Origin of the sequence: Denitrificimonas caeni (genome assembly GCF_905120345.1) — a bacterium.
Taxonomy (GTDB): domain Bacteria; phylum Pseudomonadota; class Gammaproteobacteria; order Pseudomonadales; family Pseudomonadaceae; genus Denitrificimonas; species Denitrificimonas caeni_A.
Window position 1 is genome coordinate 115,344 of sequence record NZ_CAJHOA010000006.1, and the last position, 115,343, is coordinate 230,686.

At 48.2% G+C, this 115,343-nt stretch carries 114 protein-coding genes and 1 tRNA gene (2 of these 115 cut by a window edge); 41 read left to right on the forward strand and 74 right to left on the reverse strand.

Translation table 11 applies throughout. The annotated features are described in order from the left end of the window. On the reverse strand, window positions 1-722 hold the 5' portion of the coding sequence (locus tag JYJ62_RS12005; RefSeq protein ID WP_205342460.1) for an NADPH-dependent 2,4-dienoyl-CoA reductase. The gene continues 1,315 nt to the left of window position 1, outside the view; the window shows 722 of its 2,037 coding nt (coding positions 1-722); its start codon is at window positions 720-722; its stop codon lies off the left edge, out of view. Window positions 723-900: 178 nt separating this feature from the next. Here JYJ62_RS12005 and JYJ62_RS12010 point away from each other — a divergent pair, with 178 nt between their 5' ends. The 3 genes from JYJ62_RS12010 (at window position 901) to JYJ62_RS12020 (ending at window position 3,617) form a co-directional block, all read left to right on the forward strand. Continuing rightward, complete coding sequence (locus JYJ62_RS12010; protein WP_232365779.1) at window positions 901-1,944, forward strand: AraC family transcriptional regulator; 1,044 nt, start codon at window positions 901-903, stop codon at window positions 1,942-1,944. A 217-nt stretch (window positions 1,945-2,161) separates the two neighbouring features. Continuing rightward, entirely contained in the window at window positions 2,162-2,911 is a 750-nt protein-coding gene (gene nagB / locus JYJ62_RS12015; RefSeq protein ID WP_205342461.1) for a glucosamine-6-phosphate deaminase, read from the forward strand. Between the two features lie 25 nt (window positions 2,912-2,936). Then, on the forward strand, window positions 2,937-3,617 hold the full coding sequence (locus tag JYJ62_RS12020; protein WP_205342462.1) for a DUF4197 domain-containing protein: 681 nt from the start codon (window positions 2,937-2,939) through the stop codon (window positions 3,615-3,617). A 95-nt stretch (window positions 3,618-3,712) separates the two neighbouring features. On the opposite strand, the gene JYJ62_RS12025 is transcribed toward JYJ62_RS12020, so the two are convergent. Further along, entirely contained in the window at window positions 3,713-4,489 is a 777-nt protein-coding gene (locus JYJ62_RS12025; protein ID WP_205342463.1) for a ferredoxin--NADP reductase, read from the reverse strand. Window positions 4,490-4,587: 98 nt separating this feature from the next. Here JYJ62_RS12025 and JYJ62_RS12030 point away from each other — a divergent pair, with 98 nt between their 5' ends. Then, the gene (locus tag JYJ62_RS12030) at window positions 4,588-5,514 is read left to right on the forward strand and encodes a LysR family transcriptional regulator (RefSeq protein ID WP_205342464.1); all 927 of its coding nucleotides are present in this window, start codon (window positions 4,588-4,590) and stop codon (window positions 5,512-5,514) included. A 219-nt stretch (window positions 5,515-5,733) separates the two neighbouring features. On the opposite strand, the gene JYJ62_RS12035 is transcribed toward JYJ62_RS12030, so the two are convergent. After that, complete coding sequence (locus tag JYJ62_RS12035; protein WP_205342465.1) at window positions 5,734-6,099, reverse strand: glutathione S-transferase N-terminal domain-containing protein; 366 nt, start codon at window positions 6,097-6,099, stop codon at window positions 5,734-5,736. 129 nt (window positions 6,100-6,228) lie between these two features. On the opposite strand from JYJ62_RS12035, the gene JYJ62_RS12040 reads away from it, so the two are divergent. Beyond that, window positions 6,229-6,444 carry a DUF3820 family protein gene (locus JYJ62_RS12040; protein WP_205342466.1) on the forward strand — a complete coding sequence of 72 codons (216 nt, stop codon included), beginning with the start codon at window positions 6,229-6,231 and terminating at the stop codon, window positions 6,442-6,444. Window positions 6,445-6,480: 36 nt separating this feature from the next. On the opposite strand, the gene dbpA is transcribed toward JYJ62_RS12040, so the two are convergent. Continuing rightward, entirely contained in the window at window positions 6,481-7,863 is a 1,383-nt protein-coding gene (gene dbpA, locus JYJ62_RS12045; RefSeq protein ID WP_205342467.1) for an ATP-dependent RNA helicase DbpA, read from the reverse strand. Window positions 7,864-7,946: 83 nt separating this feature from the next. Next, on the reverse strand, window positions 7,947-8,966 hold the full coding sequence (gene epmB, locus JYJ62_RS12050) for an EF-P beta-lysylation protein EpmB (RefSeq protein WP_269751420.1): 1,020 nt from the start codon (window positions 8,964-8,966) through the stop codon (window positions 7,947-7,949). Between the two features lie 33 nt (window positions 8,967-8,999). Here epmB and efp point away from each other — a divergent pair, with 33 nt between their 5' ends. From efp to JYJ62_RS12065, 3 genes are all read left to right on the forward strand, one after another. Next, complete coding sequence (efp, locus tag JYJ62_RS12055; protein ID WP_205342469.1) at window positions 9,000-9,566, forward strand: elongation factor P; 567 nt, start codon at window positions 9,000-9,002, stop codon at window positions 9,564-9,566. Window positions 9,567-9,632: 66 nt separating this feature from the next. Then, the gene (gene epmA / locus JYJ62_RS12060) at window positions 9,633-10,562 is read left to right on the forward strand and encodes an EF-P lysine aminoacylase EpmA (protein WP_205342470.1); all 930 of its coding nucleotides are present in this window, start codon (window positions 9,633-9,635) and stop codon (window positions 10,560-10,562) included. Between the two features lie 176 nt (window positions 10,563-10,738). Beyond that, window positions 10,739-11,299: a peptidylprolyl isomerase gene (locus JYJ62_RS12065; protein ID WP_205342471.1), complete on the forward strand. Its 561-nt coding sequence runs from the start codon at window positions 10,739-10,741 to the stop codon at window positions 11,297-11,299. Window positions 11,300-11,368: 69 nt separating this feature from the next. Here the strand turns inward: JYJ62_RS12065 and flgE are convergent, their stop codons facing one another. The 6 genes from flgE to apbC form a co-directional block, all read right to left on the reverse strand. Beyond that, the gene (gene flgE / locus JYJ62_RS12070) at window positions 11,369-12,640 is read right to left on the reverse strand and encodes a flagellar hook protein FlgE (RefSeq protein WP_205342472.1); all 1,272 of its coding nucleotides are present in this window, start codon (window positions 12,638-12,640) and stop codon (window positions 11,369-11,371) included. Between the two features lie 45 nt (window positions 12,641-12,685). Continuing rightward, window positions 12,686-13,363 carry a flagellar hook assembly protein FlgD gene (gene flgD / locus JYJ62_RS12075; protein WP_205342473.1) on the reverse strand — a complete coding sequence of 226 codons (678 nt, stop codon included), beginning with the start codon at window positions 13,361-13,363 and terminating at the stop codon, window positions 12,686-12,688. Window positions 13,364-13,379: 16 nt separating this feature from the next. Next, entirely contained in the window at window positions 13,380-13,829 is a 450-nt protein-coding gene (flgC, locus tag JYJ62_RS12080) for a flagellar basal body rod protein FlgC (protein WP_205342474.1), read from the reverse strand. A 13-nt stretch (window positions 13,830-13,842) separates the two neighbouring features. Beyond that, the gene (flgB, locus tag JYJ62_RS12085; protein WP_205342475.1) at window positions 13,843-14,250 is read right to left on the reverse strand and encodes a flagellar basal body rod protein FlgB; all 408 of its coding nucleotides are present in this window, start codon (window positions 14,248-14,250) and stop codon (window positions 13,843-13,845) included. Between the two features lie 209 nt (window positions 14,251-14,459). Next, a complete protein-coding gene (locus tag JYJ62_RS12090) occupies window positions 14,460-14,900 on the reverse strand; it encodes a YtoQ family protein (RefSeq protein WP_205342476.1) in 441 nt (146 codons plus the stop codon). Between the two features lie 66 nt (window positions 14,901-14,966). After that, window positions 14,967-16,061 carry an iron-sulfur cluster carrier protein ApbC gene (apbC, locus tag JYJ62_RS12095; RefSeq protein ID WP_205342477.1) on the reverse strand — a complete coding sequence of 365 codons (1,095 nt, stop codon included), beginning with the start codon at window positions 16,059-16,061 and terminating at the stop codon, window positions 14,967-14,969. 167 nt (window positions 16,062-16,228) lie between these two features. On the opposite strand from apbC, the gene metG reads away from it, so the two are divergent. The 3 genes from metG to JYJ62_RS12110 all read left to right on the forward strand — a co-directional run bounded on the left by metG (window position 16,229) and on the right by JYJ62_RS12110 (window position 20,545). Continuing rightward, the gene (gene metG / locus JYJ62_RS12100) at window positions 16,229-18,280 is read left to right on the forward strand and encodes a methionine--tRNA ligase (protein ID WP_205342478.1); all 2,052 of its coding nucleotides are present in this window, start codon (window positions 16,229-16,231) and stop codon (window positions 18,278-18,280) included. Window positions 18,281-18,432: 152 nt separating this feature from the next. Continuing rightward, the gene (locus JYJ62_RS12105; protein ID WP_205342479.1) at window positions 18,433-19,767 is read left to right on the forward strand and encodes an alpha/beta fold hydrolase; all 1,335 of its coding nucleotides are present in this window, start codon (window positions 18,433-18,435) and stop codon (window positions 19,765-19,767) included. Next, complete coding sequence (locus JYJ62_RS12110; protein WP_205342480.1) at window positions 19,760-20,545, forward strand: VacJ family lipoprotein; 786 nt, start codon at window positions 19,760-19,762, stop codon at window positions 20,543-20,545. Before JYJ62_RS12105 ends, JYJ62_RS12110 begins: the two co-directional genes overlap by 8 nt. Before the next feature lie 284 nt (window positions 20,546-20,829). Here JYJ62_RS12110 and rnhB read toward each other — a convergent pair whose 3' ends face one another. The 15 genes from rnhB to rpsB form a co-directional block, all read right to left on the reverse strand. After that, window positions 20,830-21,432 carry a ribonuclease HII gene (gene rnhB, locus JYJ62_RS12115; protein WP_205342481.1) on the reverse strand — a complete coding sequence of 201 codons (603 nt, stop codon included), beginning with the start codon at window positions 21,430-21,432 and terminating at the stop codon, window positions 20,830-20,832. Next, entirely contained in the window at window positions 21,432-22,568 is a 1,137-nt protein-coding gene (gene lpxB / locus JYJ62_RS12120; protein ID WP_205342577.1) for a lipid-A-disaccharide synthase, read from the reverse strand. Before lpxB ends, rnhB begins: the two co-directional genes overlap by 1 nt. A gap of 11 nt (window positions 22,569-22,579) precedes the next feature. Beyond that, on the reverse strand, window positions 22,580-23,356 hold the full coding sequence (lpxA, locus tag JYJ62_RS12125; protein WP_205342482.1) for an acyl-ACP--UDP-N-acetylglucosamine O-acyltransferase: 777 nt from the start codon (window positions 23,354-23,356) through the stop codon (window positions 22,580-22,582). After that, complete coding sequence (gene fabZ, locus JYJ62_RS12130; protein WP_205342483.1) at window positions 23,353-23,793, reverse strand: 3-hydroxyacyl-ACP dehydratase FabZ; 441 nt, start codon at window positions 23,791-23,793, stop codon at window positions 23,353-23,355. Before fabZ ends, lpxA begins: the two co-directional genes overlap by 4 nt. Before the next feature lie 148 nt (window positions 23,794-23,941). Continuing rightward, window positions 23,942-24,964, reverse strand: coding sequence for a UDP-3-O-(3-hydroxymyristoyl)glucosamine N-acyltransferase (gene lpxD / locus JYJ62_RS12135; protein WP_205342578.1), 1,023 nt, complete (start codon window positions 24,962-24,964; stop codon window positions 23,942-23,944). A gap of 4 nt (window positions 24,965-24,968) precedes the next feature. Beyond that, window positions 24,969-25,472, reverse strand: a complete 504-nt coding sequence (locus JYJ62_RS12140) for an OmpH family outer membrane protein (protein ID WP_205342484.1) — start codon at window positions 25,470-25,472, stop codon at window positions 24,969-24,971. 45 nt (window positions 25,473-25,517) lie between these two features. Next, on the reverse strand, window positions 25,518-27,860 hold the full coding sequence (gene bamA / locus JYJ62_RS12145) for an outer membrane protein assembly factor BamA (RefSeq protein ID WP_205342485.1): 2,343 nt from the start codon (window positions 27,858-27,860) through the stop codon (window positions 25,518-25,520). A gap of 60 nt (window positions 27,861-27,920) precedes the next feature. Then, window positions 27,921-29,273 (reverse strand): RIP metalloprotease RseP, encoded by a 1,353-nt coding sequence (gene rseP, locus JYJ62_RS12150; protein ID WP_205342486.1) that lies wholly within the window; start codon window positions 29,271-29,273, stop codon window positions 27,921-27,923. Then, window positions 29,270-30,478 (reverse strand): 1-deoxy-D-xylulose-5-phosphate reductoisomerase, encoded by a 1,209-nt coding sequence (gene ispC, locus JYJ62_RS12155; RefSeq protein WP_205342579.1) that lies wholly within the window; start codon window positions 30,476-30,478, stop codon window positions 29,270-29,272. The genes rseP and ispC overlap by 4 nt, the downstream gene beginning before the upstream one ends. Window positions 30,479-30,486: 8 nt before the next feature. Next, window positions 30,487-31,302: a phosphatidate cytidylyltransferase gene (locus JYJ62_RS12160; RefSeq protein ID WP_205342487.1), complete on the reverse strand. Its 816-nt coding sequence runs from the start codon at window positions 31,300-31,302 to the stop codon at window positions 30,487-30,489. Continuing rightward, on the reverse strand, window positions 31,284-32,045 hold the full coding sequence (uppS, locus tag JYJ62_RS12165) for a polyprenyl diphosphate synthase (RefSeq protein WP_205342580.1): 762 nt from the start codon (window positions 32,043-32,045) through the stop codon (window positions 31,284-31,286). The genes JYJ62_RS12160 and uppS overlap by 19 nt, the downstream gene beginning before the upstream one ends. Before the next feature lie 28 nt (window positions 32,046-32,073). Next, window positions 32,074-32,631 carry a ribosome recycling factor gene (gene frr / locus JYJ62_RS12170; protein WP_205342488.1) on the reverse strand — a complete coding sequence of 186 codons (558 nt, stop codon included), beginning with the start codon at window positions 32,629-32,631 and terminating at the stop codon, window positions 32,074-32,076. Next, window positions 32,628-33,371 (reverse strand): UMP kinase, encoded by a 744-nt coding sequence (pyrH, locus tag JYJ62_RS12175; RefSeq protein WP_205342489.1) that lies wholly within the window; start codon window positions 33,369-33,371, stop codon window positions 32,628-32,630. Before pyrH ends, frr begins: the two co-directional genes overlap by 4 nt. Window positions 33,372-33,549: 178 nt before the next feature. Continuing rightward, window positions 33,550-34,422 (reverse strand): translation elongation factor Ts, encoded by an 873-nt coding sequence (gene tsf / locus JYJ62_RS12180; RefSeq protein WP_205342490.1) that lies wholly within the window; start codon window positions 34,420-34,422, stop codon window positions 33,550-33,552. Window positions 34,423-34,536: 114 nt separating this feature from the next. Then, on the reverse strand, window positions 34,537-35,265 hold the full coding sequence (gene rpsB, locus JYJ62_RS12185) for a 30S ribosomal protein S2 (RefSeq protein ID WP_205342491.1): 729 nt from the start codon (window positions 35,263-35,265) through the stop codon (window positions 34,537-34,539). Window positions 35,266-35,514: 249 nt separating this feature from the next. Here rpsB and xseA point away from each other — a divergent pair, with 249 nt between their 5' ends. The 8 genes from xseA (at window position 35,515) to JYJ62_RS12225 (ending at window position 43,850) form a co-directional block, all read left to right on the forward strand. Next, complete coding sequence (xseA, locus tag JYJ62_RS12190) at window positions 35,515-36,876, forward strand: exodeoxyribonuclease VII large subunit (protein WP_205342581.1); 1,362 nt, start codon at window positions 35,515-35,517, stop codon at window positions 36,874-36,876. Between the two features lie 79 nt (window positions 36,877-36,955). After that, a complete protein-coding gene (locus JYJ62_RS12195; protein WP_205342492.1) occupies window positions 36,956-38,212 on the forward strand; it encodes a mechanosensitive ion channel family protein in 1,257 nt (418 codons plus the stop codon). Between the two features lie 96 nt (window positions 38,213-38,308). Further along, a complete protein-coding gene (locus JYJ62_RS12200) occupies window positions 38,309-38,539 on the forward strand; it encodes a PP0621 family protein (protein ID WP_205342493.1) in 231 nt (76 codons plus the stop codon). After that, entirely contained in the window at window positions 38,532-40,127 is a 1,596-nt protein-coding gene (locus JYJ62_RS12205; protein ID WP_232365785.1) for a sensor histidine kinase, read from the forward strand. Before JYJ62_RS12200 ends, JYJ62_RS12205 begins: the two co-directional genes overlap by 8 nt. Before the next feature lie 3 nt (window positions 40,128-40,130). After that, window positions 40,131-41,480: a sigma-54-dependent transcriptional regulator gene (locus JYJ62_RS12210; protein ID WP_205342495.1), complete on the forward strand. Its 1,350-nt coding sequence runs from the start codon at window positions 40,131-40,133 to the stop codon at window positions 41,478-41,480. Window positions 41,481-41,515: 35 nt separating this feature from the next. Further along, window positions 41,516-41,953: a hypothetical protein gene (locus JYJ62_RS12215; protein WP_205342496.1), complete on the forward strand. Its 438-nt coding sequence runs from the start codon at window positions 41,516-41,518 to the stop codon at window positions 41,951-41,953. A gap of 35 nt (window positions 41,954-41,988) precedes the next feature. Next, entirely contained in the window at window positions 41,989-42,423 is a 435-nt protein-coding gene (locus JYJ62_RS12220) for an META domain-containing protein (RefSeq protein ID WP_205342497.1), read from the forward strand. Window positions 42,424-42,560: 137 nt separating this feature from the next. Then, the gene (locus tag JYJ62_RS12225) at window positions 42,561-43,850 is read left to right on the forward strand and encodes a M18 family aminopeptidase (RefSeq protein WP_205342498.1); all 1,290 of its coding nucleotides are present in this window, start codon (window positions 42,561-42,563) and stop codon (window positions 43,848-43,850) included. Between the two features lie 49 nt (window positions 43,851-43,899). Here the strand turns inward: JYJ62_RS12225 and JYJ62_RS12230 are convergent, their stop codons facing one another. The 5 genes from JYJ62_RS12230 to glyA all read right to left on the reverse strand — a co-directional run bounded on the left by JYJ62_RS12230 (window position 43,900) and on the right by glyA (window position 50,475). Beyond that, a complete protein-coding gene (locus tag JYJ62_RS12230) occupies window positions 43,900-44,997 on the reverse strand; it encodes a DUF1513 domain-containing protein (protein ID WP_205342582.1) in 1,098 nt (365 codons plus the stop codon). 2 nt (window positions 44,998-44,999) lie between these two features. Then, window positions 45,000-46,061 (reverse strand): imelysin family protein, encoded by a 1,062-nt coding sequence (locus JYJ62_RS12235; RefSeq protein ID WP_205342499.1) that lies wholly within the window; start codon window positions 46,059-46,061, stop codon window positions 45,000-45,002. Window positions 46,062-46,070: 9 nt separating this feature from the next. Next, window positions 46,071-47,480 carry a di-heme oxidoredictase family protein gene (locus tag JYJ62_RS12240; protein ID WP_205342500.1) on the reverse strand — a complete coding sequence of 470 codons (1,410 nt, stop codon included), beginning with the start codon at window positions 47,478-47,480 and terminating at the stop codon, window positions 46,071-46,073. A gap of 124 nt (window positions 47,481-47,604) precedes the next feature. Further along, complete coding sequence (locus tag JYJ62_RS12245; protein ID WP_205342501.1) at window positions 47,605-48,948, reverse strand: imelysin family protein; 1,344 nt, start codon at window positions 48,946-48,948, stop codon at window positions 47,605-47,607. Window positions 48,949-49,221: 273 nt separating this feature from the next. Beyond that, on the reverse strand, window positions 49,222-50,475 hold the full coding sequence (glyA, locus tag JYJ62_RS12250) for a serine hydroxymethyltransferase (protein WP_205342502.1): 1,254 nt from the start codon (window positions 50,473-50,475) through the stop codon (window positions 49,222-49,224). Window positions 50,476-51,001: 526 nt separating this feature from the next. On the opposite strand from glyA, the gene ettA reads away from it, so the two are divergent. The 4 genes from ettA (at window position 51,002) to JYJ62_RS12270 (ending at window position 55,649) form a co-directional block, all read left to right on the forward strand. Beyond that, the gene (ettA, locus tag JYJ62_RS12255) at window positions 51,002-52,666 is read left to right on the forward strand and encodes an energy-dependent translational throttle protein EttA (RefSeq protein ID WP_205342503.1); all 1,665 of its coding nucleotides are present in this window, start codon (window positions 51,002-51,004) and stop codon (window positions 52,664-52,666) included. 167 nt (window positions 52,667-52,833) lie between these two features. Continuing rightward, on the forward strand, window positions 52,834-53,001 hold the full coding sequence (arfA, locus tag JYJ62_RS12260; protein WP_205342504.1) for an alternative ribosome rescue factor ArfA: 168 nt from the start codon (window positions 52,834-52,836) through the stop codon (window positions 52,999-53,001). Window positions 53,002-53,110: 109 nt separating this feature from the next. After that, the gene (locus JYJ62_RS12265) at window positions 53,111-54,418 is read left to right on the forward strand and encodes a lytic murein transglycosylase (RefSeq protein WP_232365780.1); all 1,308 of its coding nucleotides are present in this window, start codon (window positions 53,111-53,113) and stop codon (window positions 54,416-54,418) included. A 127-nt stretch (window positions 54,419-54,545) separates the two neighbouring features. Then, on the forward strand, window positions 54,546-55,649 hold the full coding sequence (locus tag JYJ62_RS12270) for a DUF2333 family protein (RefSeq protein ID WP_205342505.1): 1,104 nt from the start codon (window positions 54,546-54,548) through the stop codon (window positions 55,647-55,649). Window positions 55,650-55,831: 182 nt separating this feature from the next. On the opposite strand, the gene JYJ62_RS12275 is transcribed toward JYJ62_RS12270, so the two are convergent. The 6 genes from JYJ62_RS12275 to JYJ62_RS12300 all read right to left on the reverse strand — a co-directional run bounded on the left by JYJ62_RS12275 (window position 55,832) and on the right by JYJ62_RS12300 (window position 62,417). Next, window positions 55,832-56,653 carry an enoyl-CoA hydratase gene (locus tag JYJ62_RS12275; RefSeq protein WP_205342506.1) on the reverse strand — a complete coding sequence of 274 codons (822 nt, stop codon included), beginning with the start codon at window positions 56,651-56,653 and terminating at the stop codon, window positions 55,832-55,834. 58 nt (window positions 56,654-56,711) lie between these two features. Then, window positions 56,712-57,902, reverse strand: coding sequence for an acetyl-CoA C-acyltransferase (locus JYJ62_RS12280; protein WP_205342507.1), 1,191 nt, complete (start codon window positions 57,900-57,902; stop codon window positions 56,712-56,714). Further along, window positions 57,902-58,669, reverse strand: a complete 768-nt coding sequence (locus JYJ62_RS12285; protein WP_205342508.1) for a 3-hydroxyacyl-CoA dehydrogenase — start codon at window positions 58,667-58,669, stop codon at window positions 57,902-57,904. Before JYJ62_RS12285 ends, JYJ62_RS12280 begins: the two co-directional genes overlap by 1 nt. 15 nt (window positions 58,670-58,684) lie before the next feature. Next, window positions 58,685-60,364, reverse strand: a complete 1,680-nt coding sequence (locus JYJ62_RS12290; protein ID WP_205342509.1) for an AMP-binding protein — start codon at window positions 60,362-60,364, stop codon at window positions 58,685-58,687. 117 nt (window positions 60,365-60,481) lie between these two features. Further along, window positions 60,482-61,498, reverse strand: a complete 1,017-nt coding sequence (locus JYJ62_RS12295) for an AraC family transcriptional regulator ligand-binding domain-containing protein (protein WP_420042846.1) — start codon at window positions 61,496-61,498, stop codon at window positions 60,482-60,484. A gap of 7 nt (window positions 61,499-61,505) precedes the next feature. Next, the gene (locus JYJ62_RS12300) at window positions 61,506-62,417 is read right to left on the reverse strand and encodes a LysR family transcriptional regulator (RefSeq protein ID WP_205342511.1); all 912 of its coding nucleotides are present in this window, start codon (window positions 62,415-62,417) and stop codon (window positions 61,506-61,508) included. 151 nt (window positions 62,418-62,568) lie between these two features. On the opposite strand from JYJ62_RS12300, the gene JYJ62_RS12305 reads away from it, so the two are divergent. The 4 genes from JYJ62_RS12305 to JYJ62_RS12320 all read left to right on the forward strand — a co-directional run bounded on the left by JYJ62_RS12305 (window position 62,569) and on the right by JYJ62_RS12320 (window position 67,330). After that, window positions 62,569-64,077, forward strand: a complete 1,509-nt coding sequence (locus JYJ62_RS12305; RefSeq protein ID WP_205342512.1) for a CoA-acylating methylmalonate-semialdehyde dehydrogenase — start codon at window positions 62,569-62,571, stop codon at window positions 64,075-64,077. 108 nt (window positions 64,078-64,185) lie between these two features. Then, entirely contained in the window at window positions 64,186-65,073 is an 888-nt protein-coding gene (mmsB, locus tag JYJ62_RS12310; RefSeq protein WP_205342513.1) for a 3-hydroxyisobutyrate dehydrogenase, read from the forward strand. A gap of 5 nt (window positions 65,074-65,078) precedes the next feature. Continuing rightward, a complete protein-coding gene (locus JYJ62_RS12315) occupies window positions 65,079-66,149 on the forward strand; it encodes an enoyl-CoA hydratase/isomerase family protein (RefSeq protein WP_205342514.1) in 1,071 nt (356 codons plus the stop codon). Between the two features lie 29 nt (window positions 66,150-66,178). Further along, a complete protein-coding gene (locus JYJ62_RS12320; RefSeq protein WP_205342515.1) occupies window positions 66,179-67,330 on the forward strand; it encodes an acyl-CoA dehydrogenase family protein in 1,152 nt (383 codons plus the stop codon). A 97-nt stretch (window positions 67,331-67,427) separates the two neighbouring features. Here JYJ62_RS12320 and groL read toward each other — a convergent pair whose 3' ends face one another. The 5 genes from groL to JYJ62_RS12345 all read right to left on the reverse strand — a co-directional run bounded on the left by groL (window position 67,428) and on the right by JYJ62_RS12345 (window position 72,093). Further along, the gene (groL, locus tag JYJ62_RS12325) at window positions 67,428-69,065 is read right to left on the reverse strand and encodes a chaperonin GroEL (protein WP_205342516.1); all 1,638 of its coding nucleotides are present in this window, start codon (window positions 69,063-69,065) and stop codon (window positions 67,428-67,430) included. Between the two features lie 45 nt (window positions 69,066-69,110). After that, window positions 69,111-69,404: a co-chaperone GroES gene (locus JYJ62_RS12330; RefSeq protein ID WP_205342517.1), complete on the reverse strand. Its 294-nt coding sequence runs from the start codon at window positions 69,402-69,404 to the stop codon at window positions 69,111-69,113. 209 nt (window positions 69,405-69,613) lie between these two features. Then, window positions 69,614-70,084: an FxsA family protein gene (locus tag JYJ62_RS12335; protein ID WP_205342518.1), complete on the reverse strand. Its 471-nt coding sequence runs from the start codon at window positions 70,082-70,084 to the stop codon at window positions 69,614-69,616. Window positions 70,085-70,178: 94 nt separating this feature from the next. After that, window positions 70,179-71,726, reverse strand: a complete 1,548-nt coding sequence (locus tag JYJ62_RS12340; RefSeq protein WP_205342519.1) for an AmpG family muropeptide MFS transporter — start codon at window positions 71,724-71,726, stop codon at window positions 70,179-70,181. A 31-nt stretch (window positions 71,727-71,757) separates the two neighbouring features. Then, window positions 71,758-72,093, reverse strand: a complete 336-nt coding sequence (locus JYJ62_RS12345) for an MGMT family protein (RefSeq protein ID WP_205342520.1) — start codon at window positions 72,091-72,093, stop codon at window positions 71,758-71,760. 98 nt (window positions 72,094-72,191) lie between these two features. On the opposite strand from JYJ62_RS12345, the gene JYJ62_RS12350 reads away from it, so the two are divergent. Further along, on the forward strand, window positions 72,192-73,199 hold the full coding sequence (locus JYJ62_RS12350) for a DUF481 domain-containing protein (protein ID WP_205342521.1): 1,008 nt from the start codon (window positions 72,192-72,194) through the stop codon (window positions 73,197-73,199). A 189-nt stretch (window positions 73,200-73,388) separates the two neighbouring features. Here JYJ62_RS12350 and JYJ62_RS12355 read toward each other — a convergent pair whose 3' ends face one another. Then, complete coding sequence (locus JYJ62_RS12355; protein ID WP_205342522.1) at window positions 73,389-74,147, reverse strand: SDR family oxidoreductase; 759 nt, start codon at window positions 74,145-74,147, stop codon at window positions 73,389-73,391. Between the two features lie 266 nt (window positions 74,148-74,413). Between JYJ62_RS12355 and JYJ62_RS12360 the strand changes: the two genes are divergently transcribed. Beyond that, window positions 74,414-76,057 (forward strand): NAD+ synthase, encoded by a 1,644-nt coding sequence (locus JYJ62_RS12360; RefSeq protein WP_205342523.1) that lies wholly within the window; start codon window positions 74,414-74,416, stop codon window positions 76,055-76,057. A 93-nt stretch (window positions 76,058-76,150) separates the two neighbouring features. On the opposite strand, the gene proB is transcribed toward JYJ62_RS12360, so the two are convergent. The 4 genes from proB to rplU form a co-directional block, all read right to left on the reverse strand. After that, entirely contained in the window at window positions 76,151-77,269 is a 1,119-nt protein-coding gene (proB, locus tag JYJ62_RS12365) for a glutamate 5-kinase (protein ID WP_205342524.1), read from the reverse strand. A 69-nt stretch (window positions 77,270-77,338) separates the two neighbouring features. Continuing rightward, a complete protein-coding gene (gene cgtA, locus JYJ62_RS12370; protein WP_205342525.1) occupies window positions 77,339-78,565 on the reverse strand; it encodes an Obg family GTPase CgtA in 1,227 nt (408 codons plus the stop codon). 133 nt (window positions 78,566-78,698) lie between these two features. Then, window positions 78,699-78,956, reverse strand: a complete 258-nt coding sequence (rpmA, locus tag JYJ62_RS12375) for a 50S ribosomal protein L27 (RefSeq protein WP_022966372.1) — start codon at window positions 78,954-78,956, stop codon at window positions 78,699-78,701. A 36-nt stretch (window positions 78,957-78,992) separates the two neighbouring features. Then, the gene (rplU, locus tag JYJ62_RS12380; RefSeq protein ID WP_205342526.1) at window positions 78,993-79,304 is read right to left on the reverse strand and encodes a 50S ribosomal protein L21; all 312 of its coding nucleotides are present in this window, start codon (window positions 79,302-79,304) and stop codon (window positions 78,993-78,995) included. A 245-nt stretch (window positions 79,305-79,549) separates the two neighbouring features. Between rplU and JYJ62_RS12385 the strand changes: the two genes are divergently transcribed. Together JYJ62_RS12385 and mscL are read left to right on the forward strand one after the other, a co-directional pair. Beyond that, window positions 79,550-80,518, forward strand: a complete 969-nt coding sequence (locus JYJ62_RS12385) for a polyprenyl synthetase family protein (RefSeq protein ID WP_205342527.1) — start codon at window positions 79,550-79,552, stop codon at window positions 80,516-80,518. Window positions 80,519-80,648: 130 nt separating this feature from the next. After that, window positions 80,649-81,077: a large-conductance mechanosensitive channel protein MscL gene (mscL, locus tag JYJ62_RS12390; protein WP_205342528.1), complete on the forward strand. Its 429-nt coding sequence runs from the start codon at window positions 80,649-80,651 to the stop codon at window positions 81,075-81,077. 82 nt (window positions 81,078-81,159) lie between these two features. On the opposite strand, the gene JYJ62_RS12395 is transcribed toward mscL, so the two are convergent. From JYJ62_RS12395 to JYJ62_RS12440, 10 genes are all read right to left on the reverse strand, one after another. Further along, entirely contained in the window at window positions 81,160-83,511 is a 2,352-nt protein-coding gene (locus tag JYJ62_RS12395) for a vWA domain-containing protein (RefSeq protein WP_205342529.1), read from the reverse strand. A gap of 45 nt (window positions 83,512-83,556) precedes the next feature. Further along, complete coding sequence (locus tag JYJ62_RS12400) at window positions 83,557-84,027, reverse strand: hypothetical protein (protein ID WP_205342530.1); 471 nt, start codon at window positions 84,025-84,027, stop codon at window positions 83,557-83,559. A gap of 61 nt (window positions 84,028-84,088) precedes the next feature. Then, complete coding sequence (locus JYJ62_RS12405; protein WP_205342531.1) at window positions 84,089-84,625, reverse strand: hypothetical protein; 537 nt, start codon at window positions 84,623-84,625, stop codon at window positions 84,089-84,091. A 55-nt stretch (window positions 84,626-84,680) separates the two neighbouring features. Then, entirely contained in the window at window positions 84,681-85,256 is a 576-nt protein-coding gene (locus tag JYJ62_RS12410) for a DUF2799 domain-containing protein (protein ID WP_205342532.1), read from the reverse strand. Between the two features lie 7 nt (window positions 85,257-85,263). Further along, window positions 85,264-86,208, reverse strand: a complete 945-nt coding sequence (locus tag JYJ62_RS12415) for a hypothetical protein (RefSeq protein WP_205342533.1) — start codon at window positions 86,206-86,208, stop codon at window positions 85,264-85,266. 29 nt (window positions 86,209-86,237) lie between these two features. Then, window positions 86,238-87,224 carry a hypothetical protein gene (locus tag JYJ62_RS12420; RefSeq protein ID WP_205342534.1) on the reverse strand — a complete coding sequence of 329 codons (987 nt, stop codon included), beginning with the start codon at window positions 87,222-87,224 and terminating at the stop codon, window positions 86,238-86,240. A 144-nt stretch (window positions 87,225-87,368) separates the two neighbouring features. Continuing rightward, complete coding sequence (locus JYJ62_RS12425; protein WP_205342535.1) at window positions 87,369-88,442, reverse strand: response regulator; 1,074 nt, start codon at window positions 88,440-88,442, stop codon at window positions 87,369-87,371. Between the two features lie 13 nt (window positions 88,443-88,455). Beyond that, complete coding sequence (locus JYJ62_RS12430) at window positions 88,456-89,814, reverse strand: sensor histidine kinase (protein ID WP_205342536.1); 1,359 nt, start codon at window positions 89,812-89,814, stop codon at window positions 88,456-88,458. 12 nt (window positions 89,815-89,826) lie between these two features. After that, window positions 89,827-90,390 (reverse strand): molybdopterin-dependent oxidoreductase, encoded by a 564-nt coding sequence (locus JYJ62_RS12435; RefSeq protein WP_205342537.1) that lies wholly within the window; start codon window positions 90,388-90,390, stop codon window positions 89,827-89,829. Window positions 90,391-90,533: 143 nt separating this feature from the next. Beyond that, entirely contained in the window at window positions 90,534-91,310 is a 777-nt protein-coding gene (locus tag JYJ62_RS12440) for a ferredoxin--NADP reductase (RefSeq protein WP_205342538.1), read from the reverse strand. Window positions 91,311-91,381: 71 nt separating this feature from the next. On the opposite strand from JYJ62_RS12440, the gene JYJ62_RS12445 reads away from it, so the two are divergent. Then, the gene (locus tag JYJ62_RS12445; RefSeq protein WP_205342539.1) at window positions 91,382-92,506 is read left to right on the forward strand and encodes a methyltransferase; all 1,125 of its coding nucleotides are present in this window, start codon (window positions 91,382-91,384) and stop codon (window positions 92,504-92,506) included. Between the two features lie 107 nt (window positions 92,507-92,613). Here JYJ62_RS12445 and JYJ62_RS12450 read toward each other — a convergent pair whose 3' ends face one another. Both JYJ62_RS12450 and JYJ62_RS12455 read right to left on the reverse strand, forming a co-directional pair. Next, on the reverse strand, window positions 92,614-93,432 hold the full coding sequence (locus JYJ62_RS12450; RefSeq protein ID WP_232365781.1) for a M48 family metallopeptidase: 819 nt from the start codon (window positions 93,430-93,432) through the stop codon (window positions 92,614-92,616). Between the two features lie 269 nt (window positions 93,433-93,701). After that, the gene (locus JYJ62_RS12455; RefSeq protein WP_205342540.1) at window positions 93,702-94,142 is read right to left on the reverse strand and encodes an RrF2 family transcriptional regulator; all 441 of its coding nucleotides are present in this window, start codon (window positions 94,140-94,142) and stop codon (window positions 93,702-93,704) included. A gap of 78 nt (window positions 94,143-94,220) precedes the next feature. On the opposite strand from JYJ62_RS12455, the gene hmpA reads away from it, so the two are divergent. Continuing rightward, window positions 94,221-95,444 carry an NO-inducible flavohemoprotein gene (hmpA, locus tag JYJ62_RS12460; protein WP_205342541.1) on the forward strand — a complete coding sequence of 408 codons (1,224 nt, stop codon included), beginning with the start codon at window positions 94,221-94,223 and terminating at the stop codon, window positions 95,442-95,444. Between the two features lie 247 nt (window positions 95,445-95,691). On the opposite strand, the gene nadA is transcribed toward hmpA, so the two are convergent. From nadA to ruvA, 13 genes are all read right to left on the reverse strand, one after another. Next, window positions 95,692-96,750, reverse strand: coding sequence for a quinolinate synthase NadA (nadA, locus tag JYJ62_RS12465; RefSeq protein WP_205342542.1), 1,059 nt, complete (start codon window positions 96,748-96,750; stop codon window positions 95,692-95,694). A gap of 111 nt (window positions 96,751-96,861) precedes the next feature. Next, window positions 96,862-96,936: transfer RNA gene (locus JYJ62_RS12470), tRNA-Lys, on the reverse strand. Window positions 96,937-96,995: 59 nt separating this feature from the next. Continuing rightward, window positions 96,996-97,673: a 7-cyano-7-deazaguanine synthase QueC gene (queC, locus tag JYJ62_RS12475; RefSeq protein WP_205342543.1), complete on the reverse strand. Its 678-nt coding sequence runs from the start codon at window positions 97,671-97,673 to the stop codon at window positions 96,996-96,998. A 70-nt stretch (window positions 97,674-97,743) separates the two neighbouring features. Continuing rightward, a complete protein-coding gene (queE, locus tag JYJ62_RS12480) occupies window positions 97,744-98,391 on the reverse strand; it encodes a 7-carboxy-7-deazaguanine synthase QueE (protein WP_205342544.1) in 648 nt (215 codons plus the stop codon). Window positions 98,392-98,503: 112 nt separating this feature from the next. Further along, window positions 98,504-99,295: a tol-pal system protein YbgF gene (gene ybgF / locus JYJ62_RS12485; RefSeq protein ID WP_420042847.1), complete on the reverse strand. Its 792-nt coding sequence runs from the start codon at window positions 99,293-99,295 to the stop codon at window positions 98,504-98,506. Between the two features lie 6 nt (window positions 99,296-99,301). Continuing rightward, a complete protein-coding gene (gene pal / locus JYJ62_RS12490) occupies window positions 99,302-99,808 on the reverse strand; it encodes a peptidoglycan-associated lipoprotein Pal (RefSeq protein WP_205342546.1) in 507 nt (168 codons plus the stop codon). Window positions 99,809-99,862: 54 nt separating this feature from the next. Further along, the gene (gene tolB / locus JYJ62_RS12495) at window positions 99,863-101,140 is read right to left on the reverse strand and encodes a Tol-Pal system beta propeller repeat protein TolB (protein ID WP_232365787.1); all 1,278 of its coding nucleotides are present in this window, start codon (window positions 101,138-101,140) and stop codon (window positions 99,863-99,865) included. 17 nt (window positions 101,141-101,157) lie between these two features. Continuing rightward, a complete protein-coding gene (tolA, locus tag JYJ62_RS12500; RefSeq protein ID WP_205342548.1) occupies window positions 101,158-102,273 on the reverse strand; it encodes a cell envelope integrity protein TolA in 1,116 nt (371 codons plus the stop codon). Next, a complete protein-coding gene (gene tolR / locus JYJ62_RS12505) occupies window positions 102,273-102,731 on the reverse strand; it encodes a protein TolR (RefSeq protein ID WP_205342549.1) in 459 nt (152 codons plus the stop codon). The genes tolA and tolR overlap by 1 nt, the downstream gene beginning before the upstream one ends. Window positions 102,732-102,739: 8 nt before the next feature. Further along, window positions 102,740-103,435 carry a protein TolQ gene (gene tolQ, locus JYJ62_RS12510; RefSeq protein ID WP_205342550.1) on the reverse strand — a complete coding sequence of 232 codons (696 nt, stop codon included), beginning with the start codon at window positions 103,433-103,435 and terminating at the stop codon, window positions 102,740-102,742. Window positions 103,436-103,437: 2 nt separating this feature from the next. Next, window positions 103,438-103,881 carry a tol-pal system-associated acyl-CoA thioesterase gene (ybgC, locus tag JYJ62_RS12515; RefSeq protein WP_205342551.1) on the reverse strand — a complete coding sequence of 148 codons (444 nt, stop codon included), beginning with the start codon at window positions 103,879-103,881 and terminating at the stop codon, window positions 103,438-103,440. Between the two features lie 49 nt (window positions 103,882-103,930). Beyond that, entirely contained in the window at window positions 103,931-104,980 is a 1,050-nt protein-coding gene (gene ruvB / locus JYJ62_RS12520; RefSeq protein ID WP_205342552.1) for a Holliday junction branch migration DNA helicase RuvB, read from the reverse strand. 32 nt (window positions 104,981-105,012) lie between these two features. After that, window positions 105,013-105,627, reverse strand: a complete 615-nt coding sequence (gene ruvA / locus JYJ62_RS12525) for a Holliday junction branch migration protein RuvA (RefSeq protein ID WP_205342553.1) — start codon at window positions 105,625-105,627, stop codon at window positions 105,013-105,015. A gap of 240 nt (window positions 105,628-105,867) precedes the next feature. Between ruvA and JYJ62_RS12530 the strand changes: the two genes are divergently transcribed. Beyond that, entirely contained in the window at window positions 105,868-106,260 is a 393-nt protein-coding gene (locus tag JYJ62_RS12530) for a hypothetical protein (RefSeq protein ID WP_205342554.1), read from the forward strand. 138 nt (window positions 106,261-106,398) lie between these two features. Here JYJ62_RS12530 and JYJ62_RS12535 read toward each other — a convergent pair whose 3' ends face one another. Beyond that, a complete protein-coding gene (locus JYJ62_RS12535) occupies window positions 106,399-107,511 on the reverse strand; it encodes a YeiH family protein (RefSeq protein ID WP_232365782.1) in 1,113 nt (370 codons plus the stop codon). A gap of 147 nt (window positions 107,512-107,658) precedes the next feature. Between JYJ62_RS12535 and JYJ62_RS12540 the strand changes: the two genes are divergently transcribed. Further along, on the forward strand, window positions 107,659-108,558 hold the full coding sequence (locus JYJ62_RS12540; protein WP_205342555.1) for a LysR family transcriptional regulator: 900 nt from the start codon (window positions 107,659-107,661) through the stop codon (window positions 108,556-108,558). Between the two features lie 218 nt (window positions 108,559-108,776). Here JYJ62_RS12540 and JYJ62_RS12545 read toward each other — a convergent pair whose 3' ends face one another. Continuing rightward, on the reverse strand, window positions 108,777-109,931 hold the full coding sequence (locus JYJ62_RS12545; RefSeq protein WP_205342556.1) for an iron-containing alcohol dehydrogenase: 1,155 nt from the start codon (window positions 109,929-109,931) through the stop codon (window positions 108,777-108,779). 985 nt (window positions 109,932-110,916) lie between these two features. Here JYJ62_RS12545 and pcnB point away from each other — a divergent pair. From pcnB to pgi, 6 genes are all read left to right on the forward strand, one after another. Beyond that, window positions 110,917-112,296 carry a polynucleotide adenylyltransferase PcnB gene (gene pcnB / locus JYJ62_RS12550; RefSeq protein WP_205342557.1) on the forward strand — a complete coding sequence of 460 codons (1,380 nt, stop codon included), beginning with the start codon at window positions 110,917-110,919 and terminating at the stop codon, window positions 112,294-112,296. Further along, window positions 112,296-112,832 carry a 2-amino-4-hydroxy-6-hydroxymethyldihydropteridine diphosphokinase gene (folK, locus tag JYJ62_RS12555; RefSeq protein ID WP_205342558.1) on the forward strand — a complete coding sequence of 179 codons (537 nt, stop codon included), beginning with the start codon at window positions 112,296-112,298 and terminating at the stop codon, window positions 112,830-112,832. Before pcnB ends, folK begins: the two co-directional genes overlap by 1 nt. A 74-nt stretch (window positions 112,833-112,906) precedes the next feature. Then, complete coding sequence (gene panB / locus JYJ62_RS12560) at window positions 112,907-113,707, forward strand: 3-methyl-2-oxobutanoate hydroxymethyltransferase (protein WP_205342559.1); 801 nt, start codon at window positions 112,907-112,909, stop codon at window positions 113,705-113,707. Further along, on the forward strand, window positions 113,704-114,552 hold the full coding sequence (gene panC / locus JYJ62_RS12565) for a pantoate--beta-alanine ligase (RefSeq protein ID WP_205342560.1): 849 nt from the start codon (window positions 113,704-113,706) through the stop codon (window positions 114,550-114,552). Before panB ends, panC begins: the two co-directional genes overlap by 4 nt. 67 nt (window positions 114,553-114,619) lie before the next feature. Next, window positions 114,620-115,000, forward strand: coding sequence for an aspartate 1-decarboxylase (panD, locus tag JYJ62_RS12570; RefSeq protein WP_205342561.1), 381 nt, complete (start codon window positions 114,620-114,622; stop codon window positions 114,998-115,000). A gap of 66 nt (window positions 115,001-115,066) precedes the next feature. Then, window positions 115,067-115,343 carry the start of a glucose-6-phosphate isomerase gene (gene pgi, locus JYJ62_RS12575; RefSeq protein WP_205342562.1) on the forward strand. It continues 1,388 nt past the right edge of the window, so 277 of the gene's 1,665 nt are visible here — the first part of the coding sequence; its start codon is at window positions 115,067-115,069; its stop codon lies off the right edge, out of view.

Below are 115,343 nucleotides of genomic sequence, written 5' to 3' on the forward strand. Positions count from 1 at the left end.
ATGGCTTTGGCTAGCAGCACAATTTCTTCCCAACTGCTACCCTTTTCAATCAAATCGAGCATTGACAGACGGTAAATAATAATAAAATTTGCGCCAACCGCTTCACGTACACGACGGACAATGTCCACTGCTAAACGCATGCGGTTTTCGTAACTACCACCCCAGCGGTCAGTACGCTGGTTGGTGTGTTCAGCCAGAAACTGGTTAATGAAATACCCTTCAGACCCCATGATTTCGACGCCATCATAGTTCGCCGATTGCGCCAGTACGGCACAGTTCACAAAATCTTTAATTTGTTTTTCAATGCCCTCCTCATCCAATTCAATAGGTTTAAACGGGTTAATCGGCGCTTGAATAGCACTGGGACCCACCGATTTTGGGCTAAAGGCATAACGACCTGCATGCAAGATTTGCATACAAATTTTACTGCCAGCATCGTGCACGGCTTGCGTAACCACTTTATGCTTCTCAGCTTCTTCAGGCGTGCTCAATTTAGCCGCACCAGCATACACACTGCCTTCCTCGTTCGGACCGATACCACCGGTCACCATCAAGCCAACACCGCCGCGCGCACGCTCCGCAAAGTACGCAGCCATACGCTCAAAACCATTAGGACGCTCTTCAAGGCCGGTGTGCATCGAGCCCATCAACACACGATTTTTTAGCGTGGTAAAACCAAGGTCCAACGGTGCCAGCAAATGTGGGTAATGTGGATTTGACATCAAGACTCTCCAAAACAGGTACAAACACAGAATGCTGATTTTTTCTAACGCACAGAAAGCGCAGTCATCAGTCAATTATTAGCTAACACAATAGACAGACCGCCCTCGCTTCTCAATGACCCTAATAAACAGAATAATGACTATAATAAACACTGACTGGGTATCAAGGTATCGCGTAATGAGAAAGGTAGCATTAGCAAATATGCGTTTAGGTGATTTATCTGTTGGCTTTGTACATAGCATCGCCGCAGCCATAGAACAGCATGGATATAATGTTGCAGACCTGTTTGAGCGCTTTGAACTTAATCCTGAGCGACTCGCACAACCCCATACACGGCTATCTATTCCGCGCTATATGCGCTTAGGACATGCGGCGATCCAACTCACCGGCAACCCTGCGTTAGGTCTAGCGATTGGACAGCAGCTTTTACTATCGCATTTAGGCTTAGCTGGAGTAACCGCAGCACAAGCGCCGACAGTACGCGCCGCAGCGCGCTGTATCAGTCGCTTTGAGCTGTTGTACGCGCAAAACTATCGGGGTGCCAGCCAGTTTCAGGAAGATCATCAAGGTGCATGGTTTAGCTTCTATTCAATCGCGCCCTACAACGCCTATAACTGTTTTGTCGTAGAGTCGGTATTACTGGGTTGGATCAGTCAATTGAGCCAAGTCTGTCAGCGTGAGATTGAAATAGAACTGCTGCAAATCGAGTTCCCCGAACCCAGCTACGCCGCTGCTTTTGCCAACTACTTACAGTGCCCAATCGAGTTTAACGCCAAACATAATCGCATCCGCTTAAGTCAAAACAGCCTCGCATTGAGCAACCCAGAGCATTGCCCCAGTACTTGGTATGCGCTACTGCAGCTATGTGAGGAACAATTGGCATTAAAAACACGGACCTACAGCTTAATCGAACAAGTCAGCCAACTGATCGCGCCATTATTGAAAAATGGTGAACCTTCTATTGAACAGATCGCGCAAAAACTACATATGCCGACGTGGACACTGCGACGCAAACTGGCTGAGCACGGCACACAATTTCGTCAGTTAGTGAATCAAACACGTTTTGATCTGGCCAGCAGTTATATTCGTGATACTGATCTCACCTTTGGTGAGATTTCTTGGTTGCTGGGCTTTTCCTCACCAGAGGCCTTTCAACGTGCGTTTAAACGTTGGGCGCAACAAACGCCCGGTGAGTTTCGTAGAGCAGTATTACAACGGTAAAGAACATATTGGTACGATAACTGTCATACAATTCGAACTGTATAACAAAGGATAAGCAAGCATCCTCTATACCTACTAATGACCTATTAAATGATATTATTTCTCTTGATACACATTATTCATCAGCTCACACTATATACAGCAAGGCTTACACCGTTATAATTCATAGCTGAGTACAGGGTGTACTCATTTATTCCCTATTTGATGATCTTTAATTATGTATAAAATTTTCGAGACAGTAGACGAGGTTTCCCTTTACACCGCACAGCGTCTTCTAGAAAAAATAAAAGCAGTACCTGCTGCTGTGATGGGATTGGCCACGGGCAGCACCATGGAACCGGTATATGCTCAGTTGTTAAGCGCTCTGCAGCAGATGCCTATTGACGTGTCGCAACTGATTACCTTTAACTTGGATGAGTACATTGGTTTAAATGCACAGCATCCACAAAGTTATAATTACTACATGTATCAACACTTATTTAATCAACTCAAGATACCGGCACAAAACGTTCATTTGCCGGACGGCTTAGCCAGTAATATCGAAACCGCTTGTCAAGCCTACTCGCATGCCATTGAAAACATGGGTGGACTGGACTTACAACTATTGGGTATTGGCTCTAACGGTCATATTGGCTTTAATGAGCCACATACCTGTTTTGCCAGCCGCACTCATGTGGTAGAACTGTCTGAGCAAACTCGAATTGATAATGGTCGCTTCTTTACTGAAAAAAGCGAAGTGCCAACACATGCTATTACGATGGGTATCCAAGATATTCTGCGTGCCAAAGAGATTATTTTAGTGGCCACCGGTCGCAATAAAACGGACATCATGGCGCAATTATTTAACAGCAACATTGATGAGGCGCTACCGGCCTCAGCACTGAAACAACATCACAACTTAACGATTGTGCTGGATCGTGAAGCGGCAGCACTGCTTCCCGAGCAGGCCTTTAAAAGCGCGGTATAAGCGCTTATTGACTGAGGAAAAAACTATGCGTGCCTACTTTGCTGGATGTATTGGGCTGCTGTTTGCCGCTCAAGCCTGTGCTTTATCGTTAAACGAATTAAGCCAAAATCAAGCCGGCGATGGCATGAAAGCCATGCTCGAGCAAAGCGCACGCGTTGCGGTACAACAACTGGGTCAACCCGGTGGCTTTAGTAACAACCCAGAGGTGCGCATCGAACTGCCAGGTAACCTTGGCAAAGCCGCTCGCGCCATGAAAATGCTTGGCAAAAGCAAGCAAGTAACGGCGCTAGAAGACAGTATGAATCGTGCTGCAGAAGCCGCGATGCCACACGCTCAAGAACTGTTGTTGGATGCGGTTAAAAAAATGACCATCAACGATGCTAAAGGCATTTTACAGGGTCCAAATAACTCAGCTACCGCCTATCTTGATCGCAGCAGTCGTGAGCAATTGCGCAATCACTTCTTACCGATGATCCAGCGCGTCACGCAATCTTCCGGATTGACACAGCAATACAATAACTTTGCCGGACAAGCAGCGAGCTATGGCGTGATTGATGCTAAAGATGCCTCTATCGAGAACTATGTCACTGAACAAGCTCTGGACGGTCTATTTACCATTATTGCTGAACAAGAAGCCTCTATCCGCCAAAACCCAGCACAAGCTGCAACGGATATCGCGAAAAAAGTTTTTGGTGTACTGCGCTAAATATCATCTTGCTGTGATGTAAAAACAAAAACACCGCCCCAGCAGAAGGCGGTGTTTTTAATCAGGGCAAGTATAACCTAGAGTCCGTCTCGTCGTTATTTCTCAACAAACGCTCGTTCAATCACATAATCAGCCGCCGTACCTAAACGCGGTGACACCTTTAAACCAAACTCATCAAGCATTTTACTGGTGTCATCTAGCATCGCTGGACCCCCACAGATCATGACACGGTCATGCTCAGGATTAATCGGTGGTAAGCCAATATCAGCAAACAACTTACCACTACGCATCAATTCGGTAATACGTCCCTGGTTGCGAAACGGTTCACGGGTCACTGTAGGATAATAAATCAACTTATCGCGTAACTGCTCACCAAAGTATTCGTTCTGCGGTAAATTTTCAGTAATAAAATCACTGTAGGCTACTTCACTGACATAGCGCACACCGTGCACCAAAATTACTTTTTCAAAACGTTCATAGGTTTCTGGATCTTGGATCACACTGATAAAAGGCGCTAAGCCAGTACCAGTGCTGAGTAGATACAGGTTTTTACCGGGCCGCAAATCGCTGAGCAATAATGTTCCGGTAGGTTTTTTACTAATTTTTAAGCTATCACCAGCTTTTAAGTGCTGCAGTCGCGAAGTGAGCGGGCCATCGGGCACTATAATGCTAAAAAACTCCAAATGATCTTCATAGTTGGGGCTGGCAATTGAATAGGCACGCATCAAAGGACGACCTTCAACTTCAAGACCAATCATCACAAACTGTCCGTTTTCAAAACGTAAAGCAGGATCACGGGTGGTTTTAAAACTGAATAAAGTGTCATTCCAGTGATGAACGCTTAACACCTGCTCAACATTCAAATTGCTCATAACACGCTCCAACGTAAGAAAAGATTATTTAGAGTGTAAGTTTAAAAGCTTAATCTGTTAAATTGATAATATGTATAAATCATATCAGGAATATAGATATGCGATTTACTCTACGCCAATTGCAAGTATTTACCTCGATCGCCCAGAATCAAAGCGTCTCCAAAGCTGCAGAAGAGCTGGCGATGTCACAATCAGCCGCCAGTACTGCATTAAAAGAACTTGAACGCAGCTATGATTGCCTGTTATTCGACCGCGCCGGAAAACGCTTAATAATCAATGCCTTAGGCCTGCAGCTGTTACCTCGTACGCAGGCGCTGCTAGAACAAGCGCAAGCACTAGAAGGCTTACTAACGGGCAATCATGGCTTCGGCTCCTTATCGGTGGGCGCCACCATGACCATTGGTAATTATTTAGCCACGCTTTTGATTGGCCATTTTATGCAGCAGCATCCGAGCTGCAAAGTGCGCTTACATGTGCATAACACTGCGCAAATTGTCCAGCAAATCGCCAGTTATCAACTCGACCTAGGCTTAATCGAGGGTTATTACCAAGACAGTAATATTGTTGCGGAACCTTGGATTGCCGATGAATTGGTCGTTTTTTGCGCACCGCAACACCCGTTGGCACAGCAAGGGCATGCCAGTTTAAAGGAGCTGGTCAATGAAGCTTGGATTGTTCGCGAGCAAGGCTCGGGAACGCGCTTGGCCTTTGAGCAAGCTTTTCTGCAACGTCAGCACACGCCGCATATTCGCTTAGAGCTCGAGCATACAGAAGGGATTAAGCGCGCGGTCGAATCAGGCTTAGGAATCGGCTGTATTTCGCGCCTGGCACTGCGTGATGCCTTCAAACGCGGCAGCTTAGTGGCCATTGAAACGCCAGAGCTCAACCTGTCTCGCCAGTTCACTTTTATTTGGCATAAGCATAAATATCAAACCGATGCGATGAGCACGTTTTTAACCTTATGCCGTACGCTGACGGAAAACATTCAGCGCAGTGATCAGATCAATCTAGAAACTATTCTTTAATAACTCTTATTAAGAATAGTTGCAATTATTTGATGGGCTACCAGTCACTACCTGTGCTCGGCACATATCAAAAGCAGCGAGCATGCCGCACCGTGTTAGTGACGCTCTTCGCTCAATGCCCCTTCTTGGCGTAATCCGGACGCGCGCCAGAGTTGAACTCTGGCGACGAGCTCATCGACAGACTAACACCTAGTGCCGAAGCACGATGAACCCTAGCATCTATGCAAAACGTTCTTTCAGATAGGCAATAATATCATTGGATTCATACATCCAACGCACTTCACCAGCCTCTTCGATACGCAAGCACGGTACTTTAACTCGGCCGCCCTGCTCCATTAGCTCTTGACGAAACTGCTGATTATTCTTCGCATCGCGCAACTCAATCTTCAGGTTTAAAGCATGCATACCACGGCGTACTTTTACACAAAACGGACAGGCCTTAAACTGATACAAAGCCAATTTTGCCGTTGCTGCATCCACTTCCGCTTGTTTCTCGGCAGTACGCTGCAGCGGTTTTGGTCGGGTCAGCCAATCTGCAAAAATAATCAATTGGCCTAAGCCATTACGCAAACCTTTTACAATCATTTCAACTCTCTTCAACAATAAAGGTAAGTGCTAGACTTACCGAATGTTCATCGAACGCTTTGCCAGCATGCGCTGCACAGCAATATTTGCGACTATAGCAAGCCTAGCCACCGTCCTACAGTGAAACCCATGCAAGCTAAAGACCTACAACGCCTCGTTACCACGCAAATGCCCTTTGGCAAATACCAAGGTCGACTGATTGCCGACCTTCCCGGCCAATACCTCAATTGGTTTGCCCGTGAAGGCTTTCCCAAAAGTGATCTAGGACGACTGCTTGAGCTGATGCACGAGATCGACCATAACGGTCTCAGCGATTTACTGACACCTCTGCGCCAGCAAAGCTAGCCAGCACTCAAACAGAGCGCCAGCCTTCCTAGCGGATTAAAGGACGCGTATTTTTAAGCTACGCCCTTTGATCTTACCTTCCTCTAAACGCTGCTGCGTTTGTCGTGCCAATAAGCGTTCGACAGCAACATAGGCTTGATGATCAAAGATCGCAATCTTACCCACTTGTGCGCCCGTCAAACCGCCAATCCCAGTCAATGCACCGAGAATATCGCCCGGACGCAATTTATCTTTACGGCCAGCAGAAATACATAAGGTTGCCATCGCCGGTAATAATGACTGACCATCAGACTCTTTCAGACCATTCAACGCATGCCAATTGAGCGGCTTTTTCAGCAACTCTTCAATGGCATTCGCTCGCATACCTTCTTTAGGCCCGACTAAGCTGATCGCGATACCCTTAGCGCCAGCACGACCCGTACGACCAATGCGGTGCGTATGAATTTCAGCATCACGTGCCAGCTCAACGTTAATCACCATCGGCAAAGCGTCAATATCCAAACCACGCGCAGCCACATCAGTAGCGACTAGCACGCTGCAACTGCGGTTGCTGAACAACGCTAAGACCTGATCACGATCGCGTTGCTCTAAATCACCATGCAAGGCTAAAGCTGAGATTTTCTGGCTGTTAAGATAATCCGCCAACTCTTGAGTTTGCTGTTTAGTAAAGCAAAACGCCACGCACGCTTCTGGGCGATAATGACGCAGAATCCGCTCGACTGCGGCTTGACGCTGCTCCGGCATAATTTCGTAGAAATGTTGCTCAATCTGATGTTCAGCATGCTCAATATCCGCTTTAATATGCTGCGGCTGACGTAAAAAATTCGCCGCCAGCTGCTGAATACCATCAGGAAAAGTTGCCGAAAACAATAAAGTCTGACGACGCTTTGGAGTGAACTCAATAATGTCAGCAATGCTGTCATAAAAGCCCATATCCAACATGCGGTCAGCTTCATCCAGCACCAGAGTATTCAGTCCGGATAAGTCCAACGTACCTTTGCGCGCATGCTCTAAAATACGACCCGGCGTACCAACAACGATATGCACACCATGCTCCAGCGAGCCAACTTGTGGGCCAAATGGCACACCACCGCACAAGGTCAATACTTTAATATTGCCCTCAGCACGGGCTAAGCGACGAATTTCTTTCGCGACTTGATCAGCCAACTCACGGGTTGGACACAGTACTAAGGCTTGGCAACCAAAATAACGCGGATTAAGCGGCGATAATAAACCGATACCAAAGGCTGCGGTTTTACCGCTACCGGTTTTGGCTTGGGCAATCACATCCATGCCTTTGAGAATAACCGGCAAGCTTTGTGCTTGAATCTCGGTCATGCTGCTGTAGCCAAGATCAGCTAAATTAGTTAACAGTGCCGCCGGTAACGGCAAGCTGGCAAAATCAGTTGGTGTACTCACAAAAATCTTCTAACCTTAATAAATGCAATGTGCAGTGTAGCAAGCTGAGCCCCAATTGCGGTGGATTTGTCGAGTAAGAACTTTTAAAAAACATGCAAAGGCGTTTTATGTGGCTGCCCTGCTTCCTCCCGAACCAATTTCGGCACTAAATAACCCGGTAGCCTAGTTAACATCTGCTGATACAGCGCATAGGCGGCACGACTCGACACATCAAAATGCTGCGCGCCTTGTACTCGATCTAAAACATGCAGGTAATACGGCAACAGGTGATGATTAAACAGCTGCTCACTCAGTTCAATCAGCACTTCTAGGTTATCGTTGACGCCTTTGAGCAATACTGTTTGATTGAGTAAAGTCACCCCTGCTTGGCGCATTTTCGCTAAGCGCTCGGCGTGTAGAGGCGTCAGTTCGCGCGGATGATTGACATGCAACACCAAGCTACTGCGCAAACGCGTGCGAGTCAGAATATCAGTCAATTGATCAGTTAAGCGCTCGGCAATCACCACCGGTAAACGTGAATGCACGCGCAATCGTTGTACGTGCGCAATATTGGCAATGCTGTCCACTAAATCCGCTAAGCGTTCATCTTGCAGCATCAGCGGGTCACCGCCACTGAGGATCACCTCGCTAATGCTTGTGTCCTGAGCAATATAATCTAACGCGGACTGCCACTGTGCATGATTTAAGCGATTCTCGTTATAGGGAAAGTGTCGACGAAAACAGTAACGACAATTCACCGCGCAACCACTGGCAGCCAATAACAGCACACGACCATGGTATTTATGAATCACCCCAGTTGCCACATTGGCGCTTTGCTCTCCCAACGGGTCAGCAGTAAAGCCTCGATGCAACTGATCTTCAGCCGCCAACGGTAACACCTGCAATAGCAACGGATCATGCGGGTCACCTTTAGTCATTCGCTCAACAAAAGGGCGCGGTACCAGCAGCGGAAATTGCTTGGCGAGGCTCAACCCATTAGGGAAATCTGCCGACTGTAATTCTAACGCTGCCAGCAGCTCATCAGAACTACGCAGGGACTGAGCCAATACCTCCCCCCAGTCCCGGCGGGGAAAAAACTTTTTGGTTTGCGCTACACTAGACATTTCACAGGACCTTAAACACGACAGGATTGCATTATGGCAAACTATTCTAGCAACGAATTCAAGCCAGGACTGCGCGTCTTGGTGGATAACGAACCCTGTATCATGATTGATATCGAGTTTGTTAAGCCCGGCAAAGGCCAAGCATTTAGCCGCGTAAAATTACGCAGCATCCGCACACAACGGGTATGGGAACGTACCTTTAAGTCTGGCGAAAGCTTAGAAAGCGCTGATATCGTTGATCGGGATATGGAGTATTTATACAGCGATGATGAGTTTTGGTACTTTATGGCCACCGACGGTTCATTCGAACAACTGGGCGCCAGCCGTGAAGCCTTAGGCGACACCATTAAATGGCTTAAAGAACAGGTGGTCTATATCGTCACTCTGTATAATGACGCGGTGGTTTCAGTATCAGCGCCCAACTTTGTTGAGCTGGAGGTGCTGGAAACTGATCCAGGCTTAAAGGGTGATACCGCACAAGGCGGCACCAAACCAGCTACCCTCACCACCGGTGCAGTGGTACGTGTGCCTTTATTTATTATCGAAGGCGAGAAACTGAAAATCGACACTCGCAGCGGTGAATATATCAGTCGCGCATAAGTTTTTTACGCTAGCGTATTGAGGGAGCATGCTGCTCCCTTATTTATTACAGGATAAATCTCAGCTATGAGCACCTGGTTACCCAGCGCACCGCGCTCAGCGTTAGTGGCACGTCAACAGTTATACCGCCATATTCGTGAGTATTTCCATGCGCGCTCCGTACTGGAAGTCGAAACACCACTACTATCACAAGCACCGGTTGCCGACCCTAATATCATACCGATACAAGCAGGACAGCGCTGGCTGCATACCTCACCTGAATACGCGATGAAACGCCTACTGTGTGCGGGTTATGGTGATATCTATCAAATCTGCAAAGTATTCCGCGAAGGCGAAGCAGGCAAACGTCATAATCCAGAGTTCACTATGCTGGAGTGGTATCGCGTCGGCTGGACTCATCGGCAATTGATGGACGAAGTGGCTGAATTACTGCAACTATTACTGGCTGCACGCTTTAGCGAGTTACCCTGTTTACATCTAACCTACGCTCAAGCACTGCAGCAGTACGCACAACTGGATGTGCACCACTGTAGCGATGACGCTATTGCACAGCGCGGCCAACAACTGGCCAATGCTGATTTAGAGCTGGATCGTGATGGTTGGTTGGATGTAATTATGAGCCATCAGGTTGAGCCGGCGTTACCGCACAATGCCTTAGTATTTATTGATCAGTTCCCCGCGTCACAAGCAGCGCTCGCAAAACTAGCCAACAATGAGCAAGGCGTCCTGATCGCGCAACGCTTTGAAGTATTTTTTAACGGCATGGAATTAGCGAATGGCTATCAAGAACTCACCAATGCCGAGCAACAGTTACAACGCTTCCAGCATGAACTGCAAGGCACTGAACGCCCTCACGATGCCCACTTAATCGCTGCGCTAGAACACGGCTTACCCGACTGTGCAGGCGTTGCACTGGGTTTGGATCGCGTTTTACTGCACCTTCTTGATGCACAAAATATTGCCCAAGTATTGAGTTTCGATTGGCAACGCGCTTAATTACAAAGACCAATCTTGACTGATCTCAACATGCTTGAAAGATGGCATATATTGCACAAATACCCCATGCTAAACTGCTCCTGAGTTAACTACCGTGCGACATTATACCTTTGATCAGCCAGTACGCTTAATCGTGCGCGACAGGCTTTTTTTAAAATCGATAAAGTGAGAATCCTATGCTTAAGAAACTACTACTGACCAGCTGCATGTTGTTTATGGCAAGTCATACTCTTGCTGCTGATAATCCCCACGTTGTACTCAACACCAGTTTTGGCGAAATCGAACTGGAGCTGGAAGCAGAAAAAGCCCCCATCACAGTCACTAACTTTCTTGATTATGTTGATGCTGAGCGTTATGACGGCACTATTTTTCACCGGGTGATTCCAGGCTTTATGCTGCAAGGCGGTGGTTTTGATAGTTTTATGCAGCAAAAAGCAACCAAGCCTGCGATTAAAAACGAAGCGGATAATGGTTTAAAAAATAACCGTGGCACTGTGGCGATGGCGCGTACCCAAGCACCTGATTCTGCCACCATGCAGTTTTTTATTAACCATGCTGACAATGACTTTTTAAACCATAGTGGCCGTGACTTTGGCTATGCGGTATTTGCTAAAGTGGTCCGTGGTATGGATGTTGTTGATCAAATCGCGCAAGTTAAAACCAGCACCTACGGTATGCATCAAAATGTGCCTACCGATCCAATTGTTATCAATGCCATTAAGCGTGTCGATAAATAAACGATTTAACACAAAAAAGCGCGCTATCCATAGCGCGCTTTTTTTTATGCTTGCAAAAGCTCAGTGTGATTAACGCAAGTTAATAATGGTCTGTGTAATCGCACTTTCCGTTTCAATGGTTTTCGCATTGGCTTGGTAGTTACGCTGCGCCACAATCAAGTTAACCAGCTGATCAGATAACTCTACGTTAGAGTCTTCTAAGGCCCCTGCTTGAATCGCGCCTAAGGTACCGGTGCCACCGGGGTTACGTACCGGCTCACCCGAGGCTAACGATTGTACCCACTGAGTTTTACCTACGGGTATTAATCCTTGTACGTTAGCAAAGTCAGCCAAGACCACTTGACCTTGCACCTTAGATTGGCCATTGGTGTAACGTGCAAAAATCTTGCCGCTGTCATCAATTTCGATACCGGCTAACTCACCCGTAGTGTAGCCATCTTGAGAAACAGCATTGACCGCAAACGAATTAGCAAACTGCGAGGCATTGCTCATATCTAATGTCAGACCGCCTGGGTTAACTACGGCACCATTAGCAGCAGGCACCGGTGGGTTGCTGCCCGTTAAAGCAATCGGTTGCCAGTTATCTAAATTCACTGTACTACCCGTTTGCAGCTTACCCGCACTATCAAACACCAACTGACTTACCATGGGCGAATTAGCAACCATTGTATCGGGGTTTACGCCGTCAATTAAAACGTTCATATCCCAGTTATTAGCACTTGTTTTTACAAAATACTGGGTCAGTACGTGAGCATTACCCTGGGTATCGTAAATATTGGTGGAGGTTGATGAGTTATAGCTTTTTGGATCAGTAGCGTCAAACGGTGTATTGAGCGGCACATCATTCGTCGAATTTAGATTAAATGACTGTTGCACACTACTAGTGGGCTTGGGCTCTTGACTGGTGGTTTTAATCTGCAAATTATTGATTTTACCGCCTGCTAGTTCACCATTATTATCAAGAGTATAACCCTGCAGATTGTTGCCAAAATTATCAACAATAAAACCTTGATTATCAGTGCCAAAATAGCCAGCACGCGTATAACTGAGCGCACCGTTGTTACTGACCTGGAAAAAACCATTACCGTTAATGGCTAAATCCAGAGCATTTTGCGTGTAGTTAATATTGCCCTGATTAAATTGTTGCGACACATTAGACAATAACACGCCACTGCCTTGCTGGTTTTTACCGGTACCTAACATTGATGCAGCGTAAACATCAGCAAATTCAGCTCGCGACTGTTTAAAACCTGCAGTGCCTGCGTTAGCAATATTATTACCGGTAACATTAAGATCTTTCGAAGCGGCGCGTAAGCCACTGAGGCCGATATTAAATGACATATTCTTCTCCTTGCCGGTCATCCGACCGTGGGCAAATTGCTAAATTTACTGACCAATAATCTGTACTTGGGACAAAGGCACAGAGCCCAGTCCGGCTAAATTCAATAGCAACTCACCGTTACCATGCCCTAAGGTCACACTGTCAACGTTGGCTGGCAGCAAGGTATACAGGCCCTTGATTTCCCCATCAATGCTGGCTTGCGCTTCAAATTTATAGGTACCCGGCGGCATCGTTTCACCGTCACTGTTTTTGCCATCCCACATAAAGCTGACATTACCAGTCTCTTGCGCGCCCATGTTAATCCGCGTGGCTAAGCTGCCATCAGCACTGTAAACGTTAACGTAGACATTGCTGCTGCTTTGCGGCAGAACCATGCTGGCCTTAAAGGTTTCCGAGGTATCCACCACCGCCTTTTCGCTAGGGATGATGACCTTGCGTCCCACTAAAGATGAGGCCTGCAGCGCTTGCGATGACTGATAACCGGACAAAATGGTTTGCATGCTGCTATTGAGTTTTTCAACCCCTTCTACGGTACTGAATTGCGCCAACTGAGCAATAAAGTCACCGTTATTTTGCGGTTCTAATGGGTTCTGGTTGTTGAGCTGTGCTACCAGCAATTCCAAAAACTCATTTTTGCCTAATTCTTCTTTGCCGCCGGCCTTGGTTGCGTGTTGGTATTGATCCATCACGGCACCGGCTGCGCTGACGCCTGCTGCACTCATTGCTGACTCCTCGGGCTTACTGTCCCAATGTGAGTACGCGCTGCATCATCTGCTTGGCCGTATTCATCATTTCAACGTTGGTTTGAAACGCTCGACTGGCGGAAATCATGTCAGCCATTTCCTCGACGACGTTTACATTCGGATAAAAAACATAGCCATCAGCATTCGCCGATGGATGATCAGGTTCGTAGCGCGGCATCAGAGCACTTTGGTCTTCAATAATGCCCATCACCTGCACACCTTGGCCGGCCTGATCTTGATCAGCAAACAGGGAGCCCTGACCCTGACCACCGTTTAAATTATCTTGAAAAACCGTGGCAAATACAGGATGTCGAGCGCGATAGGTTTGATCCACACTGGAAGAGACGGTTTCAGCATTGGCAATATTACTGGAGATGGTATTTAAGCGCGTACTTTGTGCGCTCATCCCGCTACCGGCAATGTGAAAAACGCTAGAAAGAGACATAATTAGCTACTCCTTAGTCGCCGCGCAGGGCTGTCATCAACCCTTTGAATTTATTATTCAACAGCGTAAAGCTGGCTTGAAATTGCACCGCATTTTCTGCATAGGTCGATTGCTCAACCTGCAAATCAACGCTGTTTTGGTCAATCGACGCATGATGAGGATTACGAAAACGTAAAGCAGGATCAGCTAACGACAACGGCTCAACGTCAAAATGTTGACTGTTGGTTCTCTGCATCAAAGGCTGCTTGTGTGCCTGCTGATCGGCTTGTGCCGACAGCACGCTGGCGAAATCCAAATCACGTGCTTTATAGTGTGGCGTATCAGCATTGGCGATATTGTTGGCCAGCACTTCAGCGCGCTGGGCACGAAAGCCGAGTGCTTGCTCATGGAGACCAAGGGCTTTACTGAAATTGATGCTCATAACGCAACACCTACTTGTGATTAATCTTGCCTATTACAAAGCAATACTTATGCCAAGATAGAAATTCGTTATAAATCATAAGGTTAGATAATACTGAGTTGTCAATTATCTGACTGACCGGCGTATTATTGCCGCTTTAGCGCGCCCAGAATAGGGCAAAGAACAGGCGGCAACGACTCACCGCCTGGTATTTAAGAAAATAAACTAGACTAGGCTTGCGTGGTATAACGCAGAATTTCTACCACTTGTGTGGGTGTTGTCGCCCACGCCATTGCGGCAGCATCCACTTCTTTTAGCGGATGAATAATATCTTCAGCATGCAAGGTCACATAAGGTTTACCCAGCGCTGCACAGTAGCCGGCATCAAAAGCGGCATTCCACTGTTTGTATTTATCACCAAAGCGCACCACGACTAAATCACTGCTTTCAATCAAGGTTTTAGTACGAATAGCATTCACTTTAGCCGATTGATGATCACGCCAAAAGCTCTGTTCTTGCGCACCTAAGTGATCACCAGCGGCATCACTGGCCTCATGCTCAGTTACCGCCGAAGTAAAGATGATATCTAAACCTAACGTCTCTGCACCCTGGCGAATTTCTTCGCGCCATGCGCTATGGATTTCTCCAGAAAGATACACGGTAAAACTCATTTTACTCTCCTTTAACAAGACCAAAGCGTGTATCGCAACACGCCTTGGCTGTGCAACTTTAAACCATTAATCGTCACTGATTTCAATCGACGGCATGGCTGATTTTTTCTGATTGAGCGCACTGATACGGGCACCGACAGTACGTGCCAATTGCTGGTAAATCATTGCAATCTGGCTTTCTGGATCAGCACTCGTGGTCGGCTTACCATCATCACATTGCAAACGAATGGCCATCGACAAAGGTAAAGACGCCAATAATTCAGCATTATAGCTTTGCGCCAAACGCTCACCGCCACCCTCACCAAATAGGTGCTCTGCATGGCCGCAATTTGAACAAATATGCACGGCCATATTTTCCACAACACCTAGAATTGGGATATTCACTTTGCGGAACATCTCAATCCCTTTGCGCGCATCCAACAGGGCAATATCTTGCGGTGTGGTAACAATCACTGCACCTGCGACTGGCACTTTCTGTGCCAAGGTCAATTGAATATCACCGGTGCCTGGCGGCATATCAACCACTAAGTAATCGAGATTATCCCAAGCGGTTTGGGTGATCATCTGCAATAAAGCGCCAGAGGCCATCGGGCCACGCCACACCATCGGCGTCGTATCTGTGGTCAGAAAAGCCATCGACATCACTGATATACCATGTGCTTGAATCGGTATAAAAAACTTTTCATCACGTATTTTAGGCTGAGTGCCACTGGCCACGCCCAGCATAATGCCTTGGCTGGGGCCATAAATATCCGCATCTAAAATACCGACACGCGCGCCTTCACGAGCCAAGGCTAAAGCCAAATTTACCGCAGTGGTTGATTTGCCGACACCGCCCTTGCCAGAAGCAACGGCAATTACATTTTTAACTCCAGCCAAAGTTGGCACGTCCATTTGCCCTTGGTAGGCCTGAATGACGGTGTCAATTTTTACTTCAGCGTGAGCTACGCCGGGTATCTGTTCTAGGCTCATTTGCAACATTTGTGCCCAGCCGCTTTTAAATAAATCAGCTGGATAACCCAACTCAAGCTGCACACTAACGCGATCACCTTGAATATCAATGGAGCGCACACAACCTGCGCTCACCGGGTCAGCATTTAAATTGGGATCAATCAGGCGGCTTAAGGTTTCTTCAACCGCGGCACGGGTTACTGCACTCATGACGTTCTCCACTGCAAGAATAAACTAATTGATAGACATTCTAGCCTAATCTGAGCGCTAAGACCTTAATCGTCGGCAAGCTCGCACTGCGCAAAGGATGAAAAAAACAGCCATTGCCTATATAGTAGTCGGCTTATTTCTATTCACTTTTAGTAGTTAGGAAGACCATGAGCGAAGCCCGCAAAATTTTAGTGACCAGCGCCCTGCCCTATGCCAACGGCTCCATCCATCTTGGCCATATGCTTGAATACATTCAAACCGATATGTGGGTTCGCTTTCAAAAAATGCGCGGCAATCAATGCATCTATGTCTGCGCTGATGATGCTCACGGCTCTGCCATTATGTTGCGCGCGGAAAAAGAAGGCATTACTCCTGAGCAGTTAATCGACAATGTGCACGCTGAGCATAGCGCTGACTTTAACGAATTCTTGGTTGATTTTGATAATTTCTACACCACCCACAGTGAAGAAAACCGCGAACTGTCTGAGCAAATTTATCAACGTCTGCAAGCCGCTGGTCATATCGCCACGCGCTCAGTCACCCAGTATTTCGATCCTGAAAAAGGCATGTTTTTAGCTGATCGTTTTATTAAAGGCACCTGCCCAAAATGTGCGACAGCCGATCAGTACGGTGATAACTGTGAGAAATGTGGTGCGACTTACCACCCGACTGAGTTGAAAGATCCACGTTCGGCAATTTCTGGCGCAACTCCAGTTTTAAAAGATTCTGAGCATTACTTCTTTAAGCTACCCAACTTCCAAACGATGCTGCAAGAGTGGACGCGTAGCGGTACCTTGCAAGAATCAGTCGCCAACAAACTGGCTGAGTGGCTGGATAGCGGTTTGCAAGAGTGGGATATTTCTCGTGATGCGCCGTATTTTGGTTTTCAAATCCCAGGTGCGCCAGGCAAGTACTTCTACGTTTGGTTGGATGCACCCATCGGCTATATGGCCAGTTTTAAAAACCTCTGCACTCGCCGCCCAGACTTAGACTTTGATGCCTTCTGGAATAAAGACTCGAGCGCCGAGCTGTATCATTTTATTGGTAAAGATATTATTAATTTCCACGCACTGTTCTGGCCAGCAATGCTGGAGGGTGCCGATTACCGTAAACCGACCGGCGTTAATGTACATGGCTACCTGACCGTTAACGGTGCCAAAATGTCTAAGTCGCGCGGCACATTTATTAAAGCACGAACCTACTTGGATCATTTAAATCCAGAATACTTACGTTATTACTACGCTGCCAAACTGGGTCGTGGTGTTGAAGACTTGGATCTTAACTTAGATGATTTTATTCAAAAAGTGAATTCAGACCTGGTGGGCAAAGTAGTCAATATTGCCAGTCGCTGCGCCGGTTTTATTCAAAAAGGTAACGCCGGCATGTTGGTCGCCGAGATGCCCAACCCAGAGTTGTGGGAGCAGTTCCAACAGGCGACACCGGCCATTGCCAAATCCTACGAAGCCCGTGACTTTGCTCGTGCCATGCGCGAAATCATGGCCTTAGCGGATGCGGCTAATGCATGGATTGCCGAGCAAGCACCGTGGACCATGAGTAAAATAGACGGCCAACAAGCGCAAGTGCAAGCCGTTTGCTCACAAGCGATTAACCTGTTTAAACAATTGATTATTTTACTAAAGCCGGTACTGCCAAAACTGGCTGCTGATGCTGAGCATTTCCTCAATGTGCCGGCTCTAAGCTGGAATAATTTAGGTACTGCGCTCGGTGCCCATCAGCTGAATCCGTTTAGTGCTTTGCTGACCCGTGTCGATCCTAAGCACGTTGAAGCAATGATTGAATCCTCAAAAGAAGACTTACTCGAAATGGAAAACACCGCCAACCCTGAAACAGTTGCCAGCAATGGTGAGCTTGAGAAAGAACCTCTGGCCAAAGAAATCGACTTTAATGCGTTTGCTGCCGTGGATTTGCGTATTGCTCTGATCGAAAAAGCAACCTTTGTTGAAGGTGCGGATAAACTTCTGCAGCTGACGCTTGATCTTGGCGGCGTCAAACGTAATGTCTTTTCTGGTATTAAAAGCGCCTATCCAGATCCGTCTGTATTAGAAGGTCGTCTCACTTTATATGTGGCTAATCTCGCCGCACGAAAAATGAAATTTGGTGTCTCAGAAGGCATGGTGCTCGCTGCAGGTCCTGGCGGTGAAGAAATTCACTTACTCAGCCCTGATGCAGGTGCACGCCCGGGTCAGCGGGTAATGTAAACAACTCAGCATAGCCGTGCTTAACTGCCGGCTATGCTCAGCCCTGCTGATGTCTATGTATAAAAATCACCACACAGCAGCAACAATCATTACACTAGCCAAATAAGAGACCTATCACGCATCATCCCCCCTGCCCCTCGCGAGAATCAGCCATGCTTAAACGCTTGTTAACACCGCTCTACATAGCGCTGAGTCTACTCTGCGCGCTATCGTTAAATGCTCAAGCAAAACAAGTCGCAACAACCTATCAGTTCCCGCTCACTAACGCATTTGAAGCCAGCATTGCAGGTACACCCAGCGCCTTACGTCCCGCGCTCCCTGACGATGCCGATATTCGGCAACGAGATTACAGCTTACGTCTGCGCCCAGAGCGAGAGTTCACCCTGCCCAGTAACTTCTGGCCAGTAAAGACCTTTCATTATCGCCTCGCCAAGCAATCAGGCCCTGCGCCGTTAATTTTTATTATCGCAGGTACCGGTGCACACTATTCAAGCAACACCACAGAGTATCTAAAAAAACTCTTTTATGGCGCAGGTTTTCATGTCGCGCAAATCTCCTCACCAACCGCCTATGACTTTATGGTGGGCGCGTCACGCTACGCGACTCCAGGCTATTCACCGCAAGATGCACGTGATTTATATACGGTGATGCAGGCCATTAAAAAGCAACAACGCACACTTCAAGTAACCGACTGGCATTTAACAGGTTATAGCTTGGGAGGCTTACAAGCAGCATTCGTCAGTCATCTCGATGAACAAGAGCAGTCATTTAACTTTAAGCGCGTGCTACTACTGAACCCGCCAGTTAACTTATATACCTCAGTCAATAATCTCAGCCGCTTAGTACATACCCAGGTAGTAGGTACATCTGAGACGCGTACCTTTTATCAGCTCATGCTGGATAAACTGACCCGCTACTTCAATAGCAAAGGGCGTTTTGATTTCAGTGAGGCGATGTTATTTGATCTACAAAACTCCTCGCAAAAACTTAATCAGAACGAACTAGCCATGTTAATTGGTAGTGCTTTTAGGTTTTTTTCGGCCGACATCAATTTCACATCGGACTTAATTAATCGCCGCGGCATTATTACCCCACCGCAGCAAAAAATTAATGACGGCACCAACTTAACGCCGTTTTTTAAGCGCGCACTCCTCTGTGATTTCGAATGTTATCTGCAAGAACAGCTATTACCTTTTTGGCACAGCCATTTCAATAATCAACAAGCTACGCAAGTCGCAGCAGATAATGCTGATTTAGAGCGACTCATTCAGGCCAGCAGTCTCTATGCTCTAACTGACTATCTGAGTAGCAGTAAAAAAATTGGTGTTATGCACAATGCCGATGACATCATTTTAGGACAAGGCGACTTAGGCTTTCTAAAACAACACTTTGCCGAACGCCTGACGCTCTACCCTTATGGAGGGCACCTCGGCAACTTAGACTATCTCGATAATGCTGCCGATATACTGGAGTTCTTCCATGAATAAACCCCCACTATTGCGCCGCTATTGGGCCGCCAGTGCGTTATTATTGGCACTATCACAACAGAGTTGGGCACAAACTATTGATCCCGATGGTTTTAAAAACCCATTGCAACAATTAGAGTTCAACTCAGCTCTGAAGCAACATGAGTTTGAGCGTGCCACCCTAGAAGCTTTGAATATCAGTGATCCGCTGGAGCAATGGAACCGACGTGTGTATCACTTCAATTACCGCTTTGATCAATGGGTATTTTTGCCCATAGTAAAAGGCTATACCAAGGTCACTCCGCATTTTTTACGTACAGGAGTCAGTAGTTTCTTTAGTCACTTAGGAGAAATTCCGACCTTAGCCAATAGCCTGCTGCAGCTTAAAGGCCACCGTGCGATGGAAACTACCGCGCGTATTTTATTTAATACGATTTTTGGTATCGGCGGCATTTGGGATCCTGCTAGCAAAATGGGTTTAGCTAAAAACAGCGAAGATTTTGGACAAACCCTAGGCTACTATGGCGTCCCCAGCGGCCCTTATCTGATGCTACCGCTACTGGGCCCATCAAACGTGCGCGACACCAGTGGTATCGTTGCTGATTACACGCTAGATTTCACCGTCAATTGGCTAAATGTCGCCAAAGAAAGTGAGCGTCATCCGGAAATTTTTGCTCTGAAAATTGTTGACCAACGCTATATCACTAAACTGCGCTATGGCCAAATGAACTCACCTTTTGAATATGAAAAGATTCGTTACGCTTACACTAAATCACGTGAACTGAAGATTGCTGAATAACCGAATCAATCTACTCAGATCAGGTGTTTCCTGCAGCGCCTGATCTGCTCTGTCGATGTTATTACTGAATTACGCTGCATGCTGTACGCCGCAATGAAGCCTTGGCCCCTCGATCAAAACAGCCAGGCTTCATCAACAGCGCTGCGCCCGAATCACCCGAGAAAGGCGTGTTGAGAGAAAAGTAGTATGAACCAATACACCATCTGCACTTATGTTCAATACCTTGCAGAGCATTGCGTAGGATTGTGCTTGCCGTGCGGCAAACGGCAAAGAGAGGCAGTTAGTCAGTTAGCTTCAAAAAAACGCCGCACTGGACCAAATGAACGACGATAGATTGGAGTTGGGCCTAACTCTTGCAAAGCTTTGAGGTGGGCTGGGGTTGGATAGCCCTTGTGCTTGGCAATACCATAACCGGGATATTGTGCATCGAGTACAGCCATTTCGCGATCACGGCTGACTTTGGCTAAAATCGAAGCAGCCGAGATTTCTGCAATCAAACCATCACCCTGCACCACCGCCTCAGCCGCCATGCTCAACTGTGGGCAACGATTACCATCAATTAAGGCTAAGTCAGGGCGAATCGACAAACCTTCGACTGCGCGCTGCATGGCTAGCATGGTCGCCTGTAAGATATTCAAACGATCAATTTCTTCAACTTCAGCACGGCCAATTGACCAAGCTAACGCTTTCTCTTGAATTTCAACAAATAACGCTTCACGTTTTTTCTCTGTGAGCTTCTTTGAATCATTTAAGCCTGCAATCGGACGCAGCGGATCAAGAATCACCGCAGCAGTGACCACAGGTCCACATAAGGGTCCGCGCCCGACTTCATCCACACCGGCAACAAGCTTGCCAACACAGGATTGCTTAAGTAGATCTAACTGCATCAACTGCGTCCTAGTAACTGTAAAACACCCTGTGCAGCGCGCTCAGAGGCATCACAGCGTAAAGACTCATGCAACTGAGCAAAGCGTTGGGTTTGTTGCGAGCCGTCACGCAATTGCTCTAAGACCGCCTGACCTAACGCTTCAGGTGTCGCAGCCTCTTGAATAAATTCAGGCACTAACATCTCCGCCGCCAATAAGTTAGGCAGTGAGATATAAGGACTTTTCACCATCTTTTTTAACAGCCAATGGCTTAACGGCGCTAACTTGTACGCAACCACCATCGGCTTTTTGAACAACATAGCTTCAAGGGTCGCTGTACCTGAAGCAATTAAGACCGCATCACAGGCTTGTAATGCTGTTTGCGATTGCCCGTCAAGAATCTCAATCGGCAGATTAGGCATCGGCGCTAAAATCGCCTCAAGCTGTTGACGACGCGCTTGATTGGCGGCAGGAATAATAAAGCGCAAATGCGGCTTTTCAGATAGCAAATAGCGTGCAGTATCAACAAACAACGCACCTAATTTAGCCACTTCACCACCACGACTGCCCGGCAACAAGGCCACCACTTGCGCATCGGCGGGCAAACTTAAACGCTCGCGTGCCGGCAACGTATCATTATCCATAGCAACGCTGTCGGCTAATGGGTGTCCGACAAAGAGCACTGGCACTTGATGTTTTTGATAAAACTGTGCCTCAAAGGGCAGTAAAGTTAACATCAAATCACAACCTTGGCGGATTTTAAACACACGCTTTTGTCGCCATGCCCACACGGAAGGGCTGACGTAATGCACGGTTTTAATCCCAGCCTCACGTAATTGCAATTCGATGTTTAAATTAAAATCCGGCGCATCAATACCAATAAAAACATCAGGCCGCTGCTGTTTTAAAGTAGCGATTAAACGTTTACGGCGTGATAACAGTTCAGGCAAACGACCGACTACTTCGACCAAGCCCATAATGGATAGACGTTCCATCGGAAAATAAGACGCTAAGCCTTGCGCTTCCATCAAAGGACCACCGACACCAATAAACTCAACGTGAGGACAGTGGCGATGTAAAGCCTGCATCAAACCCGCACCCAAGATATCGCCGGATGCTTCACCTGCTACCAAAGCGATTTTTAAAGGCTGCGGCAACGACTCAGTCATTAGCGGGTAATACCCCGTGAAGAGTTGCGAATAGACTGACAAAACAACGCCACTTCTGGATACTCTGCTTCACCCTCAGTCAATGCTTGCAAAGCCTCATCAACCGTTAAACCTTGGCGATAAACTGTTTTATAAGCTCGTCGTAATACTTGAATGGTTTCCTCAGAGAAACCGCGGCGACGCATGCCCTCAAAGTTCATACTGCGTGCTTCAGCAGGGTTACCAGCAGCAGTGATAAAGGCCGGTATATCTTTACCTACAGCAGTGCCCATCGCAGTAAAGCTATGAGCACCGATATGACAATACTGATGGACCAAGGTGTAGCCGGACAAAATGGCCCAGTCATCGATGTGCACATGCCCTGCTAACGCGGTGTTATTGACCAAAATACAGTGGTTAGCAATCACACTGTCATGACCAATATGAGCATAAGCCATAATCAAATTATGATTGCCAATCGTTGTTTCGGAGCGATCTTGCACAGTACCACGGTGAATAGTGACACCTTCACGGATCACGTTATGATCGCCAATCACTAAGCGCGTGGCTTCACCTTGATACTTTAAATCTGGGGTGTCTTCACCGACCGAGGAAAACTGATAAATATGGTTATTACAGCCTATTCGAGTTGGGCCTTTAATCACCACATGCGATGCAATGATTGATCCTGCGCCAATTTCAACCTCCGGACCAATAATCGTCCAGGGACCGACAGTCACATCATCCGCAAGCTTAGCCGACGGATCAATAATGGCACTAGGATCAATTAAACTCATATTTTTCGTTCCGCACAAATAATTTCAGCCGAACATACGATGACATCACCAACACTGGCTTGGCAATTGAACTTCCAGATACCACGTTTAGCACTGATAAAGCTCGCCCGTAAATCGAGGCGATCACCTGGTACGACTGGCTGACGGAAACGCAACTTATCAGAACCCACAAAGTAATACAGAGTGCCATCATCCGGCGAGGCATTCATCATCTTAAAGCCCAGCACGCCAGCTGCTTGCGCCATAGCTTCAATAATCAGCACACCCGGCATAATCGGATACTGTGGAAAGTGGCCGTTAAAAAAAGGCTCGTTGATGCTCACATTCTTATAAGCACTGATCGTCTTCTGCTCTAAATCAATAGCAGATACGCGATCCACTAATAAAAAAGGATAGCGGTGCGGAAGCAATTGACGAATTTCATTAATGTCCATCATATATAAAAGCCTTGATCAAATAAGTGTGGCTGTGAATACCATATGCACAAACCTACCACCTGTAACTGAACGGCACTTAATGCGCTAAATTAAAGCTGATTAGCTAAAAAGGTCGATAAAGAATCAGATGATATAACCATATCAGAGGTCACTTCTGACTATGTTTTTCTAATGTGCGAACACGTTTAGCTAAGCCATCTAATTGACGGAAGCGTACTGCATTTTTCTTCCAGTCAGCAGCCGGCTGCATAGCTGTACCCGAAGAATAGGCACCCGGTTCGCTAATTGAATGCGTCACCATGGTCATCCCAGTAATAAATACGCCATCACAAATTTCGATATGCCCGACTAACCCCACACCACCGGCCAACATGCAGTTACGACCGATTTTTGCACTACCAGAAATACCTACACAAGCGGCAATGGCTGTGTGATCACCAATTTGCACGTTATGAGCAATTTGGATCTGGTTATCTAATTTAACCCCGTTACCAATTAAGGTATCCGAGAGAGCACCACGGTCAATGGTAGTATTGGCACCGATTTCAACGTCATTACCAATGGTTACACCACCGATTTGCGCAATTTTATGCCAAACACCTTGATGATTAGCAAAGCCAAAGCCTTCACCACCAATCACTGCACCGGATTGAATCACCACGCGCGCACCAACGGTGACATCATGATATAGCGTGACACGTGGCAACAATCGACCACCTTCGGCAATACTGCTGCGTGCACCGATAAAACACTGCGCACCAATCACCACATCAGCAGCAACCACGGCATGCTCTTCAATCACCACACCCGGACCAATACAGGCTGTCGAGTCGATTAAAGCGCTTTCCGCAATCACTGCACTGGGATGAATCCCCACAGGCTGCTTCGGCGTGCGATCAAAATAATGCGACAGCTTGGCATAGGCCAAATACGGATCCGCCACCACTAAACAGTTACCTGAATAGTCCGCAGCATCACCGCTCGATAATAGCATCGCACCCGCCTGTGTATGCTCAAGCTGTTTACGGTAGTGGGCGTTAGCTAGAAAGCTTAACTGATCGATTGTGGCATCCTGTAAAGTCGCCAAACCGAAAATAGTTTTCTGCCCATCACCGCGCAGCTCAGCGCCGAGGGTCTCGGCTAACTGAGCTAGAGTATATTGTAATGGCATCATATCAACGCAACTGATTCATGCGCTCAATAACACGCAGCGTAATATCATACTGCGGTTTGACATCTACCACTGCGCCACGCTCAAGAACCAAATCGTAGTTACCCGTTTTCAGGACTTCTTCAACGGCTTTATCCAGTTTTGGCTTAAGCTTTTCCAGCATTTCACGATCGGCTAAAGCTTTAGCTTCATTTAAATCTTTAGACTGGCTCTGAAAATCACGTGCTTTTTGCTTAAACTCAAGCTCTAAACGCTCAAGTTCAGCCTGCTGCAAGCGCTCACCATCTTTCATCAAACGATCTTGAATACGCTTGGCATCACTTTCTAAGGTTTTCAACTTAGAAAGTTGTGGCCCAAATTTCTTCTCGGCATCGACAGCGTATTTCTTCGCCGCATCAGATTCTAATAACGCCATTTGATAGTTCAAAATAGCAATTTTCATTTCTGCAAAGACAGGACCACTTATTAAAGCAGTTGTCAGTAAAACAAGTTGAGTCAACTTACGCACGATGCACTCCTAAAAAATGCTGTTATTAATAGATTTGAAGCTACATTAGAATGTTTGACCCAGCGAGAACTGGAACACTTGAGTATCAGCATTGTCTGGCTTTTTCACTGGTACACCTAAACTAAAACTTAACGGTCCTAGCGCAGTGATCCATGTTAAACCAACACCCACCGAACTGGCTAAGTTATCGTACTTAATACCACAACCTGACTCATTACGATTTTTCTGTGCAGAACTACAGTGGGTGTCAAAGACATTACCGACATCCCAAAATAGAACAGTACGTAGTGAACGCTGATCTTTAACAAACGGCATTGGGAAAAGTAACTCCGCACCACCTTGAATCAAAATATTACCACCAAAAGGCAGGTTATCTTGATCATAGTCATTCGGATTAGGCGTACTACGTGGCCCTAAGCTGCTGTCTTTAAATCCTCGTACCGAGTTAAAACCACCCGCATAATAATGCTCGTAGAATGGCAACTCAGACGTTGAACCATAACTTTCCGCATAACCAAGATCAGTATGGAAACGTAACGTGTAATTCGTGGTTAACGGTTGGAAAATTTGTGCACGGTAATCTAAACGATAAAACGATAGATCACTGCCAGGCACTGTAGTTTCCAAAGTCAGGCTTTGTGAATGACCACGAGTCGCCATCAGACCGCGATTGAGTGTTGATTCAGACCAACCGGCAGAGGCTTTAAAGTTAGTGTAATTTTTGCCTTCTTTGTCAATAAAATCAATGATTTCACCAACAGTATAACTCCCTGTTTTCAGCTTATCTTGCTGAGCACTCAGTCCAAAGTTCAAACGTGCAGTTTCACTGATTGGATAACCAATATTAACACCACCGCCTAAGCTATCCACTGAGTAGCTGGAGACATCAACATCGAGCTTGTCGTAATCGGTCGAACGGTAGAAACCGTTATAGCCCAAACTCACGCCATCGACTGTCCAGTACGGATCAACAAAGCTAAAGTTGTAGTTACTTTGATATTCACTACGCGTTAAACCTAAACTAACTTTATTACCGGTACCTAAAAAGTTACTTTGACTGATGGATCCACCAAGAATCAAACCGGCGTTTTGCGCAAAACCAACGCTCGCAGTGATCGAACCTGATGGCTGCTCCTCAACACTGTAATTAACATCAATTTGATCGTCAGTACCAGGTACTTGCGGTGTTTCAACGTTGACTTCTTTGAAATAACCTAAGCGCTCTAAACGAGTTTTAGACTGATCAATTAAGTACGTTGAAGCCCAACCGCCTTCCATTTGTCGCATTTCACGACGCAGGACCTGATCGGTAGTTTTAGTGTTACCGCGGAAGTTTACTCGGTTCACATAAGAACGTTTGCCCGGGTCAACCACATAGGTCAAAGACACCGTATTGTCTTCATCGTGGGTTTGCGGCATACCATTGACGTTAGCAAAGGTATAGCCGTCATTACCTAAACGACGGGTTATCAGTTCAGACGTGGTAGTCATCACTTTACGTGAGAACACCTGTCCTTCACGAGACAAGATCAACGCTTTAACTTCTGCCTCTGGGACTTTCAAGTCGCCTGAAAGGCTCACATCACGAATGGTGTACTGCTGACCTTCATCAACGTTAACCGTAATATAAACATGCTTTTTATCGGGTGTAATCGACACTTGCGTTGAGGTGATATCCATATTGATATAACCACGGTCAAAGTAATGCGAACGTAAACGTTCTAAGTCACCTGATAGTTTTTCCCGCGCATATTTATCATCATTGCGGAAAAAGGACAGCCAGTTTTTGGTTTTCAACTCAAACAAGTCGATTAAATCTTGATCTTTAAAGACTTTATTGCCGACCACGTTAATATGCTGAATCGAGGCAACTGAGCCCTCGTTGACATTAATTTTCAACGCGACACGATTGCGTGGCTGCGGAATCACTTCCGCTTCAATGTTCGCTGAATAGCGACCTTGAGCAACGTACTGACGTTGCAGTTCATTACGCACACCTTCTAGCGTGGCTTGTTGGAAAATCTCGCCTTCAGCCAAACCCGATTGTTTTAAACCCTTGAGTAAATCATCTTTACTGATGGCTTTATTACCTTCAATTTCTAAACTAGAAATTGAAGGACGCTCAAGCAAGGTAATAATCAACACATCGCCATCGCGACTCAGTTGGATATCTTCAAAAAAACCTGTTTTAAAGAGCGAACGGGTTGCTTCAGCCAACTGCCGTTCATCCACAGATTCGCCAACGTTTAATGGTAAAGCACCAAAGACACTGCCAGCAGATACGCGCTGTAAACCGTTAACACGGATATCAGAGACAGTGAAGGGTGCAGCCTGAGCTTCAGACATTATAAGCGCGGATATTACCGCAGGTAGCAGCAGACGTTTCATGCAAACCTTTCTTTTCAACGATATATATAAAACCCGCTGCGCTGCAGCGAATCACTATTTTTACAAACGCGCTAAATCATTAAATACCGCAAGCAGCATCACGCCAACCACTAAAGCGATACCGATCTGCATGCCATAACCTTGCACACGTTCCGACAAAGGTCGTCCGCGTACCCACTCAACGAAGTAAAATAACAGATGTCCGCCGTCAAGCACAGGAATTGGCAATAAATTCAATACGCCTAAGCTGATACTCAAATAAGCCATAAAGTTCAAAAAGCTTCTTAAGCCACTTTCAGCCGAAGCACCGGCCACTTTAGCAATGCTTATCGGCCCACTCAAGTTTTTTACTGAGAGTTCACCAAATAGCATCTTTTTTAGCGAGCTAAAAGTTAAAGCGCTCATAGTCCAAGTACGCTGCGCACCAGCTAGGACAGCGTCAACAGGGCCAAAACGCACCTCGCGCAGCATATCTGCAGGCCATTCACCGCCGGCCACGCCGACACCTAAATAACCACGTTTGCTCTCATCAGCACCTTGCGCAGTCAGGCCTACGCGCACATCAGATAACTGACCCGCACGCTCAATACTCAGCTGCACCTCGGTATCAGGACGCGCTTGTACATAGTTAACGACTGCTTGCCACTCATTGACCGCTTGGCCATCAATGGCAATAATTTTATCTTGTAACTGTAAACCAGCGTATTGCGCAGGCCCTTCAGGATCGAGTTGCGCCACCACTGCAGTCGCCTGCGGACGCCAAGGCTGAATCCCTAATTCATCGATTGGATTAGGTGCTTCGGCGCCATACAGCCATTTGTCTAAAGTAACACTGTACGTATTAGTAACAGAGTTAGCGTCGGTTTGCGCTTCAATCAGCACAGTACCACTGTCGCCAACGCGCTGGATCAGCTGTAAATTGACATCAGCCCAACCGCTTACATCATGACCATCGACCGCAATAATTTCTTGCCCGCTGAGCAAGCCTGCCCGCTCCGCCAACCCACCCACTACGACTTCGCCAATCACTGGCTTAACCTGCTGATTGCCGAGCATAGCAAGGCACCAAAACAGGACAAAGGCTAGTGCAAAGTTAGCCACGGGACCTGCTGCGACAATCGCAATGCGCTGCCCAACCGTTTTACGATTAAAAGACTGACTTTGCTCTGCTTCAGAAACGGGCGTTTCACGCTCATCGAGCATTTTGACATAACCACCCAACGGAATCAGAGCAATGACAAACTCTGTACCATGGCGATCATGCCAGCGCAGTAACGGTGTGCCAAAGCCAATAGAGAATCGTAGCACCTTAACGCCACAACGCCGCGCTACCCAAAAATGGCCATATTCATGAATAGTGACCAATACACCAAGCGCGACCAAGGTGCCAATTAACATGTACAAACCACTCATGCTCTTACACCTGCACTGATCGACTGTTTACTTAACCAAGCATTAGCGTTTTGACGTGCTTGCTGATCCATTTCTACCACACCTTCAAGGCTATCAACTTGACTACCCCGTTCTAAACCCAGCACATCCTCAATCAACTGAGGAATCTGTGTAAAGCGAATACGCTCTTGTAAAAAAGCAGCCACAGCCACCTCATTCGCAGCATTGAGCACAATAGGCGCACTACCCCCTGCCTGCGCGGCTGCTATAGCTAAGCGCAAACAGGCAAACCGCTCAAAGTCTGGAGCGATAAAATCCATCCGCGCCAAAGCACATAAGTCCAGCGGTGCAACACCTGAGGCAATGCGCTCCGGCCAAGCCATAGCATGGGCAATAGGGGTACGCATATCAGGATTACCTAATTGTGCTAACACCGAACCATCGACATAATCCACCAACGAATGAATCACACTCTGTGGATGGATCACCACTTCAATTTGATCGGGGCGCGCGGCAAATAACCAACAAGCCTCAATCAACTCTAAACCTTTATTCATCATAGTGGCGGAGTCAACGGAAATCTTTTGCCCCATCGACCAATTCGGATGTGCGCAGGCTTGCGCCGGCGTCACCCGCTCCAGCTCTGCATAGCTGCTGTTGCGAAAAGGTCCACCTGACGCGGTTAACAATATTCGGCGTACACCGACCGGCGCCAAACCCTCTGCATAGTTGCAAGGCAGGCACTGAAAAATCGCATTGTGCTCACTATCAATTGGCAATAACTGCGCCCCATGCTCACGCACAGCGCGCATAAACAGTGCGCCAGACATGACCAAGGCTTCTTTATTAGCCAGCAGGATTTTTTTACCTCCACACACCGCAGCCATAGTTGACTCTAGACCGGCTGCGCCGACAATCGCCGCCATCACAGCATCAACCTCAGGGTGCGCTGCTACCTCACACAAGCCCTGCGGCCCAGCCAACACATCGGTCGCAACACCGGCTGCGCGCAAATCACTCTGCAGGCGCTGCGCATCAGCTGTATCAGCGACCACAGCAAAGCGCGGACGGTATTCTAAACATAAGGCTTTTAATTTATTGATGCTGGTATGCGCCGTCAGTGCAAAAACCTGATACCGCTCTGGGTGCCGACTGATAACGTCAAGTGTACTGCTACCAATCGAACCTGTAGCACCTAAAACAGTCACCTGCTGAAGCTGTGGCAGCGCGCGATTCAAGATAATATCCAACCTGTTAATAGCAGCAATAAGGCAAATATAGGCGCAGCGGCTGTGAGACTATCAATGCGATCTAAAACCCCGCCATGACCGGGTAATAATTGGCTGCTGTCTTTAATCCCCACCTGTCGCTTAAACATACTTTCGGTAAGATCACCCACCACAGAAAACAGTACCACGACAGCAGCCCCGAGCAGGACGAAGGCAAATTGACTGGCAGCAACCTGAAAATACACGGCTAAACCGGTAGCAATACACAGACTGGTTAGCAATCCACCAAACAGTCCTGCCCAACTTTTACCGGGACTGACTCGTGGTGCCAGCTTACGTTTACCAAAAGCACGACCGAAGAAATACGCACCAATATCAGCGCCCCAAACCAATAACATTAGGCTTAAAATGAGCTTATTGCCTTGCGGCAAGGTCTTTAAAACCAATAATCCTAAACCTGCAGGGACAAGGATAAGCAAACCCATAAAACGCTTACCAAGATTGCCACCCCAGAAGCCAATGCTACGCGGGAAGGTTATCACCATCACAATAGCCAGCAGCCACCAGACCGCAGCAAGATAAAGCAGCGGCAATAACAGCGCGCTCAGGTTGCTCAGCAACACCAAAGTAAAAGCCACCAGCACCGCATAAGCAACACACTGTCCTTGCGTATGGTAGCCCGCTAGACGCGCCCACTCCCAACCAGCCAGGCCAACGATAACAGTGATAAAAGCTAAAAAAGCGTAACCTTCAAGCTGAAAAAAACCAAACAGCGCTAAAGGTACTAACCATAAGGCGGTTATTATTCGTTGTTTGAGCATATTGTGCGTCCCTCAGCCATCACTTGTTCACAGGTTTTGCCAAAACGGCGCTGTCGTGAAGAAAACTCAGCTAACGCATCGCGCATCGCTTGATGCTTAAAATCGGGCCAAAATAAGCTTGAAAAATACAACTCACTATATGCCAACTGCCACAGTAAAAAATTACTGATACGATGCTCACCGCCAGTACGTATGCACAAATCTGGGGGCGGTTGCGACGCTGTGCTTAAGCATCCTTGCAAATGCTCGGCGGTAATATTATCGGGTTCTAACTGCCCGTCACGCACAGAGCGTGCCAACTGCTGGGCAGCCTGAACAATATCCCACTGGCCACCATAGTTAGCAGCGATCTGTAAGAGAAATTTAGAATGATGCGCGGTGCGCTGTTCAGCTGCATGCATGGCTGCCTGCAACTCAGGATGAAAACGCGAACGATCACCAATAATGCTTAAGCGAATGCCATTTTTATCGAGTTTTTTCGCTTCGCGGCGTAATGCCGCAAGGAACAACTCCATTAAAGCACCCACTTCAGAAGCAGGACGCTGCCAATTCTCACTGGAGAAAGCAAACAGCGTCAATACTTCTACACCAGCTTCAGCGCACACTTCAATCACTGCACGAACAGCATCAACACCCGCTTTATGCCCAGCAACACCTGGCAAAAAGCGTTTCTTTGCCCAGCGATTATTGCCATCCATGATAATCGCCACATGGCGAGGAACAACACTTGGGGCATCCTGCATTGCTTTGTTCATTAACGCAGCCTCTGTATCACACTGCCATTAAATCGGTTTCTTTTGTTGCTAACAGCTTATCGACTTCTTCAACAGCGTGGTCGGTGACTTTTTGCACATCATCCGCTGCACGACGCTCTTCGTCTTCACTGATTTCTTTATCTTTTACTAAATCTTTTAACTGTGCCAATGCATCACGACGGATATTACGGATGGCAACTCGGGCGTTTTCTGATTCTTGGCGTGCTTGCTTAGTGTAGCCTTTGCGGGTTTCTTCAGTCAGCGCCGGCATCGGCACACGAATAGTGGTACCAGAAGTCGCTGGATTCAGACCTAAATCAGCCACTAAAATAGCTTTTTCAACGGCTTGAATCATGCCTTTATCAAACACTGACAAAGCCAATGTGCGCGAGTCCTCCACGATCACGTTAGCGACTTGACGCAACGGCGTATCACTGCCGTAGTACGACACCATCACTGTATCTAAAATGCCAGGATGCGCACGACCGGTACGAATTTTTGCAAAGGCAGTCTGTAAAGACTCTACAGACTTGTGCATACGTGCCTGTGCATCTTTTTTAATCTCATTGATCATCGCTTATTTTCCTCGATCAAGGTGCCTTCAGCGCCACCTAAAATAACATTTAAGAGTGCGCCGGGCTTATTCATATTAAAAACGCGTAACGGCATATTATGGTCACGACACAAACAAATAGCCGTCAAGTCCATCACTTCTAACTTACGATCCAACACTTCGTCATACGTTAAATATTCGAACTTTTCTGCATTAGGGTCTTTAAAAGGATCAGCAGTATATACGCCATCTACTTTTGTTGCCTTAAGAACTACATCAGCGCTGATTTCAATACCGCGTAAGCAACCTGCAGAGTCAGTGGTAAAGAATGGATTACCGGTACCGGCTGAGAAAATCACCACCTCGCCTTTCTTTAAATGGCCGACAGCTTTACGGCGGTCATAGTGATCGGTCACACCGACCATAGAAATGGCAGACATCACTAACGCAGGAATATTAGAGCGTTCTAAGGCATCACGCATGGCCAAGGAGTTCATCACCGTCGCGAGCATGCCCATATGGTCGCCAGTCACACGATCCATGCCTGCCGCAGACAATGCTGCACCGCGGAACAAATTACCGCCACCGATCACCAGACCCACCTGCACACCGATACCAATCAACTGGCCGATCTCTAAGGCCATGCGATCGAGCACTTTAGGATCGATACCAAACTCTTCGGTCCCCATTAGGGCCTCACCACTGAGTTTCAGTAAAATTCGCTTATAGCGCGGTTGGCGTCCACCGACTTGTTGGGCCATGTTCTCGATCTCCTGCTGATATTATTTAACCACTGTGGCGCAATCTGACCACAATTAAGGCAAACAGTGCTGTTTATTCTTCATTATGCTACAAGACAGTACTGCAAAGCACAGTGTCTTTTTATAAAAAAGGCCGCGCGCGATTGCGGGCAGCCTTTTTATAGATCTAAGCGAGCGCTTATTTTTTCGAAGCAGCAACCTGAGCAGCAACTTCAGCAGCGAAGTCAACTTCTTCGCCACGATCGATACCTTCGCCCACTTCAAAACGAACAAAAGAAACGATGGTAGCACCGGCTTGTTGCGCCAGTTTACCAACAGTTACTTCTGGGTTTTTAACGAACGGCTGCTCAATCAAGCTGGCTTCAGCCAAGAACTTCTTGATACGTCCAGCAATCATATTTTCAACGATATTGTCTGGCTTGCCTTTGATCTTCTCTTCGTTCAGCGCTAAGAAGATTTCTTTTTCTTTAGCGACTGCTTCGTCAGATACTTGGGTTGGATCCAAGAACTGCGGGCTGCTTGCAGCAACGTGCATCGCGATATCTTTCGCTAGTTCAGCATTGCCGCCAGTCAAAGCAACAACAACACCGATACGGTTACCGTGCAAGTAAGCACCCAATACATCACCTTCAACACGCGTCAAACGACGGATATTGACGTTCTCACCACATTTAGCAACCAACACTTCGCGTGCAGGCTCTTGCGCAGCAATTAACGCAGCAACATCTAAGTTTTTATTAGCAAAAGCAACGTCTAAACTGCTTGCAACAAAGCCTTTAAAGTCATCTTGTAATGCTAAGAAGTCAGTTTGTGAGTTCACTTCAATGATCGCAGCGCTTTTGTTGTCGTCGGCTACTTTAACAGCAATAGAACCTTCAGCAGCAATGTTACCGGCTTTCTTTGCAGCTTTAATTGAACCAGCAGCGCGCATATCATCAATGGCTTTTTCAATATCGCCACCAGAAACTTCCAGTGCTTTTTTGCAATCCATCATGCCCTGGCCAGTACGCTCACGCAGTTCTTTTACCATAGCAGCAGTGATCTGAGTCATCTTCACAATCCTCTTTAATTCAGTCTATACAGCAGTTGCAAACTGCCTCTTAAATCTGGCAAAAAGGGGGCTTAGTTAGCCCCCTTTTTGTGTCACTGGTGGACGTGCGGAGCCTTAGCCCTCAACCACTTCCACAAATTCTTCAGCGGTCGTTGCAGTACCTTGACGGGCACGCAAAACGCAGTCAGCTGCTGTACCGAGGTACAGTTGTACGGCACGGATTGCGTCATCGTTACCTGGGATGATGTAATCAACACCATCTGGGCTGCTGTTAGTATCAACAACACCAATCACCGGAATGCCCAGCTTGTTAGCTTCGCTAATGGCAATACGCTCGTGATCAACGTCGATAACGAACATTGCATCAGGCAAACCGCCCATGTTTTTAATACCACCGATGCTGCGCTCAAGTTTTTCTAAATCACGAGTACGCATCAAAGCTTCTTTTTTAGTCAGCTTTTCAAAAGTACCGTCTTCTGCTTGAATTTCTAACTCACGCAGACGCTTGATTGACTCACGGATGGTTTTGTAGTTGGTCAACATACCACCTAACCAGCGGTGGTTAACGTAAGGCATGTTGCAACGTGCTGCTTGCTCAGCGATGATTTTGCTGGCAGAACGCTTAGTACCAACGAACAGAATTTTGTTTTTGCCAGTCGCTAACTTTTCAATAAAAGTCATAGCGTCATTAAACATTGGCAAAGTTTTTTCTAAGTTCACAATGTGAATCTTGTTGCGCGCACCAAAAATGTACTTACCCATTTTTGGATTCCAGTAGCGAGTTTGGTGTCCGAAGTGCACACCAGCTTTTAACATTTCGCGCATAGTGACTTGTTCAGTCATGATCATTCCTAAATAATAAAAAGGGTTAGGCCTCCACATATCCCGACTTTCAACCCGAAGGCACCCAGAAACTCGTGTCGATATGTGTGTGGATTTTAAAGCTTACTCGAACAAATCAAGTAAAGCGGCGCGTTTTATACCATATAACCAGAATTTAACCAAGCTCAAAGCTAAACTCTTTGCGTCTAACACTGCTGCAGTGCACTGACAAGACTCGCATATGGCATGCGCTTGCTTTATTATTCCAACATGCTTACTGATCCTTTTCAGCGTTTAGGGCTCGACCGTGAAATATTAACCGTCAGCCAACTCAATCAACGCGCACGTTTACTGCTTGAAGATGTGTTCCCGCAAGTCTGGGTTGAAGGCGAACTGTCTAATATTGCCAAACCGGCATCAGGACACGTGTATTTCACATTAAAAGACCACAATGCCCAAGTACGCTGCGCTATCTTCCGCCAGCAAGCCAGCCGTGTTCGCGAGCTATTGCGTGACGGTTTATTGGTACGAGTACGCGGGCGAGTCTCTCTTTATGAGGGTCGTGGCGATTATCAAATGATTCTCGACAGTGTTGAAGCCGCTGGCGATGGTGCGCTGCGCTTAGCTTTTGAAGCACTGAAAGCAGCACTGCAAACTGAAGGCTTATTTGCTCAAGAGCGCAAACGTGCCCTTCCTAAGTACCCGCAGCGGGTTGGCGTCATCACCTCGCCATCAGGTGCGGTACTGCATGATATTGTCAGCGTTTTCGCTAGGCGCGCTCCTCACGTACAGCTGACTTTAATCCCCACCGCAGTACAAGGCCGTGAAGCCACAGCACAAATTGTTAACGCCTTAGCTCTAGCCGAACGCGCACACTATGATGCTATTATTTTGGCTCGCGGCGGCGGCTCCTTAGAAGATCTTTGGTGCTTTAATGAGGAAGCAGTGGCTCGTGCTATTGCCGCATGCCAAACCCCAATTATCAGCGCTGTCGGCCATGAAACCGATGTCTCGATCAGTGATTTTGTTGCCGATCTACGTGCGCCTACCCCTTCGGCCGCTGCTGAGTTATTAGCGCCAGATCGCAGTGAGTTGCTTAACCATTTGCGCAGTACTGAACGTCGTTTAGCGCTACGAATCAATGAAGCGCTTAACCGCTCACGTATCCAACTGCAACACTTGCGCCAGCGCTTACGTCATCCACGCGAGCGCTTAGAGCAACATCATCAGCGCTTGGATGACTTAAGCCTACGCATGCAGCGCGCTATACAAGCCAACTTACAGCAACAGCAAAAAAGCTTTAGTCATTTGCAGTCACGCTTATCAGTGCAGCATCCTCAAGACGCTTTATCTGCTCAGCAGCAACTGCTTAATACACTGCAGCAACGTTTAGTTCGTGCCAGCCAACTGAGCCTTCAGCAAGCACAACAGCGCCTGCATACGCTGCTACAAACCCTACATCTAGTCAGCCCTCTAGCGACGCTCGAGCGCGGTTACAGCATTCTCACGACAGACGATCAGCAGCAGATCATTCGTAGCGTGCAATCTGTACAACCTGCACAAACCCTGCAAGCTCGTGTAGCCGATGGCTATTTAACCCTGCAAGTGCAGTCGATAACCCCTTCAGCGTGATCGCTAAGGTCACCACAGCTCTGCTATGCCTTAGCTTTAATCTTAGGCGCCGAGTTTTAGAATTATTTAGGAGTGCAATATGCAAGAAGATATGACGGCGTGGCTGGATGTACTTAACCAGCATCCACAACTACAAACTTTGGTTGCCTTGCTTGCGCTGATTACTGTGGCCGTTCTAGCCAACTGGCTGGTTAAACATATTTTAGTTCGCGGCTTTTATAATCTCCTGGGTCGCATCGGCGGCGCCCATAACAACGATTTCGGTGTGGTTAAGCGTCTCTCTAATATCGTCCCAGCCTTAATTATCACCTCCAGCGTAGGATTAGTTCCGGGTTTGCCTGAAGCGGTCATCACAGTCATTAAAAACGTCGCCGGCGGTTTTATTATTTTGACCATTGCTTTAGCTTTGGGCGCTATTTTAGAAATCATTAATATGCTGTATATGCGCCGCAAAAATGCGCATTTAAAGCCGATTAAAGGCTATCTACAAGTTATTAAAATTATTATTTATGCTATTGCTAGCATCTTAATTGTCGCCACTTTAATTGACCGTTCACCGCTCATTCTGCTCTCTGGGTTAGGAGCGATGGCTGCGGTACTGATGTTAATTTTCCAAGACACCCTACTGTCCTTGGTCGCTAGCGTACAGATTTCCTCAGGCGATATGATCCGTGTCGGCGACTGGATTGAAATGCCACAACTCAACGCCGACGGTGACGTAATCGATATCGCCCTGCATACGGTTCGCATACAAAACTGGGATAAAACCATCACCACCATTCCCACCAAACGTTTTATCAGTGATTCATTTAAGAACTGGCGCGGTATGCAAGAAAGCGGTGGTCGCCGGATTAAACGCAGTTTATTTCTGGACCAACAAAGTATTCACTTTCTCACCCAGCAAGAGCTCGAGCACTTGAAGCGCTTTAACTTACTGACAGGCTATTTTGATGACAAAATCAACGAACTTAACCGATGGAATGAACGCCATGTTAAATCCAGCAGCGGCGATACGCTAGACTCACGCAAGCTGACTAATATCGGTACCTTCCGCGCCTATGTTGAGCGTTACCTGCGCAACCATCCGGGCATCCACCAAAATGGAATGACCTTAATGGTGCGCCAACTCAGTCCCACCTCAGAAGGTTTACCGCTGGAAGTATATTGCTTTACCACCAGCACCGCTTGGACGGTATATGAAGGTGTTCAATCTGATATTTTTGATCACCTGTTAGCTATTGCGCCTGAATTCAACCTGCGCGTCTACCAAGCCCCCAGTGGTTCCGATATGCGCGCTCTTGGCATACAACTGGCTGCCGACACGCATCACGATTAAGTCACGCAAGCAATCTGCCAAGGACGGCACGGCAGACAAAAAAACAGGTACACTGCCTGCATTAATAGACTGTTTATGTGATCAAGGAGCAACGCGATGGGCTTACCTCGTTTAATCTTACTGGCCATCGTTATTGGCGGCGGTATTTGGCTGTGGCGGCGCTTTAATAGTCGCAAAATAACACCCACACAGTCCATGCAAAGTCAGAGCATGGTGCGCTGCGCACATTGTCATGTGCATTTACCGCAGAATCGCGCTATACAAAAAAACCAGCAATGGTATTGCAGTGTTGAGCACCTTCAACACGGTCCTCAAACCGGTGACTAAACACCATCTTGCTGTCTCTGGGCAACAAGGGCAGCGCATCTTGCGCCTCTACCATTTCTATCGCTTATTAATTGGCCTTGCTTTAGTACTGCTGGTCTCTAGTGATTTAGATGGACATTTACTCGATATCACCCATACCCAGCTGTTTTATTATGGCAGCTGGGTTTACTTAATTTTAAATATTATAGCTATCGCCAGCATGCACCGCACTGACCACTTACTACCAGTGTTTAGTCTGGCTTTATTTGATGTCGCGCAACTCAGTTTATTGTTCTACGCAGCGGGTGGTACACCCAGCGGGATTGGTAACCTCATCATTGTCGCGGTGGCAGTCGCCAATATTTTGTTGCGCGGCCGTATTGGTATTTTAATTGCTGCAGTCGCAGCGACTGGTATTATTTATCTGACATTTTATTTAAGCATCTCCCATACCGCAGCCAGTAACCAATATATGCAGGCAGGTATTTTAGGGTCGCTATGTTTTGCCGCCGCGTTCTTTGTCCAAGGCCTCAGCCGCCGTCTACGTGCTAGCGAATTTTTAGCCGAACAACGAGCCGCCGATGTCGCTAATTTAGAAGAGATCAGCGCGCTAATTATTCAACGCATGCACACTGGCATTTTAGTACTGGATGCTGAGCATCGCGTTTTACAAGCCAACCATGCAGCGCTCACCATGATTGGTAGCGAAACACTCATCGGTCGCATTGTGGACCCTTATTTTCCTACGTTAATCAGCCACTTTGAGCAATGGCGCAACAACCCCTCCCTGCATAGCAACCCGATTCAATCAGCACTAAACGGTGCGCAACTGCAGGCGACTTTTGTCAAATTGCAACACAACAATAATTTACAAATTTTAGTCTTCCTTGATGACAGCTCACTCCTAAGCCAGCAAGCCCAGCAGCTCAAACTAGCGTCTTTAGGGCGCCTAACCGCAGGTATTGCTCATGAGATTCGTAACCCTTTAGGCGCCATCAGCCATGCTGCACAATTACTGCATGAATCACCCAACCTCGATGTCGCTGATCAGCGTTTAACACAAATTATTCAAGATCAATCACGACGCATGAATACAGTGATTGAAAATGTCTTGCAATTATCCAGGCAACGTCAAGCTGAGCCACAATGGCTTGACCTAAAGTCTTGGCTCAACAGTTTCGTCAGTGAGTTCAGAAGTAATGCGGCACCTCTTCGGGCGCTGCACTTAACCACTAAAGGTCGCAATTTACACACGCGTATGGACCCCGATCAATTGAACCAAGTGCTCATGAATCTAGTCGAAAACGGTATGCGCTACAGTAAGAAGCTCAATCCGCAAAGTCAGGTTTGGCTGCATCTGTACCGGCACCCAAAAACAGCTTTACCCACGTTAGAAGTCCACGATGACGGACCTGGGGTGCCTCTTGCTGAGCAACACAGTATCTTTGAACCCTTTTTCACGACAGAAAACAAAGGCACAGGACTGGGCTTATATATTTCTCGAGAGCTCTGCGAAAGCAATCAAGCTCGCCTAGACTTCACCCCCCGTGACAGCGGCGGCAGCTGTTTTCGAATAACCTTTGCCCATCCGCATACCTTGAGCACATAAACCATGAGCCAACTTACTGCCCTAATCATTGATGATGAGCCTGATATTCGAGAGTTATTAGAAATCACCCTCGGCCGCATGAACCTGGATACCCGTAGCGCGTGCAATGTTAAAGAAGCCTATCAATGGCTGAACAGCGAACACTTTGATTTATGTCTCACTGACATGCGCCTGCCCGACGGCACGGGTTTAGACATTATTGAGTTTGTACAAAAAAATTACAGTGATACGCCGATCGCGATGATTACCGCCTATGGCTGTGTAGAAACCGCGACACAAGCACTGAAAGCTGGGGCCTTCGACTTTATTACGAAGCCTGTAGACTTGCTACGCTTGCGTGAATTGGTCAACAGCGCTTTACGCTTACGTGAAGCACAAGTCCCGACATCTATCACGGAAGGACCGCTGCTCGGGCAATCCGCTCCGATGCAAAAGCTCCGTAGTCAGATTACGAAGCTAGCGCGTAGCCAAGCACCAGTGTATATCAGTGGTGAGTCAGGCAGCGGCAAAGAACTGGTAGCCCGTCAAATTCACTTGCAAGGGGCTCGAGCCAAACACCCTTTTATCCCGATCAACTGCGGCGCGATTCCTGCTGAATTAATGGAAAGTGAGTTTTTCGGTCATAAAAAAGGTAGTTTTACCGGGGCTAACGAAGATAAACCTGGCTTATTCGAAGCAGCACGCGGCGGTACCTTATTTTTAGATGAAGTAGCTGATCTACCTTTATCAATGCAAGTTAAATTACTCCGTGCACTGCAAGAGAAAGCTATTCGTCCAGTTGGCAGCCAACAAGAACATTTAGTCGATGTGCGTATTTTAAGCGCCACACATAAAAACCTCGCCGATGAAGTCGCCGCGGGACGCTTCCGTCAAGACTTATATTACCGCCTTAATGTCATTGAACTGACTGTCCCGCCATTGCGTGAACGTCCTGAGGATATTGAGCGACTCAGCGAGTCCATTCTAGAGCGTCTCAATACTGATGGTATGTTAGTGCGCTTTCATCCTGAGGCATTACGTAAGCTGCAGGGCTATGCTTTTTCTGGAAATGTACGCGAACTGGAAAATATATTGGAACGTGCTTATACCCTAGCTGAAGGCAAGTTTATTCATGACTATGATATACAGATCCAGCAATCAGAGCCGTCAGCAACACAAGTAGCGCAACCCGATTTAACCCAGCGTGAACTTGAGCATATTGATAACCTAGAACTGCACCTTGAAGATATTGAGCGCAAGCTGATTACTCAAGCGCTAGAAGAAACACGCTGGAATCGCACTGCCGCCGCAGAGCGCCTAGGCTTAAGCTTTCGTTCATTACGCTATCGCTTGAAAAAGCTCGGTATTGAATAAGCACCAATTGACCTCATTACACTTTGGAGATCGGCATGGCCGAACACGATTTTCGCTACACGTTGCTTAATCCACAACACACCCTAACTGAGTGCCGTGCGCTAACCCCCGGTCAATACCAAGTCACTGGTAAAGGTGGTTCGATTAAAACCGGTGATACCTTGCAAGTCACCCTTAAAGGCAGCAAGTCACTGAGTATGCGTTTGCAAGTCAGCAAAGTACGTCATCTGATCAACCCACCCGGTCAATGGACGGCGGTTGCGACTGGCCCAGTCTTTAAAGAACTGGCCATTCATACATGGCAAGTTCAATGCGACGGCTGTGGTAGCTTGTTGGCATTAGAGTTTGCAGTGGACGCCAGCCTCGGTAATGCCGCCAAACAGCCTGCAGCTGAACAACGTTTGCAGGAGTTAGGTTGGGTTAACCGTCACGGGCGTCACCTGTGCCGTACTTGCCAACAATCTGAAGCCTAATTATCAGCTCTATCACCCTGCGGAATCAGCTTAGTATGAAGAAATCACTGTTACTTACCTGCGCGCTTATCTCTTTAAGCGCCTGCAGCAACCAGCCCAGCACCCAATTACAGAGTTCACAAAGCTACCAAGTCGAATGGATTGGCGAACGTCCGCTGATTGACAATAGCATGCTGACCTTAACACTGGTTGATAGCCAGCGTGCCTCAGGTCTAGCCGGCTGTAACACTTGGTTTGCCGAGTACCAGCTCAATAAAAATCAGTTGACCCTGCATAATATTGCTACAACTCGCAAACTCTGCGCACCAGCACTGATGGAGCAAGAACAACGCTTTTTAGCCTATTTAGCAGGTATCCAGCGCTGGGAATTTAGCGAACAGCAACAGTTGTTATTATGGCCAGAGACAGGCGCACCGATTAAACTTTGGCCGATTAAACTTTGGCCGATTAAACACCCTCTACGAGACTGATCTGTAGGTATCGGTAGCGTCTCTTAGTTATTGATAACACCTATAAATACGCATTAATTCGCCCAATACAGCCTCAAGTCGCCTCGCCGAGCCAATAATGCTAAGCTTTTGCGATTGATTTAATTGTCGGAGTTATCATGGTCAACACGCCCAGTCAGGGTTTATTGGATTTTCTACACGCTTCACCGAGCCCTTTTCATGCCACCCAAAGCCTGTGCCAAGCGCTGCAAGCTGCAGGCTATCAAGCGTTAGATGAGCGTGAAACCTGGCAACTGCAACCTCAGGGGCGTTACTACATCACCCGCAATGACTCTTCTATTATTGCCATTCAACTGGGCCAAGATGATCCTGTCGAACAAGGTATTCGCATGGTCGGCGCACACACCGACAGCCCTTGCTTAAAAGTTAAGCCGCAACCGGAATTGTCGCGTCACGGTTATTGGCAGTTGGGCGTGGAAGTCTATGGTGGCGTATTACTCGGCCCATGGTTTGACCGTGATTTATCACTGGCCGGGCGCGTAACCTTTAAACACAACGAGCAATTGCACAGTCGTTTAGTGGATTTTAAACAGGCGATTGCCAGCATTCCCAGTCTAGCTATTCACCTACACCGTGAAGCCAATAATGGCTGGGCGATTAACGCGCAAACTGAACTGCCACCGATTTTGGCGCAATTGCAGGATGACGACAGCCAAGGCTTCCGCGCATTACTCGCCGAGCAACTGCAGCGTGAGCACAGCATTAACGATGCCAACGTGCTGGACTATGAATTGTGCTTTTACGATAGTCAACCGGCGGCATTGATTGGTCTCAAGCAAGATTTTATCGCCGGTGCGCGTTTGGATAATTTATTGTCCTGCTATGCCGGTTTACAAGCACTGCTCAACAGCGACGCACAACACACCCAGGTGTTAGTCTGTACTGACCACGAAGAAGTAGGCTCTAACTCTGCTTGTGGTGCCGATGGTCCATTTCTAGAGCAAGTGCTGCGCCGGATCTTGGGCTCGGAAGAGGCTTTTGTCCGCTGCATTCAGCACTCACTGCTGATTTCTGCAGATAACGCCCATGGTATTCATCCCAACTACGCCGATAAACATGACAGTAACCACGGCCCACTACTCAACAAAGGTCCAGTGATCAAGGTTAACGCCAACCAGCGTTATGCCACCACTAGCGAAACCTCGAGCTTCTTTAAGCTGCTCTGCCAACAGGCCGAAGTACCGGTGCAAAGTTTTGTCACCCGCAGCGACCTCGGTTGTGGCTCCACCATTGGTCCGATTACCGCCAGTCAACTGGGCATTCAAACCATTGATATTGGTGTGCCAACTTTTGCTATGCATTCGATTCGTGAGCTGGCAGGTAGCAAAGATTTAAGCTACTTGATCACCGCACTGCAAGCCTTCTATAGCAGCGCAACACTGCCGTAAATCAATAACTGTACCGCTGCAGTCAAGAGGCTCAGCGGTACAGTTTTAGCTAGACCAGCAGCGCATGGTTATCCCATAATCCTGCGGGCAGATTCAGCGGCTGCATACGGATAGTGGCAGCGCGACAATCATACGCACGGCAACGCCCGACCCCAGTGGTGACCACAAAACCTTGTTCACTCGCAGCAACACCGGCACAGTCGCGAAAAGGCGCATCCAAGCGTAATTCTGCACTGTCTAAATCCCAAATAAACACCCTCCCGCCACGCGGCGCGGTCATTGCCACTAAACGTAACTCAGCATGAATGGCAACACTGGCCGCGTATTGCTGCATACTACTGCGCTGCTGTTCAGCAACCGGAAACACCGCAAAGGCTTGCCCAGGGCGTTTGACCGCAAGCAAATCAATCCGCTCTTGCATGCCACCTTGGTATTGCTGCACAGCAATCACAGTACCATCACTGGCCACCGCTAAATGACGAATACTATTCATCGGGTCAGCCAGTTCTTCTTTGCTCAGACATTCACCTGTCGTGTTCATCAAGACAAGACTGGGCTCCATAGCATCCAGATTGAGCTCTTCACGGCTGCCCGACTCGGTACGAATACCACCGTTGGCCACCACTAAGGTTTCACCGTCTGGCAGCCACAGCAATTGATGCGGCCCCACGCCATGACTGGACAACTCGGTAGCGCGCTGCAAACGCTGTGTGGCGTCCAATTGCCAGACACCAATCACACCACGCCCAGGCTGATCGGTATCATTTTCGGTGCTATACAAGCGTTCACCGCGTGCATCAAATACCGCATGGCCTTGAAAGTGACGATTGCTCGGCGTGCTAAAGGTTTGCAATAGTTGCCCAGTTTGCAGATCTATTAGATAGCTTTCAATGGACGGCCGACGACCAACAAAGACCGCTAAAGGCAAAAACGGATGCATACAGACATCATGACAACGCTCTGTCACCTGTGTCGCAAACAGCTGCTCACCGGATAAGCTATAGGCCACAGCAAAGTGCTCACCGGCAGCATTATCGCGGGCCGACAACAGTAACGGCTGGCGGCCTTGCGGCCACAAGCGCCAGCCCAGCACGGCAGTGCCGGCCAAGGCCGCCAAGCTGGCGGCTAAGAAGGTGCGGCGTTGCATCATCAATCACCATCGTGGGCATTAAAACCCAGTTGAACACCTAAGGCGCGTGCCACTTCTTTCTCATGCAAACGGTGCAAACGATCAAAGCTGTCATATAAGGTAAATAAAGCTTGGCGCTGCTGCTCATCGGCCAACAATGCCGTCAACGGCTGCTTAAAGGCGGCCAATTCTTGCTGTGCTTGCAAGTATGCAGCATCAATTTGTTTGACTAAATCAGCATGCTCTGCTGCTAATAAGCTACGTAAAGAATGCGTATCAACACCCTGCCAGAGGGCTAAAGCACTCTCAATTTCAGCCGACAAATTACTTAACGAGGCCTGACTGCGCCAAGACTGTGCTTGATAGGGCTGTGCAATATTTTTATCACTGCGCCCTAATGGTGTACCCAGCTTTTTCTTCAGACCATCAAGACTGATCACCTGCGCTTGTAAGATGGCCGTTAACGCTTCCAGTGGCTCAGCATAACGCTGATTAGGGAAATCGGTTAATTGCGCCAGCATGCCGTCCTGCCCCTGCCACTGGCTGACGACATCGTCAGCCAACTGCTGCTGATGCATGGCCACTTGTTGCAATAGTGGACAATAGCGCTGTTTTTGTGCGGCATCAGCCAAATCAATTTCAGGATCAAAAACCAAGTATTCATATGCACTTAAACCTTGCACCACGACACTGCCGCGCTGTAGATCAGCAAGAGTCGGCTCTGGATTGGCTTTTAAAAACTGTTTAACTTGACGCGCGACGAGATTTTTCTTATCTGGCCAAAACTGCACCTGCCAGGTTCGATTACCCTCATTGAGCGGGCCAATCAATAAGGGTTGCAATGCTGCCCAAGCGTGCTGTGCTTGTAAAAAATCATCACGGGTTTGTGCGAGGTTTTGCTCGCCCTGACAAAACTCTTTGGCACTGTTGACCAACTGCTGATTACTCGCCTGCCATTGCTGATGAGCACGGTAAAGCACCTGCTCGCCCAGCGCCGCACTGCTTTGCTGATACGGATCATCACTGCTAGAACAGGCCAGTAAACTCACACCCGCCAACGCATAGACTAATTTTTTTAACATAGGAAGCACCTAAAGAGAGTTCAGGAAAGCCAAGAGGGCTTGCCGATCAGATTGTGAAAAATTTAACACCTGCTGCTTAGACGCTTCTGCCTCACCTGAATGCCAGAGTACCGCTTCCAATAGGTTACGCGCACGGCCATCATGTAAAAAGCGCGTATGGCCACTGACGACTTCAGTTAAACCAATGCCCCATAATGGCGGCGTCCGCCAATCGCGGCCACTGGCCTGAAACTCAGGGCGCTGATCAGCTAAACCGTCACCCATGTCATGCAGCAATAAATCGCTATAAGGGAAAATCACCTGCCCAGCTAACTCAGGCTCGGCCGCCTCTGTGCCAGTAACAAAACGCGGCGTATGACAGCTGTGACAATTGGCTTGCTGAAACAGCTGCTTACCTTTTAACACCTCAGGACTGTCCGCATTACGCCGAGCCGGTACGGCTAAGTTGCGCGAATAAAACAGCACCTGTGCTTCAATTTTTTCATTCACCTCAGGCGTACCACCCTGCGGTGCCGCTAAGCAATCCACTTGCTGATCAGTACAAGCAGTACCCGAGAGTAGAGGCGTTGACAGCCCCATATCATTAAAAAAGGCATCGGCATTTTGCTGACGCAGACTCGGTTGCCCCGCTTTCCAGCCAAAACGCCCAACTTGTAGCGCTTGCGCCTCATGCGACCACACTCGGTTGGCACGGCCACGAATACCATCCGCATTACGATCATCAGGATCTTCATTAGCTAAGATAGCCTGCTCCGTAATGGCCTCAAGCAAACCCAAACCAATCATCGGCGGAGCAATCCGCGCAGACATTAATACATCAGCATGCAGCGGGCCATAGCCCAAATCCGTAATTTGCAAATTCGGTTGCTGCAGCTCAATCACGCTACCATCGGCAAAGGTCACCGGCAACGGGGTATAAGTCACACGTACTCGACCTTCGGGGGCGATACCAGGCACCGCCATATCTTGTAACTGTCCGCCATAAGTCGGCTCAGGGACAATACCTTTTTTTGCCAACAGCGCCTTGTCGGCAACGCTACTTGGAACGGATAAACGCACTAACATCGACACTGCATTGACAGCATCAGGTCCAGGCGGATGGCCGCGGCCATCTTTGATATGACAGTTTTGGCAGGCATTGGTATTAAACAGTGGCCCCAAGCCATCGCGCGAGGTGGTCGTTGCCGGCGCAATAACCCATGGACTACGGAAGAAACTATTACCCACGCTAAAGTCTAAACGCCGGGTCGGCGCTAAATTAGCCGACGGCAAAGAAAAAGCATTCGCATCAAATTTATTGACGGTTGTACTGCCACCAGAAAAGCGCTCTTGCGGATCAAAGGCTCTCAGATCTGTCGCTGCGTGTGCTAGGCCTAAGCCAGTTAAACTGAGCAAACATATCGATACAAAAACGTTCATGCCAACAACCTAAAAACAGCTATAGAAATAAGAACGCCGACAGACGTCGGCATTCAGTATTGGTCAATCTTAGCAGTGCTACAACGGCTTAAAGTAAGCACGAGCAGTGATCTGCATCTGCAGTTTAAAACGCGTGATCAGCAGTATCTGGATTCAGCTCAGTAATACCTAGGGCCAAAGCCGCTTGCTCGATCGCAGTGGTTTGCTCAACTAAAGCGGCAATCGCAGCGCGCACAATTTGCTGACCTTGAGTGTTCTCAGGATCAATCATCTGATCAAACGCCATGCCATTTTCAGCTGCATCAACCATCACCTGCAAGCTTTTTTCTGTGGCAGCTAACGTCTCTTGCAGTAACTGATCAGCGCCAGCATCGCCAGACTGAACCAATTGCGCAATGCTCGGCCCAGTCAACACACTACCATCTACTTTTTTATACTCACCTAGGTAAACATTACGCACACCTTTGGCATTGTAAAAATGCGAATTGTGGGTGTTATCACTGAAGCAGTCATGCTCATCTTCAGTTGAGCTGGCTTCTAAAGCCACTTTCATCCGCTCGCCCGCCAACTCACCTAAGCTTAAGCTACCCATACCAAAAAAAGCTTTACGCAAACCTTGCTCAGTGCTTTCTGCTTGCAACTCGGCACGGTAGTTTTCTGGGTTATCAGCAGCCCACTGTGCGGTCATTGCAGTTAAATCATCAACTAACAATTCCGTCACTACTTTTAGATATTGACCACGGCGCTCACAGTTGCCACCAGTGCAATTCGTATCGGTTAAATAATCGGTATATGACCGCTCACCAGCACCCGGTTGAGTACCATTGAGGTCTTGGCCCCACAAGAGGAATTCAATGGCATGATAACCCGTAGCCACGTTGGCTTCAGAGCCACCAAGCTCATTCAATCCAGCCAGTAGTTCAGCGGTTAACTCGCTGACATCAATTTTTTCTTCACCTATTTGAATACTGTGATTGGCAATAATATTCGCTGTGGCACCGTCATTGCCTAAGGCATACTGATAATCACCATCGACGTAATCAATTAAGCCTTCATCGAGCGGCCATGCATTGACCTGCCCTTCCCACTCATCCACTAAAGCGTTACCAAAGCGGAATACTTCAGATTGCATATAGGGTACGCGCGCGGCTAACCAAGCTTCTTTTGCCGCGTGTTGAGTGTCGGCACTGGGTGCCGCCAAGAACGCCTTAACCGCCTGTTGCAAAGCCTGCGCGGTCGTCAGAGCGTCGGCAAACGTTGCATGGGCAATCTCAGCGTAATGGTTGATCACTTGCTCACGGCTCACGGCCTGCACATCGGCAGCAGGCGTTGCTGGTACTGCTGTAACAGTTGCAGCCACTGGTGCGGCGCTAGGTGCGGCAACAGGGGTTGACTCACTATCGCCGCAAGCCGCCAGATTAATAGCTAAAGCCAGCACGCTGATATGAGCAAAAGAAAAACCACGCATTGAAAGATATCCTTAAGGAGTTAGAGCAGAGTTGATTATCATCAAATTCAGGCAACAATAATGCGAAAGATTAGCATTCAATGCAAAGGTTTTCTGCTAATTTATTTATTTTCTACTCTTACCATGCACTATCCAGCGCCGCTGTCGCTTTTATATCCACACACATCACTGCGCAAACTCTGCTCTGCTTTGCACTCATACATAGAGCCACCGGCAGATCAAACAGGCATAAAAAAACCCAACCGAAGCTGGGTTTTCTATTCAAGCGATGACTCAGTTACCGTAAACAGGGTGCTTCGCGCACACTGCTTTTACTTTCTCGCGAACTGCATCGATAACAGAGGTATCACCCATGTTATCGAGGATATCGCAAATCCAACCGGCCAACTCAGCACACTCAGCCTCTTTAAAGCCGCGCGTAGTGACTGCTGGTGTACCAATACGCAGACCTGAAGTCACAAACGGTGAACGGGGATCGTTGGGTACAGAGTTTTTGTTCACGGTAATAAAGGCTTCGCCCAATGCTGCGTCAGCATCTTTACCGGTGATTTCTTGCTTGATCAGTGACACTAGGAACAGGTGGTTAAAGGTACCGCCTGACACCACATCAAAGCCACGCTCAATAAAGACATTGGCCATGGTTTGTGCATTTTTGATCACTTGCGTCTGGTACAGCTTAAACTCAGGCTGCAGTGCTTCTTTAAAGCAAATTGCTTTACCAGCAATCACGTGCTCCAGTGGACCACCTTGAGTACCTGGGAACACTGCAGAGTTGAGTTTTTTCTCAATGGCTTCGTTGGCACGCGCAAGAATCAAACCGCCACGTGGACCACGTAAGGTTTTGTGCGTCGTGGTGGTCACAACGTCAGCGTAAGGCACTGGGTTGGGGTAAACACCTGCAGCAACCAAACCCGCCACGTGAGCCATATCAACAAAGAGGTAAGCACCCACTTTGTCAGCAATTTCACGAAAACGTGGAAAATCTAACACTTGTGAGTAGGCTGAGAAACCGGCAACGATCATTTTTGGTTTGTGCTCTACAGCCAAACGCTCAACTTCGTCGTAGTCAATCAAGCCCGCTTCGTTAATCCCGTACTGAATCGCATTGTACAGTTTACCTGAGGAGCTGACGCTAGCACCGTGAGTCAAGTGGCCACCGTGCGCCAAGCTCATACCTAGAATAGTGTCGCCACCTTCCAGTAAAGCTAAGTACACCGCAGAGTTAGCCTGTGAACCGGCGTGCGGTTGCACGTTCGCGTAATCAGCACCAAACAATTCTTTCGCGCGATCAATCGCCAACTGTTCGATAATATCAACGTACTCACAACCACCGTAGTAGCGCTTTCCTGGATAGCCTTCAGCGTATTTATTGGTCAGCACAGAACCTTGTGCCTCCATTACCGCAGGGCTGGTGTAGTTTTCAGATGCAATCAGCTCAATGTGCTCTTCTTGGCGCTGGGCTTCTTTCTCCATCGCATCAAAAAGTTCGGCGTCATATCGGGCAATAGTCAAATCACGGCTGAACATAGCGGTCCTCATGGAATCAACAAGGCTAATAAAATAGATAAGAGCGGATTCTACATTATCTAAACGTTCATAGCACATGAAAGGCTATCACTCTGACAATAAGTCTTACTCACGCAGGATTTATGACAGCAAATCACCGTCCTCGACGGCATTGCACACACGTGAGTTTGCACGAAAATCAAAAGCTGCCAGCAGTATGTCCCGTATGACTCACCGCGCTAGTATCGTTCTTCCCTCAGCGGGTCTTTCTGAGCCGATGCGGGCGCTGCGTCATCCATGGCTACGCTTGCCACGAAACGAGCGCGGCGCGTCTCAAGCTTTAATGCTGTTTTCGAGTCAGTTACCTATAGTAAATAAAAATATTCTGATTTTGCTTATTTTTTAGTTTCTAGCGCAAATTTAGGGACAGGTTTGCGCACTACTGTTTAATATTCGGCAAAACGCTACAATCTATCCACTTTATGGCAGGTCTTTTTTGTAACAGACGCAAGGCCAATCACTTACCCACTAACTAGTTAGGTCGCTCATGTCTCAGTATGTTTTCACTATGCACCGTCTCGGCAAAGTTGTGCCGCCTAAACGCGAAATTCTAAAAGATATTTCTCTATCCTTTTTTCCCGGCGCTAAAATTGGTGTGCTCGGCTTAAACGGTTCAGGAAAATCCACTTTACTGCGCATTATGGCCGGTGTTGATACCGAATTTAACGGTGAAGCACGTCCAATGCCGGGCTTAAATATCGGTTACTTACCGCAAGAGCCACAACTGGATCCACAAAAAACTGTCCGTGAGATCGTTGAAGAAGCATTGGGCGAAGTTAAAGCCGCACAGTCTCGTTTAGATGAAGTGTATGCCGCCTACGCCGAACCTGATGCCGACTTTGATGCACTGGCCACGGAACAAGCCAAACTGGAAGCGATTCTGCAAGCCAGTGATGGCCACAACATTGAACGCCAACTGGAAGTCGCGGCGGATGCCCTACGCCTACCAGCGTGGGATGCGAAAATCGAGCATTTATCCGGTGGTGAAAAACGCCGTGTTGCTCTCTGTCGCCTGCTGTTATCAGCACCCGATATGCTCCTGCTGGATGAGCCAACCAACCACTTGGACGCCGACTCAGTCGCTTGGCTTGAGCGCTTCTTGCATGATTTCACCGGCACTGTCGTCGCCATTACCCACGACCGTTACTTCCTCGATAACGTTGCGGGCTGGATTCTTGAGCTGGACCGCGGCCAAGGTATTCCTTTTGAAGGCAACTATTCACAGTGGCTGGAAGCTAAATCCGCCCGTTTAAGCCAAGAAGCGAAGCAAGAATCCTCGCACAACAAAGCAATGAAAGCCGAGTTGGAATGGGTACGTCAAGGCGCGAAAGCTCGTCAGTCCAAATCTAAAGCACGTTTAGCACGCTTTGAAGAAATGCAATCACAAGAGTTCCAAAAACGCAGCGAAACCAATGAGATTTATATCCCTGCCGGCGAGCGTTTAGGCGATCAAGTGATTGAAGTCAATGGCGTCAGCAAAGCCTATGGTGAGCGCGTGCTGATTGATAACTTATCCTTTACTCTGCCCAAAGGCGCGATTGTTGGCGTGATTGGCGGTAACGGTGCGGGTAAATCCACCCTATTCAGAATGATTATGGGTAAAGAACAGCCAGACTCTGGTGAAATAATCATCGGTGAAACGGTCAAGCTGGCCAGTGTTGATCAGCAACGCGACAACCTTGAAGGTTCCAAAACTGTTTGGGAGCAAATCTCCGACGGTTACGACATGATCAAAGTTGGCAACTATGAAGTACCTTCACGCGGTTATGTGGGCCGTTTTAACTTTAAAGGCGCCGACCAACAGAAGTTTGTTAAAGACCTGTCCGGTGGTGAGCGCGGTCGTTTGCACTTGGCGCTCACCCTTAAACAAGGCGCTAACGTCTTGCTCCTCGATGAGCCATCCAACGACCTCGACGTGGAAACCTTACGTGCGCTAGAAGAAGCGCTGTTAGATTTCCCTGGTTCAGCGATTGTGATCTCGCACGACCGCTGGTTCCTTGACCGTATCGCGACGCATATTCTGTCGTATGAGGATGACTCAAGCGTGGTGTTCTTTGAAGGCAACTATACTGAATACGAAGCCGATCGCAAAAAACGTTTGGGCGATGCCGCGGCACAGCCTAAGCGTGTGCGCTATAAACGTTTAGCCTAAATAGACGACTCTATTTCATCAGCGATTGCACTTTTTTCAGTGCAGTCTGTCTGATGAGATAGACAAATAAAAACTACTGGACATCCATACATCAGAGTAGAATACTAATAGTGCTTAAACAGCACTCAACACCCCACTACGAGCCAATGTTCGCAAGGAGTACGACCATGAGCAAGCGTTCTAAAAAGCGCCCTAATAAAGCCAAGTCTATTATTGCTCAACCGCTGTTTCGCAGCCGTCAAGAGCAGTCTAAAAAAGGTAAAGGCAGTTATCGCCGCAACCAAAAAGCCTCTCAGTTTAACAACTCAGAGGCTTTTATTTTTTTAGCCGCTTAAGACTGCCTACTGTCGTGCTTTTCTGCTCTACTTTATACTTCTTTTTTACTGTATTTATAATACCGCTCAGCATGTTAAAGTTGAGCCCTAACACCTATTGAGATTACCCATGTTTGAGCGCTTATCATCTTTTTTTATTTTGATTATGGTCGGCCTGCTTGCCAGTCAAGCCAGTGCCAATACTCTTGCGCCACTGGTCACTCCAAGCGTCTCAACTGCTGTAACAACCAACAATACACCTTTAATGGTCCAACAAAGCTTTGCCCAGTGGCGCGCAGGCTTACGTATGGAAGCCGTTAACCAAGGTATCGCTCCGCTATTATTTGAGCAAGCGTTTGCTGGGCTCAGTCCCGACCCACAAGTGATCGCTGCAGATCAAAGCCAACCCGAGTTTAGCCGTCCCGTCTGGGAGTATTTAGACAGTGCGGTTTCCTCGTGGCGTGTGGCGCGCGGCAAAGCCTTACTGGCCGAACAAGCAAAAACACTACAAGCCATTGAGGCGCGCTACCAAGTTGAGCCTAGTATTTTAGTCGCGGTATGGGGCATGGAAAGCAGCTTTGGCCGACAAATCGGCAGCAAAAATGTCATCCGCTCGCTAGCCACGCTCGCCTACGAAGGTCGACGCAGCGATTTTTGGCGCAGTCAGTTAATCGCTGCTCTGCATATTTTACAAGAAGGCGATATCAGCCCGAACGGCATGCTCGGTTCATGGGCTGGCGCTATGGGTCAGACACAGTTTATGCCAACCACCTACCGCCAGTACGCAGTAGACTTTGATGGCAATGGTCGTCGTGATATTTGGAACTCAAGCGCTGATGCGCTGGCTTCGGCAGCCAATTATTTGAGCTTGTCTGGCTGGCAACATGGCCTGCCTTGGGGGCTTGAAGTGCAACTACCAACGCGCGGCTTTGATTATGCGATGGCTGATGGCGAACAGCGCAAAAGTCTAAGCCAATGGCTTGCTTTAGGCGTGACGTTACGCAGCGACGAGATCAATAGAAAACACTTAGCACAGCAGAGCGCTACCCTCTTCTTGCCAAGCGGCCATCAAGGCCCTGCTTATCTGTTGCTGGATAACTTTCGCAGTATTTTAAAATACAACAACTCCACCTCCTATGCGCTGGCCATTGGCTTACTCTCCAATGCTCTGCAAGGTGATTACCGTACACCGGCGGCGTGGCCTAAACATGAACGCATGCTCAGCCACAAAGAACGTATTGAGCTGCAGACACTGCTTAACCAACTCGGTTTTAGTAGCGGTAATGCTGACGGCATTATTGGTGTCAACTCACGTCAAGCGGTACGCAGCTTTCAGCAAGCACAAGGCTTACCTGCAGATGGCTATCCTAATGACGCACTGCTCGACAATGTGCGCAAGGCTGCATCTAAAGTGTATTCAAAACAGTTACAGCGCTAAATAAGTACTGCTGACGCTCATACAATTGCATTGTGCTCGCTGTAGCGCGAACAGGCTTTATAGTACACTCCATACACACAGCAGCATGATATCGACTGCTAACGATGCATAATAAAAGGGCTCAAGCATGCTCAATTGGAAAAAACGTACACGAGACGCTCAAGACCAAGTCAATGACTCTGTTGATGATGTGAAAAGTTATCTTGGTGGTATTTGGTTTAGCCGTACTGTACTTACTGTGGTGGTGGTTTATTTACTTGCCACCATTATTATTGGCTGGTACTGGAGTCAAGAACCTGACTTCTTCTCTGTGCAAGAGCACACCCAACACGCTGCAGAGAAAGCGCAACGGCCTATAGTGACCGGCTATACCACCGTAGAAACCCTGAAACAGGTCGCCAGTACTTTGTTGGATAAACCCGGTGGTTACTTAACCAATGATATTTCTCCACCCGGTATTTGGCTGGATAACATGCCATCGTGGGAATATGGTGTCTTGATCCAAATGCGTGATTTATCGCGTGCTCTGCGCAAAGATTTCGCGCGCTCACAGTCTCAATCCGCTGAAGATGCTGATCTTGCTAAAGCTGAACCACGCTTTAACTTTGATAATAAAAGCTGGGTATTGCCGGCGACAGAAGATGAATATCGTTTAGGTATCAAGTCTTTAGAGCGCTACTTAAATCGCTTAAGTGACCCTGAGAAAACCAACACGCAGTTTTATGCACGGGCCGACAACCTGAATAACTGGCTCGGCGATGTTGCTACCCGATTAGGCTCACTGTCACAGCGCCTTTCCGCCAGCGTTGGTAAAGCGCGTTTAAATATTGAAATCAATAAAGACAGCTCGACTCAAGATGATGCAGCACCAGTCACCGCTGTAGCCGCAGCACAAAGTGGCAAAGATGCTTTTGAAGAAGTTATCAAAACGCCGTGGCTACAAATTGACAACGTGTTCTATGAAGCGCGTGGCCAAGCTTGGGCGCTGTCGCATTTTTTACGCGCCATTGAAATTGACTTTGCTGATGTGATCGCGAAGAAGAATGCCACTGTTAGCGTACGTCAAATCATTCGTGAATTAGAGGCGGCACAAGAGTCTTTATGGAGCCCGATGATCCTAAACGGTGATGGTTACGGTGTTTTAGCCAACCACTCATTGGTCATGGCCAACTATATCTCACGTGCTAACGCCGCTATTATTGAACTGCGTCAGCTGCTATCACAAGGCTAATACGCTCTATCTGGCCGCTGTTGCAACGCGCACAGCGGCCCAGCTAAACCTGCGCTCGACATTGATTCTTGCTAGCGCGGTATACCCCTTAGGTCTTATAGATCTTAAACAAAAAAACCGCAAATACCAAGGCATATAATCCATGCAATGGCATTTGCGGCTCATCTCAGCAGTTTACTGGCTTAGCAGTTTTTCCACTGCGCCTTGCGCTTCTCTAAAAAGGCGCTAACCCCTTCAGTCGTATCTTGCGCATCAAATAAATCAACAAAGGCTTCACGTTCAGCCGGCAGCCAATGATCAGGCGCTTGTGTACGCGCACCCTGAATTAAAGGTTTCACCGTACGCACAGAAACTGGACTTTGTTGGGCAACTTTGTCAGCTAACTCCAACGCTTTTTGCAACGCTTGGCCTTGCGCAACAACTTCCTCGACCAAACCAATACGCTCAGCAGTACGCGCATTAATACGCTCACCGCATAAAATCATCCGCTTGGCCCAGCCCTCACCAACCATCCAAGCTAGCTTTTGCGTGCCGCCGGCACAAGGCAATAAACCGACAGTCGCTTCCGGCAAAGCCATTTGCGCTTGTTCTTCGGCAATCCGAATATCACAGGCTAATGCGCACTCTAGTCCACCGCCCATGGCATAACCATTAATCGCAGCAATGGTCACACCCCGATAATTACTTAGCGCTTCAAAAGCTTCGCCAAAGCGCCGGGCCATTTTACGCGCCAGTGCTTTATCACCGCTGGCAAATAATTTCAAATCGGCACCCGCGCTAAAAAACTTATCGCCCGCACCGGTAATCACCAATGCATAGATATCCTTATCTTCATTGAGGTGTTCAATCAGCTGTTTAACCCCCAACAACATATCGGCATCCCAAGTATTGGCTGATGGGTTATTTAAAGTCAGTAAAGCGGTATGCCCACGCATTTGCACGACCAGCTTGTCGGTCAATTGTAAGTGCTGAGCTTTCTGATAGGTTTCTACTGCATGTGTCATAAATTACATTCCTCTGCAATTAATGGATGACTCACTTACCCCATTAAAAGTATGCGTATTAATTAAGCATTTCAATAGCAACGGCCGTTGCTTCACCACCACCAATGCAAATAGCTGCCACACCATAACGTTTATTCTGTTGTTTAAGGGCCGCGATTAAGGTCACTAAAATGCGCGCTCCCGATGCACCAATCGGATGACCCAGAGCACAAGCACCACCATGAACATTGACTTTATCTGCTGATAAGTCCAGTTCTCGCATAGCAATCATAGTCACTACTGCAAAGGCTTCGTTAATTTCGAACAGATCCACTTGAGCCAGATCCCAACCCGTACGCACCATGAGTTTGTTAATGGCCCCTACTGGCGCCGTAGTAAATAAATGGGGCGCTGCGGCATAGGCACTGTGCCCACGAATCACCGCTAAGGGCGTTAAACCCCGTTGTTGCGCCTCACTTTGACGCATCAATACCAATGCCGCGGCACCATCAGAAATAGAACTGGAGTTGGCTGCAGTCACCGTACCATCTTTACTAAAGGCCGGACGCAATTGACGAATTTTATTTAGATCAGCTTTGGGTGGCTGCTCATCCTCACTGACGGTGACACTGCCCTTACGACCTTGCACGGTAACCGGCGTAATTTCGTCAATAAAATGACCGTTACTGATCGCTTGTTGCGCACGCGTCAGCGACTGCTCAGCAAAATCATCTTGCTGCTCACGGGTAAAACCATGTGCTTGTGCGCTGTCTTCGGCAAAAGAACCCATCAAACGGCCTTTGTCGTAAGCGTCCTCAAGACCATCCATAAACATATGGTCAATCACTTTGCCGTGCCCCATGCGATAACCGGCGCGGGCTTTATCCAGCAAGTATGGTGCATTAGACATGCTTTCCATACCGCCTGCCACGACCACATCAACAGTGTCCGCCAACAAAGCATCATGCGCCATCATCACTGTCTGCATTCCGGAACCGCACATTTTATTCACCGTGCTGCACACTGTGCTGTCGGTCAGACCCGCAGCCAATGCCGCTTGGCGTGCTGGTGCCTGCCCCAAACCGGCCGGCAGTACACAACCAAACAGCACTTCTTGCACCGCCTCTGGCGCAATGCGCGCACGAGACACCGCCGCTTTAATTGCCGCCGCCCCCAACGCAGTGGCGGTAACATTCTGTAAAGCCCCCTGAAAACCACCCATAGGTGTACGGGCTATACTGACAATCACTACAGGATCATGCGCACTCATTATTTAACTCCCATACGTAAAGCACCATCGATACGAATCACTTCGCCGTTGAGCATGCTGTTTTCAATAATATGCTGCGCTAAAGCAGCATATTCATCGGGTTTGCCTAAGCGCGCTGGAAACGGCACATCCGCACATAAACTGGCTCGTACTTCATCGGTCATGCCTGCCATCATCGGTGTTTCAAACACACCTGGAGCAATAGTCATCACGCGAATACCAAAACCAGCCAGTTCACGTGCCGCCGGTAAGGTCAAGCTGACAATCGCGCCTTTAGACGCAGCATAAGCAGCCTGTCCTAACTGACCGTCGTAAGCAGCGACTGACGCGGTATTGATAATCACCCCGCGCTCGCCTTCTTCGTTGACTGGATTATTGGCCATGATCTGTGCAGTCAAACGCAGCATATTGAAGCTGCCAATCACGTTAATCTGTAGCACTCGCGAAAAGTCATCTAAATCATGTGGACCTTTGCGGCCTAAAATCCGTTGTGCACCAACAATCCCTGCACAATTGATTAAGCCGTGCAGTGCACCAAAACGCTCAGTCGCTGCGTCCAATGCAAGCTGTACCTGCTCACTATCGCAAATATCACAAGCAAGACCCAGCGCGTGCGGACCCAGCACCTCAGCTTGAGCAACAACCGCTTGCTGATTGATATCCAGCAACACTACCGAGGCGCCCTGCGTTACCAGGTGCTGGGCGGTGGCCGCGCCGAGCCCTGAAGCGCCACCAGTGATGACAAATGTATGTTCTGCTACACGCATAGTGGGTCCTTAAAATTAACAGGCGGCTTGTTTAGCGGCTTGTTGTTCATGGTATTTATTAACTTCATTGAGACGCAAAATAAAGCGCTGCACCTTGCCACTGGGTGTTTTTGGCAGCTCATTGGGGAACTCTATTTCACGTGGATAAGCATGCGCAGCTAAGCGATTACGCACATGGATACGCAACTCTTCTGCCAGCTCTGGCGTCCCCTCATAGCCCTCTTGCAAAATCACAAAGGCTTTAATGATTTCGGTACGTTGCGCATCGGGTTTACCGACCACTGCGGCTTCAATTACTGCGGGGTGTTCAAGCAACGCACTTTCCACATCAAAAGGGCCAACACGGTAACCTGAAGTGGTGATCACATCATCAGAACGCCCAACAAAGCTGATACTGCCATCAGTATTGAGCTCCGCGGTATCACCGGTTAAATAATAACGGCCTTGGAATGCCGTGGTAGGCATGTCTTTATAGCCATTAAACCAAAACATCGGTGATTGCTCAGTATCCACTGACAAAATACCCGGCACACCAGGATGCAGTTCATTAAAGTTTTCATCCAACACCACGACTCGGTGTCCCGGCGAAGCATAGCCGGCAGCGCCCATATGCAGCGGATGCTCTAAGTTATGATGATTACATAACACCATGCCCATTTCGGTTTGCCCATAATGGTCATTGATCGCCACATCTAAATGCTCCTTAAACCAACGAATCACTTCTGGATTGAGCGGCTCACCGGCACTGCTGACCACACGCAACTGCCCTTGCCATTGATCCGCCACTTTGCCACCCGCGGCAATCAACATGCGAAACACTGTTGGCGCACCAGCAAGATTGTTAACATTATATTTCCTAGCAATCTCTAAGCAGCGGTCGAGGTTAAATAAACCGGCCACCGATAACACCGGTAAGCCCATCGACATCGGCCCAGTAATGCCAAAATACAACCCGTAGGCCCAACCCGGATCTGCCACGTTCCAAAAGGAATCCTCCGCCCGCAAGCCAACCGCATCAATCATATAGCGCTGGAACGCGACAATAGCGCGTAATGGCACTTCTAAAGGTTTAGCTAAGCCTGTGGTGCCGGAAGTAAACATCAACAAAAACGGATCATCACCGCTGCGCAGCACAGGCTCGAAGTCCGTGGATAAAGAAGTTAATGCCGACCAAAAATCGCAATCCCCACTGACTAAACCGACACCCTGTGCATCAGTCACTGTCATCACCGCAGGACAGTGTTCAACATCACTCAACTTGCTGCGGTTCGCCGCATCACTGACGACCAGTTTGGCGGCAGAATTCTGTAAACGGTGCTCAATCGCTTTTGGACCAAAAGCCGTAAACAGCGGCTGGTATATGGCACCAATACGCCACGTGCCTAAGATGGTGACCACCAAGGCATGGCCGCGCGGCAATAAACCCGCGACCACATCGCCCGCTTGCACACCCTGCTGGGTTAGGTAATGAGCAAACTGGGCCGACTGATCACGTAACTCGGCATAGCTGTGGCGACTGGAACTGCCATCGGCATTTTCTTGAATTAAAGCCACAGCATCGGCGCCTGCATGCCGATCACAGCACTCATAACAGGCGTTCATTGCAGTAAAATTCCCGCTAATGGCATTGCTAACAGTTGCGTCAAAATCAAACTCTTTTGAGGCTTGGAAGTAGTCTTGTTTTACTAAGTTCATGGCACGCTCCAACTTTTATTATTGTTGACATTGCAAGGTACACACTTCGATAGTCAGCCCCAGCCAGCTTTAGAAGCAATAGCAAAATCCATCAAACTGTTTGAACGTTTTTGCCAATTATTTATTTTTATCCAATAATATTGAGCGGTAATGGCTAGGCTGTGTGCCTGTCCACTTGCGAAAAGCTTTGTAGAAAGTACTCACATCAGCAAAGCCTAAAGCACCAGCGATATCGACAAAAGTATAATGCTCATCAGCCAGCCATTTGATCGCCAGCGAACTGCGCACTGCATCTTTAAGCCGCTGATAACTCTGACCTTCTTCGTTTAAGCGGCGCTGCAAAGTGGATACCGACATAAACAAATCGGCAGCTAAGTCGATCGCATCAGGCCAGTGCTTAGGATCACTATTGAGCAGCTGACGACGAATCTGACTGGTTAAACTCTGCTCATCACGGTATTTGACCATGATGTTATTGGGGGCATGGCGCAAAAAGCGTTGCAAGTCTTGTGCACTGCGTTTAATTGGCGCACTTAAAATATCCGCAGAAAACAATATTTGTGATTGTCGACAATCGAAACGTAGGTTGTCAGAAAACATCACCCGATAGTCATCAATAAACTCAGGCTCAGGGCAGCGCGAATCAACCGATAACAACGCCACACGTTGGTTAGCTAACCAACAGGTCAAGCCATGCACATACATCCAAAACGTAAAATAGGTGAACGCTCGTGAGGGCTGCGCACTTTCTTCACGTAACACCACCGCGGCCATACTCTGCTGGGTGCGTAGCACCGCGCGTTTATCGGCAAAGATCAGCGTTAAAAACTGTAACGCCACTTCCAGACCTTGCCCCACCGTAGTCTGCTGCGCCGCCATGCTACACATAAAAGCAAAGCTGCCGGGGCGCATGCTGCGCTGATCCATTAAAAAAAACTCATCTTGGATGGTGCGCCGTAAACGTCGCCAAAGGCGCGCATAGTGCTTGACCGGTACACGCTGAGCATCGTCAGCCATGATCTGCGCGTCAAAGGGGGTACCATTTAATAAATCCTCTAGGGTCCAGCCCTGCTGCAATGGTGCATACAGTGCTTCACGCACCATTACCGCTGAAACTGTTCCTGAGCGCTGCATACGCATATCACGACTCCTCCATGGCTTTGGTCTGCGGCAACACTATCGATTGTTGGATCTCTGCTTGTTCTCGCAAAAAATTCCACACTGTACGCATGCGCGCAATATCTTTCAGTTCAATGGGCATCAGCATCCAAAACGTTCTGGTAAAGCTCACATCAGCAGCCAATACACGACGTAAACGCGGTTCTTTACAGGCAGCAAAGGCCGGTAAAATAGCTAAACCTGCGCCTGCCGCTACAGCTTGCTGCTGGGCTAAAATACTGGTACTGCGCAAATTGGCGCTACTGGGCTTGACCAACTCATCTAGAAACATCAGTTCTTTACTGAATAATAAATCATCCACATAACTGACAAAGCGATGTTCACGTAACTGTTCACGATGAGTAATCTCAGGATGCTGGGCTAAGTAATCAACACTACCGTACAGGTGCAAAGCATAATCGGTGAGGCGTGTGATGATAAAAGGCCCACGCTCGGGACGCTCTAAAGTAATAACAATATCCGCTTCGTTACGCGATAACTGCACAGCACGTGGTAAGGCTAACAAATCTACTTTCAAATGCGGAAAGCGCTGCCCCAGCTCGGCGAGATGCTCAGCCAATAGCAAGGTACTGTAGCCTTCGGTCGCGCCAATACGCACATGCCCCGACAGCTGCTCACCCAAATTGGGTAAAGAATCAGAAATACCGACAAACGCACTTTCCATCGCCTCAACCTGAGGCAACAACGCGCGCCCAGCCTCGGTCAACTTGTAGCCTTCATGCTCACGTAAAAATAACGCCCGCCCTAAACTCTTCTCCAGCGCTTGGACTTTGCGCGACACCGTGGTGTGATCGACTTCCATGCGTCGCGCCGCAATCACTAAGCGCCCCGCCCTAGCCAATTCTAAAAAAAACCGTAACTGTTCCCAATCCATAGCGTCCTCAACAAGGTTTTAGTATCAGTGTGCATTTTTGCAGAGCACATCTGCAATCAGCAGGGTTGCGGCAAGCAAAAATGCACTGCTAGCATGAAAGCACATTTAGTCAGTCAATCACAAAAATAATTTAATACTGAGGCGTACCAATATGACAGCTGTTCAAGTCCCAACCATTAAACTTCTTATCGATGGTCAGTTTGTTGAATCCAAAACTGAGCAATGGCGTGATGTGATCAACCCCGCCACGCAAGAAGTGTTAGCTAAAGTTCCTTTTGCCACTGCCGAAGAAATTCATGCGGCCGTTGCCAGCGCTAAGAAAGCCTTTAAAACCTGGCGCAAAACCCCTATCGGTGCACGAGCACGTATTTTTCTTAAGTACCAGCAGCTGATCCGTGAAAACATGGCAGAACTGGCCGCCCTGTTAACTGCCGAGCAAGGCAAAACCCTAGCCGATGCTGAAGGCGATGTGTTTCGTGGCTTAGAAGTCGTAGAGCACGCGGCGGCGATTGGTAACCTACAATTGGGCGAGCTCGCCAATAACGTCGCCAATGGCGTTGACACCTACACACTGCTGCAACCACTGGGTGTCTGTGCCGGTATTACTCCGTTCAACTTCCCCGCGATGATTCCACTGTGGATGTTCCCAATGGCCATCGTCACCGGTAACACCTTTGTTCTTAAGCCATCTGAACAAGATCCAATGGTTACCATGCGTTTGGTTGAACTGGCTGTAGAAGCCGGTATCCCAGCAGGGGTACTCAACGTAATTCATGGCGGCCCCGATGCCGTCAACGGTATCTGTGATCACCAAGATATCAAAGCAGTCTCCTTTGTTGGTTCCACCCATGTCGGCACCCATGTCTACAATCGCTCATCATTGGCCGGTAAGCGTGTGCAGTGCATGATGGGCGCTAAAAACCACGGCGTGGTGATGCCTGATGCCAATAAAGAACAAACGCTGAATGCGATTGCCGGTGCGGCCTTTGGCGCCGCCGGTCAGCGCTGCATGGCGCTGCCAGTGATTGTATTGGTGGGCGAAGCACAAAGTTGGTTGCCAGAATTGGTCGCCAAAGCTAAAACGCTCAAAGTGAATGCCGGCTGCCAAGCAGGTACCGATGTGGGACCAGTGATTTCCAAGCAAGCCTTGGCACGGATTAGCGATCTGATTGAGAGCGGCGCCAGCCAAGGTGCACAGATGGATCTGGATGGTCGCAACCCAAGCGTGCCAGGTTTTGAGCAAGGCAACTTTGTTGGCCCCACTATCTTCTCTGGCGTAAACACCTCAATGCGTATTTACCAAGAAGAAATTTTTGGTCCAGTGTTGTGCGTGATGCAGGCTGACACGCTAGAGCAAGCCATTGAGCTGATTAATGCCAATCCTAACGGTAACGGTACCGCTATCTTTACTCGTTCGGGTGCCACCGCACGTCGCTTCCAAGAAGAGATTGATGTGGGCCAAGTGGGCATTAACGTACCAATTCCAGTACCGGTACCGATGTTCTCTTTCACTGGCTCACGCGCCTCTAAGCTGGGTGATCTCGGTCCGTACGGCAAACAAGTGGTGCAGTTTTACACCCAAACTAAAACAGTCACCGCCCGTTGGTTTGATGAAGATGAAGCGGTTGGCGCACTCAACACCACCATCAGCTTGAAATAAGTCACTCCCGCCTGGCGCAACAGTCAGGCGGAGTTACTGCACTGAAGATTAAAATTTAACCTACTTAGCATCGACACTCGCAACAATCATAATAAGCGGAGATCAACCATGCATATCGGATTTTTAGGCCTCGGCAATATGGGCAGTCCAATGGCCAGTAACCTACTTAAAGCAGGTTACCAACTGAGCGTTTTTGACCTGTCCAGCAACGCCGTTAGCGAACTGGCAGAAAAAGGTGCACAAGCCTGCGCCTCAGTACAAGCGCTGGTGGCTGCCGCTCCTGATGTACTCATTACCATGTTACCGGCCGCTGTCCACGTTAAAGGTGTCTACCTTGGCAGTGAAGGTTTAATTGAGCAGCTGAGTCAACCAACCTATTTAATTGATTGCTCAACCATTGATCCGCACAGCGCACGTGAAGTGGCAAAAATTGCAAAAGAAGCGGGACACACCATGCTTGATGCACCGGTCTCCGGCGGCACAACCGGCGCGCAAGCAGCGACCCTAACCTTTATGGTCGGTGCTGCAGCCGAAGATTTACAGCACATACAGCCGATCCTGCAAGCCATGGGCAAAAACATTACCCATTGCGGTGATAGCGGTAATGGCCAAGTGGCAAAAGTCGCCAATAACATGCTACTGGGTATTTCCATGGTTGGTGTGGCTGAAGCGATGGCGCTGGGTGTGGCCTTAGGTATGGATGCCAAAGTCCTTGCTGGGATTATTAACACCTCCAGTGGTCGCTGCTGGAGTTCTGAAATCAATAACCCTTACCCAGATGTTTTAGAGAACGCACCAGCCAGTCGCGGTTATAGTGGTGGTTTTGGTAGCGACTTAATGCTTAAAGACCTAGGCTTAGCCACAGAAGCGGCACGTCTCAGCAAGCAACCGGTGATGCTGGGCGCGGCGGCACAACAGCTCTATCAAGCCTTTAGCTTACAAGGCCACGGCAGCCTCGATTTTTCTGCCATTATCAAACTGTATTTAAAGGAGTGATCGCCATGCACGATCAGCATGCACTACTACTGACTGATGTTCGCAACCGAGTGGGTCACCTGACCCTCAATCGCGTCAGCGCGTTTAACGCGATTAATCTTGAGATGGTGCGCGGCATCCAACAACAACTGGATGAGTGGGCCGCTGATGAAGAAGTGGTTGCAGTGGTCTTGCGTGCCAACGGCGATAAAGCCTTTTGTGCCGGCGGTGATATTCGCGAACTCTATGCCAATGCAAAACAAGGCAACAGCTTAAACGCGACCTTCTTTAGCGAAGAATATGCGCTCGACCAATGGATTCATGCCTACCCTAAACCTATGATCGCGCTGATGGATGGTCTAGTTTTAGGCGGCGGTATGGGTCTGGCGCAAGGCGCAAGCTTTCGTATCGTCACCGAAAAAGCCCGTCTTGGCATGCCAGAAGTCAGTATTGGCTTCTTCCCTGATGTCGGCGGCAGCTACTTTCTCTCACGCTTGTCCGGTGAAATCGGCACCTATATGGGCGTGACTGGCAACCCCGTCGGCGCCGCTGATGCCTTGCAGCTCGGCTTGGCAGATTGGTTCTTACACCAAGAGCAAATCAGCGAACTGGATCGTTGCTTGGACACTATGCAATGGGGTCACTCTTCACAAGAAGCCATTCGTAGTTTATTGAATACCTTAGCCAGCAAACACGCGTCAGGCGCGCAATTGACCGCTGTACGCTCAGCCATTGATAAGCACTTTGCCCACCACTCGATCGCTGAAATTATCGCTTCATTAGCCAGCGAATCCGACGCCAGCATTCAAGCATGGCGCGATGATATTTTAGCCACATTAAAGACGCGTTCACCTTTAGCCATGGCCACCACCTTAGAAATGCTGCGGCGCGGCAAGCAACTGTCCCTGGCTGACTGTTTCCGTCTGGAATATCACCTTGGTTCACAGTGGTTTACTAAAGGCGACTTTATGGAAGGGGTGCGCGCCCTGATTATTGATAAAGACAAAAACCCACAATGGCAGCCGGCAACCATCGAAGACTTAGAACACACAAAACTCGATGAGCTGTTTGCAGGCTTTAAAGCGCGCTCTGCGTAAGCCAATGCGTGTATTAAAGGAATCTCACAATGCATGATATCGAATTTTCTGAAGAGCAACGTATGATCCGTGATATGGCACGGGACTTTTCTAAAACAGAACTGGCACCCAACGCCGCCACATGGGAAAAAGCCGGCTGGCTCGATGATGGCATGCTCAAGCAAATGGGCGAGCTGGGCTTTTTAGGCATGGTTGTGCCTGAAGAATGGGGCGGCTCCTATATCGACTACACGTGTTACGCTCTTGCCTTAGAAGAAATTTCAGTAGGCTGCGCAGCCACAGGCGCGGTGATGAGTATTCACAACTCAGTGGGTTGCACACCGATTCTCAACTGGGGTACTGAAGAGCAAAAGAAAGAGTGGATCCCGCAGTTAGCCTCAGGGCAGACGTTGGCGTGCTTCTGCTTAACCGAACCACAGGCCGGATCAGAAGCCAATAATTTGCGCACCAAAGCGGTGGAAGATGGCGAGCACTGGGTGCTCAATGGCAGCAAGCAGTTTATTAGTAATGCTAAACGTGCGGGCTTGGCCATTGTCTTTGCCGTGACTGACCCTGAGTTGGGTAAAAAAGGCTTGTCGGCGTTTTTAGTACCCACAGATACACCGGGCTTTGAAGTGGAGCGCATGGAGCAGAAAATGGGCTTACGCGCTTCTGATACCTGCGCGATTAGCTTGGTTAACTGCCGTATCCCTAAAGCAAATATGCTGGGTCCACGGGGTAAAGGCTTGGCTTTAGCGCTGTCTGGCTTAGAAGGTGGACGTTTAGGCATTGCTGCACAAGCCGTCGGTATTGCCCGTGCCGCTTTTGAAGCCGCGTTGATTTACGCTCGCGAGCGGGTACAGTTTGGCAAACCTATTGCTGAGCACCAAAGTATCGCGAATATGCTGGCTGATATGCATACGCAAATTAATGCGGCACGGCATATGATTCTCTATGCTGCGCGCTTGCGGACCGCTGGTCTGCCCTGCTTATCCGAAGCGTCACAGGCTAAACTATTTGCTTCGGAAATGGCTGAAAAAGTCTGCTCCAAAGCCATTCAAATTCATGGTGGCTACGGTTATTTAGAAGATTACGCGGTAGAACGTCATTACCGTGATGCGCGTATCACGCAAATTTATGAAGGCACCAGCGAAGTGCAGCGCATCCTTATTGCACGCCAATTGGCTGACTACCCTTTGTAACCTAACCCACTTTTATCGCGCCCAATAAAAAACGGCTACCCATCACTGAGTAGCCGTTTTTTTGATGCTTTAGAGCGTAATAGTAAGGTAAAAAACCTTACATCATACCGCCCATTCCACCCATGCCGCCCATATCAGGCATTGCAGGTGCGCTGTCATCTTTGATTTCAGCGATCATGGCTTCAGTCGTTACCATCAAGCCAGCGATTGACGCTGCGGCTTGCAGAGCTGAACGGGTTACTTTTGCAGGGTCCAAAATACCCATCGCAATCATATCGCCGTACTCGCCAGTTGCAGCGTTGTAACCGTAGTTACCTTCGCCTTGCTTGACTTTATCAACCACGACACTTGGCTCGTCACCAGCGTTAGCAACGATCTGACGCAGTGGTGATTCAACCGCACGACGCAGTAGAGCAATACCTACGTTCTGATCTTCGTTGTCGCCTTTGAGATCACAAATCGCTTGCAGTGCGCGCACCAGTGCTACACCACCACCAGGTACCACGCCTTCTTCAACCGCGGCACGCGTTGCATGCAGAGCATCTTCAACGCGCGCTTTCTTCTCTTTCATTTCAACTTCAGTCGCTGCACCAACTTTAATCACCGCAACACCGCCAGCTAATTTAGCCAGACGCTCTTGCAGTTTTTCTTTGTCGTAGTCTGAAGATGTTTCTTCAATCTGCTTACGAATCTGTAGCACGCGTGCTTCGATATCCGTTTGATTACCGGCACCATCAATGATGGTGGTGTTGTCTTTGTTCAGCACAACACGCTTAGCATTACCCAGGTGCTCTAAAGTTGTGGTGTCTAAGCTCAGACCCACTTCTTCAGAAACCACAGTACCGCCCGTTAGGATCGCCAGGTCTTGCAACATGGCTTTACGACGATCGCCGAAACCTGGTGCTTTAACCGCAGCGACTTTAACAATACCGCGCATGTTGTTAACAACCAATGTTGCTAAGGCTTCGCCTTCAACATCTTCAGCAACGATCAGCAATGGACGACCGGCTTTGGCCACGGCTTCCAAGACTGGCAATAATTCGCGAATGTTAGAGATCTTCTTGTCAACTAACAGCAACAGCGGGCTTTCTAGCTCGGCAACCATAGTGTCTGGTTTGTTGATGAAGTATGGAGACAGGTAACCACGATCAAACTGCATGCCTTCAACCACAGACAATTCGTTATCGAGGCCTGAACCTTCTTCAACAGTGATAACGCCTTCTTTACCAACTTTGTCCATTGCTTCCGCAATGATGTCACCAATTGATGAGTCAGCATTGGCAGAAATAGTACCCACCTGAGCAATGGCTTTGTTATCAGCGCATGGCTTAGCCATGAGTTTGATTTGCTCAACAATCGCGATAGTGGCTTTATCAATACCGCGCTTCAGATCCATTGGGTTCATACCCGCAGCAACTGCTTTCAAGCCTTCGTTAACAATGGCTTGAGCGAGTACTGTTGCGGTAGTGGTACCGTCACCGGCTTCGTCGTTAGCTTTAGAAGCAACGTCTTTTACCAGCTGTGCGCCCATGTTCTCGAAACGATCTTTCAGTTCGATTTCTTTAGCAACAGAAACGCCATCTTTAGTGATTGATGGTGCGCCGTAGCTTCTTTCTAAAATAACGTGGCGACCTTTTGGGCCTAAAGTTGCTTTGACCGCGTCAGCCAAAACGTTAACGCCAGCAAGCATTTTCTTACGGCCTAAATCGCCGAATTTTACTTCTTTAGCAGCCATGAAATCTGTTCCTCAATTCTGTGTCATTAAACGCAAGGGTATAAATTAAGCTTCAACAACCGCGAGAATCTCGCTTTCGCTCATTACCAGCAGTTCTTCGCCATCAACTTTAATAGCATTGCTACCAGAATAAGGACCAAAAACCACTTTATCGCCTACGCTTACTGCGATTGCACGTACGTCACCATTATCTAAAACGCGACCTGTACCAACGGCAACAATTTCGCCTTGGTTTGGTTTTTCAGCCGCTGAACCAGGTAGCACGATGCCACCGGCGGTTTTAGTTTCTTCTTCGCTGCGGCGGATTACCACACGGTCATGCAGAGGACGAAGCTTCATTGTCGATCTCTCCCAACGGGTTAGTTACATCAACCGATGTCACTCATCGGCACGTTTATTAAGTCCGGCAAACCGGCGTGTACTGCGCCATAGGCACAATACACAATGATCTGCTAATGCAGAATTTGTAAGTGTTTGTTATATGCGGGCGCCTCTACGTATTTCAAGGGCTGCCCTGATATTTTTTTACCAGAGGCGCAATGCAGCGCTTAAGGATCTTTACGCTCAAATTCGCCTTCAATGATCTGCGCGGGACGGTTTTCTGGACCGCGTCGCTGCTCAGTGTAGGTGCTGCTTTGCGTGTAGAACTGCTGCGATTGCGCAGGTCTTTGGGTCATATGCCGGCCAATACGATTAATCAGCCACTGACGCGTGATGGGTAGCAAGCAAACTAGGCCCACCACATCACTGATAAAGCCGGGTAAAAACAACAAGCCACCAGCCACCACCAGCAACAAGCCGTTGAGCATTTCGCGGTTCGGCACTTCACCCTGCGCCATCCGTTGCCGCACACTTAATGCTGTGGTCAATCCCGCCAAGCGGATACAAAGCACGCCCAACGCACCACTGGCCAAGACTAATAGCAAGGTTGCTGCTGCACCAATGCTTGAGCCAACACGAATCATCACAAACAGCTCTAACAATGGAAAAGCTAAAAACACTAAAAACAAACCACGCATTATGCGTACCTTTACATGTGGATATAGTTACTTAATGCACCCTAACACATTCAATCTCAAGGGGCGCACCACTCAGATCATGTAACAAAATACATCAAACGTCTTCGGCATTGACCCTATCCAAAGGACTGGAGTGTTCTTTACGTCGATCACTTCGCCACTGCCAAATAATAAAAACAATGGTAGGCAAACCCAAGACAGCACTGATTAGAAAGAACTGCTCATAACCAAACTTATCCACCAAGACGCCGGAATAGCCACCGATCAAGCGTGGCAATAACAACATTATTGAACTGAGCAAGGCATATTGCGTGGCAGAGAAACGCAGATTGGTCAAACTCGATAGATAGGCCACAAAGGCTGCGGTCGCTAAACCAGCGCTAAAATTATCGCAGGAGATGGTGATGATCAACATATTGAGATCAGCCCCCATCCCTGCGAGCAGCACAAACATTAAGTTCGTCGCAGCAGAGGTGATTCCGCCAATCAATAGAATCGGCATAATGCCAAAACGCACAATCAGCACACCACCAATACCAGCACCGAGCAAGGTCATAATCAAACCAAAGACTTTACTGACGCCGGCAATTTGATCTTTGCTAAAGCCTTGGTCGATATAAAATACGTTCGCCATGACGCCCATCACTGTGTCTGACATACGATAGGTCGCCACCAGTCCTAACAATAAAAACGCCTGCCAGCGGTAACGCACCACAAAGTCACTGACTGGCGTGAGCACCGGGGCAAGGCCTCTACGACCAATCGAGGACAAGCAAAATACCGTCAAGATGGTGTAGAGCAACGCGCGTAAAAAGGCTCGATCACTGTAGAAAAGATCATCCAGACCCGATTGCCCAGAGACTAACGCATGAAAATCAGTATGGTAAAACTGGGTCATCATCGCTGGCACCGAGATCAGCAACACCATCAACACCACCACAGAGATCAGTTGATGTCGCAACTTATAGCGGTTCACGGCCTCTTCAGTTTGCACGGCCAGCTCAGGTTCTTTCATCCATAAGGTGGTGAGTAAACCAGGCAACATCAGTAAGGCAAATAATAAGTAGGTGCTAGCCCAAGCAGCATGTCGATACTCCACGCCCGTTGAGCCAAACCATTCGGCAAAATATAAAGCACCGGCAGTGGCGAGCAGCGCTGCGACACGGTAACCGGCCATATAACTGGCCGCCAAAGCGGCTTGGCGAGTGTTATCGAGAATCTCTAAGCGATAGGCATCGACGGCAATGTCTTGCGTCGCCGAAGCAAAGGCCACGAGTACAGCTAAGGCAATTAACACCGCCAAATGACTTTGTGGGTTACTCAGCGCCATACCGGCCAGACCAATAGCGACCAAGATTTGTGAAAAGACCAACCAAGAGCGACGCCGACCTAAGCGCCCCAACAGGGGCAAACGCCATTGGTCGAGCAGCGGCGACCAGACCCATTTAAAAGCGTAGGCTAAACCGATTAAACTGGCATAACCAATGGTTTCACGGGCTACGCCAGCTTCACGCAGCCAAACCGAAAGCGTAGAGAAAACCAGCATATAGGGTAAGCCGGCAGCAAAACCGAGTAGTAATAAGGCTAAGACGGCCGGATTAGAATAAGCCTGCAGGGCTGTACGCCAACTGTTATTGGACATGGGTGACTGTTTTCATTGCTAAAGGCGCACTCTACTCGTTGGCAGCATCAGGCTGCCACTGATAATTGACTAATTTTACACGATCTTGCTCGACGAATATCCCTTCTAATCGTAAGCGCTGCCGTTGTTCGTCTCCGGCACGGGTGTTTTGCGGCAAGCTTAAGCGTCCGCCTGCAGCAACCACGCGATGCCAAGGCAGTTGAGTATCATCAGGTAATTGGCTGAGTACTCGGCCCACCCAACGCGCTAAGCCGGGATAACCGGCCATTTTAGCAAGCTGTCCATAAGTGACCAAGCGTCCTTCTGGGATCTTGGACAGCAGGATATACAAGATGATCCGCATCTGCTGTTTATTTTCTATATCCATGACTGAACCCTATTTTTTATTATGTGTCTATTACTGCATAACGCTAAACTATGCACTGTACAACACTTCTGATTTTTTCTAATTTCGAGCTTTTTATTATGCGTGTTTTCACTGTGTGTGCTTTTATTGTGGGGTTTTCATTTTCTCTATCTGCGCAAGCGGATACGGTATGGCTTAAAAATGGTGATCGTCTGACGGGCCGTATTGTGCTGTTAGATAGCGGCAAACTGTTACTAGACACTGATTATGCCAATACCATTACGCTAAATATTAACAAAATTGCGACCCTAGAATCTGAGCAACCCCTGCTGGTTAAGTTGGATAAATTTACCAGCGAGTCAAGTAAGTCGTTACGACCCGCGCCGGAAGGCAATGTCACTCTAATCAATGGGGACACACCTAAAACCATTGCTTTGACTGATATTGAGCAATTGATGACACCTAAACCGATTATTGAGGATTTACGCTGGAAAGGCTCGATTAGTTTTTCGGCTGATTACAAGAAAAAAGAAAATAACAGCGAGGATTATGGCCTCGATGTCAGCACCGAGCTTCGACACGGTTTATGGCGACATGCTCTAGACACCGAATATGATTATGAAACGAAGAACAGTGCGACGAAAACTGAACATTTTGAGGCCAGCTATGCCTTAGATCGCTTTATTACTGAGCAGTGGTTCTGGAAAAATAAAATTAAATACATTAACGATCATATTGAAGACCTACGTAAACAGCACACCTACGGTACCGGTCCGGGTTACCAGTTTTGGGATAATGAACTGGGCGCTTTTGCATTGACGGGGCTGTTTAATCACAATAAATTTGAGTTTGCGTCCGGCGATAAGAAAAGTTTCAACTCAGGTACTGCATCGTGGGATTACAATCGTTATATCGGTGGTAAAGTTTTTGAGGTGTATACCAAGGGTGACTTTGGCATGCCTTTTATCAGTGATATTGAGTACGTTCTGGAAAGTGAAGCAGGGCTTCGTTATAAGCTAAACAGTTGGGCGGCGCTAACGTTAAAAGCTGAGTGGAATAAGGTCTCGAGTCAATATGGCGATCTCAATGATCGGCGCTACTTGTTTGGTGTTGGTGTGGGCTGGTAAGCCGCCTCTTAAGGGTAACTGACAGATCATCTAAAAGAACACCTCACCAGTGCCGCTTTTCCCTGAGTGCGCTTTGCAAGCGCAACTCGGGCGCTATGCCATCCATGGCGATGCTTGTCGCCGCATCTGCGAGGTATTCATTAAGCAAGAGGTGCTCGGCACACCTGTACAACTCGGAACAAGTATTTGTTACAAGCGCAAGCCGCCATCCAACTCAAGAATGCGACCAGTGTAATAGTCGTTTTCAAAAATATACGCCACAGAATGAGCGATTTCTTCAGGTTTACCCATGCGCTGCAGAGGTATAACGGAGGTCATTTTCTCTAGAGCGTCTGGCTTCATACTTAATGTCATTTCCGTCTCAATAAAGCCCGGAGCAACGCCTGCAACACGAATACCGTAACGCGCCAACTCTTTAGCCCAGACCACAGTATCTGCAGCAACACCGGCTTTGGCCGCGGAGTAGTTAGCCTGGCCCATATTGCCAGCGCGAGAAATTGAAGAAATATTAACAATTGCGCCCTGACTTTTTAACTCAATCATTTTCGCTGCCACTTCACGGGTGCATAAAAAGACACCAGTAAGGTTAACGTCGATCACCGCTTGCCAGTTGTCTAGACTCATTTTAGTCATTTCACCATCTTTAACGCGAATGGTTAAGCCATCGCGCAAGATACCAGCATTATTTACCAAACCGTGAATAGCACCGAAGTCATCGGCAACTTGCGCAACCATATCGGTGACTTGCTCTTCATTGGCCACGTTACAAATATAAGCACGTGCTTGTGTACCCGCACTCTGGCACGCGGCAACAGCAGCATTCAGTTTTTCTTGATCCAGGTCGACTAATGCCAACTGTGCACCTTTACTAGCAAGGTACTCCGCCATGGCGCGACCTAAACCTTGACCGCCACCTGTAATAATAATTACTTTATCTTTTAACTGCATAGCCACTCTCTCTTATTTTAAAACAGTTATTAAACACAGTTCTGACCTGATCAGCTGCAACCTAATAAAGCCTCAAACCGGAGGTTTACCCGTCCGCTTTGATTCTTGATTAACCTGTAACTGGATCTCTGTGCGCCATATCAACTGACTACAATACAACGAAACTCACAAATCAGAACTCTTAATTATCATTTATCTGCAGTAACAACCCTGTAATCGCTTGGCTTTGCTAAACTGCAACCTTGATCATTTTTAAGGGGTTGAGCATGGCAACTGTATTGCGCGCCGTATTGGCACAATTGAATATGCGGGTTGGCGATATTGATGGCAACTTACAACGTATTCTTGATTCAAGCGTACAGGCTCTGCATCACCAGCAGGCGGACCTGGTTGTTTTCCCAGAGCTGTCACTATGTGGCTATAACGCACAAGACTTACTGCTGCGCGATAGCATGCAAATACGCATTGAACGCGCTTTAGAGAGACTCTGTACTGCTCTGCCGCATAACTTGCATGTCTTAGTCGGCTACCCCTGGCTTGAGCAAGACTCTCGTTACAACTGCTGTGCGCATTTTTATCAAGGCAAGATCCAGTCGGTCTATAAAAAACAGTTCTTCCCCAACGACCCTACCGCTTTTGCTCAGCGTTACTTTAAGCCTGGTCATCAAGCGCTGTGTATCGATATCAATGAGATAAAAGTTGCCATTGGTATTGGCGAAGATATTTGGCAATCGGCATTTATTGAACAAGCCTGTACAGCACAAGCCAAAATGATCGTCAGCCTTAACGCCTCAACCTTCCACCTCAACAAACAAGCTGAGCGTGAGCGCATGCTCAGCCATCATGCGCAGCATGCACAGATGCCTATTTTGTATGCCAGCCAAGTTGGCGCGCAGGATGATTTGATTTTTGATGGCGGCAGTTGCACTGTTGATGAACAAGGTAACCTGCGCCAACGTGCGCCAGCTTTTACCGAAGAGCTGTGCATGGTGGAACTGCAATTTACTCACTCGACCAGTCACGTCGAGCGCGGCATCTGCGAACCCTTACTCAGCGAAGAGGCCAGCGTTTATCAAGCACTGATGCTGAGCCTGCGCAACTACGTAGAACAGAATGGATTTAAAGGTGTGTTACTGGGCTTGTCAGGTGGCATTGATTCGGCCTTAGTGTTGGCGATTGCCGCCGATGCATTGGGTGCCGACAAAGTACAAGCAGTGATGATGCCTTACCATTACACCGCACAAATCAGCCAAGATGACGCCGCGGCACAAGCACACAATATGGCGGTTGATTATAAAACCATCGCCATCGCACCAATGGTTGAAGCCTTTAGCCAGAGCCTAGCGCCAGTTTTTGCTGATATGCCCAGCACCGCCAATGACACCACCGAAGAAAACCTACAAGCTCGCTGCCGCGGCAATATCTTAATGGCGCTCTCCAACAAGAACGGCTACTTGGTACTGACCACCAGTAATAAAAGCGAAACAGCTGTGGGCTATGCAACCCTCTACGGCGATATGGCTGGTGGTTTCGCCCTGCTTAAAGACGTACCAAAATGCTTGGTGTACCGTTTAGCTCGCTACCGCAATAGCTTAAGCTCTGTCATTCCTGAACGTGTGATTACTCGCGCGCCATCTGCAGAATTGTCGCCCAACCAGCAAGATGCAGACAGCTTGCCGCCCTACGAGACTCTGGATGAAGTCCTACGCTTATATGTCGAGGAAGAGCAATCGGCGCAAACGATTATTGCGCAAGGTTTTGAACAAGAGATGGTAATGCGAGTTTTACGTTTAGTCGATATCAGCGAATACAAACGACGACAAGCCACTCTGGGCCCTCGTATCAGTAAACGCAGCTTTGGTAGTGATCGTCGCTATCCGGTGACCAACCACTGGCAGCGTGGCGACTAAACTCACACTAAACAAGTACCGATGACGTTGTTTCTCATCGGTACTTGACTCAATCAGTCACAGTTCAGCCCTACAAACTCAGCTGTTATCTTTTTATAGCGTCACTAAATTATCACGATGAATCAGCTCAGCTTCAGCCATATAGCCTAGCGTTTCAACAATACTTTCTGAGCACAGACCAATAATCTTGGTCGCCTCTGCAGCGCTGTAGTTGCTTAAACCACGCGCCACTTCCGCACCTTGTGCATCAACACAAACGACCATTTCGCCACGCAAGAAATGCCCTGCAACGGCAGTCACACCGACGGGTAATAAGCTTTTGTGGTCACTGGTTAAGGCTTTTACCGCACCCGCATCCAGAGTCAAAGTACCACGTGTTTGTAAGTGCCCAGCCAGCCATTGCTTACGTGCACCATCACGGCACTGCTCAGGTGTCAGCAATGTACCTAGACGTTCACCATCATGCAGTCGATCCAGAACATGCTCAAGACGACCACCGACAATCACGGTATAGGCTCCAGAACGAGCCGCTAAACGTGCTGCGCGTAATTTGGTCTGCATACCACCACGCCCCAAGGCTCCAGCACTACCTCCCGCCATCGCATCGAGACGTGGATCATCAGCACGTGCCTCAAAGATCACTTGTGCATCAGGGTTTTTACTCGGATCAGCATCATACATACCATCACGATCGGTGAGGATCACCAACAAGTCAGCCTCAACTAAGTTAGCCACCAATGCCGCTAAGGTGTCGTTATCACCGAAGCGTATCTCATCCGTGGCAACCGTATCGTTTTCATTGATCACTGGAATGACGCCTAACTCCAGCAAGGTACGCAAGGTGCTGCGTGCGTTTAAGTAGCGCTTGCGATCAGACAGATCATCGTGAGTTAACAGGATTTGTGCCGTGCGCTCATTGTGCTCAGCAAAGCTACTTTCCCACGCTTTAACCAAGCTCATCTGACCGACAGCCGCCGCTGCTTGTAACTCATGAATCGCACGAGGTCGTTCAAGCCAACCTAGACGGCTCATGCCCGCAGCCACTGCGCCTGACGAGACCAACACCAAGTCAATTCCTTGCCGGCGCAGCGCTACCATTTGCTGCACCCAAATTGCCATAGCATTACGGTCTAAACCACGGCCATCAGCAGTGAGCAGAGCACTGCCAATTTTCACTACCCAGCGCTGAGCGCCTGTCACTTTATCGCGCATAACACACAATCCTGTTAATTTTTTCACACTCAGAGGCTGTCTTAACAGCCCACTGAGTCGACCTAGCAGTTAATGATTAACGTAGATAATCTCTGCGCCGTCCTCATCATCTTCTTCGTCATCTTCATCATCAAAGTCATCTTCAACATCTTCGATGGCTTTAACTCCCGCACGGCGTAGCGCACGTTTATCATCGAGCTCTTGCAGACGCGCACGGCCTTCATCTTCAATACGCTGATCCAAATCAATAAGGTACTCAGCATAGTCTTTATCTTCAGCGATACGCAGATCACGCTCTTCTAAGTAGCGCATCATGGCTTGCGCCAGCTCTTTAGTACCTTCACCATCGAGCGCCGAGATCATAAATACAGGACCCGTCCAGCCCAGTTGATCAATCACAGCTTGCTTACGCTGCTCACGCTCGTCATCCAGTAACTGATCCACTTTATTCAAAACTAACCAACGATCACGCTCGATCAAAGACGGGCTGAAACGTTCGATTTCATCAACAATGATTTGTGCATCTTGCGCTGGATCGCTGTCATCAATCGGTGCTAAGTCAACCACGTGCAATAACAAACGGGTGCGAGTTAAGTGCTTAAGGAAACGAATACCTAAGCCAGCACCTTCTGCCGCGCCTTCAATCACACCGGGAATATCAGCAATCACAAAGCTTTTGTAACGACCAATACTGACCACACCAAGATTTGGAATCAAAGTCGTAAAAGGATAATCCGCTACTTTCGGTTTAGCTGCAGAAACAGAACGAATAAAGCTGCTTTTACCAGCGTTAGGCAAGCCTAACAAGCCAACGTCAGCCAACACTTTCATCTCAAGTTTCAGGTTACGCAACTCGCCCGGTTTACCATCACTGGTTTGCCGTGGCGCACGGTTAGTACTGGATTTAAAGCGGGTGTTACCCAATCCATGCCAGCCACCTTCAACAACACGGATACGCTGGCCATCTTCGGTCAAATCACCAATAACTTCTTGGGTATCAGCATCAATAATAGTCGTACCCACCGGTACTTTTAAGATGGTATCTTCGCCACCCGCACCGGTACAATCAGCACCACGACCATTTTCACCACGCTGCGCATTAAAGCGGCGGGTATAACGGTAATCGACCAGGGTATTGAGGTTGATATCAGCTTCCATATAAATAGAGCCGCCATCGCCACCATCACCACCGTTTGGACCACCGAACTCAATAAACTTTTCACGGCGAAAACTCATGCAACCATTACCGCCATCACCAGCTTTTACCACAATCGATACTTCATCGACGAACTTCATTAATGTGCCTCCCGCGAGCCCGCAGGCTTATAAATATAGACGCAGGATACAACAAGCACGGACAATCCGTCTTTACTGCCTGCACAAACAAAAAAGCCCCGTCAAATGACAGGGCTTTTCCGTGTAAAGCTACTTAGGCTGAAACTACGCTAACGTAGCGACGTCCAAAAGCACCTTTAACTTCAAATTTCAACACGCCTGCTTCTTTAGCAAACAAGGTGTGATCTTTGCCCATTCCAACATTAGGACCTGGGTGGAATTCTGTACCGCGCTGACGCACGATAATATTTCCTGCTTTCACAGTTTGGCCGCCGTACATCTTAACGCCTAAGCGTTTAGCTTCCGAGTCGCGACCGTTGCGAGTACTACCACCAGCTTTTTTCGTTGCCATGAGATCAACACTCCATCAGTTTGGGGGTTCAGTCAATTAAGCCTGAATACCAGTGATTTTAACTTCAGTAAACCACTGACGGTGGCCCTGACGCTTCATGCTGTGCTTACGACGACGGAACTTGATAATAGTTACTTTATCGTGACGACCTTGGTCAATCACTTCAGCTGTCACTTTAGCACCTTCAACAACTGGCGCACCGATTTTCACATCTTCGCCATTGCCGATTAATAGAACGCGATCAAACGAAATAGCTTCGCCGACTGGTACGTCCAATTTTTCAATCTTCAAAAATTCGCCTTCAGCGACTTTGTATTGCTTACCGCCAGTTACAATTACTGCGTACATCACATATCTCCGTTATTCCTGCTCACCCAACGCTTTATAATAATCAGTATCGGTTGGCATGGCTGCTGTGCATTGGATTAAGACACACTAGCAATTGCGTAAGGCAGGGAGTTGCCCAAGTAAAGTTCAGGAGCGCGAATTGTACGCACAGATCAATCTAGACGCAAGCATTCGATGCGCTCGCCTTGACAGATAGGCGCGCGCCTCATAGCATGCCGCACAACCATATTGGAGTACGCAGGGTCATGCAACCACAGGCTTTTTACCAAATCGTCGCTGAAGATTTTGCTGCAGTAGACAGCATCATTAAACAACAGCTGTCCTCACGGATCCCTTTGGTAGAAAAAATCGGCGATTACATCATCTCCGCAGGCGGCAAACGCCTACGCCCCCTTCTGGTATTACTGGCCGGTAATGCGCTGGGGAAGAATGATGACGATTTACGTCTGCTTGCGGCGGTTATTGAATTTTTGCACACATCGACTCTATTGCATGACGATGTGGTGGATAAATCTGACTTACGCCGTGGCCGTTCGACTGCCAACGCCAAGTGGGGCAACGCACCCAGCGTTTTGGTTGGCGATTTCTTATATGCGCGCTCATTTGAAATGATGGTGCGCTTAGGCTCGCTGCCAGTGATGGAAATCATCTCACAAGCCACTCGTGTGATTGCTGAAGGCGAAGTCCTACAGCTGACAAAAGTACGCGATGCCAGCACCACTGAAACCACTTATATGGAAGTGATTCGTGGCAAAACCGCAATGTTATTTGAAGCATCCACCCATAGTGCTGCTGTTCTAGCTGGCGCACCAGCAGAACAAGCCGAAGCGCTGCGCACTTACGGCGACAACCTTGGTATTGCTTTCCAATTGGTCGATGACTTACTCGATTATCGCGGCGACGCAGAAACTCTTGGCAAGAACGTGGGTGATGACTTAGCCGAAGGTAAGCCGACCCTGCCATTGATTGCAACCATGCGTGACGGTACCCCAGAGCAAGCAGCGTTAGTACGCCAAGCCATTCAAAAGGGTGGTATTGAAGACCTTGTGGCCATTAGCGCAGCAGTTGAAGCGTCTGGCGCACTGGATTACACCGCTAAACTGGCACAGGATTACGCACAACGCGCGATCAACTGTCTCGACCCTATTCCTGCCTCAGGTTACCGTGATGCTCTGATCGAGCTGGCAAAATTCGCCGTCGCTCGTAGCCAATAAGCTAAAGTACTTTTAGTGCTAAGCAACAATAAATAAAATATTGCCGCAGACGCCCTTTATAATGAGCAACATAATGTGACATATTGTCACATAGCATTAATTAAATAATTTTCGGCATGGAAAACAAAACATGAGCATTCTTAAAGAGTTCAAAACGTTTGCTGTCAAAGGTAACGTTGTCGATATGGCTGTCGGTATTATTATCGGTGCTGCTTTCGGAAAAATCGTCAGTTCATTTGTGGGCGATATCATCATGCCGCCACTGGGCGTTATGATTGGAGGTGTTGATTTCAGCGATCTGGCGGTGACGTTAAAAGCCGCTGAAGGTGACTTACCTGCAGTGATGCTGGCCTACGGAAAATTCATTCAAAGCATTATTGACTTTGTGATCATAGCTTTCGCTATTTTTATGGGCGTAAAAGTCATCAACCGTCTCAAACATGAAGAAGAGATTGCCGAAGAAGCGCCCGCTGCTCCTGCAGAACTGCCAACACCGAGCAACGAAGAAGTCCTACTCAGAGAAATCCGCGACTTGCTCCAGCAACAAAATAAAAGCTAACAGCTCTGCCAGACTGCAGCTAAAAGAGCCTGTAAAATAAACAGTACAACGACCCACGGTTAAACCCATGGGTCGTTTTTATTTAGTTATCTGTCACTGTAAAAGCCTGTTTCGCCAGTACGACTGCCTGACCTGAGCCGCGTAAAATATAGCGCACTTGATACTCACCGGCTTTAGACGGGGCTTTCAGTTGATCAGGCTCGTCCTCTTCTGAGCTTCGTGTATAGAAGTAGGTCAGCTCACCACCAATGCGCTTATGGTCAGCAGGGACAATGTCCACATAGTCATCATGATTAGCAGGACCTGACCACTCAACCGGAATCATAGACTCAGCCTTGACGCTAGCAGGCACAGAGACACTGCCATCCGGTTTGCTAACAGTAAACGCTTGTTTAGTCAGCACACTCGCAGCACCCGAGCCGCGCAAGATATAACGTACGTAATACTCACCCGCTTTGGCCGGTGCCTTCAGCTGATCAGGCTCACCCTCTTCTGAGTCGCGTGTATAGAAAAATGTAACCTCACCACCAATGCGCTTATGGTCAACCGGGACAATGTCCACATAGTCATCATAGTTAGCTGGGCCTGACCACTCGACCTGCACGACAGAGCCTGCTGGCACACTCTCAGGTACGCTAACGCCACCCTCAGCGGCGACTACGGTAAAGGTCTGCTGAGTCAACACACTCGCAGCGCCGGCGCCGCGTAAGATATAGCGCACGCGGTACTCACCCGCTTTAGTCGGTGCTTTTAGCTGATCAGGCTCACCCTCTTCGGAGTTACGTGTATAGAAATAGGTCAGCTCACCACCAATGCGCTTATGGTCAACGGGGACAATATCCACATAATCATCATGGTTAGCAGGCCCGGTCCACTCCACTGCTATAACCGAACCCGCTACTACGCTCTCAGGTACGCTAACACTGCCATCAGCAGCGATGACGGTAAATGGCTGTTTCACTAGGACACGATCAGCACCTGAGCCGCGTAAGATATAACGCACTTGGTACTCACCCGCTTTGGTCGGTGCTTGCAGTTCATGCGACTCGCCATCCTCTGAATCTTTTGTATAAAAGAGCGTCAGCTCACCACCAATACGTTTGTGCTCTGTGGGAACGATATCAACATAGTCACGCTCACCGGCCGGCCCAGTCCAAAAGATCGGTATAACAGCACCTGCTTCGATCTGTTCGGGCGCAGAAACTGAGGCTGTAGCTTCAGTCACTGTAATGGGGATGCTGTCTAGAACACGCTTTTGCTCCTCGCCGTTTAATACGTAACGAATGTTATAGACGCCAGGCTTAGTCGGTGCGCGCAGTTCAACCTCGGGCTCAGTCTTAGTATTGGTATACACATAGGTCAGCTCACCACTGGTTTTCTTAACTCCGTCTGCCACTAAGTCGACGTAGTCACGCTCATTGGCAGGTCCTTTCCATTGGATAGCAATCATGCCGCCTGCCTGCACAGTATCGGGCGCAACTAAGGCCACATCGCTGTCCGTTACTGCTACTGCAGCCTCGGCTAACACATGACGTTTATTATCACTGCCACGCCAGATATAGCGCACGGTATAGGTACCCGGCTTGCCAGCTGCGCGCACAGTGAGTGGTGAACCGTCTTTGGTGTACGTGAAGGTCAGCTCATCGTAGGTTTTTTTATAATTCTGTGGGACGAGATCAATATAGTCATTTTCCGCATTCGGCCCCGTCCATTTGACGTTAATGTCGCCGCCTATTGCAACACTCTCATCAGGATCTAATGTCGCTTCAGGTAACAGCAAAGGTTCAGGTTCTTTGGGTGTATCCTTTTTCGCAGGCTGCACCATCGTATTGAGCAGCGCATCGCGTAGCTCATCGGCATTCGCCGCAGACACATAGCGGCCGCCCGTGTTTTCTGCCAAGCAGGCCACTTGCTTACCTTCCGCATCTGTCAAATCAAAGCCAACCACATGCGCGGTAAAATCGATGCCGTTTTTAGCCAGCTCGGCCCCCACCGCGCAAGGATCCGCTTGGCAGTTCTCTAAACCATCAGTAATTAAGATCACAGTGGCTTTATCTTCGGTGTAACGCAGCTCTTCAGCGGCCTTCAGCACTGAAGCGGAGAGCGGCGTTTTACCCAAAAACTTCATCTTAGCTGCAGCTTGAGTAATCTCAGGCCCTGTTCCGGCTGCGGGTTTAACTACAACTTCAATATCACTGCAACTGCCTCTTGTGCGATGACCATAGGCAATTAAGCCCAATTCCATATCGGCTGGCACACCCTCTAATACGGTGGCCAATGCTTCACGGGCAATTTGTAATTTAGGTTTACCATTAATTTGCCCCCACATTGATCCAGAAGCATCCAGTACGATCATTGTTTGCTCGGCAGCTAGGCTTGCGCTAGCTGTTGCAGCCACTAATCCTGCCAGTAAAAACGAATAGAGCGGTTTCATATCGCCACCTCACTCAACAGTATGTGTCAGTTAATAGCCGACCAATCAAAGACATAACGCTGCAGTCTCGCTTAACCCGCTGCGTATGCGCTGATCTAAAGCGTTAGTATCCACGGCAAACTTGTCAGCAAAACCACCGACAATAGACTTATGCATGCGTAGCGACTGCGCGAACTTCAAACAACCTTGGGGAGTATTATCACGTTCAATTTTTGCATTATCATCTAGAGTGAAATACACATTGGCATAATTAACAAACGCATCGACATAACAGGCTTCATAGGCTTGTTGCGCTTGATTATTCTCATCCCTATTAGCCATGACCATCCCGACCGCGGTACCGACCACTCGAGCACACTCATTAAGTGGCAGCTTGCCCTGATTGCTGACCGCCCAAGCGTCTTTAAAGTGTTCTTGATAAAGCTTGGATAATCCAGGCTGACTAGCGCTATTGGACTCGCCACAGCCCGTGACTAGCAAGCTTACAAGTACGCTCAATAGGAGATTAATTTTCATCAGAGTCACCTTTATGTTTAAGGCGCCATGCGTTTTCATGATAAAAAAACACAAAACGCAGCTATTTATAAAGCGGTGCAATCTCATCCATAAGGCCAGTGACTGCAGGTAAGTCAGGTTGTGCCTCTTGGATTTTTTTCACATTGCGTAAATAACCTTTTTTCATCCCCACTAACACGCCTTTTTTGTGCTGCTCGCTATAGTCTGGATTGTTATTGATCCGCTCTTCAGCTTCTTGGTAATTACGTTTGATAAACGCCACACTTGAGCCTTCTTTAGCAATAAAATAGGCATGCATGACGCGGTCACCCACATCGGCCCACTGCTCTAAATTACGAAAATGATATTTCTGTGCAATGCTGCTCAAACCTTGGTAATGCAGTGAGTCTTTAGCCAGCAACTCAACGCTTGAGACTAAGGGCCGGTGGCGATCGATGTCTTTTTGCTTAAGCGGATTCTTCTCCGCAAAAGTTTGTGCCTCAGCAAAAGAGGCAATGTAGTTTTCCACCTGTGCTCGACTCAGTGGCGTCGCTGCTACAGCTGCGGTCATCATTAACGCTGCTACAGCAAACACCAGTTTATTTAAAAATCTACGCATAATAATCTCCAGAGGCATAAGGTCTTTAGCGCTGTGATTAAGGCCATCTCACGACTCAATAACGCAAGCGTCTTTCGAGGTAGCGCAGGTCTTCACGAGCGCGTTGTAGTTGCCGATCTACATCGCGTAACTCCTGACGTAAATAGCTGCGCTGCTCTTTATTCTCTTCTTGCTTTAAGGCCTGCTCTAGTTGGTTGGTTTGCTTATTTAGTTTCTCTATATATTGCTCAGCATCATAAATTTGCTTGCCCCGCTCATAAAAAATCAAAAACCTGTGCTCTAAGTGAGCAGGGCAAGCGTTACGGTATTGCCGACCGAGAAGCCCTTCTTGAACGGCATTGTCTGACGTACAGTAATGTAGAATCCCTCGATCACGCCCTTGCAAGTAAAGCCTTTGATCAGGTCTAACACCTACTTTTGCGCAAGCCTGACGATGATCTTCGATGCGCGTTAATGGCTCACCATTGCGCCCATCACGAAAGCCCTGATCCAGCCAATTAGCAGTTAAGCACTCTTGTTCACTCATGCTCGCACAACTGCTCACCAGCACTGCTAATACGGCCAGACCGGCTATTCGAGTGTTCTTCCTAGCCAGCAAAAGCACAGATAAAACAAAATTGCTCATTGGCATAGTTGCATCACCTTAAAATAACAACTTGTGTCAGTTCGCTTTGCATGTCGGCGACGTGCCAACGTTGCAACCAAATTTTAGCAATGGCGTCGTCTAAGACCATCGTTTGCAAACCCGTACCGAGGGCCAAGCTGTCTTGTCCAATGACATTGCTGGAGATCACAAAAACAAACTGCGGATTATCCTTACTGTAGGGCAAAGGCTCATCAGAGCTGAATTCAGTCCAGAGCTCTTCAAGCACCCGAGCGGGTTGTGTCCCACCATAAGGATTTTCTGTACGGTATTGAGCAGGGGCGACAGACTGCGGCGTCAAAACCTGAACCTGTCCTTGAGGTAGCTCTGGTGCCTCTAAAGCTAAACAGGATAGCGCAAAGCACATCGTTTTTTGTGCTGCCTCGTCAGTGATTTCTTTGCGCGCAGCGTAGAGTAGAGCAGCTTGCATGCCCATCACGGGTGCCATAACAAAGCGCCAACTGACATGTGGACCCACACCAAACTCATCTAGACGGGCCACGTTTTCCGCATCTAAATTCTGCAACAAATCATGATGCCGTGCTGGACCTAAGTTATACCGGCTGACCTCGATGTAATGGTGCTTTAACTCAGGTATCTCAGTATCAGTATTAATGCTGTAGTTGATCTGATAGCGAACATGCGGCAACTCAACTTCTTGCGCGTCGAGAATCAAAATGGCGCGAGTCAAGGCATCCAGATCAGCATCAATATGGGACGCCTGCGCAGTGTTTTCTGAAAATGTTGGAAAGGTTTTCTTAGAGTAATAGTGAGACCCCGTAAGCTCATCAACGGACTGCTCACTATAATTGTTACTCGCGACAAATAACTGAGCGGTTTTATCCATGCGCATTAAAGCGTTTTGGTAAACCTCATGCGCCTGTACAGCTAAGGGCGATAGAAGACCAACAACAAGAATAAGGAAAACCTGTGCGTTCATACTCTCGTCCTCTTAAACCGCGCGGCCAATCACTCTGCCACTTCAGCTGTAGGTGTAGTGGTTTTGGCAGGTTGAACCCAAGTTTGCGCTTTACCTTTAAGCTCACCAAATTTATTCGACACTTTATCCAAACGCGCTTCCCACTCGGGACTTGGCGTCTGCTCGTTAATGACCTTAAAGTAAGCCTGCAATAAGCATGCGATAGCAAATGGCTCAATCACTGCAACCTTTACTGCCCAAGCAAAGAGCAAAGCAAAGACCATTCCGCCTGCTGACCAAGCACCGGGGATGATGTACACCAAGGCGGCGGCAGGCGCGAGCATAATAATGAAGACGCCGAATGATAAGCCGTAGGTGAAGAGTGTCAGCCACGCTGCATTTTTCAGCATTACCGTAGCATTTTGCCCATACAGCACTAGCGCTGAACGTGAAGCAAGCCAAGGATTGTCACTGTTGGTGCGAATAATATAAGCGAGGATGATCTCATCAATTAAGCCCACGGCAATGCGCAAGAAGGCTTTGACCACACCCATGAGTTGCTGCAGTCCAGGAATCGGTAAAAAGCTGGTAATGCCCTGCACTAAACCAGTGATGGCGGTAATTACACCTTTAATCAGCAAATCCATAGCGAAAAGCACATTGGTCTGTGCAAAATTCTGTTTAACGATTTGGCTGGCATATGAAATTTGCGAACGTCCCTCAGGCAGTTCCTCACCATCAATCAAGCGCACCAACACAGCAATATGACCCGCTTTAACGGTATATAAAAGGTACTCGCGCGCAAAAAAAAGTACGGTTCCGACGATACCAAACCCAATAACACCGCCCCAAAGCGTTGTCGTTGTTTGAAAACTCTCGTCTCCAAAGCCGCCAATTCCGTAACCCACTCCAGCACCGACACCGGTCATTAAAATGTATGCCAGGGTAATGCCGAAATACACTGCACAGCGCAGTAATATAAAAGGCAGAGTGCGAACGAGTAAATTAATCGACGTCCCTAAGCTGAAATCCCACATGACGGCCCCCTTACTGCATCAGCATAAAGTGTTAGGGATACAGACTATCGGCTTTATCTGTTGCGGTAACCGTCTAAACGAACGGGCTGACTCAGCAGTCAACTTTCAACTTAAATTTGCCAAGCAGGTCGCATTATTCGCTTATCAGTGCTGCATGACAGAAGGCGTGGTCGGCAGCGTTAACAGTAAAGCCACCAAGTCAGCCTGTCGATTGGTTTGGGTTTTTTGGAAAATATTGCGTTTATGAAAAGCCACTGTCGTCATCGAAATACTAAAAGTCTGGGCAATTTCTTCTGAGCGCATGCCTTGTGCAAACGCCCAAGCAACGCGGCTTTCCATCGGAGTGAGTTGAAATAGCGCTTCCAACGCCTTAAACGGAACCAATGCATTATTACCGCTATGACTGAAGAACAGTGCGACGACAGGTTCATCGCTATAAGTCGATTCAGCCTTTAAGGCGCAGATCGTCAGTAAGACATCGCGCTGCCCTGTATGACAGGCGAGCGATAAAAAGTCGATATAATCATCACCATTTTTACTCGCAATGATGGCTTGTCGAATAGCCGCATGCTGCCATATCGTTTGCTCATTACTGAGCTTAACCATTGCCGTAATGTCAGGGCACAGTGCTTTATTGATCACCGTTTTAGCTGTGTTATTCATCAATAAAGTTTGCGCATTAGCGTCGAGCAAAACAATACCTGAGTTAATAAAATCTAGGGTTTTTGAGATACGCTGAAAAACTTTACTTACGCCATCGTCTGGCCCTGCTGCTGCATTAGTTATCGGCACGACTTGGGTTTGCAACTGACTGCGTAAACGCTGTACTTGTCGTAAACGCGCATCAATTGTCGCGAGCATCAGATCAAAATTTACGGGTTTGACTAAGTAATCATCTGCCCCTGCATGCTTACCACTGACGATCTGCCCAATCTGGTCTTGCGCACTCAGAAAAATAAAAGGGACATCAGCCAGCTCTGAATGCTGTACTCGAATATGTTGCAAAAGCTGATAGCCATCCATTCGCGGCATCGCAATATCACATAAAATCAAACTGGGGCGTGTCTGCTGTAGAACAACAAGGGCCTCTTTACCGTCAGAGGCCTCGATCACCTGATAACCGGCATCGCGCATTTCTTCGACCAAGATCTCACGCAGGTCAACTTCATCCTCAACACAAAGAATGATGGTGTCAGCAGGGCTTAGTGAGTTTTCCATATGCCTTAATCTACTATTTATTAAAGTGATGAGGTAAGCACAAGGTGAATATTGAACCGCTATTTTCATCCGAGCGCACCGTTACCTTACCTCTTTGTAACGCAGCAAGCTCTGCGGCAACGTACAGTCCGATACCCGTACCGGCCACATCAGCGACTGAACCTGCACGAAAGTAGCGCTGAAAGATATGAGGCAGATCAGCTTTCGAGATCCCTCGACCTTGATCTTGAACCTGACAGCAGACCCAGCGATCCTCCTGATAGATATACACTGCAATCGCTGTATCAGCCGATGAGTATTTATCAGCATTTGATAAAAAATTCCCAATAATTTCACTGACCAACACTGGATCACACAGTGCTTGCAGGTCTTTGCCGCTCTGAGCGGAAAAGCTCACCTGACGATTGACACTTAAGAAAGCCTGCTCATCAATGACTTGCCGAACTAAATCAGCTAAAGAAAACCGCTGCAACTGCATATCGACCTGCTCGAGCAAACGATCCGCCTTTAAGATACTTTCAATTAAATGCGTCAAGCGTTCAGTGGCTGCTTTTACTTTGACAGCTCGATCAACCACTTGCGCAGGCGTCATACGTTCAGCAGCACGAATTAAGCGCTGCATGCTTGCATCAATAATAGCTAAAGGAGTGCGAAACTGATGAGAGACCATTCCTCCAAAACTGCGGTAAAGCTCACTGACTTTACGCTCATGCTCTAACTGTTTTTGCAGCTCAAGCTGCTGCTGTTTAACCCGTTCATTTTCTCGGCTACGTTTAAGCGCAATCAACAACTGCCAAGAAATAAACAAACTACAAAACAAAATCGCAATGATGATAACAATAATAGCCAACACAGCATTCCGATTCATATCAACACCGGCACCGAGTTCTTCCCACTGCGCCGTCATCGCCCGCCCTGATGCTTTTAGCATAAACGCGCTAAATTCATCCAAAGCGTGCTGTAAGTCTTTTAGTTGCGCTTGGTTTAAAGGGCTTGCGCCCAATAGCGGCTCAAGCTGTCGCAGCATTACAGACTGCGTATTCAGTTCGGCTAACAAACCGACCTCATCGAAAAATCTTGACTGCGGACCGTCATGCAGTAAATTTAAACGACTTAACAGCATTTGATAGCGAAACAGCAAATCAACATTTGCATCAGGGTTAAGTGCTTTTTTCTGGATCACATCGCTTAAGCGCAAGCTTTCAAGGTGCGTATAGTAAACAACCCAAACCATATTAGCGTTAGAGTTATAACGCATTTCACGCTGAATAACAGACAATCGAAAGAGTGCCACCGCTAATAATGCCAGCAGCAATATAATAGTAATTAAAGGCAATATATAACGTATCAATAATTTTTTAGTACGCGTCATAACTACCGAGCCTTAACGTATATTTAAGTGCTTTAGCTGCCATACCCAACGATAGTCATAACGAATATCTTGTAATTTCCTGCGACTATCACGGGGATAAACAATCCATAGCGGCCCCTTATCTATCGGCTTTAACAGTACACCATCCATATGCGTGGCCAGCAGCACGTCATACTCATAAAAATCGGCTAAGGGTATTTCGACAAGGTAATCATTTAAGGCACTGGCGTCGACATGCAACGCCTGATCAGAGAGGCCAAGCAGCTCAAAAAGATCACGCACTAGCACGCCGTCAAAACGTTTGACACCATCAGTTACCACAGTGGAGGTGTAAAGAGTCGAGGCTGGCAACGCCCGAATCATCGCCAGATCAAATTGAGCTTTTGTGTTGAGGTTGTGGTGACTGATCAGCCCATCTACCGTAAGAATGACCTTCCCTACAGGCCTATCGAGTGATTTGGGCGTCGTACCTGTATTAACTAACGGAATGTTTTCGCCCGCCTGCGTCACACAGCAGAATAACATTGCCATAATTAGACTGACTGATTGAAAACCAAGGTATTTCGTCTTGACCATAGACTCGCTCTCAATATAGTCATTATTATTAGTTTTTAAGCAGCGCTTTTTATACCTAGACGACGAGTATATCGTATTAAGTTTATATGTTTGAACAGCTTATATGATGTTCAAACACACAGCATGATCCAAACGACTGCAGGTTACCAATAATTCTCAACAGCCACGGCTCCCGGTTTACGCGTTAAGGACAACTGCATGTCGCGTTTCTGCAGCAGCATCCGACAATCCTCAACCATTTCTGGATTACCGCACAACAGCACCCGTGAATTATCAGCTTCCATCGGTAAGTCAACAAAGCGCTCCAGCTCACCTGAAATCAACAGGTCGGTAATGCGTGTACCCAAACAACCTGATACCGCCTCACGCGTCACCACCGGCACAAAGGTAAACTTATCAGCGTACCCAGCCACATACTCTCGCGTCACGATCTCCGCCAACAAATCGCCATACGCCAATTCAGCCGACGTACGCACGCTATAGACCAAAATAATCCGTTGAAAGCGCTGCCACACCTCAAAATCTTGCAGCATTGATAAAAACGGCGCGACCCCGGTTCCCGTCGACAACAACCAAAGATTATCGCCATCGACAAAACGATCCAAAGTCAAAAAGCCATGCGCTTGCTTCTCAATTAAAATCTCATCGCCCACCGCCAACTGACTCAACTCACTGGTAAACTCCCCGCCCGGCACAACAATGGAGAAAAACTCCAAAAACTCATCAAACGGACTGGATACCATCGAATAGCCACGCCAAACAATAGCGCCACTGGCCTTACGCACACCCAACCGAGCAAACTGTCCCGCAGTAAAACGAAAACCCACATCGCGGGTACAACGAAAACTAAACAAGCTCGGTGTCCATGTATGCAAGTGCGTAATGGTTTGCCGGGTGAACTTTTCTTGCGCCACGTTCATACTGCACCTCATTAACTAACGTATGCCCTATTAATACGCCACTTATGGCCAAACAAACACCTGCGATCTCTATGCCTATACTCAACACCCACTTTGCCCAACTCGATTTGCTGCGTTATCCAGAGCAAAACAACAGCCCATTGCAAGCTTTCGATGCCGCTGACGAATACCTGCTCAAACACCTCAGTAACTGCACACTACCGAGCAATGCACGCACTTTAGTGCTTAACGACAGCTTCGGCGCACTCGCTGCGAGTCTGTGCAAACAGATGCAAGTGCAGAGCAGCGGCGACTCATTTTTAGCCCACCAAGCGCTCCGTAAAAATCTTGAGCTTAATCAATTAACCGAACACACTGTCGACATCATCCGTTCCGATCAGCCCTTTAACGGCCCCTATGATTGCGTGCTGATTCGTGTGCCGAAAACTCTAGCGTTACTGGAAGAACAACTGATCCGTCTACAGAGTCAGATTCAGCAAAATACGCTGATCATTGCTGCAGGTATGATCAAACACCTGCCCCGTTCAGCCGGTGATTTACTGGAACGCTATATTGGCACGGTACAAGCCAGCCTTGCCGAGAAGAAAGCGCGCTTACTCTTTGTCACCGCCACAGGCAAAGCGCAGGCTAGCTCACCTTATCCAAGTGAGTATCTATTAGAAAAGCCGAAACTTATTTTACGTAATCATGCTGGTATTTTTTGTCGCGAAGCTCTAGATATTGGTACGCGCTTTTTTCTGCCACACTTACCGACGGGCTTAGGTAACGCTCAAGTCGCCGACCTCGGCTGTGGTAATGGCATACTTGGTATCGTCTGTGGCTTAACCAATCCACAGGCACAGCTACGGATGGTGGATGAGTCCTACATGGCCGTACAATCGGCGCAGGAAAACTGGCAGCAAGCCTTAGGCGAGCGTCCGGTAACAATCTATGCCGGTGATGGTCTGGGCGCCGAACAGCCTGAAACGCTGGACGTGGTTTTATGCAACCCGCCCTTTCACCAACAGCAGGTGGTCGGCGATTTTTTAGCCAGACGTATGTTTCAACAAAGCTATCGCGCGCTGAAAAAAGACGGTGCATTATGGATCGTTGGCAACCGTCACTTGGGCTATCACGTCACGCTTAAACGACTCTTTGGCAAGGTCGAGCACGTCGCGGCGAATGCTAAGTTTGTGATTTTGAAAGCGAGCAAATAATCAGACTGACCTTATGCCCAGGCCAGTAACACTAGATTCAAAAATAGAGATAAAGAGCGGCTGCCAGTCTGTCTAACACAGCGCTGGCAACCTATAGCGAACACCAATCAGCGTTTACGTGCTTGCTCGTATAATGACATCACTTTAGGAATATTGGCTTGCAGGTTAGAAATGCGTGTTGATGAAGAGGGGTGGGTACTCATGAACTCAGCCGGAGCCCCTTGACTGGCTTGCTCCATTTTATTCCACAAACTGACCGCAGCATTTGGGTTATAGCCCGCACGCGCCGCCAACTCGATGCCGAGTAGATCCGCTTCAGTTTCTGCGCCACGGCTATTGGGAAGGGTCATGCCATATTCAACGGCGGTTTCAGCAAGTGCCAATGTGTCTTGGCTCACCCCTAACACAGCGCCTAAACCTATCTTAGCCACTTCAATACCATAGGCCTTGGACATGGCCTCACGACTATGCTCACGCAGAGCGTGAGCGATCTCATGCCCCATCACCGCAGCAATCTCATCATCCGTCAACTGCAGTTTAGTGATAATACCGCTGTAGAAAATAATTTTACCGCCGGGACCACAGTTAGCATTTAAGTCAGGACTTTCAATCAAGCTCACCTGCCAATCCCACTGCTGCGCATCAGCACGGAAATAACCCGCCTGAGCAATCAAACGCTGACCAATCGCTTGCAAGCGTTTAGCATTGTTACTGCGTGTATCCAGTTTACCTTTGCTCTGCGCGGTCTGAATTGTTTCTTGATAGGTTTGCGCATAGCTTTGGTTGATTTCATTGGTGCTCAGCATACTGAACATATACTGTTTACGATCGACACCCACTGCACTCGAGCCTGTGGTGTTAACGGCTTGACAGCCCGTTAATAACAGCGCACCGGCCAGCGCAATACATTTGTGTAAAGTAGTCAAATCACACCTCATCCTAATCAATAATCAGCAACTCCATCGTATACCGATGGTTACTGGAGGTTGGAGTTTATTACACTTTCAAATAAGCACCATGCATTTAGTTGCCCAGCAGCAGAAAACCAACAATTAGATGAGAGCTGGATACTTTTTTCTGGTCGTGCAGCCGAAATATGTTGTATGCCCTGCTGTGGATAGGATATGTATCCATCGATACGCTCTTTTGTACTGTTTAGACGGTGATGGTTGCGGTTAGTTGCTAAGATGCAAAATTATAAAGGACCCGATTTAAACAAGAGTGTCTCTAGTGCTTCGCGCCGACCGATAAGATCGGCCAATGTGTACTCATCCAGCGTTGTTAAAAAAGCATGTTGAGCTTTATGTAAAATATTTTTTAGCTGGCATACAGGTTCAATTGGGCATTCTGAGCCGGATCCAAAACAATCCAAAAGTTTTAAGTTTTCCACATCCCGTACAACTTGCCCCACACTAATGCTGGCCGCTGGTCGCGCCAGCAGCAATCCGCCACTACGCCCACGCAAGCTTTGCACATATTCAAAACGCACTAAAGTTTGCGCCACTTTAGCGACATGATTGATCGAAATCCCATAATCTTCTGCAATTTTCTGCACCGTAACCGGTGCCGTCTCTTTCTGTAATGCCAGATATATAAGAACCCGTAGCGAAAAATCTGTGTGTCTAGAAAGCTGCATGACTTGACCTATCTAAAAGAGGCATTTAGGATGCCACTTTAAAACAAGTATGTAAAACACCACTTTTAGGATGAACTAATGCTCACAGCAAACCAACTGGCTACTATCAAAGCAACAGTCCCTGTACTCGATGCAAACGGTGAAGTTCTGACGCGTCATTTTTATGAACGTATGTTTCGTGAAAACCCAGAGGTATTATCATTTTTCAACCCCGCCAACCAACATACTGGTGGACAACAAAGGGCCTTAGCTGCTGCTATCTGTGCTTATGCAAAGCACATTGAAAACCCCAGTGTTTTAGCCAGCGCTGTTGAGTTGATTGCACAAAAGCATGCATCACTTGGTATCCAAGCACAGCATTACCCTATTGTTGGGGCAAACTTACTGGCGTCTATCAAGGAAGTCTTAGGCGACGCGGCCACCCCTGATATTATCGATGCATGGGCCGCAGCCTATAATCAGCTGGCTGATTTATTTATTGCTCGTGAAAAGAAAATCTACGCTGACCAAGAAGCCGAGTACGGCTGGACCGGCTTCAAGCGTTTTGTAATCAGCAAACGTGAGCAAGCCAGCGATAATATTGTCTCGCTTTACTTTACTGCTGAAGATGGTCAAGCATTGCAGGCTCATCTACCGGGTCAGTACATCACCCTGCGTGTGACACCTGAAGGCGGTATGCCAATTATGCGCAATTACAGCTTATCCAACCCTGCAGGTGAAGATCACTACAGAATCAGTGTCAAGCGCGAAGTCGCTTTAAAGCCAGACACTCCAGATGGCGTATGCTCAAAACTCGTACACGATCAACTGCAAGTCGGTGATGTTGTTGAGCTTGCCCCACCCTGTGGCGAGTTCACCTTTAAAGCACCGCAGCACGCACAAGGCCCATTGGTATTTATTGCTGGCGGCGTAGGTATAACCCCTGTTTTCTCTATGTTACATAGTGCTTTGGCTGCACATAGCGATAGAGAAATTATTTTTATTCAGTGTGCTTTAAACAGTACTGTCCGTGCATTCTCTAGCGAACTTGCAACTCTGCAAGCACAACATGCCAACCTAAAGACTCACGTGCGCTTTAGTGAACCGACAGCACATGATCTTGAGCATCAGGTGCATCAAGGTGAAGGTTTTGTTGATCAAGCATTACTTGATGAGCTTGTAGGCGCACGTCAAAGTGAATTTTACATCTGCGGCCCAACACCGATGCTTTCGCATGTTTGGCGTTTACTAAAAGCGCGTAATGTAGAAGATAGCGACATTAACTATGAGTTTTTCGGCCCAGCCGGTGAGTTAGCCGCTTAAGCACTGCAGCGCTAGTGGCACAACAAGCCAAGCCATGGATGGCCATGTATGGTATAGCGCCCGCATTCGTTCGTTAAAGACGAATACGGGCGCATACGGCTCATTTACGTCAAAAACTGGAGGCTGAACCGACTCAGCCTCGCCATCTCATCAGCAGTTACAAGTGAGCTATCGCTTGCTTGGCTTATAAACCAGTAAAGTAGATAAACATCCGTGTCATAACAGTGAACCCACAGGCTGTCTCTAGTTAAGCGTTACCTTTCAGCTGAATCTGCGCATCGCGAGTAAAGTCGAGCATCCGCTGCAAAGGGCGTACAGCTTTTGGAATGATCGCTGGGTCAACAATGACTTCATTATCACCATTTTGCAGACCCAGTAACAAAGCCTCGAGCGTGTTCATTGCCATCCACGGACAGTTTGCACAACTGCGGCACGCCGCACCTTCACCTGCGGTTGGTGCTTCAATAAAGCTCTTGTGCGGGCTTAACTGCTGCATTTTGTAGAAAATACCGCGATCAGTCGCAACAATAAATTGCTCATTAGGCAACTCTTGAGTGGCCTTAATCAATTGTGTAGTCGAACCAATCACATCGGCCAGTTCCAACACGGCAGTCGGCGATTCCGGATGCGCGAGTACCGCTGCTTGCGGATACAATACTTTCATATCCGCTAACTGCTTAGCCTTAAACTCTTCATGGACAATACAAGCACCGTCCCAAAGCAGCATATCCGCGCCAGTTTCACGCTGAATATAACGACCTAGATGCACATCAGGAGCCCAGAGAATGGTTTCCCCGTTATCCATCAAACTTTCAACAATATCTAAGGCGCAGCTAGAAGTGACGACCCAATCAGCACGGGCTTTAACTGCCGCTGAGGTATTGGCGTACACCACTACAGTGCGCTCAGGATGCTGATCACAGAACTCAGAAAACTCTTTCACTGGACAACCTAAATCCAACGAGCAAGTTGCCTCTAAAGTGGGCATCAAAATACGTTTTTCAGGATTAAGGATTTTTGCGGTTTCACCCATAAAGCGCACACCGGCAACAACCAGTGTTTGCGCACTGTGCTGACTGCCGAAACGGGCCATTTCTAGTGAATCAGCCACACAGCCACCACTTTTTTCAGCCAGTTCTTGAATCACTGGATCGCAATAGTAATGCGCGACTAAAACAGCATCTTGTGCTTTCAGTTCAGCAATAATACGTTCAGCATAATGAGCTTCTTGTTCAGGCGTGAGTTTTTCAACCTGCTTGGCTGCCAAGTGTGCTTGAACCAAAATACGTTCAGAAATTTGCGTCATTGATGTCAGTCCTCACAGCGCACATTAGCGCAATGTTAACACGTGTATTTTTTATTAATTTAAAAAAGATACAACACAATACTGACGATAAAATGATGCCAACAGAAAAGTTGGTGGGTCGTGTGGGATTCGAACCTACGACCAATTGGTTAAAAGCCAACTGCTCTACCACTGAGCTAACGACCCGGAAGGGGTGCGAATAATACGGGGTTTTCAGCTCAGAGCAAGCATAAATTTTATTTTTGTCAAAAATACCGCGTTACATCATTAATATTTGCGTTTATAAAACCTTGTTTACGCAATTGACAACTTTCACAGACTCCGCAAGCTCGACCATCATGATCGGCTTGATAACAGGATACGGTGAGCGCGTAGTCTACCCCTAACTGCGCACCAAGCCGAATAATATCAGCCTTACTCATACTTTGCAGGGGTGCCTGAATGCGAAACGGCCGACCCTCAACGCCCTCACGGGTGGCTAAATTAGCCACCCGCTCAAATGCTTGGATAAACTCCATCCGACAGTCAGGATAGCCGGAGTAGTCAACATCATTGACACCGATAAAAATATCATAAGCCTGCAGCACTTCCGCCCAGCCTAATGCCAGTGATAAAAATACAGTATTGCGCGCCGGTACATAGGTGATAGGAATCTCACCATCACTCGCCGTTTCTGGTACTTCAAGACGGCTATCGGTCAGTGCTGAACCACCCATGCCATCTAAGTCGATCCCAATCACCTTATGTTCAACGGCCCCTAGAGCCGCTGAAATCTTGCGTGAGGCCTCTAATTCACTGCGATGACGCTGACCATAATCAAAACTAATCGTGTAGCAGTCATAGCCTTGTGCGCGCGCTGAAGCCAATACCGTAGCAGAATCTAAACCACCGGATAATAAAATAACGGCTCGTTTATTACTCATAATCATCCCCTTTTATCATTTTTCAAGCGCGATTGGCTGACATGAGCCGCTGAGATCCTCAGCAACAGCACTATCGGCCGGGCTGGTCATCCCACAGCAGCTTGTGCAATTGCAACTGCAAACGTACCGGTAGATTATCCGCGACAATCCAATCGGCCAGCTCACGCGGACTCAGCTGCCCCTGACTGGGCGAGAACAATACATCACTGACCCGCGCAGCCAAGTTGTACTGCAATAACTTGGTCACCGCCCAATCGTAATCAGCACGACTGCACAACACGAACTTGACTTGATCTTGGCTCTTGAGTAAATCGATATTCTGATACAGATTGCGTTGTGACTCTGCAGAATCAGGCGTTTTCAAGTCCAGTACAATGCTGACTCGTGGATCAACACCACTGATATCCAATGCGCCACTGGTTTCTATCGAGACCTGATAATCGGCGTCGCAAAGTTGCCCCAGCAAACTTAAAACATTAGCTTGCGCCAGTGGTTCACCACCAGTTACACAGACATAGCGCGGCTTATAGCTTGCCACTTGGGCTAGAATTGCTTCGAGGGAAAAGATGTGCCCGCCAGTAAAGGCATAGGCGCTATCGCAATACTGGCAGCGCAAAGGGCAGCCCGTTAGACGGACAAAAACCGTGGGCAAACCAGAGGTGCGTGTTTCGCCCTGTAGCGAATAAAATATCTCGGTGATACGTAAGGTATTTTGCATACTATGTGCGCCGGGCGCGACAGCAAAACAGGCCGTCCGCCTCCGTTGCTGAATGAGGCACTGCACAGCACGGACCCACGCCGAGCGCGAACGTGCTGATCAAAGCAGTGTGTTAAAGCTTACCTAAATCTTGTTGAGCTAATTGTGCTGCGGAGCTTTTGGGATACTGTGCAACCACCTGCTGTAAAATACCGCGCGCCTTATCTGCGTTACCTAAGCGACGTTCAACGTCAGCCAGCTTATACAGAGAGTCGGGTACTTTATTGTGTTCAGGATAGCTGTGACTGACCAAAGCAAAAGCTTTACCTGCTGCTTGCAAGTCACCTTGCACTAAATGCACTTCGCCTAACCAATACTGCGCATTACCGGCGTACTGGCTATTGGGGTACTTACGCAAAAAAGCACTAAATGCTTGCTGCGCTTTATCAAAATCACGCGCTTTAATTAAATCAAAGGACGCTTCGTAATAGAGCTTTTCCTGCTCAGGGTCGGCTTGTCCAGCTGTTTCTTGTGCTGCTGGCGCGCCAGCTCTGGATTCTGACGAAGCAGGCGCTGTAGATGGACTTGGCGCTTGTGCAGCGACACCCTCATTTAAGCGACTGTCTAATGTTTGGTAACGCTCAAGATTTTCTTGGCGTAATTTACTCAGTTCATACTGTTGTTCTTCAAGCAGGCCACGCAGCGTTGCAATCTCTTCTTGCATCTGCTGTAACTGCATAAACAACTCACCTTGAGCTGAAAGTGGTGCCGTAGCACCACCTCCAGTCGCAGTTCCGCTCATACCCTGATCTGCGCCAGCATACGGTTGCTCATAGGCTGAGCGATCAGTGATTGGGATCGCAGCAACTGCCAAATTCGGCAGGCTGAGGGCCAAGGCTATCAGGGTTGAGCGGATCATTCGTATTACCTATTACTTACGCAATTCAACACGACGGTTTTGTGACCATGCGCTATCGTCATGACCCACTACGTTTGGACGCTCTTCGCCGTAAGATACTGGTTCCAGTTGTGCAGGTGAAACACCTTGCAGAACGAGGTAACGCTGTACCGCTTTAGAGCGACGCTCGCCAAGTGCCATGTTGTATTCGCGAGTACCACGCTCATCAGCATGACCTTCTAAAACAACGCGTGCACCGTTACCTTGCAAGTCACGTGCGTGTACATCAAGTGCGCGCATGGCTTCAGGTTTTAGGTCTGAGCTATCAAATTCAAAGTAGAACGTGGTGATTGCGCGCAATGCCGCTTCTTCACTACCGCTGCCATAGCTACCATCGACAGCACCTGTGTCTGCGCCATAACCGGCATTCGGATCAATTGCACCTTCACCGCTAGCATCGCCGCCTTTTGAAGAACAACCTACTGCAACAGCTAAAGCCAAAGATAAAGCAGCAAATTTACCGAATTTAAGCATTTCCATTTTACAAGCTCCAAGAAAACAACATATTAGTTTTAGTTAACAGATAACCCATCATCAGTTTAGGTAAGGGGACCATGAAGGCTCTCTGACTTCGCCTTGTATGCTAGGTAGTGGGAGCCGCACCCGCCCATTGATAGATGCAAGCATCAGGACACCCCTGCCCTGTTGGTGGGTAGCATAGATTACCATTGTTCCATTGGGCGCAACAGTAGGTGACTCATCTAAACTTGAATCAGATAGAATTCTTAAGCTGCCGCGCTGTAAATCTTGCGCTGCCACCTTAAATACGGCGTAACCTTCTTGACGATGAATCATCACCAAGGTCTTTTCGTCCGCTGATAATTTCGGGTTGGCATTGTAATTACCAATAAAGGTGACACGCTCTGCCGCTCCACCATTAATATTCATCCGATAAATTTGTGGTTTACCTGAACGATCCGAAGTGAAGTAAATGGTTTGTCCATCTTTACCCCAAAAAGGCTCAGTATCAATGGCAGCATGATTGGTCACGCGACGCACTTGGCGCGAGCCCATATCCATGACATAAATTTCAGGGTTACCGTCACGTGATAAAACAAAAGCTAAACGTTTGCCATCCGGTGACCAAGACGGCGCGCCATTGAGGCCTTCATAATTGCTGATTTGTTCACGATGGCCTGTTTCTATATTCTGCACAAAAATACGTGGGCGTTTTTGCTCAAAGGAAACATAGGCAATGCGCTTACCATCAGGAGCAAACGAGGGTGATAAAATCGGTTCGCGTGATTGCAGCAAGGTTACTGCTCGCGCACCATCATAGTCAGAACGCTGCAAGGTATAGCGAGTGTTGCTGGCCGAGAAACGCTCTGCTGTCACATACAACAAACGTGTTGAGAACGCACCTTTAACACCGGTCATTTTCTCGTAGGCTTGATCAGAAATATGGTGAGCCAGATCACGGAGTTGTTCAACTGCGCCAGCCACTGAACCACTAACCATCACTTGCTCTGTACTAACATTGATCACGGCATAACTGATTTGTAAGCGTCCACCGTTCGGCGTGATCTTACCCACCAAGACATACTGCGCACCGACTGCACTCCAGTCGCGAAAAATCACCTCACTGGCTTGCGCCGGCTGACTGATCATATTTTGTCGAGCAATCGGCTCAAACGTGCCGGAGTTACGCAAGTCATTTGCAATAATTTGCGCCATATCTTCTGGCAGCACATTACCGCCTTGCCAGCCAAAAGGCACCACGGCAATCGGGATCGCACGGTCACTGCCGCCGGAAATCAGCAAAGGATCCGCCGCTTGCACTATGCTGACGCAAAATAGCGCACTCAATAACAACCATCGTTTTAATATTTTCACAGACTTAAATCCTCTGGTTTAAACACCGCACTACGTTTGCGATATAAGCTATCAAACGTCTTACGGTCCAATTGTTGCATTTCTCGGACGCGTCCCACATTACGTACCGCAGCGACTGCCGATGCATCAAAGGCTGGGTCGCCACTGCTGCGAGTCACACTGGCATTGGTAATGGTTCCATCCGGTAACATTTCAATCAATACCGTCACCGCCATTCCGTTACGAGCCGACGGGGGTCGCACCCACTGCTCACTGACTAAACGCACGATCAAATCATCAAGACTACCGGCCACTTGCGAACCTACCGTATCAGCAACCGTTTGCTGATACTGCGTATCTGCAGATAACAACTCCGCTAAAGCACCGGCTTTTTTATCCTCAAGAGACTTACGTGAGGCTTCTTGAGCTTTCTTCTGTTTAGCCGCTTCTTCAGCGGCACGCTTTTTCTTGTCGTCGTCAGCTTTTTTCTTCGCATCATCAGCGGCTTTCTTTTTAGCAGCCTCTGTTGCAGCTTTCTTTTTAGCCTCTTCAGCCGCTTTTTTCTTCGCGTCTTCAGCGGCTTTATTCTTCGCTTGCTCAGCTGCCTTTTTCTTGGCGTCCTCGGCTGCTTTTTTCTTCGCATCCTCAGCCGCTTTGATTTTGGCAACATCTGCCTGCTTTAGTTTCTCTGCGGCTTGTTTTGCTTGATCTTCTTTTTTAGCTTGCGCCTGCTTTTGCGCCTCAGCAGCTTTTTGCTCGGCCTGTTTACGCGCCTGCTCAGCTTTGCTTTGTGCATCTGCTTTCGCAGCGTCGGCTTTTTGCGCCTGCGCAGCTTTCGCAGCAGCCGCTATTTTTTCTTGCTCAATTTTCTTCTGCTCCAGTTGCTCAACCTCATAACGTGGCGCGGATGTTTTCGCAGCTTCACCGGCAATTTTTTGATTGGTTTGCGTGGTCGCTTGGCTTTGCGATTTTAATTGATAGAGCGTGGCTTTAATCACCGGTCGCGCAGGTGGCAAATCCGGAGTTCTAGCAAAGCTAACAAATAAAAATGCAAACAGCAGCGCGTGCAGGCCTACCGCCCACACCACCGGCCAAAACAGGTTTTCCGAAGAAGAACGGTCATGCTCTCGCATTAAGGTGCCTCAGTAATTAAGCCAACGTCAGTCACACCCGCTTGCTGCAAACCACCCATTGCGGCCATCACACTGCCGTAATCGACCGTCTTGTCAGCACGCACATAGACTTGTACTTTTTTACCTTGGGCAGCATTAGCGGCCAAAATAGCGCGCGCGGCATTGACCATCTGCGCGAGTTCAACCGCTTTATCTTGCACCGTGTCGACATCCACTTCAGTACTGGTATTCCAGTAGTAGCTTTTATCCGGTTTAATCGAGATCGTCAGCACAATCGAATTATTGTCTTGTGGCAACACTTCACTGCTGACTTGCGGCAAATCCACTTTTACACCCTGATTGAGCATGGGCGCGGTGACCATAAAGATCACCAATAACACCAGCATCACGTCGATATAGGGCACCACGTTCATTTCTGCAACGGGCTTGCGACGATTACGAATTCTTGCTCTGTGCATGGGGCACCTTAATCCTCTTTAGAGTGGACTTTACGATGCAAAATGGCTTGAAACTCATCAGCAAAGGTGTAGTAACGCGCAATCAAGTTTTCACCACGTGCAGCGAAGCGGTTATAAGCGATCACCGCAGGAATCGCAGCAAACAAACCAATTGCCGTCGCAATCAAGGCCTCAGCAATACCGGGCGCTACGGTTGCCAGCGTGGCTTGTTGCACTTGGGCCAAACCGCGGAAAGAGTTCATAATCCCCCACACCGTACCAAACAAACCGATATAAGGACTGGTTGAGCCAACCGTTGCTAAGAAAGGCAAACTTTGTTCAAGCTTTTCTTCTTCGTGGGAAATGGCCACCCGCATCGAACGCGCGACGCCATCCATCACTGACTCGGGGTTCGCCCCTTGCTGCTGACTTAAGCGAGAAAACTCTTTAAAACCGGCGCGAAAAATCTGCTCCACGCCTGAGTCTGGATCAGGATCAGTACTGACCTGACGGTACAGTTTGGATAAATCCACACCCGACCAAAAGCGATCTTCGAAGATGTTTAAGCTATTGCGCGCAGTACGCAATAATTGGCTGCGCTGGAAGATAATCACCCATGAGGTGATCGAGGCTCCCACTAAAATCAACATAACAAACTGAACAACCAGACTGGCGTTGCTAATTAAGCTCCACATTGACATCTGATCAACGGCATTCGCTTCCACGCTTACTCTCCTGCAAAATCTTGCACATCGGCATTAAAGGCCGCATATAACAGTTCGGGAATAGCCCGAGGTTTTAGGGTATCGGCACCTACACAGGCAATGGTGAAATGTCCTTCACAGAGCAACACATCATCATGACTACGGCGTACTTGCTGATAGAATTTCAAACTGGCACGTTTTAATACTTCCACCTGCACACTCACCTGCAGCTCATCATCTAAACGAGCCGGAGCGTGATAGCGTGCTTGCGAGGAATGCACAACAAACAATAGATTTTCGGTGGCCATTTGCGCTTGGGAAAAGCCTAAATGACGCAAACGCTCAGTGCGAGCACGCTCCATGAATTTTAGATAATTCACATAATAGACGATGCCGCCTGCATCCGTATCCTCGTAGTAGACACGACAAGGAATGGTAAACCGCGATGCTGCTGTTAATGCGCGCATACTTTAATGCCACCTTGGGTAATTGCCAATCAAAAACACAGGTATATTTTCACTCTTCATCACTGTACTTTTCCAACAGAGTGAGATCTTGTAAACGATCTGGCAAATTTAAGCCAAAATGCAAGTAAGCATGGCGTGTAACCACCCGGCCACGCGGAGTACGCATAATAAAACCTTGCTGAATCAAATAGGGCTCCAACACATCTTCAATCGTATGACGCTCTTCGCTAATCGCTGCCGCCAAACTATCAATTCCCACTGGACCGCCATCAAATTTCTCAATCATGGCCAGCAGTAAACGTCGGTCTTGGTGATCAAAACCATGCTCATCAATATCCAGTAAGTTCAACGCCTGATTAGCAATAGCTTGGGTAATATGACCAGTACCGCGCACCTGCGCAAAATCGCGCACGCGACGTAACAAACGGTTGGCTATCCGCGGTGTGCCGCGTGCGCGACGGGCAATTTCATAAGCACCTTCATGCTCAATCGGCATTTTTAAGATACCGCCTGAACGCGTGACAATAGTAGTCAGATCAGTGTCGTTATAAAACTCTAAGCGTTGCACAATGCCAAAACGGTCACGCAATGGGTTGGTCAGCATGCCAGCCCGGGTAGTCGCACCGACCAGCGTAAAGGACGGTAAATCTAATTTAATTGAACGCGCGGCGGGCCCCTCACCGATCATAATATCCAGCTGAAAGTCTTCCATCGCTGGATATAATACTTCTTCAACGATGGGCGGCAAACGGTGAATTTCATCGATAAAGAGCACGTCGCCTTCTTCTAAATTGGTCAAGAGCGCAGCTAGATCACCGGGACGCTCAAGCACTGGGCCCGAGGTGCTTTTTAATGACACATTCATTTCTTGCGCAATAATATTAGCCAGAGTGGTTTTGCCTAAACCGGGCGGGCCAAAAATCAAGGTATGATCGAGCGCCTCTTGACGGTTTTTAGCCGCTTCAATAAACAAGGCCATTTGCTCGCGCACACTCGGCTGGCCAATATATTGAGCCAAACTTAACGGACGAATCGCTCGGTCAATATGTTCTTCGCGCTCACGGGGTGCCGCGGCAATCAGGCGATCAGCTTCAATCATAAACTGCAGTTATCCCAAATAATGTGGCTCAATTACGCCATGCCTTTCAGTGCGCGACGAATTAAGTCTTCACTGCTGAGTCCATCTTCCAATACGGCACTCACTGCGCGACTGGCTTCGGCAGGTTTAAAGCCTAAACTAACCAAGGCACTGACCGCATCTTTTTCTGAACTCTGCGCGCTTGTGACTGTAGATATTACGCTAGGTTCCATACCGTTTTGCCCCGCCAACGGTGTGCTGTCCCAGTTTTTAAAGCGATCCTTCAATTCAACCAATAAGCGCTCAGCGGTTTTTTTGCCGACGCCAGGTACTTTCATCAAGCGACTGGTGTCTTCGGCGTGCACACATTGAATCAGCTCATCGACACTCATACCTGACATCAGTGCTAGCGCCAGCTTAGGACCGACCCCATTCAACCGGATTAGCTCACGAAACAAAGTGCGGTCACGCTTGGTATAAAAGCCATATAACAACTGTGCATCTTCACGCACCACTAAATGTGTATGCAGCTGCAAAGGCTCGCCCACAACAGGCAGTTGAAATAAGGTGGTCATTGGCACTTCCAGTTCATAGCCAACACCATTCACATCCAGCAGCACATGCGGCGGCTGTTTTTCAAGAAGCGTGCCACGTAGAAATCCAATCACAGTCGTTCCTTATCGATAAAAAGCGCGTATTAGCGAGCAACAGCCTAACAACAATAGCTGGCATTATATACAGTTAGCATAAGGCAAGCCAGATTCGTCAGCCAACCCAGCAACTGCGCTACCTGCGCCCAATCATTACAGCCTTTGGTCTACCCATGTTTTTAGTCTTAAAACTGGGCAAGCACAGATAAATCGCCTATTCTCAAACACTAAAGTCACAACAAATACAGGTTAAAGCCCATGCTCAAGTACTCTATCTTAGCCGCTACGCTCTGCATCACAGCAATCGCCAGCCCTTTCACGCACGCCAACGAGCATGAACAGATGATGCAGCAAATGATGCAAATGCAAAGCTGCATGGCTGAAAATGTTGATGCGAGCTATTTAGAAGGTATGGCAAAAAATAGTGAGAAAATGGTCGATCAAATAAAGCAACTGTGTCAGTCCGGGCAACGTCAAAAAGCCCAAGATACCGCGATCGTCTTTGCTAAAGACATGCAAAAAAATCCTAATTTTCAAGCCATGCAAAAATGTATGACGCAGTTAGGTGGTGCTTTTCCAAGCGTACAAGCCATGCAAGAAGACTTCGACCTCGATGATTTGAATAAAAACCATGTCTGCGATGACCTCTAAGCGACTACCGATGCCCCACTGAGACTGAACTGATCACTGTTAGACCTGTTTCCCTAAGCCTAAAAAACCGTGCTCTACACGCCTCTTAATCAAGCGTGTAGAGCACGGTTTTTTAGCAGTAACGCGAACTTAATATATTTAGACAAGTACGGCACTGATAACGTAATTGAGCGTCGCACCGCCGACAATCAACCAAGTAAACAACAGACTGGCGAGCATTAAAGGTTTAAAACCTGCGCGACGAATCGCTTTAATATCAGTGGTTAAGCCCAACCCGGCCATGGCCATCGCTAATAACGCCGTATCCACTTGGGTAATATGCAGCAAAGTCGCCTCAGGCATCAGCTGTAAAGAATTAAAACCTGCGACAGCGACGAAGATAAAGGCAAACCATGGCACACTGACACCGGCTAAAACACCCTGTTTCCTACCCTGTTGCTGAGTCGTCTGCGCAGCCTTAGCTCGCGCTAAATACACAGCCAAACCGATCAAAAATGGCGCCAACATCATCACCCGCACCATCTTAGCAATCACCGCGGTATCCGCAGCTGCAGGGCTAATAGCGGCTCCTGCGGCGACCACTTGGGCCACTTCATGAATGGTAGAGCCGACGAACAAGCCATAAGCAAAATCTGTGGTGTCGAGAAACTGCCAATGTATATTTAAGCTGTACAGTAACGGATAGACAAAGATCGCCAAAGTACCAAACACCACAACCGTAGAGACCGCCACAGTAACCTGCTCAGCCCGTGCTTTTAACACCGGCTCTGCCGCCATAATGGCTGCAGCACCACAAATAGAGCTACCTATACCAATCAACATCGCCGTACCGCGCTCTAATTTAAACAAGCGCACCCCCAGCAGCACCGCTAAGCTAAAGGTTGTAGTCAGCACTAACGCATCAATTATGACACCGGTCAGGCCAACATAGCCCATGTCCTGAAAGGTCAAACGAAAGCCATAAAGAATAATGCCTAAACGCAACAAATACTGTTTAGCAAACACCACTCCAGGTGCACAAAGATTGTCTATTTTGGGCAACACAGTGTTACCTACAACAAAACCCAGCACAATTGCTAAAGTTAATGCAGACAATCCATGCGCTTGCAGCCAAGGCACACGATCTAACAGCATGGCGCCAACAGATAAAACAGCACACAACGCTAAGCCTGGGATCAAATCAGCACGCAATTGCAGCCATTGCGGCAGGCAATCCAGCATATCGGTGTTTTTCTTTTCTAACGCTAACATTTTAAACGCTCTCATCATCTTTGAAGGTCTGTATCAGCACCCGATGGAAAACAGTGTAAAGATCAGCGCTTAAACAATAAAACGAATTATATAGGTATAATCAAACGGTATAACGGGTTAATAACAGTCTGTCTTGAGGGTTTCGGCATGCAAATCACCTTGCGCCAATTGCAGATTTTTACTGCAGTGGCCTTATCCGGTAGCACTGCCGCGGCTGCGCAAAGTATTGCCTTGTCGCAATCAGCCACCAGCGCAGCGCTAAAAGAATTAGAAAACATGCTCAGTATTGAGCTATTTGATCGCGTGGGTAAGCGCTTAGTATTGAACGATAATGGTCGTTTACTCTTACCGCAAGCACGACAAATGCTCGATGCTGCGAACACCATTGAGCAGCAATTTAGCAGTCCAGATACCCCTGGCTCAGGCTTATACATCGGCGCCAGCACTACCATTGGCATTTATCTGTTACCCACGTTACTGGCAACGCAAGCGACGCCAAGCAAACAACGCAATCCACGCGTGATGATTGCCAATAGCGCTGCCACTGCCGCCGCAGTAGCACACTTTGAGGTCGATATCGGCTTAATCGAAGGCCCATGCCATGAGCCTGATCTAGTGGTGGAGCCTTGGTTAGACGATGAACTGGTTATTGTCTGCGCAGCCCTGCATCCTATTTTACAAGGCGATCCACAGCGTAAAGTGCCACTGAGCGACTTACAAAACGCCTTATGGTTGTTACGCGAGCCGGGCTCAGGCACTCAGGAAGCTGTCGAGCACGTACTGCTACCGCACTTACATCAACTGCGCTCAGCCGTAGAACTGAGCAATTCAGAAGCCATTAAGCACGCTGCAGCAGCTGGTTTAGGCTTAGCGTGTTTATCACGCGCGATCGTTAGCCGATTATTGGATAGCGGTGAATTAGTTGAGTTGAGTACTACGCTGCCAGAACTGACACGACGCTTCTTTTTGATTTACCACCGCAACAAAACCTTATCACCACAGCTCAATGCTTTTTTAAACCATTGCCGACAAATGACCCATGCTTAAGCCATGGTAAGTAAAGTGCTGCTGAAAATCGGTGCTGTTTGCTATTGCACAGGCCTAAACTGCTAACAACATCGATGATCAACAGGCACTTTGCTGTAAAGGTAGTGAGTGGAGCCGCGAATGACATCGCGCCGGAGTTGAACCTCCACAGCGAAGTAGGCCATACCTCGCCGTCCAGCATTCTCACAACAACGCACGCCACTCTTAAGCGTAATCAGTTACATCGCAGCGCGGAAAATCGCCGCCACTTCTTTATCATTTAAACGTCTTGGGTTGGTTGCAGCACAAACATCTTGCTGCGCATGCGTCACCATCGTCTCAATGTCTTCATCCTTAACCCCTAAGTCACTGAGATTACTTGGAATACCAACATCCGCAGACAAACAACGAATCGCTACCACAGCCATTGCTGCCGCTTCACGCACAGCTAGCCCGTAAGTATTTTCACCTAAGGCTTCAGCAATATCAGCGTAACGCTCTTGCGCGGCCATTAAGTTAGCCTCACAGACATGCGGTAGTAACAACGCATTACACACACCATGCGGCAAGTCATACATGCCACCCAACTGGTGCGACATCGCATGCACATGACCCAAACCGGCATTATTAAAGGCCATACCTGCTAAATACTGCGCATAGGCCATACGATCACGCGCTTCGAGATCATCGCCACGCGCCACAGCCACCCGTAAATATCGGGCTATCAAACGTATTGCTTGCAGCGCACATGCATCTGTCACCGGATTTGCATCAGTTGACACATAGGCTTCCACCGCATGCGTCAGCGCATCCATACCCGTTGCGGCAGTCAGTGACGGCGGCATATTCAACATCAACAACGGGTCATTGATCGCTAAATCAGGTGTCACACGCCAGTCAACAATCGCCATTTTCACGTGATTGGAGGTATTGGTAATAATCGTAAAGCGCGTCAACTCGCTGGCCGTTCCTGCTGTAGTGTTAATAGCTATATAAGGAGGCAGTGGTTTTTTCGACATATCCACTCCTTCATAGTCAGAAATGACACCTCCATTCGACACTAACAGCCCAACACCTTTACAGCAGTCATGAGCACTACCACCACCCAGTGAAATCAACATGTCGCATTTATTATCGTTATAAGCACGAGAACCCTGCTTAACGTTGTCATCCGTTGGATTAGGTACGGTTTCATCAAATACCGCAAACTCAATACCCGCCACCTCAAGCAAATCGGTAACACGCTTGGTATAACCCAGCTCGGTCATACCTTTATCAGTAACAATCAGCGGCTTTCCCACGCCTAAAGAGTTCACGCGATCAGGCAGCTCGGATAACACATTAGCCCCGAATAACGAGACAACCGGCATAAAAAAACTTGCATTTTTACTCATAATTAACTCCTGTCAATCAATGTGGCATGGCGACTGAGGAAAAAGTCGCCATGGCTTCGATAACTCAAGTTTAAGCATAACACTCTAGATAATTAGTCACTTGATACTGCTCAATGAAACTGCAGGTGTCACAGCACGCCTAAACAACGGCGAGATAAAAGTTTTAACGCAATTGATAACCGATGGCATTACCGTCACGCAAAACAATACAACAGCTCTCTAAACAAAACTGTTACCTCGCCCACATGACGTAACACTTACCGTGACTGACGGTAACACTCTGAATGAAAACAAAAATTCAAAAACCCTGTGAATATACGATAAAAACACTAAGTCGTTGATTTACAAGGTAATTATTAAAGTTGGCACGCCTCATGCTTTATATATCCGTACAACAACAATAACAAACACCAACCAATAATAAGAATAAGACGTAACGGCTCCAGCACAATAAAAACAACAGCATGGGAGACGCAGCTAACTGATTACTTTGCAGAGGATAAAGATTGTAGTAACACAGATGATCCGAGAATAACAAAACTGCAGTTAATAATGCAGCGCCCGTATCGACTGAGTTTGCAACAATCGCGTCAGCATTCAAAGCAATCCGTTAACTTTTCTACAGCTTAATGTGAGCTGTAAAAAAAAGCAGGCAAAAAACAATAACAACAGTGCCTAGAACAATAAAAACAACGCAATGAATACTCTACGGGGGAAGCCAAGGCTTCCCCCGTAACATTATCGATTCAAGCACTTACCTCCTCTTTGTTGATCACTACACACAACACTCCAAGACGCTTAAGCATTTTCTTCGTTCACCTCGCACTCTAGCGGTGGTAGAATCGTTAACCATGATGTGCCATTCACAATACAATAATTCTTTTCGTTTCATCGCACAGGCCGCACTGCACTCTTTGCCGCTGATTTTGTTGCGCACAGCGTTTATGAATTATCCTTCTGTCGCGAGTCGCAAACAGGCCTTGTTATGCTGAAAAAGCTTTTTAAACCCTTTCGCCTTTCACGCCAGCGCAAAGAACCCGAACAACCCACCGTACTGGAAGCCCATGAGCACCGTCTCAGCTGTGCAGACTTCAGTCGTAACGCCGCCAATGTGGCCGTACGCTTACAGCATGCGGGCTTCCAAGCGTACTTAGTCGGCGGTTGCGTACGTGACTCCCTGCTCGGTGTAACGCCAAAAGACTTTGACGTCGCCACCAATGCGACTCCGGAAGAGGTGCGTTACGAATTCCGTAATTCACGTATTATTGGTCGACGCTTTAAACTAGTGCATGTACATTTTGGTCGCGAAATTATTGAAGTTGCGACCTTCCGTAGCAATCACGTACAAGATGATGATGTCGCGAACAACGATCAATCGGCGCATGATGTCAGCGGTCGTATTTTGCGTGATAACGTCTACGGCAGCATGGAAGATGACGCCCAGCGCCGCGACTTCACCATGAACGCCCTGTACTTTGATGTCAGCAACGAAAAAGTTCACGATTACAGTACGGGCTTTGCCGATATTAAACGTCGCTTAATCCGTCTGATCGGTGACCCAGAACAACGCTACCTTGAAGACCCTGTTCGTATGCTGCGCGCCATTCGCTTTGCCGCCAAACTGGACTTTGAGATTGAAGACAGTACCGCCGAACCGATTCGCCGTTTAGCGCATTTATTAGCGGATATCCCCTCGGCGCGTCTTTACGAAGAAGTACTCAAACTCTTTCTCAGTGGCTACGCTGTACGCACCTATGAACTGCTCTGCGAGTACGATTTATTCGCCCAACTGTTCCCCGGCACAGCTAAAGCACTACTAAGACAACCAGAGAATGTTGATCGCTTACTGCGCAACGCCTTTAAGAGCACGGACAAGCGCGTCAATATGGATCGCCCTGTCACACCTGCATTTTTATTTGCAGCATTGCTCTGGCCGTCGCTCACAGTTCGCGCGATCAGCTTGCAAAATGATGGCATGCACGCGCTACCGGCCATGCAAGAAGCGGCGCACCAAGTCCTACTCGAGCAAGTGCAGCGCATCGCCGTGCCAAAACGCTTTAGTATGCCCACCCGTGAAATTTGGGATATGCAAGAACGCTTACCACGCCGCGCAGGCAAACGCGCTGACACTTTATTAGCACACCCTCGTTTCCGTGCCGGTTACGACTTTTTACTATTGCGTGAAAGTGCTGGCGAGCCCACTGAAGGGCTGGGTGATTGGTGGACAGCGTATCAAGATGCCAGCGACAGTCAGCGCCGCGAGATGATTAGCAACTTATCCAGCAAAAGTAGCGCGCCACGCAAACGTCGACGCAGCAAACCACGCACCAGCAAACCCGACCATATGGCGCCAGGTCACGAGTAATGGAGCAGGTTTATATTGGTTTAGGCAGCAATTTAGCTGAGCCTGTGCAGCAACTGGATGCAGCGCTAGCAGCTCTAGCACAACTGCCAGAAACGCGTTTAGTCGCAATCTCCGCCTATTATTCCAGCGCGCCACTGGGTCCAAGTGACCAGCCGCGCTATACCAATGCAGTCGCACACTTAGCAACTGATTTAACAGCGCATGCGTTACTCGATCAATTACAAGCGATCGAGCTTGATCAAGGCCGTCAACGTAAAGCTGAACGCTGGGGCCCACGCACGCTGGATTTGGATATTGTACTGTTCGGTGAGCATATTATTGACGATGAGCGTCTTTGTGTTCCGCATTACCATATGCACGCTCGACCTTTTGTCTTACTGCCTTTAGCAGAGCTTTGCCCTGCTGATTTGCAACTACCCGATGGTCGCCGACTGGTGGATTTATTAAGCAACTGCCCTATTGACCCAACCCTGCAGCGCCTGCATACGCCTCAGCTTGGTACCTCTATGGCAGCCAATAAGCATAGAAATGATTGACTTACAGCGAAGCCGTCAGGACTATAATCACCTTGATACGAGTACCCATAAAGGTACCAAAGAGGACTCCTTGCATGTCTGATGTCACCCTAACAACCTTATTACAACTCAAACAGCGCGGCGAAAAAATTGCCATGTTGACCTGTTATGACGCGACTTTTGCCGCCACTGCCTGTACCGCAGGTGTCGAAATCTTATTAATTGGCGACTCGTTGGGCATGGTTCTGCAAGGTCACGACAGCACCTTACCCGTGACCATTGAAGATATGGCCTATCACACGGCTTCGGTTAAACGCGGCAATAAAGGTGCATTGATCCTTAGCGACCTCTCCTTTATGAGCGCAGCAACCCTTGAGCAAACCTATCAAAGCTGCGCCAAGCTGATGCAGGCCGGCGCGCACATGGTCAAACTTGAAGGCGGCGCTTGGTTAGCAGACACCGTGAGCTTATTAGCCGAGCGCGGCATTCCTTGCTGCGTGCACTTAGGCCTAACCCCGCAATCAGTCAATGTCTTTGGCGGTTATAAAGTGCAAGGTCGTGGCGAGCAACAAGCACAAAAAATGCTGGATGAAGCCATTGCCCTTGAGCAAGCGGGCGCAGCCTTACTGCTGTTAGAGTGTGTACCCAGTGAACTGGCAGAACGCATCAGTCGCGCCGTGCAGGTGCCGGTGATTGGCATTGGCGCCGGCCCTGGTACTGATGGCCAGGTTCTGGTACTACACGACATGCTGGGCTTATCATTAAGTGGCCGTACGCCTAAATTTGTACGCAACTTTATGCAAGGGCAAAGCAGTATTGCGGGCGCAATCAGCCTCTACACCCAATCGGTTAAAGACCAATCATTCCCAGCAGCAGAGCACGAGTTCCACGCATGAATACAGTACAATCGCTGCCAGAGTTACGCGCCGCCATTGCCCGCGCACGCAGTGAAGGCAAACGCATTGCCTTGGTACCCACCATGGGTAATTTACACGCGGGTCATATCGCCCTCGTCAAACAGGCCGTTGAGCGCGCTGATTTCGTTGTCGCCAGCATTTTTGTCAATCCGTTGCAGTTTGGTCCAAACGAAGATCTCGACAGTTATCCACGTACTTTAGCCGCAGATCAGAGTAAGCTGCTCGAAGCCGGTTGTAATCTGCTGTTCACCCCTGATGCACAGGTTATGTACCCGCAGGGAATGACGCAGCACACTATTGTCAGCGTGCCAGGTGTGTCTACGGGTTTATGTGGTGGCAGTCGTCCTGGCCATTTTGATGGCGTAGCCACTGTGGTCTGCAAGCTGCTGAATATGGCGCAACCCGATATGGCTCTATTTGGCGAAAAGGACTATCAGCAACTGGCGGTCATCCGAAAAATGGTTGCTGATTTAAATATGCCAGTGCAAATTTTTGGCGTTCCCATTGTTCGTGATACAGATGGCCTCGCATTATCTTCAAGAAATGGGTATCTTAACGCGCAACAACGTGCCAGCGCTCCTGCTTTGCATCAGTGCATGCAGACTGTTAAAGCACAAATAAAAAATGGCCGCCGTGATTACGCAGCGCTCTTTGAGCAACTTAACATTGATCTACAAGTCGCAGGCTTTCGTCTTGATTATGTAGAACTGCGTGATGCGCTAAGCCTACAACCCGCTGCTGTGCAGAGCACTCAGTTGGTCTTATTAGCTGCCGCTTATCTCGGTAGCACACGCCTAATCGACAATCTGATTTTTGATCTGTAATAACGACAGACGCCGAGTACTGGCGCTTAACTTACCAGTACTGCGCTACGTCGAAGAGGAAAACACCATGCAAACCATTATGCTCAAAGCGAAATTGCACCGCGCAATTACCACCCATGCCGTCGTTGACTATGAAGGCTCTTGCGCCATTGATGGCGACTGGTTAGATCAGTCGGGGATTCGCGAGTACGAGCAAATCCAAATTTATAACGTCAACAATGGCGAACGTTTCACCACCTACGCGATTCGTGGCGAAGCCGGTTCCCAGATCATCTCGGTCAACGGCGCAGCCGCTCATAAAGCCGCTGTCGGTGACGTGTTAATTATTTGCGCTTACTGCAACTATGAAGAGAGCGAGCTCGCTACTCATGAGCCACGTTTACTCTATATGGGTAAAGATGGTTCACTGAGCCATAGCAGTAATGCAATTCCTGTGCAGTTGGCCTAAGCCTCTTGCATTCAATAATGGGTGGACCGGTTCCACCCATTTTTTTAATATAAGTAGATCGGTGTCATGACCCACTACCAACAGCCTTTTGATGCATCTAAACTCCCCGCTTGGCAGCAGTTGCTTAAACAGCGCGACGCCATGCAGGATTTCCGCATGCAGGATGCCTTTGCGACAGATACGCAGCGTTTTCAGCGTTTTTCTTTAAACCACGATGGTTTGCTATTAGATTTTTCAAAAAACTTGTTGGATAACACCACTCTAGATTTGCTGATGCAACTGGCCGAACAAAGCCATCTGCAAAACGCCATTCAAGCGTTATTTAATGGCAAATCTGTGAACG

Coding starts and splice junctions, on each gene's coding strand:
- JYJ62_RS12010 (WP_232365779.1), top strand. CDS start 901: ATGAGAAAGGTAGCATTAGCAAATATGCGTTTAGGTGATTTATCTGTT.
- nagB (WP_205342461.1), top strand. CDS start 2,162: ATGTATAAAATTTTCGAGACAGTAGACGAGGTTTCCCTTTACACCGCA.
- JYJ62_RS12020 (WP_205342462.1), top strand. CDS start 2,937: ATGCGTGCCTACTTTGCTGGATGTATTGGGCTGCTGTTTGCCGCTCAA.
- JYJ62_RS12025 (WP_205342463.1), bottom strand. CDS start 4,489: ATGAGCAATTTGAATGTTGAGCAGGTGTTAAGCGTTCATCACTGGAAT.
- JYJ62_RS12030 (WP_205342464.1), top strand. CDS start 4,588: ATGCGATTTACTCTACGCCAATTGCAAGTATTTACCTCGATCGCCCAG.
- JYJ62_RS12035 (WP_205342465.1), bottom strand. CDS start 6,099: ATGATTGTAAAAGGTTTGCGTAATGGCTTAGGCCAATTGATTATTTTT.
- JYJ62_RS12040 (WP_205342466.1), top strand. CDS start 6,229: ATGCAAGCTAAAGACCTACAACGCCTCGTTACCACGCAAATGCCCTTT.
- epmB (WP_269751420.1), bottom strand. CDS start 8,966: ATGTCTAGTGTAGCGCAAACCAAAAAGTTTTTTCCCCGCCGGGACTGG.
- efp (WP_205342469.1), top strand. CDS start 9,000: ATGGCAAACTATTCTAGCAACGAATTCAAGCCAGGACTGCGCGTCTTG.
- epmA (WP_205342470.1), top strand. CDS start 9,633: ATGAGCACCTGGTTACCCAGCGCACCGCGCTCAGCGTTAGTGGCACGT.
- JYJ62_RS12065 (WP_205342471.1), top strand. CDS start 10,739: ATGCTTAAGAAACTACTACTGACCAGCTGCATGTTGTTTATGGCAAGT.
- flgE (WP_205342472.1), bottom strand. CDS start 12,640: ATGTCATTTAATATCGGCCTCAGTGGCTTACGCGCCGCTTCGAAAGAT.
- flgD (WP_205342473.1), bottom strand. CDS start 13,363: ATGAGTGCAGCAGGCGTCAGCGCAGCCGGTGCCGTGATGGATCAATAC.
- flgC (WP_205342474.1), bottom strand. CDS start 13,829: ATGTCTCTTTCTAGCGTTTTTCACATTGCCGGTAGCGGGATGAGCGCA.
- flgB (WP_205342475.1), bottom strand. CDS start 14,250: ATGAGCATCAATTTCAGTAAAGCCCTTGGTCTCCATGAGCAAGCACTC.
- JYJ62_RS12090 (WP_205342476.1), bottom strand. CDS start 14,900: ATGAGTTTTACCGTGTATCTTTCTGGAGAAATCCATAGCGCATGGCGC.
- apbC (WP_205342477.1), bottom strand. CDS start 16,061: ATGAGTGCAGTAACCCGTGCCGCGGTTGAAGAAACCTTAAGCCGCCTG.
- metG (WP_205342478.1), top strand. CDS start 16,229: ATGAGCGAAGCCCGCAAAATTTTAGTGACCAGCGCCCTGCCCTATGCC.
- JYJ62_RS12105 (WP_205342479.1), top strand. CDS start 18,433: ATGCTTAAACGCTTGTTAACACCGCTCTACATAGCGCTGAGTCTACTC.
- JYJ62_RS12110 (WP_205342480.1), top strand. CDS start 19,760: ATGAATAAACCCCCACTATTGCGCCGCTATTGGGCCGCCAGTGCGTTA.
- rnhB (WP_205342481.1), bottom strand. CDS start 21,432: ATGCAGTTAGATCTACTTAAGCAATCCTGTGTTGGCAAGCTTGTTGCC.
- lpxA (WP_205342482.1), bottom strand. CDS start 23,356: ATGAGTTTAATTGATCCTAGTGCCATTATTGATCCGTCGGCTAAGCTT.
- fabZ (WP_205342483.1), bottom strand. CDS start 23,793: ATGATGGACATTAATGAAATTCGTCAATTGCTTCCGCACCGCTATCCT.
- lpxD (WP_205342578.1), bottom strand. CDS start 24,964: ATGCCATTACAATATACTCTAGCTCAGTTAGCCGAGACCCTCGGCGCT.
- bamA (WP_205342485.1), bottom strand. CDS start 27,860: ATGAAACGTCTGCTGCTACCTGCGGTAATATCCGCGCTTATAATGTCT.
- rseP (WP_205342486.1), bottom strand. CDS start 29,273: ATGAGTGGTTTGTACATGTTAATTGGCACCTTGGTCGCGCTTGGTGTA.
- JYJ62_RS12160 (WP_205342487.1), bottom strand. CDS start 31,302: ATGCTCAAACAACGAATAATAACCGCCTTATGGTTAGTACCTTTAGCG.
- uppS (WP_205342580.1), bottom strand. CDS start 32,045: ATGCAGGATGCCCCAAGTGTTGTTCCTCGCCATGTGGCGATTATCATG.
- frr (WP_205342488.1), bottom strand. CDS start 32,631: ATGATCAATGAGATTAAAAAAGATGCACAGGCACGTATGCACAAGTCT.
- pyrH (WP_205342489.1), bottom strand. CDS start 33,371: ATGGCCCAACAAGTCGGTGGACGCCAACCGCGCTATAAGCGAATTTTA.
- tsf (WP_205342490.1), bottom strand. CDS start 34,422: ATGACTCAGATCACTGCTGCTATGGTAAAAGAACTGCGTGAGCGTACT.
- rpsB (WP_205342491.1), bottom strand. CDS start 35,265: ATGACTGAACAAGTCACTATGCGCGAAATGTTAAAAGCTGGTGTGCAC.
- xseA (WP_205342581.1), top strand. CDS start 35,515: ATGCTTACTGATCCTTTTCAGCGTTTAGGGCTCGACCGTGAAATATTA.
- JYJ62_RS12195 (WP_205342492.1), top strand. CDS start 36,956: ATGCAAGAAGATATGACGGCGTGGCTGGATGTACTTAACCAGCATCCA.
- JYJ62_RS12200 (WP_205342493.1), top strand. CDS start 38,309: ATGGGCTTACCTCGTTTAATCTTACTGGCCATCGTTATTGGCGGCGGT.
- JYJ62_RS12210 (WP_205342495.1), top strand. CDS start 40,131: ATGAGCCAACTTACTGCCCTAATCATTGATGATGAGCCTGATATTCGA.
- JYJ62_RS12215 (WP_205342496.1), top strand. CDS start 41,516: ATGGCCGAACACGATTTTCGCTACACGTTGCTTAATCCACAACACACC.
- JYJ62_RS12220 (WP_205342497.1), top strand. CDS start 41,989: ATGAAGAAATCACTGTTACTTACCTGCGCGCTTATCTCTTTAAGCGCC.
- JYJ62_RS12225 (WP_205342498.1), top strand. CDS start 42,561: ATGGTCAACACGCCCAGTCAGGGTTTATTGGATTTTCTACACGCTTCA.
- JYJ62_RS12230 (WP_205342582.1), bottom strand. CDS start 44,997: ATGCAACGCCGCACCTTCTTAGCCGCCAGCTTGGCGGCCTTGGCCGGC.
- JYJ62_RS12235 (WP_205342499.1), bottom strand. CDS start 46,061: ATGTTAAAAAAATTAGTCTATGCGTTGGCGGGTGTGAGTTTACTGGCC.
- JYJ62_RS12240 (WP_205342500.1), bottom strand. CDS start 47,480: ATGAACGTTTTTGTATCGATATGTTTGCTCAGTTTAACTGGCTTAGGC.
- JYJ62_RS12245 (WP_205342501.1), bottom strand. CDS start 48,948: ATGCGTGGTTTTTCTTTTGCTCATATCAGCGTGCTGGCTTTAGCTATT.
- glyA (WP_205342502.1), bottom strand. CDS start 50,475: ATGTTCAGCCGTGATTTGACTATTGCCCGATATGACGCCGAACTTTTT.
- ettA (WP_205342503.1), top strand. CDS start 51,002: ATGTCTCAGTATGTTTTCACTATGCACCGTCTCGGCAAAGTTGTGCCG.
- arfA (WP_205342504.1), top strand. CDS start 52,834: ATGAGCAAGCGTTCTAAAAAGCGCCCTAATAAAGCCAAGTCTATTATT.
- JYJ62_RS12265 (WP_232365780.1), top strand. CDS start 53,111: ATGTTTGAGCGCTTATCATCTTTTTTTATTTTGATTATGGTCGGCCTG.
- JYJ62_RS12270 (WP_205342505.1), top strand. CDS start 54,546: ATGCTCAATTGGAAAAAACGTACACGAGACGCTCAAGACCAAGTCAAT.
- JYJ62_RS12275 (WP_205342506.1), bottom strand. CDS start 56,653: ATGACACATGCAGTAGAAACCTATCAGAAAGCTCAGCACTTACAATTG.
- JYJ62_RS12280 (WP_205342507.1), bottom strand. CDS start 57,902: ATGAGTGCGCATGATCCTGTAGTGATTGTCAGTATAGCCCGTACACCT.
- JYJ62_RS12285 (WP_205342508.1), bottom strand. CDS start 58,669: ATGCGTGTAGCAGAACATACATTTGTCATCACTGGTGGCGCTTCAGGG.
- JYJ62_RS12290 (WP_205342509.1), bottom strand. CDS start 60,364: ATGAACTTAGTAAAACAAGACTACTTCCAAGCCTCAAAAGAGTTTGAT.
- JYJ62_RS12295 (WP_420042846.1), bottom strand. CDS start 61,498: ATGCAGCGCTCAGGAACAGTTTCAGCGGTAATGGTGCGTGAAGCACTG.
- JYJ62_RS12300 (WP_205342511.1), bottom strand. CDS start 62,417: ATGGATTGGGAACAGTTACGGTTTTTTTTAGAATTGGCTAGGGCGGGG.
- JYJ62_RS12305 (WP_205342512.1), top strand. CDS start 62,569: ATGACAGCTGTTCAAGTCCCAACCATTAAACTTCTTATCGATGGTCAG.
- mmsB (WP_205342513.1), top strand. CDS start 64,186: ATGCATATCGGATTTTTAGGCCTCGGCAATATGGGCAGTCCAATGGCC.
- JYJ62_RS12315 (WP_205342514.1), top strand. CDS start 65,079: ATGCACGATCAGCATGCACTACTACTGACTGATGTTCGCAACCGAGTG.
- JYJ62_RS12320 (WP_205342515.1), top strand. CDS start 66,179: ATGCATGATATCGAATTTTCTGAAGAGCAACGTATGATCCGTGATATG.
- groL (WP_205342516.1), bottom strand. CDS start 69,065: ATGGCTGCTAAAGAAGTAAAATTCGGCGATTTAGGCCGTAAGAAAATG.
- JYJ62_RS12330 (WP_205342517.1), bottom strand. CDS start 69,404: ATGAAGCTTCGTCCTCTGCATGACCGTGTGGTAATCCGCCGCAGCGAA.
- JYJ62_RS12335 (WP_205342518.1), bottom strand. CDS start 70,084: ATGCGTGGTTTGTTTTTAGTGTTTTTAGCTTTTCCATTGTTAGAGCTG.
- JYJ62_RS12340 (WP_205342519.1), bottom strand. CDS start 71,726: ATGTCCAATAACAGTTGGCGTACAGCCCTGCAGGCTTATTCTAATCCG.
- JYJ62_RS12345 (WP_205342520.1), bottom strand. CDS start 72,093: ATGGATATAGAAAATAAACAGCAGATGCGGATCATCTTGTATATCCTG.
- JYJ62_RS12350 (WP_205342521.1), top strand. CDS start 72,192: ATGCGTGTTTTCACTGTGTGTGCTTTTATTGTGGGGTTTTCATTTTCT.
- JYJ62_RS12355 (WP_205342522.1), bottom strand. CDS start 74,147: ATGCAGTTAAAAGATAAAGTAATTATTATTACAGGTGGCGGTCAAGGT.
- JYJ62_RS12360 (WP_205342523.1), top strand. CDS start 74,414: ATGGCAACTGTATTGCGCGCCGTATTGGCACAATTGAATATGCGGGTT.
- proB (WP_205342524.1), bottom strand. CDS start 77,269: ATGCGCGATAAAGTGACAGGCGCTCAGCGCTGGGTAGTGAAAATTGGC.
- cgtA (WP_205342525.1), bottom strand. CDS start 78,565: ATGAAGTTCGTCGATGAAGTATCGATTGTGGTAAAAGCTGGTGATGGC.
- rpmA (WP_022966372.1), bottom strand. CDS start 78,956: ATGGCAACGAAAAAAGCTGGTGGTAGTACTCGCAACGGTCGCGACTCG.
- rplU (WP_205342526.1), bottom strand. CDS start 79,304: ATGTACGCAGTAATTGTAACTGGCGGTAAGCAATACAAAGTCGCTGAA.
- JYJ62_RS12385 (WP_205342527.1), top strand. CDS start 79,550: ATGCAACCACAGGCTTTTTACCAAATCGTCGCTGAAGATTTTGCTGCA.
- mscL (WP_205342528.1), top strand. CDS start 80,649: ATGAGCATTCTTAAAGAGTTCAAAACGTTTGCTGTCAAAGGTAACGTT.
- JYJ62_RS12395 (WP_205342529.1), bottom strand. CDS start 83,511: ATGAAACCGCTCTATTCGTTTTTACTGGCAGGATTAGTGGCTGCAACA.
- JYJ62_RS12400 (WP_205342530.1), bottom strand. CDS start 84,027: ATGAAAATTAATCTCCTATTGAGCGTACTTGTAAGCTTGCTAGTCACG.
- JYJ62_RS12405 (WP_205342531.1), bottom strand. CDS start 84,625: ATGCGTAGATTTTTAAATAAACTGGTGTTTGCTGTAGCAGCGTTAATG.
- JYJ62_RS12410 (WP_205342532.1), bottom strand. CDS start 85,256: ATGCCAATGAGCAATTTTGTTTTATCTGTGCTTTTGCTGGCTAGGAAG.
- JYJ62_RS12415 (WP_205342533.1), bottom strand. CDS start 86,208: ATGAACGCACAGGTTTTCCTTATTCTTGTTGTTGGTCTTCTATCGCCC.
- JYJ62_RS12420 (WP_205342534.1), bottom strand. CDS start 87,224: ATGTGGGATTTCAGCTTAGGGACGTCGATTAATTTACTCGTTCGCACT.
- JYJ62_RS12425 (WP_205342535.1), bottom strand. CDS start 88,442: ATGGAAAACTCACTAAGCCCTGCTGACACCATCATTCTTTGTGTTGAG.
- JYJ62_RS12430 (WP_205342536.1), bottom strand. CDS start 89,814: ATGACGCGTACTAAAAAATTATTGATACGTTATATATTGCCTTTAATT.
- JYJ62_RS12435 (WP_205342537.1), bottom strand. CDS start 90,390: ATGGTCAAGACGAAATACCTTGGTTTTCAATCAGTCAGTCTAATTATG.
- JYJ62_RS12440 (WP_205342538.1), bottom strand. CDS start 91,310: ATGAACGTGGCGCAAGAAAAGTTCACCCGGCAAACCATTACGCACTTG.
- JYJ62_RS12445 (WP_205342539.1), top strand. CDS start 91,382: ATGCCTATACTCAACACCCACTTTGCCCAACTCGATTTGCTGCGTTAT.
- JYJ62_RS12455 (WP_205342540.1), bottom strand. CDS start 94,142: ATGCAGCTTTCTAGACACACAGATTTTTCGCTACGGGTTCTTATATAT.
- hmpA (WP_205342541.1), top strand. CDS start 94,221: ATGCTCACAGCAAACCAACTGGCTACTATCAAAGCAACAGTCCCTGTA.
- nadA (WP_205342542.1), bottom strand. CDS start 96,750: ATGACGCAAATTTCTGAACGTATTTTGGTTCAAGCACACTTGGCAGCC.
- queC (WP_205342543.1), bottom strand. CDS start 97,673: ATGAGTAATAAACGAGCCGTTATTTTATTATCCGGTGGTTTAGATTCT.
- queE (WP_205342544.1), bottom strand. CDS start 98,391: ATGCAAAATACCTTACGTATCACCGAGATATTTTATTCGCTACAGGGC.
- pal (WP_205342546.1), bottom strand. CDS start 99,808: ATGGAAATGCTTAAATTCGGTAAATTTGCTGCTTTATCTTTGGCTTTA.
- tolA (WP_205342548.1), bottom strand. CDS start 102,273: ATGCGAGAGCATGACCGTTCTTCTTCGGAAAACCTGTTTTGGCCGGTG.
- tolR (WP_205342549.1), bottom strand. CDS start 102,731: ATGCACAGAGCAAGAATTCGTAATCGTCGCAAGCCCGTTGCAGAAATG.
- ybgC (WP_205342551.1), bottom strand. CDS start 103,881: ATGCGCGCATTAACAGCAGCATCGCGGTTTACCATTCCTTGTCGTGTC.
- ruvB (WP_205342552.1), bottom strand. CDS start 104,980: ATGATTGAAGCTGATCGCCTGATTGCCGCGGCACCCCGTGAGCGCGAA.
- JYJ62_RS12530 (WP_205342554.1), top strand. CDS start 105,868: ATGCTCAAGTACTCTATCTTAGCCGCTACGCTCTGCATCACAGCAATC.
- JYJ62_RS12535 (WP_232365782.1), bottom strand. CDS start 107,511: ATGTTAGCGTTAGAAAAGAAAAACACCGATATGCTGGATTGCCTGCCG.
- JYJ62_RS12540 (WP_205342555.1), top strand. CDS start 107,659: ATGCAAATCACCTTGCGCCAATTGCAGATTTTTACTGCAGTGGCCTTA.
- JYJ62_RS12545 (WP_205342556.1), bottom strand. CDS start 109,931: ATGAGTAAAAATGCAAGTTTTTTTATGCCGGTTGTCTCGTTATTCGGG.
- pcnB (WP_205342557.1), top strand. CDS start 110,917: ATGCTGAAAAAGCTTTTTAAACCCTTTCGCCTTTCACGCCAGCGCAAA.
- folK (WP_205342558.1), top strand. CDS start 112,296: ATGGAGCAGGTTTATATTGGTTTAGGCAGCAATTTAGCTGAGCCTGTG.
- panB (WP_205342559.1), top strand. CDS start 112,907: ATGTCTGATGTCACCCTAACAACCTTATTACAACTCAAACAGCGCGGC.
- panC (WP_205342560.1), top strand. CDS start 113,704: ATGAATACAGTACAATCGCTGCCAGAGTTACGCGCCGCCATTGCCCGC.
- panD (WP_205342561.1), top strand. CDS start 114,620: ATGCAAACCATTATGCTCAAAGCGAAATTGCACCGCGCAATTACCACC.